Genomic DNA, 115343 nt, shown 5'->3' with positions numbered 1-115343 from the left:
TGACGAAACGCGTGCCGAACAGCGAGGGCGGGCTATACGCCTACGCCCGCCACGAGTTCGGCGACTTCGCCGGCTACCTCACCGCCTGGTGCTACTGGATCACCGCCTGGGCCGGCAACGCGGCGATCGTGTCGTCGTGGGTGCTGTACGTCGAGTCGCTGTTCGGCATCGACAACCCCACGGCCTGGACGAACTTCGGCATCGCCCTCGTCGGGCTGTGGATCCCGGCCGCCGTCAACCTCGTCGGCGTCAAGCAGATGGCGTGGTTCCAGAACGTCTCGGTCGTGCTCAAGTTCGTCCCGTTGCTGTTCGTCGGCGTGGTCGGCTGGTTCTGGGCGTCGACCGCGAACTTCGGCCCGTTCAACGCCTCCGGCGGCAGCCTGTACGACGGCGTCGGCATCGCCGCCGGGGTGGCCCTGTTCTCCTTCATCGGCGTCGAGTGCGCGTCCATCGCCGCAGGACGGGTGCGCGACCCGCGACGCAACGTCGGCCGTGCCTCCGTGCTCGGCACCGCCGCGAGCGCACTGCTGTACGTGCTGGTGAGCGCCGCGGTCATGGGCCTCGTCGCGCACGACCAGCTCGTCGGCAACGGCGCCCCGTTCGTCGACGCGTTCGAGACGATGTTCGGCACCGCCACCTGGGTCGGCAAGCTGATCGCCGCCGTCGCCGTCGTCTCCGGTATCGGCGCGCTCAACGGATGGACGCTGGTCACGGCGGAGATGCCGTACGCCGCCGCCAAGGACGACCTCTTCCCGCCGCAGTTCGCCGCCACCAACGAGGCGGGCGTGCCCGCGTTCGGCATCGTGGTCTCGACCGCGCTCGCCTCCGCGCTGATGGCCTGGTCGTACGGCACGTCGACCGGTCTGACCGTGTTCACCTACCTCGTCGGCCTGTCGGTGGTCACCGTCGCGATCCCCTACTTCTTCTCCGCCTGCGCCCAGCTGGCGTACCTCGTGTCCCGCCGCCGGCGGGTCGCCGGGTGGGCGCTGGCCCGCGACCTGGCGATCGCCGCGACCGGCGGCCTCTTCGCGCTGTGGGTCACGTTCGCCAGCGGCTACCAGGCGGTGTACCAGGCGGTGCTGCTGCTGCTCGCCGGCATTCCGCTGTACTCCGTGCTGAAGGCGCGGCGGGAACGTCTCGGACAGGTCGCGGAACCGCGCGACCACCCGTCCGCGGTCACACCGTGAGCGGCGCGCCCGCGGTCGCTTCCGAGGTCGGAAGGCTCCGCGAGGTCGTGGTGCACCGGCCGGGCCTCGAGCTGTCGCGGCTGACGCCGTCGAACTGCCGCGACCTGCTCTTCGACGACGTGCTCAGGGCCGAACGCGCCCGCGAGGAGCACGACGTGTTCACCACGCTGCTGCGTGACCGGGACGTCGAGGTGCTGCAGTTCGGGACCCTGCTCGCCGAGACGATGCGCGACGCCGAGGCGCGGGCGTTCGTGCTCGACCGGGTCTGCACCGGACGCGCACTCGGGCCCGCGCTCGCCCACGAGGTGAGAGCACTGCTCGCCGACGCCGACCCGGAGGCGCTGGCCGACCTGCTCGTCGGCGGCGTCACCCGCGCCGACCTCTCGCCGCTGCGCATCGCCAGCCTGCGCTGGCGCACCCTCGACGTCGAGGACTTCGTGCTGCCGCCGCTGCCGAACACCCTGTTCCAGCGCGACAACGCGGCGTGGATCCAGACCGGCGTGAGCATCAACCCGATGGCCAAACCGGCCCGGCGGCGCGAGTCGGTGCACACCCGCGCGGTGCTGAACTTCCACCCGCGGTTCCGCGACGCCACGTTCGAGCGCTGGTACGGCGACGACGACGCCGACCACCAGCCGGCGACGCTGGAGGGCGGCGACGTCCACGTGCTCGGGCGCGGGACGGTGCTGATCGGCATGGGCGAACGCACCACGCCCATGGCCGTCGAGCTGCTCGCGCGGGCGCTGTTCCGCGGCGGGCAGGTCGAGCGCGTCATCGCGGTCGAACTGCCCCGCTCGCATGCCTTCATGCACCTGGACACGGTGCTGACGATGGTCGACCTCGACACGTTCGTCCGCTTCCCCGGCCTCGACCCCGCCGCGCTGCGCAGCTGGCTCGTCACCCCGGCCGATCCGCTCGAGGTGGTCGAGCGCGCCGACGCGGGCCTGCACGTCGAGCACCGCGACGACCTGTTCGCCATGATCGCCGAGTCGCTCGGGCGCGACAAGATCCGGGTGCTGTGTGCCCTCGAGGACGCCCGCGCGGCCGAGCGCGAGCAGTGGGACGACGCCAACAACTTCCTCGCGCTCGCTCCGGGTGTCGTCGTCGGCTACGAGCGCAACACGGTCACCAACACGATGCTGCGCGACCACGGCATCGAGGTGCTGCCCATTCCCGGCAGCGAGCTCGGTCGCGGCCGCGGCGGTGCCCGGTGCATGACCTGCCCCGTCCGCCGCGACGGCATCTGACCCACCCACCACGCGAGAGGACGACCCGTGAACCACCGCAGCCCGGGATGCCTGCTGAAGGAAGTCGACCTGACCCGCCCCGAGTTCCTCGGCCTCGTCGCCCTCGCCGCCCGCCTGAAGGCCGAGAAGCGCGAGGGCCGCGAGGTACCCACGCTGCGCGGCCGTTCGATCGCCCTCGTGTTCGAGAAGAACTCGACCCGCACCCGCTGCGCCTTCGAGGTGGCCGCGTACGACCAGGGCGCGCACGTCACCTACATCGGCCCGGACGGCAGCCATCTCGGTATCAAGGAGTCGGCGCGCGACACCGCACGCGTCCTCGGCCGGATGTACGACGGCATCGAATACCGCGGATTCGCGCAAACGACGGTCGAGGAACTCGCCGACCATGCCGGAGTGCCGGTGTGGAACGGGTTGACCGACGAGTGGCACCCGACCCAGTCGCTCGCCGACGTGCTCACCCTCACCGAGCACGTGGCCAAACCGATCGAGCGGATGTCGCTGACCTACCTGGGAGACGGGAGGAACAACGTCGCGCGGTCGCTGCTCGTGACAGGTGCGTTGCTCGGTATGGACGTCCGCATCGGCGCGCCGGCGACCCTCCAGCCGCCGGGCGACGTGGTCGCCGCCGCACGGCAGCGGGCGGCCGACAGCGGAGCCCGGCTGCTGGTCACCGACGACGTCGCAGCCGCCGTGCGCGACGCCGATGCCGTGTACACCGACGTGTGGGTCAGCATGGGCGAGGCTCCCGAGACGTGGGACGTCCGGGTCGAGCAGTTGCGCGACTACCGCGTCACCGAGGACGTCATGGCGCAGGCAGCGCCCGGCGCGATCTTCCTGCATTGCCTGCCCGCGTTGCACGACACGGCGACGGTCGCGGGGGAACTCGCCGAGAAGCGTTACGGGCTGCACGGCGTCGAGGTGACCGACGGCGTCTTCGAGTCCCCCCGCTCCGTGGTGTTCGACCAGGCCGAGAACCGGCTGCACACCATCAAGGCCGTGATGGTCCAGGCGCTCGCCGGCCGGAGGTGACGGCGTGCGCATCGTGGTCGCGCTCGGCGGCAACGCGCTGCTCGAGCGCGGCGAGCGTCCTGACGCGGACGTGCAGCGCCGCCACGTCGCGCGGGCCGCCGCGGCCCTCGCACCGCTCGCTCGGCGGCACCAGCTGCTCGTCTGCCACGGCAACGGCCCGCAGATCGGGCTGCTCGCGCTCGAGAGCGCCGCCGACCGCTCGCTGTCGGCGCCCTACCCCTTGGACGTCCTCAACGGCCAGACGCAGGGAATGATCGGCTACTGGCTGGTGCAGGAGCTGCGCAACGCCGGCGTCACCGCGCCCGTGGCGGCGGTCGTCACGCAGACCGTCGTCGACGGAGACGACCCGGCCTTCGGGTCGCCCACCAAGTTCATCGGCCCGGTCTACGACGCGGACACCGCCCGCCGGCTCGCCGCGCGGCACGGCTGGACGGTCCGCCCCGACGGCGACCGCTGGCGGCGCGTGGTGCCGTCCCCCGCGCCGTTGCGCGTCGTCGAGCAGGCTGCGGCGGCGCAGCTGCTCGACGCCGGTGCCGTCGTCGTTCTGGGCGGTGGCGGCGGTGTTCCCGTCGTCGAGGACGGCGGCAGGCTGCGCGGCGTCGACGCGGTCGTCGACAAGGACGCCACCGCATCGCTGCTCGCCCGGCAGCTGCGGGCCGACCGCCTGCTCGTGCTCACCGACGTCCCGGCGCTCATGGCCGGTTTCGGCACCGCCGACGCGCGGCCGGTGCCCGTGCTGGGAGTGGACGACATCGGCGACGACGACTACCCCGCCGGGTCGATGGGCCCGAAGGTGACCGCGTGCCGCGACTTCACGGCGGCCACCGGGAACCCCAGCGCGATCGGCGGTCTCGACGACGCGCCGCACCTGCTGGACGGCACGCGCGGCACCGCGATCGTCCCCGGTGCGCAGCCGGCGGCCGCCGTCGCGGCGCCGCCCCCGTAAAGCCCGGCCGCTCGGGGACGCGTCCCGGCGGCGCGAGGCCGCTCGACCTGGACCGGCCCGTTCGCGACGGCGCAGAGTGGACGGAACGACGGACTCCGGCACCCCGTCGGGTGCCGGTGCGCGGGCGCAGGCGGCTATCCCCCGTACGCCGTCTGCGCCCCCGCGGCTCGGTTGGTCCTTCCTACCGACGACGACCTCAGAGAGCGCCGGCAGCGCGCAGGAGCAGCAGGGCGGGCAGAACCCGTTCGCCGCACGACACCAACAGGGCTTCGTCGTCGTCGGTGAAGGGCCGTTCGGGGACGAAACGGATGAGCGCCATGCCGCCCACGACGGCGTCGCCGTGGACGACCGGCACTCCCAGCACGGCACGGATGCGCAGGCGCGCGAGGAAGTCGACCTGCGTCGCCGAGGCCTCCACGGGTGGTGTCTGCTCGCTGACCTGCCACCGGCGGGGTCGGCGGTTCGCGACGACGTCGCGCCACAGCCCGACATCGGCCGGTTGCGTGGTGCGCTTGGTGACCTCGGCGATCTCGAGCGCGCGTTCCGGGTCGGCGTCGTGCGAGGCGACGGGCGTCATGCGGGTGCCGTCCGCCGAGCACATCCGGATGCTGACCGCGTCACCCGTCGCGACGGCCAGGGTCTCGGCGATGTCGTCGAGCAGGCCGGCGGCCGCGTCGACACACGCATCGTCGACCCGACCCAACAGCCATGCCCGGGTCACCCCCGCGTCCACCGCGTCAGGAAACCATGCCTGCTTCGGGCGTGGCAGCCGCGACCCGCGATCTGTCACGGATTGCCGTGGCGCGTGACGCCGCTCTGACTCGGCGGCGCCACGCGCCCGGTTCCGGCGGCTCCCCCGATCCGCCGGATTCCCCCGTGGGTCCAGCATGAGGCGGGAGGCGACGGGATCGCAGGGTCGGCGGACCCGCAACCGCCGTGCCTCTGGGCCCACACCGGGCGACGAAACGGACACACGCGGGGTGCCCGGTCGCTCACGGACGCGGGGCGGGCAGCGGGCGGCGCGGGCGCAGCCGTTCGCCGCGACCGGCGGCGCCCGCCGACTCGAGCAGCAGGCGGCGTTCGGCGGCGTCCACCGCGCGACGCGTGCGGTGCACGGCGTCCGGGTTCACCGACACCGACGTGATCCCGAGGCCCACCAGCAGGTCGGCGTACTCCGCCCGGTCCGACGGCGCCTGTCCGCACAGCGAGGTGGTCAGCCCGGCCTGCTGCGCCTGGTGCACGATGCGCGTGACCGTGTCGACGACCGCCGGGTCGGCCTCGTCGAACAGCTCCCGGCAGCGGGCGGAGTCGCGGTCGACACCGAGCACGAGCTGGGTGAGGTCGTTGCTGCCGATCGAGACGCCCTCGACGCCCAGCCCAGCCCACGTCGGGATCCAGTACGCCGCCGACGGGACCTCGGCCATCGCCCACACCGGCATGTCGCGCAGGCCCGGGTGCCGCCGGACCACGTCCATCACCGCCGCGAGCTCCCAGCCGGTGCGCACGAACGGCACCATCAGCCGCAGGTTCGGCGTCGCGGCCGCGACCGCGGCGAGGACGTCGAGCTCGAGTCCGAACACCTCCGGCTGCTCGAGGTAGCGGTAGCAGCCGCGGAACCCGATCATCGGGTTGGCCTCGACCGGCTCGAAACGGTCGCCACCCTCGAGGCCACGGAACTCGTTGGTGCGGAAGTCGATCGCGCGGTAGACGACGGGCCGCGGCGCGAACGCGCGGGTCACGCGGCCGAGGGCCTCGACCATCGCGTCGACGAACCGCTGCGACTGCCCGCGTTCGAGCAGCAATCGTGGGTGCACGCCCGCGAGGGCGTCGGTGACCATGAACTCGGCGCGCAGCAGCCCGACGCCGTCGACGTCCATCGCGGCGACCTGTTCGGCCCGGTCCGCGACGGCCAGGTTCGCGTACACGCGCGTCGCGGTCGTGGCCGGGTTCATGGCCTGGTTCATGGCCGGGGTCGTGGCGTGGCCGGTCGGCGCCGCTGCCGGCGCGGAGGGGCGGAGCAGCTCCCCCGCGTAGGGCGGGTGATCGCCCTCCCGTCCGGCCCCGTCGGCCGTGGCCGGCGCCGGTTCCGGTTCGGCGGCGCGGACCTCGCCGGAGACCCCGTCGACCTCGACGAGATCACCGTCGTGCAGGACGACCGTCGCCGAACCCGCTGCCACGACGCAGGGCAGCCCGAGCTCGCGGCCGATGATGGCCGCGTGGCAGGTCAGGCCGCCCTGGTCGGTGATCAGGGCGGCGGCGCGGCGCATCGCCGGCAGCCAGTCGGGACTCGTCATCGGCGCGACGAGCACCTCGCCGGGACGCAGGGTCCGCCCCTGCTCCGGTGTCGACAGCACGCGCGCACGTCCGCGCCCGCGGTGCGGGCTGGCACCGACGCCCCGTGCCAGCACCCGTCCCGGCCGTGCGGCGGGCGCGGACGGCGTCGTCGCTGTCGTCGGCGCCGGCGGCGCCGGCGGCGCCGCAGGTGCCGCAGGTGCCGTCGCCAGGGTCGTGATCGGGCGCGCCTGCACGAGCCAGAGCCGCTCGGTGTCCTTGGCCCACTCGATGTCCTGCGGCGTGCCGTAGTGCCGCTCGACGCGCTCGGCGAGCGTCGCGATCTCGGAGACCTCGTCGGCGTGCAGCACCGGGCGCGCGCGTTGCTCGGTCGCCACCGGCACCGCGCGGGCCTCGCCATGGTCGCCGTGCCGCAGCGCGAAGGTCTGGTGACCGGTGCGGGCCTCGAGGACCTCGAACGTCCGCTTGTGCACGTGCCAGGTGTCGGGGTCGACCCGTCCGCCGACGATCGCCTCGCCGTACCCGCGCACCGCCTCGACGACCATCACGTCGTCGCGGCCGCTGACCGGGTCGACCGTGAAGACGACACCGGCCCGCTCCGCGGCCACCATGCGTTGCACGACCACCGCGATCGATGGCATCACCTGCGCTTCCGTCTGCGCGGCCTGGGCCCGGTAGTCGACGGCCCGCTCGCCGAAGACCGACGCCCAGCAGTCGCGGATGCGTTCGTGCAGCTGCGCGACGCCGACGACGTCGATGTACGACTCGTTCATCCCGGCGAACGACGCGGCGGCGGAATCCTCGGCCGCGGCGGACGAGCGGACGGCGACGGCCGCGGTGCCGGACGGGTCGAGGGCGCGGTAGGCGGCGTCGAGCTCGGCCGCCAGGTCGGCCGGGATCGCCACGTGTCGCACGAGGTCGCGGGCGCGCTCTGCCGCCGCGGCGCGCGACGGCCCGTCCGCGCCGCGCAGCGCCTCGCCGAGCTGCTCGAGATCGTGCTCGGCGCCCGAGCGCGCCAGCGCGTCGAGACAGGCCGCGACCGTGACCACGAACCCGTCCGGGACCGGGAAACCGGCCCGGGTCAGCTCACCGAGATTCGCCCCCTTGCCCCCGGCCACCGCATCGTCCGCGCGACCGAACTCGACCAACTGCCCGACGTGCGTCCCCATGCCGACACCTCCGTCCGTCACGGGCCCGTCCGGACCCGCCGTCCCCACCCTCGACCCGCGCTGCCCTCGCCGGCAGGGCCCTCACGCGGCCCCTCGCCGGGTGACGTCCCGCCACCGCGAGGCCGTTCGCCCCGGGCCGGTACCGCACGGACGACGCACGCTCGATCCGAGGCCGGCGCCGCCGGCCGTGGCAGGAGGACCCGGTGAGCGACACGGCGGTCGAGCCCCGACGACGCGAGCGCACGCGGCGCGCCGCCGTGCAGCGCGCCGTGCAGCGGGCGGTGCAGCAGGCGGTGCTCGCGCCGTCGGTGCACAACACGCAGCCGTGGCGCTTCGAGCTGTACGACGACCACGTCGACCTCGTCGCGGACACCTCGCGGTCGCTGCGCGTGCTCGACCCTCGCCGCCGCCAGCTGACGATCAGCTGCGGCTGCGCGTTGCTGAACCTGCGGGCGTCCCTCGCGGCCGACCAGGTCGCCGCCGAGGTCATCCGGTTCCCCGACCGCACGAGACCCACCCTGCTGGCGCGCGTCAGCCCTCTTCGCGACGGCGGCCCGGAAGCGGACGAGCAGTGCCTCGCCGCCGACGGCGACGCCGCGCTGGCCACGCTCGCCCCGGCCGTCGCCGAGCGTCGCACCGTTCGACGGGCGCTGTCCGTGGACCCGATGCCGCCCTCGCTGTTGGCGGACCTGGTGCGGGACGCGCGCGCGAAGGGTGCCGGTCTGGCGCTCGTCGCCCGCGAGGACCAGCGCGCGGGCGTGGCGGCCGTCGGACGGCTGGCCGACGACATCGAGACCGAGGACGAGGCCTACCGGACCGAGCTCGAGAGGTGGGTGACCGACGATCCCCGGCGACGCGACGGCGTACCGCTCGCGGACGTGCCGAGCTTCCGCCCGTCCGGCGTGGGGCGACACGAGTCGGAGTTCCCGCTGCGTGCCTACGACGCGCGGGGCGTCGGCCGGCTGCCGTCGATCGTCCGCCCTGACGCGAACCAGCATCTGCTGGTGCTCTGGACCGACGAGGACGACCCGCACTCGTGGTTGCGCGCGGGCGAGGCGCTGGAGCGGGTCTGGCTGCGACTCACGCTCCACGGGTACGGCGTCGTCCCCGTGACCCAGCCCGTCGAGGTGCGCGGCTGCTACGCGTTGCTGCGTCGCGTGCTGTCGACGCCCGGCCACCCCCACCTTCTGCTGCGGGTGGGCCGGGCGGCGCCCGTGCCCGCCACGCCCCGCCGGGCGCTCGACGACGTCGTCGAGCGCCTGCCACCGATCCCGACCGCCCGGCGCCGCGGCGCCCCGGCCCACTGGAGTGCACTGACATGACCACCGGATCTCTCGACCGCCCCGCCACCCGCCCGCAGGCCGGCGTCCGCCAGATGCGTGCCGCCGTCGTGCGCGAGCTCGGCGGCCCGATGCGGGTCGAGCACGTGCCCGTCCCCCGTCCCGCCGAGGGCGAGGTGCTCGTCCGCATGGAGGCGAGCGGGTTGTGCCACACCGACCTGCACGCGGCCGCCGGCGACTGGGCCGCCCGCCCGACCGTGCCCTTCGTCCCCGGCCACGAGGGCGTCGGGCGCATCGAGCAGGTCGGGCCCGGGGTGGCCGACCGGCACGTCGGTCAGCGCGTGGCCATCGCGTGGCTGGGTGGCGCCTGCGGCCAGTGCCGGGCGTGCATCGGTGGGTGGGAGACCCTGTGCGAGCACCAGGTCAACTCGGGGTTCTCCCGCGACGGCGCGCTCGCCGAGTACGCCGTCGTCCGGGAGCACTTCGCGACGCCCGTGCCCGACGCGGTGACGTCCGTGGACGCGGCGCCGCTCACCTGCGCCGGCGTCACCACCTACAAGGCGGTGAAGGTCGCCGGGGTACGGCCGGGCGAGACCGTCGCCGTCTTCGGCATCGGCGGCCTGGGCCACCTCGCCGTGCAGTACGCGCGCCTCGCGGGGGCGTTCGTCATCGCCGTGGACGTGCGGCCCGACAAGCTGGCGCTGGCGATCGAGCTGGGCGCCGACCACGTCGTCGACGCGGCGCAGCACGACCCGGCCGAGATCATCGCCGGGCTCGGCGGCGCCGACGTCGCCCTCGCCCTGACCGCCACGGCGGCGTCGTTCCGGCAGGCCTACCGCTCGCTGCGCCGGGGCGGCCGGCTGGTGGCGGTCGGACTGCCCGGCGGTGATGCCGAGCTCCCGGTCCCGATCGTCGACCTCGTGCTGGGCGGCCGGACGGTGCTCGGCTCGATCGTCGGCACCCGCAACGATCTCGCCGACGTGTTCGCGCTGCACGCCGCCGGGCGCACCCGCGTCATCACCCAGCGCCGCGACCTCGACGAGGTGGGGGCGGCGGCCGCGGACCTGCTCGCGGGGCGCGTCGAGGCCCGCGTCGTGTTCGGGTTCGGGTCATGACCCGTACGCAGCCGCACGCGGTGGCGCGGTCGAGCCTGGTGGCGCGGACGATGGCCGTCGCCCTGGGATCGGGCGACGACGTCAGCACGGTCTCGTGGGTCGCCGCCGACGCGGTGGCCGGTGTCGACGACGTGCACCTCGTGCGTCCCTACCTGCCGTTGCAGCTGGACGGGTGCACCTGGCAGCTGGTCGAGGACGCGCAGGGCCGGCGCCGCCGCACGGCCGCCCGCGAGCTGGCCGCCGCGACGAGCCTGCTGCACCGGCTCGCGCCGGGCCTGGGCGTCACCGGGTCGGTGGTCGCCGGCCTGCCGTCGGACGTGCTGCGCGAGCTGTCGCACGTCGTCGACCTGCTGGTCGTCGGCGCCGACGCGGACGACCCGGGCGTGGACGGGCCCGCGCCGTCCTGTCCGGTGGTTCGGGTGCCGGTGGGTGCCCCGCTGCGCCCGGGGGCGCCGATCGTCCTCGCGCTCGGCGACGCCGGTGTCTCGCGCCCGGCGTTCGAGCTGGCCGCGGAGTGGGCACTGCGTCGCGGCGTGACGCTCGTCGTGTCGGCACGGTGGTCGTCGGTGAGCCCGCGCCGGGACGTCGGCACGACCTGGCTGGCCGACCGCCAACAGAGTTTGGATCTCCAACTCTCGTCGTGGGGCAACGGCCGCACCCTGCCGCCGATCGCCGTGCGCATCGACACCGAGAACCACCGTCACGACCCCGAGTTCGACGACGCCGCCGTCGTCGTGGTCGACGCCGGCGACGCGTCGCTGGTCCGCGGCGTGCGCACGCCGACCGTGCTCGTCTGACGGACGCCTCCGACGGACACCTTTCGTCCGCGGTCACCCGACCGCGGCGGTCACAGGTCCCGTCCGTCCAGTTGCTCGACGAGGACGTCCGCCAGCCGCCGGCGTCGCGAGCTGGGTGTGGCAGGCGCCCGGCCGATGCGCAGCAGCACCTGCGGCCACTGCTGCATCCGCAGTTCGAGCCGCAGCTGCGACCGGGCCGACGGCACCTCGGTCACCTGGGTGAGCGGGCTGGTCTGCAGCCCGAACCGGTCGACCTCGAGCAGGACGCGTTCGAGCGCCTCTCCCGAGCGCAACCACGCCTCGTGCGAGTCGCCGACGGTGGTGAGCAGCACCAGCGTCTGCAGCATCGACGAGTGCGTCCCGCCGGGCAGGTATCCCTCGCCGCGGGTGTCGAAGTCGCGGATGGGCACCTCGTCGTGCGCGCTGCCGTCGACGTGCGGTACGACCAGCGGACGCACCCCGTCGAGGCTGTCCGGCGCGTCCGAGGTCCACCGGCGCAGCTCCGCGCGGTAGGCGGGGTTGAGGTTCTCGATGTCGTCGGCGTGCTGGCTGAGGGTGGCGACCGTCAGGCGGTCGTCCGCCGTGTCGATCACGGCCAGGTCGGCGCCCTCGGCCACCGCGGCGGCGCGCAGCACCTCGAGCACCGACTCGGGCACCGCCTCGTCGACGAAGCGGCGGCGGTTCGTGGCCCTGGTGCTCACGTAGGGGTCCAGTTCGGCCAGCGCGGGCGCGACCTCGCCCCGCGGGGCGAGCGAGACGACGGCGGCCAGGTCGGGGTGCCGCCGGTCGGGGAAGCGTTCGACCGTCACGGCCATGCCGTCGTGGGCGAGCGACACCCGGGCGTTGAAGAGGGCGGCGCCCAGGCTGATCATGAGCTGCCGGCCCGACGCGTCGAGCACGTGCAGCTGCCGGTCACGGTCGGCCACGACGTGCAGCGCGTCCGGGCGCAGGACGAAGCGCCACGGTTGCGTGTTGTGCACCGAGGGCGCGAGCGTCGCGCGCAGGGCGGCGCGGCGCAGTGCCTGCACCCGGGCGGCGGCGTCGGGTGGGCTCGAGGTCGTGGGGGTCATGGCGGGTGTTCCGATCCTGGTCAGGCCCGTGGGGGCACGAGAGGGCGCCGCCGCTGGTCGTGGGCGGCGGTCCGTTCCATGAGCCGCCGGTAGTCGGCGCCGCTCATCGCGCCGCTGACGACGCGGCGTTCCGGCGTCCGGGTCCGGCGGGAGGTGTCCCGGGACGGCGTCCCGGGCCTCCGGTCGTCCAACGCGCAGAGGGCGGCGACGTAGAGCGCGTAGACGCACGCGGCGAGGACGAGGATCCCGACGATCACGGCTCTGCTCCCTCCGTCCGGGTCACCCCTCCAGTGCACGACACACGGCTCTCCCGGATCAGGGGCCATGGCACCGGCGGTCCCGGGACCCGTCCCGTGACTCACGGTGCGTCGGTCGGGACCCACCACCGCACACGGGTGCCGCCGCGCCGCCCCGTGTCGAATTCGCACGTGCCGCCGCGATGCGCGGCCCGCGCACGCAGGTTCGCGATGCCGCTGCGGCGGGCCGGGGCCGACGCCATGCCGATGCCGTCGTCCTCGACGGTGACGGTCACGCCGGCGCGGTCGACGGCGACGTCGACGGACGCGTCCGAGGCCGCGGCGTGCTTCGCGACGTTGGTGAGCGCCTCACGCACCACGGCGAGCGCGTCGGCGGCGACGTCCGGACGCAGCACGACGTCGACGAGACCGCTGAAGGTGACGTGCGGGGCGAACCCGAGCGCCGGGGTGAGGTCGGAGGCGAGCTCGAGCAGGGCGTGACGCAGCCCGTCCGCGTCGTCCTGCGGCGCCGGCTCCCGCAAGCCGAAGATCGTCGTGCGGATGCGCCGGATCGTGCGGTCGACGTCGGCCACGCACTCCCGCGCGCGGGCGGCGCGATCGGGATCGTCACGCAACCGGGCCGCCAGCCCCTGGATGCGGACGCCGACCGCGAACAGCTCCTGGATGACGTGGTCGTGCAGGTCGCGCGCGATGCGGTCGCGTTCCTCCAGCAGCATGGCCCGTTGGGCGGCGGCCCGGGTATCGGCCAGCTCGAGGGCCACGCTCGCGTGCGACGCGAAGCCGGCGGTCATCGCGAGGTCGATGTCGGTGAACGGCCGGCGACCGCGACGACGGGCCAGGCTGATGACGCCACGCACGGTGTCGTCGCCGCGCAGCGGCACCAGCATGAGCGGCCCCGCGTCGAGCGCGCGCATGAGGTAGGAGTTGCGTTCGGACGGTTGGTCCTCCGCGGACTCGAAGAGCATCGGATCGCCGCTCTGCACCGTGAGGCCCGACAGCGTCTGCTCCACCCGGAACTGGCGTCCGAGCAGCTGGTCGGCGCCGAGCCCGAGGGCCTGCTCGACGGCCAGGGTGCCCCGGTCCCGGTCGAGCAGCGCGACGGTGACGAGGTCGCCGTCGCCGATCTCGATGGCGCGGCGCGCGATCAGGCGCAGCGGGTCCTCACCCGTGTCGCGCAGCAGCTGCTGGCCGATCTCGAGGGACGCCGCGAGCCACTCCTGCTGGCGACGGGACTCCTCGAACAGGCGCGCGTTGCTGATGGCGTTGCCGGCTGTGACGGCGAGGGCGACGACCAGCTGTTCGTCGGCGGCGGTGAACTCCCCCGCCGCGCTGTCGGTCAGGTAGAGGTTGCCGAACACCTCGCCGGCCACGTGCACCGGGACGCCGAGGAACGAGTCCATCGGCGGGTGGTGGTCGGGGAACCCGACCGAGCGCGCGTCGTCCGTGATGTGACGAAGGCGGATCGGCCGCGGGTCCTGGACGAGCGCACCGAGCAGACCGCGGCCGCGCGGCAGCGGACCCATGGCGGCGGCCTGCTCGTCGGTCACGCCGACGTGCACGAACTGTTCGAGCCGGCCGTCCGTGCCGATGACGCCCAGCGCGCCGTAGCGGGCGTGCACGAGCCGGCACGCGGACTCGACGATGCGCCGCAGCGTCGTCTCCAGCGAGACGCTCTGGACGTCCTCGATCGCGGACAGCAGCGCCTGTAGCCGGTCCTGCACCTGCCGGACGTGTTCCGATCCCTCGTCCTCGCCGTCGATGACGGCGCCGAGGTCGAGCGGCGGGTGGTGCGGTTCCGGGCCGGTCACGACGGGGTCCCGACGTGGCAAGGTCCATGGCCACTGGGGGCCACCGGCGGCCCCGACCAGGGTCGCTGCATGGCACCGGAACGCATCCTCGTCGGCCTCGACGGTTCGGCCGCGTCGTGGCAGGCACTGGAGTGGGCCGCGCACCACGCCCGGCGCACCGCCCGGCACCTGCTCGCGGTGCACGTGGCCCGCGACGAGGCCGCGGCAGCGGCGGCGACCGAGGTGCGGCACCGGGCGAGCGCGATGCTTGACCGTCTCGGCGTCGAGGGCCGCGCGGACGTCGTCGTCGGCGATCCGTCCCGGGTGATGTCCGAGGTCGCCGCCACCGCGACCTCGAGCGTGCTGGGCCGCAGCCGGCGGCGCACCGCCCCGGCCCGCATCGGGTCGGTGACGCACACCCTGATGTCGCGGTCGTCCGTGCCGGTGATCGTCGTCCCCGGGCGGGACGACCGCCGGCCCCGGACGACCGACGGGCCGGTGGTGCTGGCCGCCTCCCCCACCCGCGGCGGCCTGGCGGCCATGCGCTTCGCCTGCGCGGAGGCGGGTCGTGCGGGGGTGGAGCTCGTGGCGCTGCGCGCGTGGAGCGACCAGTCGGTCACGTTCGGGTACGTCGGCGGTCTGCCGCTGCTGCCCATGGACAGCGAGACCGGGGAGCTGGCCGCACTCTCGGTCGTCGTGGGCACGGCGGCCGAGGAGTTCCCCGACGTCCGGGTGACCGAACGGTTCGTCGACACGCCCGTCGAGACGGCGTTGCGCCGCGCGGGCCGCCGCGCGTCGCTCGTCGTGCTCGGGTGCCGGCGCGAGTCGACGCACTGGCTCTCGCGCACCGGTCCGCTGACGTCGTGGGCGACGCGGCACCTGCCGTGCCCGGTGGCCGCCGTCCCCGTGCCGGTGCCGGCGGCGCCCGAGCCGGTGTGACCGCGCTCAGTCGATCTCGCGGTCACGGCGGGCCTCCGCCCCGAACACGGCCGCCTGCGTGCGGCGCTCCATCCCCAGCTTGCCGAGCAGCGACGACACGTAGTTCTTGACCGTCTTCTCGGCCAGGAACAGCCGGTCGCCGATCTGCCGGTTCGTCAGGCCGTCCGCCATCAGGTCGAGCACGTCGCGTTCGCGCGCGGTCAACTGGTTGAGCCGGTGCTGCGTCGGCGACCCCTTGCGGACGCGCTCGAGCACCTGCGAGATGACCGACGGCTCGATCAGCGACCGCCCCCGCGCGACCTGCTTGATCGCGTCGACGAGGTCGGCGGTGCCGACCTCCTTCAGCACGTAGCCGGACGCGCCCGCCAGCACCGAGGCCAGCACGGCGTCGTGGTCGTCGAACGAGGTCAGGATCAGGCAGTAGGTGCTCGGTGACGCGGCACGGATGTCGCGGCACACGTCGATGCCGTTGCCGTCGGGCAGCCGGGCGTCGAGCACGGCGACGTGCGGGCGGCAGGCCAGCACGCGCGGCAGCGTCTCGGCCGCGGTGCGCGCCTCGCCGACCACCTCGAACTCCGGAACGGTCTCGAGGAGCTCGCCGATGCCGCGACGCACCACCTCGTGGTCGTCGAGCAGGAAGATGCGGACGACATTGCCGGCGTCGCCGGTGTCGCCGGTGTCGCCGGCGTCACCGGTGTCTCCGGTCTCGGTGGTGTCGGTGGTGCTGTCGAGTGTCTCGTCGGTCATCGTGGCCAGCCTCTCCCCGCCGGACGACGCGGCGGGACAACGGTAACGGGGGACGGGCGCCCGCGGACGCCGCGGCGGGACGGTCCGGGTGACAGGCCCGCCGCGAGCGGGCGGTCCGGCACGTGGGGTGGGGTCCCGGCCGGATCCGGGACCGTCCGGGACGACACCGGTCGGACGTCCGTCGGTTCCTCGCCCGGCACGACCGACGATGGCGGTGGGACCGAACGAGGGAGCACGCCATGGGTGAGGGCATCACCGGCCGGCACGTCACCGGCCAGCACATCACCGTCGACGTGGAGGTCACCGGCAGCGTCCGCCGGGCCGGGTTCCACGTCCCCGCCGGCCACCTGCCGGCCGAGGCCAGGGCGCGAGCGGTCGAGCAGTTGTTCCGCCATCCGGACGTCCGGGCGGGCGAGCACGTGACGGTCGCCGTCCCGCTCGGCGACTCCCAGCTGCTGGAGGAGCTGCGCGGCCGGGCGCGGGCCTACCGGACGCACGCGGCGGGCGCCACGTGCATCGTCGATCTCGACCTTCCCGGCGACGGCGACGACGCCGGGTGACCGGACGGGGCCGCGCGCGGGGTCGTTCACGCTGTCGTACACGGCACCGTCCTCGAGCACGAGCAGCCGGTCGGCGTGCGCGGTGACCGCGGCACGGTGCGTGGCGAGCAGCACCGTCCGTCCCGCGGCGAGCCGTTCGAGCGTCGCCACCACGTGGGCCTCGGTGGCGGCGTCGAGGTGCGCGGTCGGCTCGTCCAGCACGAGGACGGCCGGGTCCGAGAGCACCGCGCGCGCGAGCAGCAACCGCTGCCGCTCCCCGCCGCTGAGCTCGCGGCCGTCGACACCCACACGGGTCTGCCACCGCTCGGGCAACGTCGCGACCAGGGGGGTGAGGCCGGCGGCCACCGCGACGGCGTCGAGATCGGCGTCGGTCGCGTCGGGGCGCACCAGCCGCAGGTTCTCGGCCAGCGTCGCGTCGAAGACGTGGTCGCCCTGCAGCGACCCGGCCACCAGCTCGGCCCGCCGCGCCGGCACGAGCCGGGCGACGTCGACGAACGTCGCCCCGTCGCGGACCGACACCGTCCCCCGGCGCAGCGGCGTCAGTCCCAGCACGCCGGCGAGCAGGGTCGTCTTGCCGCTGCCGCTGGCACCGGCGAGGGCGGTGCAGGTGGCGGTGGCCAGGTCGATCGTCACGTCGCGGGCCACCGGCTCGACACCCGCGGCGGGGGCCACCGTCACGTGCCGCATCCGCAGCGCGACGTCGTCGCGCGTGCCGACCGGTGCGTCCTCGGACGTGCCCGGCGCGGGAAGGTCCGGTTGCCGGCCGGTCACGGCGGCCACGCGCGCCGACGCGGCCCGCGCACGCCGCCACGCGACGGCCGCCCGCGGCCACTGCCCGATCGCGTCCGAGGCGACCAACCCGGCGGCCACGAGCAGTCCCACGGTCTCGATCCCGCTGCCACCGCGGACGGCGGCCGCACCGGCCGCGACGAGCGCGGGCAGCGCCACCGCCGCGACCAGGTCGGTCGCCGCCGCGCCCAAGGCGCCGTCCAGGTCGGCGCGGCGTGACCGGCGCGCGACCCGACGCTCGGCGTCGGACACCCGCCGCAGCGCGTCCGCTGTCGCGCCGTAGGCCTGCAGTTCCTCCAGGCCCTCGACGAGGGACGCGACCTCGCGGTCGCGCGCACCGGCCGCCGCGGCGGCGGACTCGGCGGACCGTCCGCCGGACCCGGCGAGGACGGCCGCGGCGGCCGCCACGGTGACGACCGCGCCGCCCACCACCCATCCCGCCACCGGCGAGACGGCGGCGGCGAGGACGATGCCGCCGGCAGCGCCCAGGGCCGCCCCGGCCGACGGCACGATCGCGCGCACCAGCGCGTCCTGCACGCCGTCGACGTCCGCGACGAAGCGCCGCAGCAGATCACCGCGTCCCAGATCCGGCAGCCCGCCGCGGCGCACCGCGCCGAACACCGCGACCCGGGACGCGGCGAGGGCGCGCAGCGCGGCGTCGTGGCCGCGCAGCCGTTCGAGGTAACGGGCGATCGGACGGGCGATCGCGCACGCCCGCACCGCCACCACGCCCACCGCGAGCGCCTGCACCCCGGGGTGGGTGGAGGCCCGCAGGATCAGCCACATCGACGCGGCCATCAGCCCGAGCCCCGCCAGCGCCGAGGCGGCGGACCATGTGATCGCAGCCCCCGCCGGACGCAGCGCCCCGGCGCCGGTCAGCAGCGACCGCAGCGACGGCGCGCGCGGTGCGGGCGGCGGTGGCCCCGGCAGCACGTCCGCCGGGCGGCGGTGGCCCGTCACGGCGGCGACCGCGACAGGGGCGGTGGCGCGCGGGCGGGGCACGGCGTGCCGCCGCTCGGCCGCGAGGACCCGGCCGTCGGCGAGCGTGACGACGTCGTCGGCCAGGGCGGCGACGGCCGCGCTGTGGGAGGCGACGACGACCGTCGCGCGGCGGTCGAGCGTGCGGACGACGTCCGCGACGACCCGCTCGGTGCCGGGGTCGAGGTCCTCGCTGGGCTCGTCGAGCAGCACGAGCGGACGCCCGCCGGCCCGCGCCACCGCCTCGGTGCGCAGCACCGCCCGCGCCAGCGCGATGCGCCGTCGCTGGCCGGCGGAGACACCGTGGCCGTCCTCGGCGAGCACCGTGTGCGGCGGCGGCGCGGCGCACCGGCGGCACACGTCGGCGACGTCGGCGTCCGTGGCTTGCGGGTCGCCGAGCCGCACCTCGTCCCCGACCGTCGGGCGGGTCGGGCGGGGGCGCTGCGGCAGCCAGGCGACCTGCGCCCGCCAGGCGTCCGCGTCGGCTGCGTCGGCTGCGTCGGCTGCGGTGGCCGCGTCGAGCGGGTGCGTGCCGGCCGTCACGCGCCCCGACGTCGGGGCGAGGACACCGCGCAGCAGCGCCAGCACGGTGCTCTTGCCCGCCCCGCTCGCACCGACCAGCGCGGTCACCGCTCCGGCGCGCAGCCGCAGGTCGACCCGGTCGAGCGCGGGCTCCGGCCGGCCGGGATGCTGCACGGTCACCGCGTCGAGCACGAGATCGCCGTCGGACGGTGGCCCGCCGTCGGACGGTTCCTCCCCGCCGGTGCGGCCGGTCGGGGCGGTGGTCTGCAGCAGCGCCGCCACCGGTGCCACCGCCTCGGCGCCGTCCTGCGCCGCGTGGTGCTCGGTGCCGGCGGCGCGCAGCGGCGCGAACAACTCCGGAGCGAGCAGCAGCACCACCAGCGCGGTCGAGAGCGGCACCGCGCCCGACACCAGGCGCAACCCGACCTCGACCGCGACGACGGCGACCGACAGGGTGGTGATCAGGTCGAGGGCGGCGCCGGACAGGAAGACGACGCGCAGCTCGGCGAGCGTGTGCCGCCGCAGCTGCTCGCCGCTGTGGGCGAGGTCGCGCTGCCGTTCGGCGTCGCGGCCGTAGGCCCGCAGCGTCACCAGGCCGCGCAGCGTGTCGACGAAGCGGCCGCCGAGCCGGGTGAGCTGCTCGTGTCGCCGCGCCACGCGGTCGCGGGTAGTCACCCCGATCAGCACCATGAACAGGGGCACGAGCGGCAGCAGCACGAACAGCACGACGCCGCTGCGCCAGTCGGCCCAGGTGACGGCCGCCAGCACCACGCCCGGCACCACGCCGGCGCTGACGCGAGCGGGCCAGGCGCGGGCGACGAACCCGTCCATCCCGTCCAGCCCGGGGCCGCAGGCCTGCGCGACGGCGGCCGGGTCGGCCACGCCCTCCGGGCGGACCGCCACCGCCGACAGCGCGGCACCGCGCAGCTCCGCGCGGATGCGGACGGACGCCCGGGCGGCCGTGTACGACCCGATCGCCGTCACCACGCCTCGCAGCGCGAGCACACCGGCGAGCAGGGCCAGGGCGGCGACCGGCACGACGTGCGGGCCGGTCACGGCGTCGGTCACCACCGCGGACAGCAGCGCCGCCTGGGCGACGACCAGCGCGGCGGTCAGCATCGCGACGATCGCCATCGCGGGCACCAGCCGGCGGGCCGTCCGCGAGGCACGCAGCAGCACGCGACGCGTCGTCCGGTCCATCAGGACGGGCCGAGGCCGTGCCGCGCGGCGTCGCGGGCGCGATCGCGCAGCGGGTGGTCGCCCGCGGCAGCGGCCGGGACGCCCACCCGCGCGCGGAACACCCAGTAGGTCCACGCCTGGTAAGCGAGCACCACCGGTGTCATGACCAGCGCGACCACCGTCATCACGACCAGGGTGTGGTGGCTCGACGCCGCCTGCTGCGCGGTGAGCGACAGCGCGTCGCCGTTGCGGGCGGGCAGCACGTCCGGCCACATCGCCGCGAACGCGGTCACCGGCAGCAGCCCGACGACGACCGTGCTGAGCGTGAACGCCACTCCGGGTCGCGTGCGGTAGGCCGCGACCGCCACCAGCGCGATCACCATGGCGCCCGCCAGCACCCCGCTGACCGGGCTGATGCGCTCGATCGACGTCCACACCAGGAACCCCGCGGTCACGACCCCGGCTGCCGGCAACAGCAGCGTCGCCGCGCGGCGCGCCGCGTCGTGCAACGACCCCGGGTGGGTGCGCAACCGCAGGAACAGCGCGCCGTGCAGGGCGAAGAGGGCCAGGCTCGTCACCCCGCCCAGCAGCGCGTAGGGCGACAGCAGACTCCAGAACCCACCGGTCATGTCGTGGGCGGCGTTCAGCTCGACACCGCGCACGAAGTTCGCGAAGGCGACGCCGAGCAGCACGGCCGGCAGCAGCGAACCGACGACCACGCCGGCCTCGCACCACCTCCGTCCGGTCGCCGTCGCCGCCTTGCCCCGGTACTCGATGCCGATGCCCCGCACGATCAGGCCTGCGAGCAGCAGCACGAAGGCGAGGTAGAAGCCGCTGAAGACGCTCGCGTACCACTCCGGGAAGGCCGCGAACGTCGCACCGCCGGCCACGAGCAACCACACCTCGTTGCCGTCCCACACCGGGCCGATCGTGCGCAGCGCGTCGTCGCGCTCGGCCTCGGTGCGGGCGACGAAGGGCAACAGCACCCCGACGCCGAAGTCGAAACCCTCGAGGACGAAGAACCCGACCCACAGGACGGCGATGACGCCGAACCAGAACGCAACCATGACTGTCTCCCTGTCCTTCGTGTGAGGGTCAGACCGGGCGGGCCGGGTCGGTGTCGGGCGTGACCGTCGGTGCCGTGGTGGGCGCCGCGGGCTCGGGGTCGGGTCCGGCGAGGGCGAAGCGCCGCACCATCCGGAAGCAGACGACGCCCAGCGCGCCGTAGACGAGCGTGAAGCCGACGAGGCTGGCGAGGGTGAAGCCCACCCCCACTCCCGGGCTCAGACCGTCCTCGGTGCGCAGCAACCCGTACACGAGCCACGGTTGCCGGGCGGTCTCGGTGAAGATCCACCCCATGGCGTTCGCGGCGAGCGGCAGCGCCACCGACCAGGTGGCGAGCCGCAGCAGCCGGCGGCTGCGTTCCAGCCGGCCGCGGCGCCACTGCACGACGAGGGCGGCGGCGATCAGCAGCGCGAGCACCGCGAACCCGATCATGAGCCGGAAGCTCCAGTAGGCGAGCCACACGACCGGCACGTAGCTGCCCTTGCCGTACTTCGCGACCGAGTCGGCCTGCACGTCGTTGATGCCCTGGACGGTGCCGCCCGGACGGTTCGTGGCGAGGATCGACAACCCGTCCGGAATGGCGAGGTCGACCTTGTTGCGGCCCTCCTCGACGTTCGCGTACGCGAACAGGCTGAACGACGCGTGGTCGGTGGTGTCCCAGAGCGCCTCCGCCGCCGCCATCTTCATCGGCTGCTGCTCGGTCATGACCTGGGCCTGGAAGTGCCCGACCACCGACGTCGCCAGGCCGGCGGCGAGCACGACCGCGAGACCCATCCGCAGGGCGCCGCGGTGCACCGGGTCGGTGCGCTCGCCCCGGCGGCGCAGGTGCCAGGCGCTGACGGTGATCAGCAGCGCGCCCGCGGTCATGTACGCCGCCAGCACCGTGTGCGGGAACGTCACCAGCTGTGTCTTGTTGGTCAGCACCTTCCAGATGGAGGTCAGCTCGACGCGGTTCTGCCCGGCGTCGTAGCGCAACCCGACCGGGTGCTGCATGAAGCTGTTGGCGGCGAGGATGAAGTACGCGCTGATCGTCGTGCCGGCCGCGGCCAGCCAGATCGTGGCGAGGTGCACCTTCGGCCGCAGCACGTCGCGTCCGAAGATCCACAGGCCGAGGAACGTGGATTCGAGGAAGAACGCGATAAGTCCTTCCATCGCCAGCGGGGCACCGAAGATGTCGCCGACGAAGCGCGAGTAGCGCGACCAGTTCATGCCGAACTGGAACTCCTGGACGATGCCGGTCACGACCCCCAGCGCGAAGATCACGAGCATGATGCGGCCCCAGAACCGCGTCGAACGCTCCCACTGCGCGCCGCGCTCGTTGTCGCGGTTGCGGTAGGCGAGCGTCTGCATCGCGGCGACCAGGCCGGTCATGCCGATCGACACCGGCACCACCAGGAAGTGGTAGACCGTCGTGATCCCGAACTGCCAACGGCCCAGCATGAGCGCGTCCACGGGCATCCCTCCTCGTTCCGACGCCCGGTCCGGGCGGCCATACGTCCACCCTCGCGGCCGCGCGCGCGGGTGCGCAGGGTCGTGCAACCCGACCGTCCTGGGTCCTTCGACCCAGTGATGTCCCGGCCGGTGGGTCGGGCCCGGACGCATCCCGGCCGGCTGTGGTCGACCGGCCCTCCCCCACCCGTGCCGCGCGGCGTGACGTAGGGACGGGCGTCGACGGCGGCGCCGGGACGGAGAGGGGAACGTCATGAGCGAGTCGTCCGCGCAGGACCGTCACGGACCGATCGTGGTCGGCGTGGGCGCCGGGGTCGGCGTCGCGGGCAGCGCCGACCGCAGCGCCCTGGAGTGGGCCGCGGACGAGGCGGCCTCACGGGGCGTCGACCTGGAGCTGCGGCGCGCCTTCGTGTTCGCCGACCGCTTCGCCCCGCACGAGGTCATGTACGACGCCGCCCTGCGTGCCGAGCTGCGCGCCGACGCCGAGCAGCTGTTGACCGCCGCCGCGGCCGCGGTGGCCGAACGCCACCCGCACCTGGAGGTCACCCGGCGACTCGTGGACGGCGACGAGGTCGGCGTCCTCGCCGGGCGTGCAGCCGACGCCGCAGTCACCGTGGTGGGGTCGCGCCGGCACACCGCGATCGCCGAGCTGGGGCTCGGGTCGACCGCGCACGCCGTGGCCGCCGCGGCCCACGGTCCGGTGGTCGTGGTGAAGGGTCCCGGCGGCCTCGCCGGCGAGCCGCACCACGTGGTCGTCGGCGTCGACGGCTCACCTGCGTCCGAGCGCGCCGTGCAGTGGGCGTTCGCGTACGCGGACCGCCACGGCCTGGACGTGCGGGCGGTGCTCGTGCACGGGCACGCGCCGTCCGGTGGGATCGCATGGCGACCCGAGCGCGACCGCACCGAGGACGAGCGCCGGCTCGCGGACGCGATCGCGCCGGCGCGGCGTGCCCACCCCGGCGTGCGCGTCCATCCGGCCGTCCGTGAGGGCCATCCCGCCGCCGTGCTCGTGGACGAGAGCAGCGGCGAGGACCTGGTCGTCATCGGGTGTCGAGGGCGGCACGCGCGCACGGCGACCCTGCTCGGGTCCGTCGCGCAGGCCGTGCTGCGTCACGCGACCTGCCCGGTCGTCGTGCTGCACGCGCAGGCCACCGACGAGGCGCCCGTCCCCGTCGCGACCGCGGCCGTCGCGACGGAAACACCGTGACCGGCCCGGACGGCCGGCAGGAACGGGCCACGCCCCAGGAGGCCGCCGAGCGGGCCGCGCGGCGGGCCCTGCTCGCGCCGTCCGTGCACAACACGCAGCCCTGGCGCATCGAACTGCACGACGACCGGCTCGACCTGTACGCCGACACCGACCGGTCCCTGCCCGTGCTGGACCCGCGGCACCGGCAGCTCACCATCAGCTGCGGCTGTGCCCTGTTCAACGCGCGCGCCGCCATCGCGGCCGACGGGTACCGCCCGATCGTCGTCCGCTTCCCCGACGCCCGCCGGCCGGACCTGCTGGCCCGGGTGGTCGTCGGCGAGCCGACGGGCTGGCAACCCGTCGCGCCGCTGGACGACGTGGCCGACCGGAGGCACACCAACCGCCGGGTCTTCCTCGATCCCGTCGTCCCCCCGGAGCTGCTGGACGCGGTGACCCGGGCGGCGCGCGACGAGGACACGCACCTGGTCGTGGTCGATCCGGCCCGTCACGACACCGTGGCCCGGCTCGGCGCCCTCGCCGACGAGGTGGAGAACAGCGACGACCGCTACCGCGCCGAACTGGACCGCTGGGTGAGCGACGACCCGCGCCGTCCGGACGGGCTGCAGGCCGCCGGCCTGCCGCACGGCCTCGCATCCACCGGGTCCACCGCGTCCACGGCGTCCACCGCCTCCGCCGCTTCCGCCCCGGCCGACGACTCCTACGGGCACCTGCACGTCCGCGCCTTCGACGGGCACGGCGTGGGCTGGTTGCCCTCGGACCCGGAGATCCCGGGCGAGCAGACCCTGCTGCTGTTCTGCACCGACACCGACGGCCCGCGGGCGTGGCTGCGCGCGGGCGAGGCGCTCGAGCGGGCATGGCTCGAGCTGGCGCGCCACGAGTACAGCGCGAGCCCGCTCTCGCAGCTGGTCGAGGTGCGCGACACGTGCGTCGCGCTGCGCGACCTGCTCGGTCTGGAGTCGCACCCCCAGGTGCTGTTGCGGGCGGGGCGGGCGCCCGCCGTCCCCGCCACGCCGCGGCGCGCGTACGAGGACGTCGTCTCGCGCGCGTGATCGCCGGCTCGGAACCGTCCCTGGACGAACGGGGCGAACAGCCCTGCGGTCGGCGGCCCCGCCGGGAGACGGTGGCAGTCCACCTTCGGAGAGGACGACTTCGTGAGACTGCTGCTGATCGGCGCGCCCGGTTCGGGCAAGGGCACCCAGGGCACCCGCATCGCCGCCCTGTACGGCGCCGCCCACCTGTCGACGGGAGACCTGCTGCGACGCGAGGTCGCCAACGGCACCGCGGTCGGGGGCCAGGTCCGCGACCTGCTCGCCGCCGGCGAGCTCGTCCCGGACGAGATCGTGCTGCGCCTCCTGCTGCCTGCCGCGGTGGCGGCGGCGGACGGTGCCGGCTACGTGCTCGACGGCTTCCCCCGCACGCTCGGCCAGGCCACCGTCCTGGACAGCGCGCTCGAGGACGCCGGATGCGGTCTGCGGCGCGTGATCCAGCTGGACGTGCCCCGCCGGCACCTGGTCGCGCGCATGCTGCGCCGCGGTGCGGACGAGGGCCGCGCCGACGACACCGCCGAGGTGATCCGCCGCCGCCTCGACGTCTACGACACCGCGACCGCACCCGTGCTCGAGCACTACCGGTCCGCCGGCCTGCTGCGCGTCGTCGACGGGTCGGGGGCGCCGGCGGCGGTCACCCGAGACGTCCTCGACGAACTGCCGGACCTCGCGCGGTCCGTGCCCGCCTGACGGAGGCACACCCCATGACGACGACGATCGACCGGCAGGCGCCGGCCCAGCCGGACACGTGCGCCCGCCCCCTGCTGCGGGCCAGGCTCGCCACCTCCGTCCACGCGCCGCGGGTGGCCCGCCGAGCCGTGCACGACGCGTGCGTGAGCGCCGACCTGCCCGTGCCGGTGGCCGACGCGGCCGAGCTGGTGGCGGGGCAACTCGTCGTCGCCGGACTGCGGCAGCACCTGCGCCCGCTGCAGCTCTCGCTCACCCTCGCCGACGACCCGACCCTCGGCACGGTCGCCACCGTCCGCGTCTCCGGCGAGCCGACATCGTCCGCGGGCCGGACCGCCGGGGCCGTCGGCACGCTGCACATGTGGGACCTCGTGCGGCGGCGGGCGTGCGCCCTCGGCTACAGCGACACCGGAACGGGACGGCAGCTGTGGGCGGCCGTGCGGGCGGACGCCGCCGGCCTCCAGGACCGCACGACGAAGGCGTCCGTCGATGCGGGTTGAGCTCGACGACCGGCCCGACGACCACCCCGACGACCACCCCGGCGACCGGCTCGACGACCGGCTCGGCGCCGTCGACGCGTACTGGCGTGCCGCGAACTACCTGAGCGCCGGGCAGCTCTACCTCGCGGCGAATCCGCTGCTGCGCGAACCGCTGCTGCCCGATCACGTCAAACCCCGGTTGCTGGGTCACTGGGGCACTGCCCCGGGCATCAACCTCGTCCACGCCCACCTGAACCGCGTGATCCGCGACCGGGACCTCGACGTGCTGCTGGTGACCGGTCCCGGACACGGTGGCGCGGCACTGCTCGCGAACAGCTGGCTGGACGGCAGCTACACCGAGCGCTTCCCGTCGATCACGCGCGACGCCGCCGGGATGGCGCGGCTGTTCCGCCAGTACTCGTTCCCCGGTGGGGTGCCGAGTCACGCCGCGCCGTCGACACCGGGTTCGATCCACGAGGGCGGCGAGCTCGGGTACTCGCTCGCGCACGCCTTCGGAGCCGTCCTCGACTCCCCCGACGCGCTGGCCGTGTGCATCGTGGGCGACGGCGAGGCCGAGACCGGCCCGCTGGCCGCGTCGTGGTCCTCGACGCGGTTCCTGGACGCCCGCACGGACGGCGCCGTGCTGCCCGTGCTGCACCTCAACGGCTGGAAGATCGCGAACCCGAGCGTGCTGGCCCGCATCCCCGAACGCGACCTGCTCGACCTGCTGCGCGGCCACGGCTGCGCCCCCGTCGTGGTCGCCGGGGACTACCCGGCGGACGTCCACCCCGGTGACGAGGCGCGGCGGGTGCTCGCGTTCGCCTTCGAGCACGCCGCCGCAGCCGGCGTGCCGCTGCACGCGATCACCTGCCACCAGCCCGGCAGCCGGGACGCCGTCCTGTGGCACGAGGTGCTGGCCGAAGGCCGGGAACGCCACCCGCACGTCCCGGTGCGCCGCACCGTGCTGCGGACCGGTGCCGCCGACGGGCTGCTCGCCGCCGCGGCGCACCACGACCTCGTGGTCGTCGGCGGCGCGCGCGCAGCACACCCGCGCCGCCACCCGGTGTCGCTCGCGCACACCCTCGTGCGCCGGGCCGGCTGTTCGGTCGCGGTCGTGCCCACCCGCCGAACGACCCGGGCCGACCCGGGCCTTGGGCACTGCGACACCGCGGCGGACACGACTTGACTCGACCCGACGGCCGGACGAACCGGCCCCGGTCCGGAAGGAGTTGCGCCATGTCGACCACCCCCACCACCGTGCCCGGTGACCGGCTCGAGCCCGAGGCCCTGCACGGGGTGATCGCGGTCGGCATCGGCAGTGCGGACTGCGGGCGACGCGAACTCGAGTGGGCCGCCGCGGAGGCCGCGTTGCGGAACCGTCCGCTGCACGTGCTGCGCACCTTCCACCTGCGCGAGCAGACGCTGCCCTGGCAGTCGTCGGCCGACCGCTTCCTGACCCGCGAGCTCGAGCGCGGCGCGCGGCGCGCGATGCGGGTCGCCGAGTCGCGCGCCCGGACGCTGTACCCGCAGCTCGACGTCCGCACCTCGGTCGTCGACGGGCTCGTGGAGGAGGTGCTCGCGAGCGCCGCCCAGCACGCCCACCTGCTCGTCGTCGGCGCGCGCCCGATGTCGAGCTACGCGGCCACCGTCGTCGGCCGGGTCAGCGCGCTGGTGGCTGCCCGGTCGATCGGCCCGGTCGTCGTCGTGCGCCCCGCGCCCGAAGCCACCCCGCGCGCCGAACCGGGTGTGGTCGTCGGTGTCGACGGCTCGCGCTCCATGCCCGACGTGCTGGCCTTCGCGTTCGATCACGCGTCCGCGCACGGCCTGCCGCTGCGGGCGGTCACCTGCTGGCGACCCGACGGCTACCTGATGGAGGAGGCCATGTCGACGGGCCTCCCGGACGACCTCGCGGAGGCATGGCTGGCCGAGGCGGTCGCGGGCTGGGGCGACAAGTACCCGGACGTCCGCGTCGAGAGGTCGCTGGTGATCGAACGCCCGTCGCTGGGTCTGGTGCAGGCGTCGCGCGGCGAGGCGTTGCTCGTCGTCGGCGGCGGGCCGCGTCACCCCCGGCTGGGCCGGATGCTGGGCTCGGCGACGCAGGCCGCCCTGCACCACGCCGACTGCCCGGTCGCCGTCGTCCACGGGCGGTGAACCCGCACCGACCGGGGGCGACGCGGTCGCCGGCGCCGATCTGCCCTCAGCGACCGCCCGTCACCCGGCCGGACCCGGGACCGACCAGCGCCGCCGCCTGCCGTACCGCCTCGCAGGGTCCACCGGAGGTGTCGACCGCGTGCGCCGACGGCCACGCCGCACGGCCCGCCGCGAGGGCCCGGGCGGCCGCCTCGCCCGCATCGCTGACCGACCCGCCGGCTCTCAGGCGTGCCTCGGCGCGGGCGGCGGCGACGTCCACCGGCGCCACGCACTCGAGCGGCACCAGCCGGGCACTACGCGCCGCCGTTCAGTAGAAGACGCCGGCGTGGAACGGGTCGTCGGGACGGCGGGCGTCCGGCGGCGCGGTGAGGTGATCGACGACGGAGACCACGCCGCGCACCGCGGTGACCACGGCGCGCAGGTCGGCGCGGAAGGAGCCGGAGCCGAGCCGGCCGATCAGCGTGACGACGCCGTCGTGCACGGTGACGTCGACGGTGCCCGGCGTCAGCGAGAACTGTCCGGCGAGCACGTCGGACGTGATCTCGGCGCGGATCTCGTCGTCGTCGCGCAGGTGCACGCCCAGCAGGTCGAGCCGGGTGACCATGCCCACGAGGGTCCCGTCGGGCGACACCACCGGCAGCTGCCGCACGTCGTGGGAGTGCGCGGTGCGCGCCGCGCGCAGCACGGTCGCGTCGGGCGTCGTCAGCACCGCCGGGCTCGACATCAGCACGGCCGCGTCCAGGGTGTCGGCGGTGTCGGTGTGGTGGCGGTGCCAGGGCAGGAGCGGTTCCCGGCGGGAGCTGTGCCTGCCCTCGGGGAGCCGGGCGATCATCAGGTCCGACTCGGAGACGACCCCGACGACGCGGTCCGTGTCGTCGAACACCGGGGCGGCGCGCACGGCGTTCCGGGTCAGCACCTCGACCACGTGTTTGAACGTGTCGTTCGGGTGCAGCGCTTCGACGTGGCGGTGCATGACGTCGCCGACGGTGACGGACATGGCAGCTCCTCTGGCGGTGGCTCACACGACGGTGAGGTTGTTGTCGACGCGGACGACGCCCGGTACGGACGCGGCGCTGTGCTCGGCCGCCCGCGACTCGTACGACGAGTGCACCGTGCCGCTGAGCACGACGGTGTGTCCGTCGACGTCGATGCGCAGCCGGCGCCCCTCGCCCTGGGCGGCGTTCTCCAGGGCGGCCGTGACGCTCGCGCGGACCTGCAGCGGCGACGGCGTCGGCTCGACGGTCGTCTGGACGACCACTTGTGCCACGTGCGGCACCCGCGCGACCAGCGCCAGCACCTCGTCCCGGTCGGCGACGCCGCTGACGTCGCCACGCACGGTCACCGACCGGGCGTGCACGGTCGCGTGGACCGCCGGGCCGCCGTCGACGCGCAGGGCGATCAGCCGACGTTGCAGCTCCCTGGCGATGTCGGCGTCGTGCCACAGCCCCCCGGCACGGACGACGAGCTCGTCGACCACGGCGCACACCCCTTTGACCGCGGTCGCGGCGCTGACGGCGGCGTCCGCCTCGGCGGGTGAATCGACCTGGCCGGCGAGCGTGACGACGCCGTCGGTGACGCCGACGCCGACGTGCTCGGCCTCGACCTCGTCGGACCAGTCGAGACGCCGCACCACCGCCGCCTGCAGTTGGTGGTCGGTGTGGACGTGTTCCTGCGCGGGGGCATTCGTGGGACCGGTCATGCGGTCATCGTCGGGCCGACCCACCGGCACGGGCAGGGTCCCTCGCCCCCGCTCGGCCCGGCCGCGCCCCGTCATGTCCCGGGCACCACGCGCAGGCCCGCGGTGGACGCGCCGTCGCACCGCCACCCGTCGGCCGTGGCCGGTCGATCGGCGAAGGGGACAACGACTCCGTCCGGCCGTGCCGAACGTCGGCCGGCAGACCCCGGCTGTCCGGCGCGGGCGGTAGGCACCTGGCTCGCAGGACTCACCCAGCCCGACGTACCGGTTCGCCCTCGGAGCCCTGCCCGGCGAGCCAGGCGTAGATCGAGTCGAGGTCGGAGTCGCCGAGCACATGGCCGCCCGGCAGCTCGTGACGCTCGGCGCCGCGGATGGCGCCGAGCAGATGTTCGGGGTGGCTCCGGGGGCCGAGGACGTCGTGGCGGCCGTACCAGATGCTGACCGGAACCTCGATCGCTGCGAGGTCGAATCCCCACGGGCGGGTGAAGGCCACACCGTCGTCGACCCAGCCGTCGATGCCGTCGGCATAGGTGGCCCGCATGCGCTGCACGTACCCGGCTTCGGCCCGGCGATCGGCGAGCGCACGACGATCACTGTCCGGTAGCTCGTAGTCCTCGGCGACCTGGGTCCCGCCCAGTTCGATCGCGTCGACGGCCTCGGTGGCCAACTGCTGCACCAGCGGGCGGTACCGGGCCTCGCCGTCGGCGGCGGCTTCGAACTCGCGGACGTTGCCGGGCGACATCCCGTCGAACCAGTCGAACCGGTCCGGATCCATGGGAGCCAGACCCACCACGCTGGCGCAGCAACTGACCAGCTCGGGCAGTCCGGCGGCCAGCGCCAGGGCGTGCGGCCCACCGCCTGAACCGCCCCACACCGCACAACGCCGCCACCCCACGGTGTCGAGCACCGCGGCGGCATCGCCGATCACGTCCACCACCCGCCGACCCGGCAGGCGATCGGAGTCGCCGTAACCGGGCCGGTCGACGACCAGCAGTGCCGTGTTAGCCCGGTCGGCGGCCGCGACCAGCTGCGGCGACAGGTGACGCACCCCGGGTGTGCCGTACTCGAAGATCGTCTTCCGGGGACGGTCGGCGCCGTACAGGCTGAAGGCCACGCGGCGCCCGTCACGCATCACCACGCCGTCCGACACGCCCATCGGGTCAGTGTCGCGCACAGGACCACATCGCTCGGACCAGGTGCACTCCACGTCTCGATTTCGTCATCGAGGCGACCGGTCGGCGTCCGGCGTGACGGTTCGACATCACGGGGTATGACGACTGCGCACCCGGCGGACCCATGAGCAGGAGCACGATGCCTCGACACCGCAGCGGCCACAGCAACCCGATGGTCGGGCTCGCCGACCCGTCGCTGGGCCGCGAGGTCAGAGCACCGCACACGAGGTTGGCGCGGGAGTCGGTACCGCCGCACGTCGCCTACCAGCTCATCCACGACGAGCTGCTGCTCGACGGCAGCGCGCGGCTCAATCTGGCCACGTTCGTGGGCACCTGGATGGAGCCCGAAGCGCAGCGGCTGATGTCCGAGTCGATGGACAAGAACATGATCGACAAGGACGAGTACCCGCAGACGGCGGCCATCGAGCAGCGGTGCGTGTCGATCCTGGCCGACCTGTGGCACGCCGACGACCCGGAGCACCCGACCGGCTGCTCGACGACCGGGTCGAGCGAGGCCTGCATGCTTGCCGGCATGGCGCTCAAGCGCCGGTGGCAGGCGCGCACCGGGCACGACCCGTCGCGCAGGCCCAATCTGGTGATGGGCGCGAACGTCCAGGTGTGCTGGGAGAAGTTCTGCCGGTACTGGGAGGTCGAGCCACGCATGGTCCCGGTCGAGGGAGATCGGCTCCACCTCGGTGCCGCCGAGGCCGCAGCCGCGTGCGACGAGAACACCATCGGCGTGGTCGCGATCCTGGGTTCGACCTTCGACGGCAGCTACGAGCCGGTCGCCGACATCGCCGCCGCACTCGACGACCTGGCGGCGGCCGGCGGACCGGACGTGCCCATCCACGTCGACGGCGCGTCCGGCGGCATGATCGCGCCGTTCCTCGACCCGGAGCTGGTGTGGGACTTCCGGTTGCCGCGGGTGGCGTCCATCAACACCAGCGGTCACAAGTACGGCCTCGTCTACCCCGGCGTCGGATGGGCGCTGTGGCGCGACAAGCAGGCCCTGCCCGACGATCTCGTGTTCACCGTCGACTACCTGGGCGGGAAGATGCCGACCTTCGCCCTCAATTTCTCCCGTCCGGGCAGTGAGGTGATCGCGCAGTACTACACGTTCTTCCGGCTCGGTTTCGACGGCTTCCGCGCCGTCCAGCAGGCCTCCCGCGACGTCGCGACCCACCTGGCCGGCGAGGTCGAGGCCATGGGTCCGTTCCGGCTCATCACCCGGGGCGACCAACTGCCGGTGTTCGCGTTCACGACGGCCGACGACGTCACCGACTGGGACGTCTATGCCGTCTCACGAGGGTTGCGCGAACACGGCTGGCAGGTGCCTGCCTACGCCTTCTGCGAGAACAGACAGGACCTGAACGTGCTGCGCGTCGTGTGCCGCAACGGCTTCTCCCGGGACCTGGCCGACCTCTTCCTGGACGACCTGCGCACCGTCGTGGGGACGCTGCAGAACGACAGCGGCGCGGCCGGCCGCAGCGGACCGGCGTCCTTCCACCACTAGGGCCGCCAGGCGGCTCTCACCGCGGGTCGGTGTCGCGGGCGTGTAGACGGCATCCTCCGCTTCCCCGAGCGTGGGCCGGCGATCGGGGCGACGCTCCGCATACCGGTGCGGTACACCTACGGTGTGCCGGAACCAGCATCCGAAGTCGATCTTGTTGCCGAGTGTCAGGGCAAACCGGAGGTCGCCAACGCAGAGATCGAAAACCTCAAGACGGCGTTGGTCGGTGCCGAACAGGTCTTCATTGAAGTGGCCCGCCGCGCCCTTGAGTAGCACCCCAAGTTCCGTTGGGTGAAGCTGATGGTCGACAAGCACCGGGGGGGTGTCGCATGAAGAAGGTGATCTGCGCGGCGGCGGCTGTGCTGGCCCTTGCCGGCTGCTCGTCTTCTGGCGGCGAGACGAGCGAGACCGACGACTCGGTGCCCTCGTGTGACGCCGCGTGCGTGAGCGAGGCGGTGGGCGACACCTACGGCTACACCGAGCCTGCGCCGGGGCCGACGACGCGGGCGGTCAAGCCCCGGCCTCGACCGTCCGACATCGTCGACAACTACGACACGGCGACGTGCGCTGATTGGAACGTGACCACACAGCAGAACAAGGTCATCGTCGCGGAGTACTTCGCGGTCACGAAGGCCAAAGACTTGGGCGACATCGGCTATGTCCTCGTCGGCGCCATCAATACGGCGTGCACCTACCCAGGCGTCCCGCGCACGGTGACCGTCCGGAAGGTAGCGCTGCTAAGCATCAGAAACCTTCGGAACGGATCCTGACGTTGTCGTTGGTCGAGAAGCGTGAGCGTGCCGGGAAGCTCGCGTGGCGGGCCCACTACCGCACCGCCGAGGTCAAGCAGCGGAACAGACCTTCGCACGAAAGGTCGACGCCGAACGGTTCCTCACCGTCGAAGCGTCGAAGCTCGCCGGCACGTTCGTGACCCCGCACGAGCAAGCGTCACCATCGGCACGCTCGCGCAGCAGTGGCTCGAGTCGAAGGTGAACCTGAAGGCGTCCACCCGCGCCCGTTACACCGTCGCGTTCGACGACCACGTCCTCCCCAGATGGCGTGACGTCACCCTCGCCCAGGTCGAGCACGAGGCCGTCCAGGGATGGATCGCGCAACTCGTCACCGACGGCGCCGCGGCGGCGTCCGTCCGCAAGGTCCACGGCGTGCTCGCCGCCGTCCTCGACCACGCGGTGAAGACACGACGGCTGTCGTCGAACCCTGCGCGCGGCGTCACGCTTCCCCCGCCCCGACTCGGCCAGGAAGCGGTACCTCACCCCCGGCCAGGTCGAGATCACGGCCACGGCCGCCGGCACGCTCCCGGAAGGCCGTCCGCGCCGCTCCACCGACGTCGCCCGCCCGCAGTACCGGCTCGTCGTGCTCGTGCTCGCCTACTGCGGTCTCCGCTGGTCTGAGGTGGCCGCGCTGCGCGTCGCGTCGTTCGACCCCGCCCGCCGGCGGCTCACTGTGTCGTCCGCTGCCGGCGAGGTTGACGGGGCCGGGCTGACGTGGGGGTCGCCGAAGTCGCACAAGGCCAGGTGGGTGCCCGTCGAGGACATGCTCGCCGCCGAGCTCGCCACGTTCGTCGACGGCCGCGGCCCGGGCGAGTTGCTTTTCACCGTGCCCGACGGTGGTGTGCTGCGGAACCGGAACGCTCGACGCGACTGGTCCAACGGGGCGGCCGCGGCGGCCGGTGCCGTCGGTCTGACTCCACACGAGCTGCGGCATACCGCGGCGTCGCTCGCGTCGTCGGCCGGCGCGAACGTGAAGGCGGCAGCGGATGCTCGGACACGGGTCGGCGGCGATCACGCTGGACGTGTGCGCGGACCTGTTCCCGGACGATCTCGAGGCGGTCGGACGGCGGCTCTCGGCGCTCCGTGCTCGCGCTGGCGTTGCCCCAGCGTTGCGCCGACCGGATCGGGGGAGGCGGAGTGGTCCGGCTGAACCGCCTGTACCCCAGTGTTTCCGGGGCCTGTAGATGGTGGGCGATACTGGGATCGAACCAGTGACCCCTGCCGTGTGAAGGCAGTGCTCTCCCGCTGAGCTAATCGCCCGGGACGTCCGCGCGAACGCGGCGTCGGCAAGATTACCGGCCGCCCGCGGCCGTCCGCACCCGGGTACCCACGATCACGAACGGTCGCGCGCGACGCGCAGCTCCACGACGTCCGCGTCCGGCAGTGTCTCGTCCTCCCGCTCGTGCGAGCGGGGCGAGGCGGAGCCGCTGCGCGGCCGCGCCGGGGCGATCTGGGGCCACGACTCGTCGTGGTAGTCGTCGCTCGACCGGTTCATGACGTCTCCGTGCCTCTTCCTCACGTGTCACACCCGGTCACGACCCCACCCTTCCCGCAACGGTCGGCGGGTTCACACCGCACGCAGCCACCGTGCCCGGGAACCGCGAAGAGAACGGTGAGCGGGCACGTCCTGCGTACGAACGAGCCGCGTCGGGGCTCAGGTCGCGGCGGGAACGCGCCAGTGCACGCGGGTGCCGCTGGGCTCGACGTTCGCCCACGTGCAGTCACCGCCGCGCTGGCGTGCCCGCTCGGCCATGTTGCGGGTGCCGCTGTTGTGCGTGGTGACGCCCATGCCCTTGCCGTTGTCGGTGATCGTCAGGCTCACCTGGCCGTCAGCGGCGCGGACGGCAACATCGACGGCCGAGGCGGCGGCGTGCCGGGCGACGTTCGCCAGCGACTCGCGCAGCACGGCGAGCAGGTCGTCGCGGACCGTCTCGGCCTCGAAGTCGGGATCGTCGACGAGGACGTCGGGACTGAAACCGAGGATGCGGCTGGCCTCGTGGCAGATCTCGTCGACGGCCGTGGTGATGTCGATGGGCATCAGCGACCGTCCGCCGCCGAGCTCGAAGATCGACTGCCGCAGGTCCTTGATGGCGACGTCCATGGCCTCGACCGCGGTGCTGACCCGCGCCCGCACGTCCGGGTCGGCACCGGGGTGGTTCGCGCCCTGCAGGTACATGCCGGCCGCGAACAGCCGCTGGATGACGATGTCGTGCAGGTCGGCCGCGATGCGCTGGCGGTCCTCGAGGACGGCGATGTGCCCGCCGTGGCGCTCGAGCTGCCCGGCCCGCTCGACGACCTGGCGTTCGAGGTCGTCCTTGAGCTCGGTGAGCTCGAGCAGCGTCGCCTCACGGCGGCGGTCGACGCGGGCGATGCGGCGCGCGGCGACCCACGACAGGTAGCCGACGGCGAGCGCGCACAGCACGATCACGATCGCGATCGAGGTGCCGACGCCCTCGAGCCAGCCGATGCGCCGGGCCACCAGCGTCCCCAGACCGATCAGCGGCAGGCCGACGACCGCCAGCGGCAGCAGGCGGCGCATGAGCACAGCGCCCGCGTCGCGGCCGCGCAACACCCAGGTGAGGATGCCGCCGTCGACACTCGCGAGTACGGCGAGACCCAGCAGGGCGGTGCCCAGCGCGGTGTGCAGCGGCAGCGTCGTGGCCGACTGCGACCGGTACAGCGTGCGGACGTCGTAGAGGTACCCGAGCAGGGCCACGGCGGCCAGCACGAGCGCGACGACACCGAAGCCCTGACAGATCCGACGCAGCCGCAAGCCTCCCCCACTGCACACCCGCGGCAGGCTCACCACCGCGATGCAGATCAGCGTCGCCACGGACGGGCGGCCCGGATGGTCGACATCGCCGGGGGCGTCGAAGAACAGTTCGTCGATGCCGACGGACAGGCTGCTGGCGTACTCGAACAGGCTGACCAGGGCCAGGCCGAGCGGCACCACGGCGATGGCAGCGCCGAGGCGGCCCCGCACCATCCACGCGACACCCGCCAGGCCGAGGCCGATGGCGGAGTTGGCGCGGATCCCGATCTGGCCGGGCACCAGTTGGCGCAACCCCTCGACGTCGAACACCCAGCCCAGAAGGCCCAGCACCGCGAGCACCGTGGCGATGGCGGCGCACACGAACGCGAGGCGGGGCATCGAGCCGTGACGCTGCGGGAACGGCGGGGGCACCAGCGTGGCGGTCTCGCCCACCGCAACGCGGTCGGCCTCCGGCCCGGCGGTCTCCGTCTCGGTGGGCGTACGACCGTCCGGTTCGGTGGACGTCGGCGTCGGCGTCGGCGCGGGACGCTCGTCGTCGTTCACCATGATGTGCGCGGTCACGTCGTCGTGGACGGCGCCGTTCACTCCTGGGCTGCCGTTGACGGACGCGGCGGACGGACGGGAACGCTCCGACGGCGTCGGTCGGTCACGGGGTGGGGCGGCATCCGTCGACGAGGCAGGCACCGTTACCGGTACCTGATCGCCGGGGTGCGCCGCTGTCACGCAGAAACCACCACTTCGCAATGATGCGGGCGTTTGTCGCTACCGCAATTCCGAGCCACTCGGAGCGTATCGGTAGCGAAACGCATGGTCACTCTCGACACCGTTCCTATCCGGCGCGAATCGGGACCGGAACGGCCATTTCCCCCGCCCGCCGGCCCGCTCCCGCCCCCCGTGACGCGCCGGGAAGGGGCGCGAACGGGGCACGGCGGCCCGCCCTCGATGTGTCGGAATGGCCGCCTATCGGACGCCGCGCGAAAGGTCCGCTATTCGGCGAACAGTCGTTTTCCGGCGCACGACCGGGTCGAATTGCGGTGCTCGCGCAGCGTCGCCGCCGCCGAGGCTCACGCCGGCGACGCTCAGGCGTGGGCGCGGGCGGGCAGTCCCGGACGCACCGGCAGGCTCGCCCACCCGCGCAGCACCCGGGTGCGGCGGCGGGTGCCCGACCCGGCGGCGGCGATGTCGGGGAAGCGCTCGAACAGGCTGCGCAGCCCCACCTCGCCCTCGAGACGGGCCAGCGCGGCGCCGAGGCAGAAGTGCCGTCCGCCGGAGAAGGCCAGGTGCTTGTTCGCGTTGGGCCGGCGGACGTCGAACTCGTCCGGACGTTCGAAGACCTCGGGGTCGCGGTTCGCGGCGGCGAGGATCATCGCGACGAACGAGTCGCGCCCGACGTGCTGCCCGTCGATCTCGACGTCGCGATCGGCGACGCGCCCGGTGAGTTGCACCGGCGACTCGTAGCGCAGCGCCTCGTCGACCGCGTTCGCCCACAGGGACGGGTCGTCGCGCAGGACGGCGAGCTGCTCGGGATGGTCGAGCAGCAGCTTGGTCCCGCTGCCGAGCAGGTTGACGGTGGTCTCGAAGCCCGCCGCGAGGACGAGCCCGGCGGTCGCGCGCAGCTCGGTGGCGGAGAGCGCCTCGCCGTCGATGCGGGCGGTGATCAGTTTGCTCAGCAGGTCGTCACCGGGATCGCGGCGCAGCGTCTCCATGTGCTCGCCCAACCACCGGTCGAAGCCGGCGAGGCCGCGCTCGACGGTGCGGAACGTCCGGTAGGGCAGGGCGAAGTCGAGGCTGGGCGCGACGTGGTCGCCGAATTCGAGCACTTTCGCGCGATCGCGCTCGCGCACCCCGAGGATGTCGCTGATGATCGCGACGGGGAGCTGGGCGCAGTACCGCTCGACGATGTCGACGGTGCCGCCGTCGGCGGCGATGTCGTCGAGCAGGCGGTCGGCGACCGTCTGGACGTCGTCGCGCATCGCGGCGACGGCGCGGGCGGTGAACACCGACGACACCAGCTTGCGGTAGCGGGTGTGGTCCGGCGGTTCGGTCGACAGCAGCGACGGTCGCTCGAGCGGGTGCAGCGCGCCGTTGCGGGTGTGCCGTTCGATCCACTGCAACTGCGGCAGGACGCTGCTGCTGACCGAGGTCGTGCGGAAGTCGTCCGAGCGCAGCACCTGGTTCGCGACCGCGTGCGTGGCGGTGACGTAACCGATGCGCGTCAGGTTGAGCCGGCCCTGCGCCCGGATCTGCTCGTACACGCCGTGGGGCTCGGCCCGTACGGACGGATCGGCGATCATCCGCGCCTGCAGGTCGCCCTGCTCGGCCCACCGGCGGGTCGCCGCCCGGCCGAGCCCGTGCAGGATCACCCATCGCGCCGCCCGGTGCACCTCGGTCTGCATGGTTCTGATGGTGTCAGAAGAACTGTCACGGTGCGTCACAGACGGCCCGGGCACACTGGACGGCGATGTTGCGCGCAACCCTCGCGACCCTCGCCGCGTGCCTCCTGCTGGCCGGCTGCGGGTCGTCGTCCTCCCCGTCCGGCGACCCCGCCCTGCCCCAGCGTGCCGCGGCGGCGGTGCGGGTGCAGACCGTGACCGTGCCCGGCCTCGGGTCGGTACTGGCGGACGGGCGCGGCCACGTGCTCTACATGTTCCCTCCGGACGCGCGGCAGCAGGTGCGCTGCACCGGCGCCTGCGCCGGCACCTGGCCGCCGCTCGCCCTCGCCGACGGCAGGCGGCCCTCGGCGGGCCCGGGGGTCACGGCCTCGCGCCTGGGCACCCTGCCCGACCCGAACACCGGCGCCCGCATCGTCACCTACCGCGGGTACCCGCTCTACACCTACGCCGGGGACGTCACCGCCGGTACCGCCCGGGGCCAGGCGCTGAACCTCAACGGCGGTCCCTGGTACGTGCTCGACCCGGCGGGCGAGCCGATCACGCGGACGGTCGCGTCGTGAGCGTCTCGCGGCGGCAGCTGATCACCGGCGCAGCCGGGCTCGTCGTCGGCGGCGCGGCCGGCGTCGGCGGGGCCAAGGCGGCCGAGGCGTCCCCCGCGGCGGTGCCCGACGTGCCGTCCGCCAACGAGGAGCTGATGGTCGAGCACGGCGTGCTCAAGCGGGTGCTGCTCTGCTACCGCGCCGTGATCGACCGCGTCGACGCCGGCCGCGACGTGCCCGAGGGCGTGGTCACCGACGGCGCGCAGCTGGTGCTCGACTACGTCGAGAACTTCCACGAGGGCCTCGAGGAGGCCTACGTGTTCCCGTCCGTGCGCGACGCGCAGCCGGCTCTCGTGCGCACCCTGCTCGAGCAGCACGACCGGGGCCGTCGCCTGACCGCGTCGCTGCTCGGCGCGCCGGCCCGGCTCACGGCGTCGGCGCGACCGCGGGTGAGACAGGAGCTCGCCGCGTTCGTCCGCATGTACGAACCGCACGAGGCGTGGGAGGACACCGTGATCTACCCCGCCCTGCGCGCGGCGTTGCGCCCCGGCCGGCTCGCCGAGCTCGCCGAACGCTTCCAGGAGCTCGCCGACAAGGAGTTCGGGGACGCCGCCCTGGGCCGCGCGCTGCAGCGGGTCACCGGCATCGAGCAGCGCCTGGGCATCGACGACCTGGCGAGCTTCACGCCGTGACCCGGTAGCCTCACGTCTGAACAGCCGTTCAGACGTGGAGGCCACCGTGACCGACCTCGACAGCTGCGTCACCCGCGTGGTCGACGCCGACCGCGTCCACGCGGTCCGCGAGGCCATGCCGGCCGACGACGACGTCACCGACCTGGCCGATGTCTTCGGGCTGCTGTCCGACCCGGGTCGCCTCAAGCTGCTCACCAGCCTGCTCGAGGCCGGCGAGCTGTGCGTGTGCGACCTCGCCGCCGCCACCGGCATGGCCGAGTCGGCCGTCAGCCATGCGCTGCGCCTGCTGCGCGCCCACCGGGTCGTGCAGGCCCGCCGGGCCGGGCGGATGAGCTACTACCGCCTCGCCGACTCCCACGTGCGGCTGCTGCTCGACCTCGGCCTGCAGCACATCGGCCACAGCGTGTTGCTCCATCCCGAGAAGGAGACCGAGAGGGCCACCGGGACGGACGCGTCGTGACCCGTCCGCAGCACGACCACGCCGCCGACGCCGGCCTCGACGACGCGCACTGCGTCGAGCACGCCACCGCGCGGCGCGGCGAGCGCCCCGCCGGCCACGACGACCCTCACGACCACCCCCACGACCACCCCCACGATCACCCCCGCGATCGCGGGCGCGGCCACTCCCACGCCCCGACGGCCGACGCGAACGTGCGGTACCTCTGGGTGGCGCTGGGGTTGCTGCTGGCGTTCATGGCCGCCGAGGTCGTCGTCGCCTTCGCCTCGGGCTCACTGGCGCTGCTCGCGGACGCCGGGCACATGCTCACCGATGCCGGCGCGATCGCCGGCGCGCTGTGGGCGATCCGGCTGGCGGCCCGCCCGGCGTCCGGCTCGTGGACGTTCGGGCTGAAGCGCGCCGAGATCCTGTCGGCGGCGCTGAACGGCCTGACCCTGGTGATCGTCGGCGCGGTCATCGCCGTCGAGGCCGTGCGCCGGTTGATCACGCCCCCGCAGGTCGAGGGCGCCGCCGTGCTGGTCGTCGCCGGCGTCGGCGTGGTCGTCAACGTGCTGGCCACCGTGGTGCTCGCGCGGGCCGACCGCACGAGCATGAACGTGCAGGGCGCCTTCCTGCACGTCGTCACCGACCTCTACGCGTTCGTCGGCACGGCCGCGGCCGGCCTGATCATCCTGCTCACCGGCTGGACCCGCGCCGACGGCATCGCCTCGCTCGTCGTCGTCGCGCTGATGCTGCGCGCCGGATGGCAGCTGCTGCGCGCGTCGACACGCGTGCTGCTCGAGGGCACGCCCGAGGACGTCGACGTCGACGTCGTCCGCGCGCACATCCTCGACCTGCCCGAGGTCGTCTCGGTGCACGACCTGCACGTCTGGACGCTCACGTCGTCGCTGCCGGCCCTGTCGGCGCACGTGGTGGTGAAGGACGCCTGCTTCACGAACGGCTACGCCCCGCAGGTGCTCGACCGCCTGCAGCTGTGCCTCGGCGGCCACTTCGACGTCGAGCACTCCACCTTCCAGCTCGAACCCGCGTCGCACACCGAGCACGAGTTCGACGCGCACCACTGAGCGCGGCCGCGGGTCAGGACGCGAGCCGCGCCGCGGCCTGACACGACTCGGCGCCCGCGCACGCGTCCAGGGCGGCGACGGCGCGCTGCAGCGGCGCGAGCACCGAGACCGGCGTGCCGGCCACGACGTTGTGCAGCTCGTACGGATCGGACTTCAGGTCGTAGTACTCGCGGTCGCCGTTCACGTACTCGACGTAGAGCGCGTCGCGGGTGCGCAGCGCGCGATAGGTCGGCGGGTTGCCCGACAGCCGTGGTTGCTTGTCGGGATCACTCGGCGCGAAGTCGCCACCGGCGTGCTCGACCAGCGTCGCCTGCGTCCAGTCGGCCGGCGTGCGCCCCAGCCACACCGGCAGCATGCTGACGCCGTCGCGGGCCGGGTCGGGGTCGGCACCGGCGATCTGCTCGAACGTCGGCGCGAGATCGATCGACGTGGTGAGCGCGGTGGCCGTCGAGTTCGGCGCGACACCGGGCCCGGCGACGATCAGCGGCACGTGGATGTCGCTGTCGTAGGCGGTCATCTTGCCCGAGCGCAACCGGTGCTGGCCGAGGTGGAACCCGTTGTCCGAGCTGAAGATCAGATAGGTGTCGCGTTGCACGCCCGAACGCACGAGCTGGGATCGGATGTCGGCGATGAGCCGGTCGACCGCCCGCACCGAACGTGCCCGCTGCCGGTAGATCGAGTCCATCCTCGTGGCAGCGAGCTTCGTGAGCTTCGGGAAGGCGGCCAGCCACGACGGCGCGTCGGTCGTGCGCCGGCCGTAGGACGGATCGCGCGGCGCCTTCAATCCCGGGTACATGTCCGCGTCGCGCGGCGCCGGCACGAACGGGTGGTGCGGCGCGAACGTCGACACCTCGAGCGCGAACGGCGTGCCCTCGTCCGCCGCACTGCTGATGAACGCCCGCGCCTTCGTCGACAGCACGTCCGTGAGGTAGTCCTTCGGCTCGTAGCCGTAGTAGCGCAGCCGACCGTTCTCGTTGAGCGTGTAGTCGAAACCGCGGTACCCGTCGCCGGTGGAGACCCAGTCGTCCCAGCCCGGCGGGATCGGGTCGTCGGGGTGGTAGCCGTTCAGATACTTGCCCATGAACCCGGTGCGGTAGCCCGCCCGCTGCAGGGCGAGCCCGTACGAACGGCTGTCGTCGCCGTTGCGGACGAACGCGTCGTACCCGCCGGCGGGACCCTCGTTCTTGCGCACGCCGGTGTTGTGGGGGTAGCGCCCGGTGAAGATCGACGCGCGCGACGGGCAGCACAGCGAGTCGACGACGAAGTGGTTGCGGAGGGCCATGCCGGTCGTGCGCAACGCGCGCAGCGACGGCATGAACCGCAGCAGGTCGTAGGAGAGATCGTCGGTCAGCACGAACACGATGTTCGGACGGACGCCCGTCGCCGGGGCGTTCGAGAGCGGACCGGCGCCCGTCGAGGACGGCGACGGCCGCGCAGGGGCCGACGGATCGGTCGCCCGCACCGCGAGCTCCGACGCGCTCGCCCGCGTGGGGTGCGCGCCGGAGGCGGTCCCGGACGACGCCGCGGCGACGAGGCCGGTGACGCAGACGGCGGCCGCCATCGCCCCGGCCAGCACCGACAGCAACCGCCACGACCTGCGCGTGCGCAACACGACGCCCCCTCCCCGGACAAATCAGACTATTCCGGCTAGCGTAGTAGACAAGCGTCAGACGGCCGGAGATCCGCCCGCAGGGTAGCGGCGTCGATCATGACCGCGCAGGACGCCGGACGTCCCGGCACAGCCCGCTGCCAGCCGGTGAGGTCCGCGGGCTACCGTGCGGACGCGCTGCGCACCGGCGCGACCGGCCCGTCCCGCCCGTCCGTGACGGCGTCGCGGAACACGACGTGGCGCATGGCCAGGTACATGAACCCGGCCTCGCACAGCCCCGCCAGCAGCCGGGCCGGACGGTAGTCGAGGCCGGCGGCGGCGAGCCCTGCGGTCACGCCGAGGACGCACCCGCCGTAGTTGAGCGCGACGACGGCCGCGTAGACGGCCAGTTGCCGTCCGACCGGCGCGTGCGAGCGGAAGTTGAGCGTGCGGTTCAGCGCGTACGAGACCGCCAGCGCCGTCGCGTAGGCGAGCGTGACCGACGCCGCCAGCGGCAACGCGGCGGGCCCGTGCAGCGTCCAGAGCAGGCCGAGGTCGAGCGCGAAGGTCGCGCCGTTGATCAGCGCGAATCCCAGCAGGGTGGGCGCGACCACCCGTGACAACCCGCGGGGCAGGCGCCGGACGATCGCCGCCACCGCGTCCGCGTAGCGCTCCCCCGCCGTCACCGTCCCAGCGTGCGCGTCGGGGATGAACGGACGGCGACCCGCACATGACCACGACGAAGGCGCCGGCGTGATGGCAGACCCGGAGGGCAACGAGCTCTGGTCCTACGGTCCTACCGAGCGCCCTCGGCGAACCGGTCGTGGGCGGCGAGCAGCGCGGCGAGGATGCCCGGTTCGTCGAACGCGTGGCCGGCGTCGTCGACGAGGTGGAACTCGGCCCCCGGCAACGCGCGGTGCAGGTCCCAGGCGGTCGTCGCCGGGGTGCACATGTCGTAGCGGCCCTGGACGATCACCGTCGGGACGTGCGCGAGCCGGGGCGCGTCACGGATGAGCTGCTCGGGCTCGAACCAGCCGCCGTGCACGAAGTAGTGGTTCTCGATGCGGGCGAACGCGAGCGCGTAGGCCGGCTCGCCGAACGACGAGACGAGTTCCGGACGGGGCCGCAGCGTGATCGCCGAGCCCTCCCAGGTCGACCAGGCGACCGCGGCGGGGCCGTGGACGGCGGGGTCGGGGTCCGCGAGCAGGCGCGCGTACGCGTCGATCAACCGGCCCGGCACCCGGTCGGCCTCGGGCACGGCGGCCAGGAACGATTCCCACAGGTCGGGGTACACGTGGTTCGCACCGGCTCCCTCGTAGAACCACGCCAGCTCGGACGGTCGCAGCGTGAAGATGCCGCGCAGCACGAGCGCGGTCACCCGCTCGGGGTGCGTCTGCGCGTACGCCAGCGCCAGCGCCGACCCCCACGAGCCGCCCGACACCAGCCACCGCTCGATGCCGAGGTGCTCGCGCAGCCGCTCGAGGTCCGCGACCAGGTGCCAGGTGGTGTTCGCCGCGAGGTCCGTCGCCGGGTCGCTCGCGCTCGGCGTGCTCGCGCCGCAGTTGCGCTGGTCGAACAGCACGAGGCGACAGCGGTCCGGGTCGAACAGCCGGCGCTGCTTCGGCGAGCTGCCGCCGCCCGGGCCGCCGTGGAGGTAGACCGCGGGCGTGCCGTCCGGATTGCCCGAGGTCTCCCAGTACAGGTGGTTGCCGTCGCCGACGTCGAGCATGCCGGTCTCGTACGGGTCGCGCTCGGGATACATGATCGCGACGCTATCCGGGTCCAAAGGTCCGCCCCTCACCCGCCGGTCGGATGTCATGATCCGCCCGAGCCGTGAGGGGGGCCCATGATCCACACCACCGTCCGCACCACCGACCGTCCGCGCCGGGCCGGTGCGCTGGCGCTCGTCGCCGCCGCCGTCGCCGGGACGGCGGTAGGTGTCGTCGTCGCGACGCCCGCCGGAGCCGCGGCGGGCTGCGCGACCGGCAGGGCGATCGGGGTCATGGGGCCGCGCAGCGGCGCCTACCGTTCCCTCGGCCTGCCGATCGAGCGCGGCGTCGAGCTGGCGGTGTCACGGTTCAACCGGCTGCATCCGCGCTGCCGGGTGACGGTCGTACGGTCCGACTCGCAGGGTCTGCCCGCGAAGGCGTCCGCCGCCGCGAAACGGCTCACCCGCACGCCGTCGGTGATCGGCGTCGTCGGGCCGGTCTTCTCGGGCGAGACAGCGGCGAGCGGCGCGCTGTTCTCCCGCGCCGGGCTCGCCACCCTGTCGCCGAGCGCCACCGAACCGTCGCTGACGACCCATCGCTGGCGGACGTTCTTCCGGGGCAGCCCGTCCGACACCGCGACGTCGCGCGCCGCGGCCCGGTGGTTGGTGGCGGCGAAGAAGTCGCGGGTGTGCGTCGTGTCCGACGGCACCGGCTACGGCGCGGCCGCCGGTGCGGTGGTGCGCCGGGGTCTGGGCAGCCGTCTCGCGTGCACCGTCACGCTGCGCCCCGCCCACCCCGACTACGCCGCCGCGGTGACGAGGGTGAAGTCGGCGAAGGCCGACGCGGTGTACTTCGCCGGCTACGACTTCGAGGCGGTGCCGCTCGTGCGCAAGCTGCGCGCGGCGAGGTCCGCGGCGACCCTCGTCGTCGGCGACGGCGTCTACGGCCCGTGGTTCACGAGCCACGTCGGCCCGAGCGGCAGCGGCGTGGTCGCGGTGGCCTCGATCGCCCCGGCTGCCAGGAGTGCCGCCCTCGCCAAGCGCTACCGCGCCGTGTACCACTCCGCGATCAAGCCGTACACCGCCGAGGCGTACGACGCCGCGAACGCGTTCCTGAACGGCATCGCCTCGGGGGTGGGCACCCGCGCCGGCATGCGCGGCTACCTGCACCGCTACGACCGCGAAGGCATCGCCCAGCTCTACCGGTTCACCTCGACCGGTGAGTTGGCGAAACCGACCAACTGGGTCTACGTGCTGCGCAAGGGCGCGTTCGTCAGCTCGGGCCGCCTGCGCTGAGCAGCTCGGGCGTGATCGACGCGAGGTCGGGCACGCCCGTCAGCGCCATCGTGAGGTCGAGTTCGGCGAGCACGTTGTCGATCACCTGACGCACGCCGTCGGCCCCGTCCAGCGCGAGGCCGTACACGTGCGGACGGCCGAGCAGGCAGGCGTCCGCGCCGAGGGCGAGCGCGACGAACACGTCCGCGCCCGTCCGCACGCCGCTGTCGAACAACACCGTCGCATCGGCACCGACCCGCTCGCGGATCGCGGGCAGGGCGTCGAGCGCGGCGATCGACGCGTCGACCTGGCGTCCACCGTGGTTGGAGACGACGAGACCGTCGACGTGGTCGAGCGCGCGCTCGGCGTCGTCCGGGTGCAGCACGCCCTTCAGCAGCACCGGCAGCGACGTGCGCTTGCGCAGCGTCGCGACGTGCTCCCACGACAGCCCCGGGTTGGAGTAGGTGTCGAGGAAACGCTCGACGGCGGCGCGCGGCTCGGGCGAACGCAGGTTCTCGACGAACCGGCCGGGGTACTCGCGTGTCATCGACACGAGCGTGCGGACGGCGGAGACGGTCACCTCGACCTTCTCGCGGGGACCGCTCGCCGCGGCGACCTGCTCGCGCAGCAACCGGCGGAACGCCGGGTCGGACGTGTACTGCGCGATGCCGAGGCCGCGGGCGAACGGCAGCGACCCGAGATTGAGGTCCTGCGGGCGCCAGCCGAGCAACGTGGTGTCGACCGTGAGCACGAGCGCCTGCGCACCGGCCTTCTCGGCGCGGGCGATCATCGAGTCGACGACGGCGTCGTCGGTCGACCAGTACAGCTGGTACCAGAACGGCGTGCCCGCCATGGCCGCTGCGGTGTCCTCCATCGGGTTGCAGCCCTGGCACGAGAACACGTACGGCACGCCCGCGGCCGCCGCGCCCTCGGCGATCTTCACGTCGCTGTCGCGGGTGACCAGCGCGGCCGCACCGACGGGAGCGAGCAGCAGCGGGGCCGCGAGCTCGGTGCCGAGCACGGACGTCGACAGGTCGCGGCGGACCGCACCGCGCAGCATCCGCGGCACGATGCGGTGCCGGTCGAACGCCTCGCGGTTGTGGCGCATGGTCGCGCCCTCGCCGGCGCCTCCGGCGACGTAGGCCCAGGCGGCCGGCGACATGGCGCGGCGGGCCCGGCGTTCGAGTTCGGCAGCGTCCGTCGGCACCTCGGGACGCCGACCGAAGACCCCGGCGCGGTAGATGGCGCCCTGGCGTTCGCGGCCGCGGCCGGCGGTGCCGGTGCCGTCGCCCTTCACGATCGTCCGGTCATTCGGTGGGGCCCGTCCGGTCCCAGCCCGGCGCCACGAAGCGCTCGGTGACGTCGTCCGGGTGCTTGGCCACGTCGACGTCCTGGTTGCAGGCGGGACAGTAGGTGCGCGGCTTGTAGGCCTTGCCGCACGAGTGCTTGAGCGTCACGGGCGCCTTGTCGAGCACCCACCGGTCACCCCACGCGCGCAGCGCGGCGAGCACCGGGCGCAGGTCGGCGCCCGCCTTGGTCAGGTGGTACTCGAAGCGGGGCGGGTTGTCCTGGTACTGGCGCCGCTCGATCACGCCGGCCTCCTCGAGACCGCGCAGCCGGGTGGTGAGGATGTCGCGCGACGCGGCGGTGTTGCGGGCGATCGCGTCGAAGCGGTGGTTGCCGTAGTCGATCTCGCGGATCGCGAGCAGCGCCCACCGCTCCCCCACCACGTCGAGCGTCGCCGCCACCGAGTCGGGCCGTCCCGTCGTCCGCGCGGCCCGCGCCGGCCTCGTCACCTTGTTCGCCATGCCCCCACGTTAGTTGGTTTTCCGGACCCGCGCCGGACCGGTCCAGCCGGTCAGCGGACGGGCGCCGACTGACCCGGGCACGCGCGGAGGATGCGGGCGATGGCGTCCCGCTCGGCGACCGTGACCCACAGCCGGTACCGCGCCTTCACCGCGACCTGCCGCGCGACGTACGCGCAGCGGAACGAGCGCGCAGGCGGCAGCCACGTCGCGGCGTCACCGTCGCCCTTGCTCGCGTTGGTCGGCCCGTCGACGGCGAGCAGGTTCAGCGGGTCGTTCGCGAACGTCGTCCGCTGCTGCTCGTCCAGTTGCTGCGCGCCCTTCTGCCACGCGTCACCCAGCGCGACGACGTGGTCGATCTGCACCTCGATCGACGTGCGTTGGCCGCGCACGAAGTCGATCACGCGGCCGGTGTAGGGATCGCGCAGCAGGCCGGTCAGCACCACGCAGTCGCGCGTACCGGGCCGGAACGTCTCGTCGGTGAGGTCGCGGCGCAGCACGTCGTTGCGGGTGTCGCAGCCGTTGTGGCCGAACTGCGCGTCGGTGTCGTCCGTCCACGACGGACCGAACTCGTCGCGGTCGTAGCCCGTTCGCGGCGCACGGCCCTTCACCGGCAACGTGGTCAGCAGGGCCGCCGCGCTGCCCGACGCCGGCGGCAGCGTTGTCGGCGGGCGCGTCGTCGAACTCGTGCGTGACGGGGAGGCGGTCGCGGACGGTGCCACCGAGGTCGGCCCGGGCACCGACGCCGAGGCGCCACCGGTCGTGACCTGCACGGGGTCGGTGGTGGTCTGCACGCACCCGGCGAGCACCAGCGGCGCGAGGAGCAGGGCCACGGCCCGGCGCGCGCGCCGCTCAGGCACGCTCGACGACCGCGGCGAGACCCTGCCCACCGCCGATGCACATCGTCTCGAGGCCGAAGCGGGCGTCCCGCCGGCGCAGCTCACGCGCCAGCGTGGTGAGGATGCGCGCCCCCGTCGCGCCCACCGGGTGCCCGAGCGAGATGCCGGAACCGTGCACGTTCAGCCGCTCGAAGTCGCGCTCGCCGAACGCCCACTCGCGGGTGCAGGCGAGCACCTGGCTGGCGAAGGCCTCGTTCAGCTCGACGAGGTCCATGTCGGCGAGCGTGAGGTCCGTCCGTGCGAGTGCCGCGGCGACCGCCCCGACCGGCCCGATGCCCATGACCTCGGGACCCACACCCGCGACACCCCACGACACGAGTCGCACGAGCGGGTCGAGCCCCAGTTGCTCGGCGGTGTCGCGCCGCGTGACGACGCACAGCGCGGCGCCGTCGTTCTGCCCGCTCGCGTTGCCGGCGGTGACGGTGGCGTCCGGGTCGTCGCGGCCGAGCACGGGGCGCAGCGCGGCCAGCTTCTCGAGCGTCGTCCCCGGGCGGATGTGCTCGTCCGCGTCGACGATCGTGTCGCCCTTCCGTCCCGGGACGGTGACGGGAACGATCTCCTCGGCGAAGACGCCCGTCTCGGCCGCGGCAGCAGCACGGCGGTGACTGCGGACGGCGAACTCGTCCTGCTCCTCGCGCGCGATGCCGTACTGCCGCCGCAGGTTCTCCGCCGTCTCGAGCATGCCGCCGGCGACGGGGTGGTTGCGTCCGCCCGCCGTCACCCGACCGCGCGCGAGCGCGTCGTGCAGCATCACCCCGGCGCCCGCGGGCGCGCCCCAACGCATGTCGGTCGAGTAGAACGGCGCCGAGCTCATCGACTCGGCACCGCCGGCGAGCACGACCTGCGAGACGCCCGCCGCGACCTGGCCCGCGGCGGTGAGCACGGCCTGCAGCCCCGACCCGCACCGGCGGTCGAGCTGCCAGCCGGTGGTCGTGACGGGCAGGCCGGCGTCCAGGGCGGCGACGCGCCCGATCGCGGGCGCCTCCGTCGTCGGGTAGCAGTGGCCGAGGATCACCTCGTCGACCCGCTCGGGGTCGAGCCCGGTGCGCTCGAGCACGGCCGTGATCACGGTGGCGGCGAGGGTGTGGGCGGGCACGGTGCGCAGGCCGCCGCCGAAACCGCCGACGGGCGTGCGCAGCGGTTCGCAGATGACGACGTCGTCGGCGCGAGCGGGCACGGAGAACCTCCTGCAGGGGCGAGCGGCTGCGCACGACCGGTCCGGTTCGTGCCGTTTGCTCTCGACGCGGACGAACCGGGCGTGACAGTGTGGGTGCAGGCCTCACGGCCTCGCGCAGAATAGCTGCGCTTCGTTCCGCCGAGACCGATGCGGACGCACGGGACGGGATCTCCACCGTGACTCTCACCCACTCTGCCGCCCTCGACGCGGCCCAACTGTTCACCGCGCGTCTCGACGTCGCCGAACGCCGGCTGCACGTCGGCGGCGAGCTCGATCTCGCGACGGCACCCGCGCTGCGCGACGCCGCCCGCGTGCTGCACGACCTCGTGTCCGGCCCGATCACGGTCGACCTCGACGACGTGACGTTCTGCGACGCCGCGGGCCTCGACGTGCTCGTCGAGCTCGCGGAGGAGCACCGGGGTCGGGGCGAGCGGCTGCGGATCGTGAACGTGTCCGCCCGGCTGCGCCGGACGTTCGCCGTGGGACGTGGGGCCTGGCTGTTGCCGCCGTCCGCGCCCCGGCCCGCCGCGCGGACGGACTCCCGCGTCGTCGGCTGACCGCCGCCGGCGTCCTCACCGTGCGCACCGGCCCCGGAAATGACTACAGGCCCCGGAATCCGGGGCCTGTAAGGGTGGGCGATACTGGGATTGAACCAGTGACCCCTACCGTGTCAAGGTAGTGCTCTCCCACTGAGCTAATCGCCCTTGTGCACACCGTTGCCGGTGATTGTGTTCGCGAGGTGGCGACGGGATTTGAACCCGTGTACACGGCTTTGCAGGCCGTTGCCTCGCCTCTCGGCCACGCCACCGTGAGACGCCCTGACCTCACCGGTCAGAGCGTCTTCCGAGCGGACGACGGGATTCGAACCCGCGACCCTCACCTTGGCAAGGTGATGCGCTACCAGCTGCGCTACGTCCGCGTGACAACGGCTGAAATCGGTGAAGATTTCCTGCCGCGGTGCCGAGCGATGACTCTACCTGGTGCCTCGAGCGGGCTTCAAACCGCCTCACCCGCTCTGTCGGTGATGCGCGTCCAGACGGCGTCGACCTGCCGCTCGAGCGAGGCGAGGTCGCCGTCGTTGTCGATGATCTCGTCGGCCACGGCCCGCCGCTGCTCGTCGGTGGCCTGCCGCGCCATGCGGGCACGCGCGTCGTCCTCGGCCATGCCGCGACCGGCCAGTCGCGTGAGGCGGATGGCTTCGGACGCGAGCACGACGACGACCAGGTCGAATCCGTCCGCCATGCCGTTCTCGACCAGCAGCGGGACGTCGTAGACGACGACGGCCTCCGCCGGTGCCTGCGCCTCCAGTTCGGCGAAGCGCCGTGCCACACGGGGGTGGGTGATGCTGTTCAGAGCGTCCAGCTGGGCGCGGTCGGCAAAGACGGTCCGCGCGATCCACGCCCGGTCCAGGGTGCCGTCGGCCGCGACCGCGCTGCGGCCGAAGTGCTCGACCACGGCGTCGAACCCCTCCGTGCCGGGCTCGACGACCTCGCGGGCGATGGCGTCAGCGTCGAGGACGACCGCGCCCCGCTGCGCGAGCAGCCTCGCGACCGTGCTCTTGCCTGACCCGACACCGCCGGTGAGTCCCACGCGCACGTCCGCGACGCTAGACGATCGGGTTCTCCCCCGAGGTTGCCGGTCAGAGGTGTCCCATCCGGTCGTCCGGCGCGCAGACCTGATCGATGGTGAGTCCGAGCTGAAAGCACGGAAAAACCCAGCCAACAGCCGGGCTGGGCCGGGTCGCCTTGCATCAGAAAAGTGCCGGGGAGGCGGAATGACAACGGCCCCGGGGCGAACCCCGGGGCCGTCGTGACGTGCTGACTACTGCTTACCGTCCGGCGAGCTTCTCGCGCAGCGCGGCGAGCGCCTCGTCGGAGGCAAGCGAACCGCCGCTCTCGGCGCCGGCGTCGTCGGTGTCGGTCGAGCCCGAGCTGTAGGACGTCGACTCGCCCGTCTCGGACGCAGCCTCCGCGTCGGCCTGCTGGGCGGCCTCGAGCTGCTTCTTGTGGGCCTCGAAACGCTCGCGCGCGGCGGCGTAACGCTTCTCCCACTCCTCCCGCTGCGACTCGTAGCCCTCGAGCCACTCGTTCGTCTCGGGGTCGAAGCCCTCGGGGTAGATGTAGTTGCCCTTGTCGTCGTACTGGGCCTCCATGCCGTACTGCGCCGGGTCGAACGACTCGTCCGACAGCGCGCCCTCGTTCGCCTGCTTCAGCGACAGCGAGATGCGGCGACGCTCGAGGTCGATGTCGATGACCTTGACCAGCAGCTCGTCACCGACGTTGACGATCTGCTCCGGGATCTCGACGTGGCGCTCGGCCAGCTCGGAGATGTGGACCAGACCCTCGATGCCGTCCTGCACGCGGACGAAGGCACCGAACGGCACCAGCTTGGTGACCTTGCCGGGCACGACCTGGCCGATCTGGTGCGTGCGGGCGAAGTGACGCCACGGGTCCTCCTGCGTCGCCTTCAGCGACAGGGAGACACGCTCGCGGTCGAGGTCGATGTCGAGAACCTCGACGGTGACCTCCTGGCCGACCTCGACGACCTCGGACGGGTGGTCGATGTGCTTCCAGGACAGCTCGGAGACGTGCACCAGACCGTCGACGCCGCCGAGGTCCACGAACGCACCGAAGTTGACGATCGAGGAGACGACACCGGAACGGACCTGGCCCTTGGCCAGCTTGTTCAGGAACTCGCTGCGCACCTCGGACTGCGTCTGCTCGAGCCACGCACGGCGGGACAGGACCACGTTGTTGCGGTTCTTGTCCAGCTCGATGATCTTGGCTTCGAGCGTCTTGCCCACGTAGGGCTGCAGGTCGCGCACGCGGCGCATCTCGACCAGCGACGCGGGCAGGAAGCCGCGCAGGCCGATGTCGAGGATCAGGCCACCCTTGACGACCTCGATGACGGTGCCCTCGACGACCTCGTCGTTCTCCTTCTTCTCCTCGATCGTGCCCCAGGCGCGCTCGTACTGCGCGCGCTTCTTGGACAGGATCAGGCGGCCCTCCTTGTCCTCCTTCTGGAGAACCAGGGCCTCGACCTCGTCGCCCACGGAAACGACCTCGTTGGGGTCGACGTCGTGCTTGATCGAGAGTTCGCGGGAAGGGATGACACCTTCGGTCTTGTAACCGATGTCGAGCAGGACCTCGTCCCGGTCGACCTTGACGATGGTGCCCTCGACGATGTCGCCGTCGTTGAAGTACTTGATCGTCTTGTCGATCGCGGCGAGGAAGTCCTCGGCGGTGCCGATGTCGTTGATCGCGACCTGCGGCGTGCCGGATGGTGCAGAGGTGGTGGGAGCTTCTACGGTGGACGTCATTGAGTAGGTGGGTCCTGACAGGGTCGGAGATCGTCGGGCACGCCCGATCCGGGCGGCCGGAGGTGCTGGCCGGGCCCGGGCGGTCTACTCCATGTCGAGACCGCAGACGTGTCCACGAAGAAGACTACTCCGCCCGGTCGGACGGCGACGACGCGCGCTCCCGCCCGGCCGCCAGGACGGTCCGGATCATGTCCGCGTACCCGCCGCCGGCGGCGTCGTGCACGCCGTCGCGACGGGAACGAGTGCCGACCACATCGGCTTCGCGCGCGACTTCCGCCGCAGCGGCCTGAGCTTCTACGACCGTCCGGGCAGCAGTGTCCGGGTGTCGCTCGCCGGCTTCGGGGTGATCGTGGTCGGCGGACTGCTCACGGCGTTCGTCCGGCGAAGGCGTTCCGCAGCTCCGCCGCCGCCTCCGCCATGGCCTGCCGAGCCCCCGCGGTGACGTTGGGCAGCGAGATGTACCCGTGGACGGCGCCGACGTAGTTCGTCAGCCGGACGGGCACGCCCGCCGCGCGCAGCGCATCGGCGTACGCGGGTCCGTGGTCGCGCAACGGATCGTGCTGCGCGGTCTGGACGAGCGCCGGCGGCAGGTCGTGGTGCTCGCCGAACAGCGGCGCCAGGTACGGGTCCTCGAGATCGGTCTCGCCGGCGTAGACGTCGGCGATGTTGTCCAGGTCGCGGCGGGTGAGGATCGGCGCGTTCTCGTTCTCGTAGCGCGACGGGTAGTCGTCGTCGAAGCGGACGGCCGGGTAGAGCAGCACCTGCAGCGCGATCGGCGGACCACCCCGGTCACGTGCCATGAGGCAGACGACGGCGGCGATCGTGCCCCCGGCGCTGTCGCCCATGACCGCGAGGCGCGCCGCGTCGACGCCGAGGTCTCCGGCGTGGGCGACCGTCCAGACGGTGGCGGCGTAGCAGTCCTCGACCTGGGTCGGGTAGGCGCTCTCGGGCGCCAGCCGGTACTGCGCCGAGACGACGACCGCCCCGACCTGAGCGGCGATGCCGGCGCACCACCACTCCGACTGCTGCGGGTTGCCCGACACGAAGCCGCCGCCGTGGAAGTTCATGACCACGGGCAACGGCCCCGGCACGTCCCTCGGCCGGTAGATGCGCAGCGGCAGGGTCGTGCCGTCCGCGGTCTCGAACGCACCCTCCTCGATAGCGACCGACCGGTCCGGACGTCCGGTGACCACGCGGCTGGGACCCAGACCCATCAGCATCGCCCGGCGGTCACTGGCCCGCCGCACCCGCTCGACGGGCTGCTGCATGACCGGGGCCCGCTCGATCAGGTGGTAGACGGTCCAGAACGCCTTCGTGCGCAACGGGATGCCCATGCCCGGGACGCTACCGAGCGGTAGCGACGCCGCGCGCGGTGAATCCGGGCGCGGATGTCGTCCGCCTGTGATTGGCTCCCGGCATGAAGGCCCTGCTGATCCTCGTGATCATCGTCGTCGTCATCGTCGCCGTCGCGCTGTCCGTGAGCCGGGGCGGACGGTCAGGACGCCGCCGCAGCGGTTCCGACGGTGACGGCTTCACCGCGTTCGACACGTCCGGTCCCGGTCACCACGGCGGGTGGGACTCCGGCGCCGACGGAGGTTCGGACGGCGGCTCGGACGGGGGTTCGGACGGGGGCGGCGGCAGCGACGGGGGCGGCGGTGGAGACTGACCCGGCGGCCGACCCGAGGCCGACGGCCGAGCGCATCGCCCGCGAGCGCGTCGACGACCGCGCGTCCGTCCGGGCGAGCCGGTCCTGGTGGGACGCGGAGGCCGACGAGTACCACGCCGAGCACGGCGCCTTCCTCGGCGACGCCGACCTCGTGTGGTGCCCGGAGCGGCTGCGCGAGGCCGATGCGCACCTGCTCGGCGACGTCCGCGGAGCGCTGGTACTCGAACTGGGCTGCGGTGCCGCCATGTGCTCGCGGTGGCTGGCCGTGCAGGGCGCCCGTCCGGTGGCGTTCGACCTGTCGGCCGGCATGCTGCGCCACGCGGTCGACGGCACGGCGCGCACCGGCGTCGACGTTCCGCTCGTGCAGGCCGAGGCCGAGCACCTGCCGTTCGCGTCCGACGCGTTCGACATCGTGTTCACCGCGTTCGGCGCCATCCAGTTCGCCGCCGACTCCGCCCGCATCATGGCCGAGGCGGCCCGGGTCCTGCGCCCGGGCGGACGCTGGGTGTTCGCCACGACGCATCCGATCCGCTGGTCGTTCCCGGACGATCCCGGTCCCGGCGGCCTCACCGCGACCATGCCCTACTGGGACCGCACCCCGTACGCCGAGCTCGCGGGCGACGGCACCGCCGTCTACGTCGAGCACCACCGCACCCTCGGCGACCGCGTCCGCGAGATCGCCGCGGCCGGCCTGCGGCTCGTCGACCTGGTCGAACCCGAGTGGCCGGCCGGCCACACCGGGGAATGGGGCCAGTGGTCCCCGCTGCGCGGCGCGATCCTTCCGGGCACCGCGATCTACGTGACGGAGAAGTCGTGAACCACGTGAGCCCGCGTCCGGCCACCCTTGACGACGTCGCCGGCATCACGGCGCTCTACCGCCGCTGGGAGACACGGTGGCACGGCGCCCCCGAACACGACGCCGACGAGGTCGCCGAGGAGCTGGGCACCGTCGAGCTCGCCACCCACAGCGCGCTCGTCGAGCTGGAGGGCCGCGCCGTCGGCCTGGGATGGTGGCGCGGCTACGACTCGGCGCTGCTGGTCGACCCGGATCTCGTCACGGGCGCCGACGTCCGCGACGCGCTGCTCGACTGGTTCGACACCGCGCGATCACCGGCGCTGACGCACCTCGAGGCCGACACCGCGACCGGCGCCGCGATCCGCGACCGCGGGTGGCGGCACGTCCGCTCGTCGTTCGAACTGCTGCGCCCCGTCAGCGACGAGTGGCCGCCGGCACCGCCGCCGTTCCCGGCCGATGTGGGCCTGCGCGCGCTGCAGCCGGACGACCTGCCCGCGGTGCACCGGCTCGTCTACGAGGACGCGCGCTGGTCCGACGTTCCCGGGCACGTGCACCGTGACTACGACGAGTGGCGATCGCTGATCGTCAACGAGGCGGCCCTGGCGCACCCGCAGCTGCTGCTCACCCGCGGCGATCGGGTGATCGGCGTCGCGCTCGGCCGCGTGTTCTCCGACGGCACCGGATGGATCGCGCAGTTGGCCGTGGCCGCCGACGAACGGGGCCACGGTTTCGGACGCTCGCTGCTCCTCGCCGCCCTGCGCGCCCGGGCCGACGAGGGCGCGACCCAGCTCGGCCTCGCCGTCGAGGCCGAGAACCGCGCGGCGCTGCGGCTCTACCTCGACGCCGGGCTGAAGGTCGACCGGGAATGGCAGACCTTCGAGAAGTAGGCGCGGCAGGCAACACTTCGGCCCCGGGCCGCGTCGTCCAGATGTGAGCGCCGAATTCGAGGACGTCGTGCGGGCCGAGCTGCCCGGCCTCGTCCGCCACGCGACGGCCCCGTGCGGCGACCCCGACCAGGCCCGCGACCTCGTGCAGGAGGTGCTCGCCCGGGCCCTGTCCCGGTGGGGCCGGGTGGGGGCGACCGACCGTCCGGCCGCGTACCTCATGCCGATGGTCACCAACGAGTTCGTGTCGTGGCGCCGCCGCCGGCCTCGACCGGGCCCAGGTGCTGCGCATGGCCGGGACGCTCACGGTCAAGGACGTGAGCAACCCCGGCGTGGGGTGTATGCGGGCCGGCTGCGCTCAGTGCGCGGCGTCGTGCCAGGTGGCGCCGACGCCGACGGAGACGTCCATCTCGACGTCGCCGAGGTCGACTGCGGCCTTCATCTGCTCGCGGACGAGCTGCTCGACGGCCTCGCGCTCGCCCTCGGCGATCTCGAGGACGAGCTCGTCGTGCACCTGCAGCAGCAGCCGCGACCGGTGGCCGCCCTCGGCCAGCGCCCGGTGCACGCCCAGCATGGCCACCTTGATGATGTCGGCGGCACTGCCCTGGATCGGCGCGTTGAGCGCCGCCCGCTCGGCCATCTCGCGCAGGTTGCGGTTCGTGCTGTTGAGGTTCGTGAGGTAACGACGGCGACCCATGATCGTCTCGGTGTAGCCGTCGAGCCGGGCCTTGTCGACGACGGAGCGCAGGTAGTCGCGCACCCCGCCGAAGCGGGTGAAGTACGCCTCCATCTGGCCCTTGGCCTCGTCGGTACTGATCTTCAGCTGACGCGCGAGGCCGAAGGCGCTCAACCCGTAGGCCAGGCCGTAGCTCATCGCCTTGACGCGGCGGCGCAGCTCGGGGTCGATGGCGTCGACGGGCAGGTCGAACGCGCGCGAGGCCACGAACGAGTGCAGGTCCTCGCCCGTCGTGAACGCCTCGATCAGCCCCTCGTCCTGCGACAGGTGGGCCATGATGCGCATCTCGATCTGGCTGTAGTCGGCCGTCATCAGCGACTCGAAGCCCTCGCCGACGACGAACGTCTCGCGGATGCGGCGGCCCTCGGCCGTCCGCACCGGGATGTTCTGCAGGTTCGGGTCGGTCGAACTCAACCGGCCGGTGGCCGCGATCGTCTGGTTGAAGGTGGTGTGGATGCGGCCGTGGTCGTCGACCAGCGGGATCAGCCCGTCGACGACGGACTTCAGCCGGGCGACCTCGCGGTGGCGCAGCAGCACCCCGAGCAGCTCGTCGCCGGTCTTGGCGAACAGGTCGGTGAGCGCGTCGGCGTCGGTGGTGTAGCCGGTCTTGTTGCGCTTGGTCTTGGGCAGGTCGCGCTCGACGAACAGGATCTCCTGCAGCTGCTTCGGTGAGCCCAGGTTGAACGGGCGGCCGACCATCTCGTGCGCCTGCTGCTCGACCTCGGTGACCCGCTCGCCCAGGTCGAGCTGCAGGTCGACGAGCCGGCCGGTGTCGGCGGCGATGCCGACGGCCTCCATGTCGGCCAGCACGTGCGCGAGCGGCAACTCCATGTCGACGAGCAGTTCGGCGGCGCGGCCGGCCTCGGCCAGCTGGTCGTCGAACGCCGCGGCCAGATCGTTGACGGCCGTGGCGCGGACGGTCTCGACCTCGGCGAGAGCGTCGTCCGACTCCTCCTCCCCGCCGTCGAGGGTGAGCTGCCCGGACTCCTCGACGTTGCTGCGCAGCTCGCGATGCAGGTAGCGCAGCGCCAGGTCGGCGAGGTCGAAGGCACGGGTGTCGGGTCGCAGCAGGTACGCCGCGAGCTGGGTGTCGGAGGTGACCCCGGCGAGCGTCCAGCCGTGCTGCCGCAGCGCGAGCAGCGGGCCCTTCACGTCGTGCACCGCCTTGGGAACGGCCGCGTCGGCCAGCCAGGCACCGAGGGCGGCGTCGTCCTGCGGGGTCAGCGTCTGGGGATCGACGTAGGCGGCCGACCCGTCGGCCGCCGCGACGGCGATGCCGGTCAGCGACCCGATACCCCGACCCCAGGTGCCCCTGAACGAGACCCCGGCCCGGCGGCCGGTGCGCGCGTGCTCGGCGAGCCACGGGCCGACCTCGTCGACACCGAGGCGGACGAACGCGACGTCGAAACCCTCGTCGGCCTCGGGCGCCGCCGCGGCCACGCTCTCGAACAACCGCTCGCGCAGCACGCGGAACTGCAGGTCGTCGAACAGCCGGTGCACCTCGTCGCGGTCCCACTGCTGCCGGGCCAGCGGAGCGAGTCCCCCGGACAGGTCGACGTCGATCGGGACGTCACGCACCAGCTCGGTCAGCTGCCGGTTGAGCTGGACACTGCCGACGTGCTCGCGCAACGCGTCGCCGACCTTGCCCTTGACGGTGTCGACGCGGTCGATCAGATCGCGCAGCGACCCGTACTCGCGGATCCACTTCGAGGCCGTCTTCTCCCCCACCCCCGGGATGCCGGGCAGGTTGTCGGACGGGTCGCCCCGCAGCGCCGCGTAGTCGGGGTACTGCTGCGGGTCGAGGCCGTACTTGGCCCGCACCTCGTCGGGATCGAAGCGGGTCATCTCGCTGACGCCGCGCTTGGGGTAGAGCACGGTGACGTGCTCGTCGACCAGCTGCAGCGCGTCGCGGTCGCCCGTGCAGATGAGCACGTCGGCGCCGTCGGCCCGGGCCTCGCGGGTGACGGTGGCGATGACGTCGTCGGCCTCGTAGCCGTCGACCATGATCGTCGGGATGCGCAGGGCGTCGAGCACCTCGCGGATGAGGGTGACCTGGCCGCGGAAGTCGTCGGGGGTCTCGCTGCGGCCGGCCTTGTAGTCGGCGTACATCTCGCTGCGGAAGGTCTTGCGCGAGACGTCGAACGCGACGCCGATGTGGGTCGGCTGCTCGTCGCGCATCAGGTTGATGAGCATCGAGGTGAACCCGAAGACGGCGTTGGTCGGCTGCCCGGTGGTCGTCGACATCTCGACCTCGCGCAGGGCGTAGAACGCGCGGTAGGCCAGCGAGTGACCGTCGAGCAGCAACAGCCGGGCCGTGCCGGTGACGGGCGCGGTGGTGGTGGTCACGGGCTCACTCTAGGTGGCCCCTCCGACAGCGCGGCCGGGGATGCGAGCGGTCAGGCGCCGCGGCCGAGCGCCCGCGGACGGAAGCCGGCGCGCTGACCGCGCACCGCCCGGGCCCGCCGCAGCGCCGCCATGCGGCCGGCCACGTCGGTCATGCCGAGCGACCGGCGCAGCACCGCGGTCGGCGCGATGCGGTGCACGACGAGCGGGGCGAAACCGATGCGGGCCAGGTAGCGGTTCGCCTCACGCGAGCCCGCGGCGGCGGTGGTGAGGACGTTGTCGACGCCCTCCTCGTCGGCCAGGTGGACGGCCGCGGCCAGCAGCGCACGTCCGACGCCGCGGCGGCGCTGCTGCGGGGCGACCATCAGGTGCGTCACGTGCAGCACCGGGGTCAGGTCGATCGCGCCGATCTCGTCGCGCCGGGCGGCGAGCATGCCCACCACCTCGCCGGCCTCGTCGGCCGCGATCAGCAGGGTGCGCTCGGGGCGGCACACGATGTCGCCGAGCCGCTCGCACAGGTGATCGGCGCCGGCATCGGCCAAGGGCCGGCCGCTGAAGGTGCCGCTGCTCGGGTCGACCGACTGGACCAGTGCGGCCAGGGCGTCGATGTCGTCGGCCGTGGCCGGACGGACCCGCACGTTGGCTCGTGACATCGCGATCGACTCCTGGTGTGAACGATCTCCCCGTTGCCCTCCCAAGCCGCCGGGACGGCCGCAGCGATCACACTAGGACCCGCCGCCCGCGCGCAACAGGCGGGGTGGGCAACCCGGTGGGGCGGTTGTCCGGTTCTGGCCACGAGACCGGTTCGACCGGGGCAATCCCTGCCGCGCCCTTGACGTCGGGGCACAGCCGGACGCGCCGACGGCCACCTGTCCGGATGGACAGGTGGCCGTCGGGACGTCGTGGACGCCGGCGTGCTCAGGCGCTCTCGCTGATCTCCTCGCCGAGGTAGGCCGCCCGGACCCGCTCGTCGGCGAGCAGGTCCTTGCCCGAGCCCGAGAGCACGATCTCACCGGTCTCGAGCACGTAGCCGTAGTCGGCCATCGACAGCGCCTGGGAGGCGTTCTGCTCGACCAGCAGGACGGTGACCCCCTGGTCGTTGATCTCCTTCACGATCTCGAAGATCTGCGCCACGATCAGCGGCGCCAGACCCATCGACGGCTCGTCCAGCAGCAGCAGGCGCGGCTTGCCCATGATCGCGCGGCCGATCGCGAGCATCTGCTGCTCGCCGCCGGACAGCGTGCCCCCCAGCTGGTTGATGCGCTCGCCGAGGCGAGGGAACATCTCGAGCACCCGCTTCATGTCGGCCGGGTCGGGACGCTTGAACCGGAACGCGCCCATCTCGAGGTTCTCGCGCACCGTCATGCGCGGGAACACGTGCCGGCCCTCGGGCACGTGGCAGATCCCGAGCTCGATCAGCGTGTGGGCGGGGATGCCGTCGATGCGCACCCCGTCGAACACGACCGAGCCCGCACTCGGGCGCATCATGCCCGACACGGTCTTCTGGGTCGTCGTCTTGCCCGCGCCGTTCGCGCCGAGCAGCGCGACGATCTTGCCCTCCTCGACGGAGAAGCTGATGCCCTTGATCGCCTTGATCGCGCCGTAGCTGACCTCGAGGTCGGTGACGTCGAGAAAACTCATCGGGACTCCCCCTGGGTGTCACTCGTCTCGACCGGTTCGGTGCTGCCCAGGTAGGCCGCGATGACGGCCGGGTCGCGCTGGATGTCGTGCGGCAACCCCTCGGCGATCTTCTGACCGAAGTTGAGCACGACGATGCGGTGCGCGACCGACATGACGAGCTTCATGTCGTGCTCGATGAGCAGGATGCCGACGCCGCGCTCGACGTTGATCTGTCGGATCAGGTCGGCGAGGTCGCGCTTCTCGGCCGGGTTGGTGCCGGCAGCCGGCTCGTCGAGCAGGATCACGCCGGGGTCGGTGCCCAGCGCCCGCGCGATCTCGAGGCGCCGCTGCTCGCCGTAGGCCAGCGAGCCCGCGAGCTCGTTGGCGCGCTTGGCGAGCCCGACCTCGGTGAGCAGCGCGAACGCCTTCTGCGTGCTGTCCTTCTCCTCGCGCCGCTGGCGCGGCAGGCCGAGCATCGCCCCGATGGGGCCGGAGCGCATGCGGGTCTCGACCCCGACCTTGACGTTCTCGATCGCGGTCAGCGCCGGGAACAGGCGGATGTTCTGGAACGTGCGGGCGATGCCCAACTGGTTGACCTTGTACGGCTTGCGGCCCAGCACGTCCAGCGGACGGCTGTCGACGCGCGGCTTGGCGAGCACGCTGCCCTGCTGCGGGGTGTACACCCCGGTCAGCGAGTTGAACAGCGACGTCTTGCCCGCACCGTTCGGCCCGATGATCGCCAGGATCTCGCCGCGGCGCATCTGCAGCGACACGTCGTTGAGGCTGACCACGCCGCCGAAACGCAGCGTCAGGTTGCGGACGTCGAAGACGAGGTCCTGGGACGCCGCGGGCGCGTCGTCCCCCGGCTTCTTGGTCGTGTCGACGTTCGTCACGGCGTGCTCCCCACTGCGCCGGCCGCCGGGACGGCGCCCGCGGTATCGGGTGAACTCTCGTGGGCCTCGAGTTCGGCGGCCCGGCGCTTGGCCGGGATGAGACCCTGCGGACGGAAGATCATCGTGGCGAGCAACACCGCGCCGACCCACATCTGCTTGTCCGATTCGGGGACCTGGTCCTCGAGGAACACCGGCAACCAGGTCAGCGTGGCCGCACCGGCGATGGCGCCCGGCAGCGAGCCCGCACCGCCGAACACCACGTAGGCCACGATCAGCGTCGAGTAGATGAAGGTGAAGCTCTCCGGGCTGATGTAGCCGATCTGACTGCCGTAGAACACGCCGGCGATACCGGACGTCGACGCACCGACCGCGAACGCCAGCAGCTTGATGCGGAAGGTGTTGACGCCACTGGCCTCGGCCGCGACCTCGTCCTCGCGGGTCGCCGCCCACGCACGTCCGATGCGGGAGTGCTCGAGGCGACGGAACGCGAGCACCACGATCACGATCAGCACCAGCAGCAGGTACCAGTACTGCAGGATCGCCGACCCGGACGACACGCCCCACTCGAAGCGGTGGAACCCGAGGTCGAGAACCGGCGGCGGGATCGGGTGCGTACCCAGCTCGGGGTCGGTGTTCGTGCCCTGCGGGCCGCCGGTGATGCCGTCCGCCTGGTTGGCCGCGGTGTAGATGATCTCACCGAAGCCGAGGGTGACGATGGCGAGGTAGTCGCCGCGCAACCGCAGCGTCGGCGCACCCAGCAGCACACCGGCGATCAGACAGATGACGATGGCGAACGGGATCGCGACGAGCGGGCTGAACTGCAGCCAGCTCGGCGGGTCGACCGGCAGGGAGCCGGTGAAGTACGCCGTCGTGTACGAGCCGATCGCGTAGAAGGCGATGAAGCCGAGGTCGAGCAGACCGGCCCAGCCGACGACCACGTTGAGGCCGATCGCCAGCAGCACGTAGACGCCGATCTGCGTCACCAGCACCGACTGCCACTGCGCGGTGGCCGTCGGCGGGTAGAACAGCGCGGCGGCGACCGCGATGAGCAGCATCGTCTTCGTCGCACCCTGGGCGGTCAGGAACCCGCCCTTGTCGGACGACTCGATGACGCGCTCGCGGCCCTTCTCGTCGACGACGACCTCGTCGCCGGTGCGGCGGCGGGTGGCCACGACGAGACCGGCGGCGCCGACGAGGAAGAACCCGCCGCACGCCATCCAGCCGCCGGTGCCGAGGTTCTGCCACGGACCGGTCGCGCCGTCGAAGCCGAGCTTCGAGCCGCCGGTGCGCACCTTCGACGCGACGTCGGAGTAGTCATGCATCACGAACAGCGTGTAGACGGTGCCGATCAGGCCCAGGACCGCGGCGACCCAGCCCAGCACCGACCGGCGCAGGAAGCAGGCCGCGGCGGCCACCACGACCAGCACGACGAACAGCACGTACGCCGCCCAGCCGAAGTAGGCGTCGGTGTACTGCTTCACGCCCTGACCGTCGAAGACGTCCGACAGGTCGCCGAAGCGGGAGTTCAGATTCGACGGCGAGAACCAGACGGCCCGTACCAGCGCGATGAACCCGACGACGAGACCGAGCACGACCAGGGCCGCACCGGGACGCCAGCCGAGCACGGCGTTGACGAAGCGCTTGCTCTGCGCGTGCTGCTCCTTGGTCTGCGCGACGATCACACCGGCCATGACCATGATCAGGTAACCGATGATCGCGACACCGAAGCCGAGCGAGTGGTCGTCGTTGCCCGACACGTCGACGACGTCGGAGTGGCAGACGTAGCTCAGCACCGCACCGATGACGGCCAGGACCACGCCGGCCCAGGCCGCCGGACGGAACCCGGTCACGATGGTCACGCCGATGGCGACGAGCGCCACGACGACCAGCGCCCAGGCGAGCCACCCGAAGTAGGCGGACGTGACCGCGCTGACGGCCGGGGTCTCGGAGACCAGATCGCCCAACGGGCCGAACTTGCCGTCGGCGATGCCGTCCAACCAGTTCAGCAGCGTGTACGACGCGACGACGGCGAGCGTGCCCGAGGCCAGCGGCCACACGCCGGGGCGTCCGATGAACGGCTTGACCTTCGGCCAGTACGTCACCGCGAAGAACAGCAGCACGCCGATGGCGAGGAACACCACGATGCGCGGGTTCAGCACCGCCTTGTGGAACGCGACGCCGAAGTCGTTCTTGCTGCCCTGCTGCTTGCCGACCATCATCGCCAGCACCACGCCCGCGGCGAGGCAGGCGATCAGGCGCTTGACCCAGCCGGGCAGGCCCTTGCGGCGCTCGGCCGCGATGATGCGGCGCGCGTCCTCGGGCGGCGGTCCCGCCGGCGGCTGGGTCGGCTTTTCGATGTCGATGCTCATGCCGCGTCCTCGCTTCGCTCCGGGCGACGGCACGAGACTCCCAGTGCGCTGTGCCTCTGATTCGCTCGCTGACGCTCGCTCATGCCGCTCTCCCGATCCGCTCGCCGAGGATGCCGGTCGGACGGAACATCAGCACCAGGACCAGCACCACGAAGGCAACGGCCTGCGACCAGCCGATGCCGATCCACGGGGTCGAGACCCACGGTGCCGTCGGCACCAGGCTCTCGACGATGCCCAGCAACATGCCGCCGACCATCGCGCCGCGGACGTTGCCGATACCGCCGAGCACGGCGGCGGCGAACGCGGCGATGCCGGTCTGGAAGCCCATGGTGTTCGCGAAGTTGTACTGCAGGCCGAACATGAAACCAGCAGCGCCGCCCAGCAGGCCGCCGATGACGAAGGTGCGCGAGATGGCGCGGTCGATGTCGACGCCCATCAGCGCCGCGGTCGGGGCGTCCTCGGCGATGGCCCGGATGGACTGGCCCAGCTTCGTCTTGTTGACCAGCAGGTCGAGGCCGATCATCAGCACGATCGCCGACACGATGATCACGAGCGGGAACACCTGCACCGACGCCCCGCCGATGCTGAAGACCTCGTTGTCCTTCGCGAAGAAGTCCGGGAACGTGTTGCCGCGTTCGTTGGTGAACATCTTGCCGGCGAACTGCGAGAGGAAGAACGAGGCGCCGATGGCGCTGATGAGGAACACCAGCCGTGGCGCACCACGCTTGCGGAGGGGCCGGTAGGCGACCCGTTCGAGCGTCCACGCGATGCCGCCGCCGCTCAGCGCGCCGCCGAGCAGGCCCGCGGCGATCACGAACGGCACGAGGATCGACGCGACGTGGTTGTCGTCCCCGACGAGGAAGTTGACGACGATGTAGCTGCCGAACGCGCCCGACATGAACACCTCGCTGTGCGCGAAGTTGATCAGTTGCAGGACGCCGTACACGAGCGTGTACCCGAGGGCGATCAATGCATACATCGATCCCCGGGTCACCCCGTCGACCAGGTAGGTCAGGAACGTTTCCAAAGTCGCTCTCCGTGACGATCAGCAGGAAGGGGGTGCCGGGTCCCGGCGCTCCGCGTACCGCAGCGCGACCGGCGGCGGCGAGATGCCGGTCGAACATGGTGGCGGGGGCGCACCCGGTTACCGGGCACGCCCCCGCCGTCGTTCATGGAACTACTTGGCGTCGGCGATGTCCCCGACGAGCTGGATCTTGCCGTTCTTCTGCACGTACAGGTTCACCGTGGCCTGCGCGACCTCACCGTTGGACTGGAACTTGACGGTGGTGGTGATGCCCTGGAAGTCGAGCTTGCCGATGGCCTCGTTGACGGCCTCGCGGGTGAGCGCGGTGGTGCCGGCGATCGACTTCATGGCCTCGATGAGCGCGTTGGTGGCGTCGAACGCCTCCGGCGAGTACGTCGAGGACGGGGCGTTGAACTTCTTCTGGTAGTCGGTGTTGAAGGTCTTCGCCGCCTCGGGCGCGGTCGGCGCCGTGGCGTCGAGGCAACCGCACGCGAAGTAGTAGTTGTTGCCCGCCGCGCCGGCAGCATCGGTGAAGACCGACGACTTGCCGCCGTTGCCCGAGATGCGGAAGCCCTTGTAACCGGCCGTGGTGAGCGCGCGGGTCAGCTGGGCCGCCTGCGCGTCGTAACCGCCGTAGTACATCGCCTGGGCCTTGGAGGCCACGACCTGCTGGGCGATGGTGGGGTAGTTCTGGGTGTTCTGCTGCGGCAGCGAGGCGTTGGTCAGCTTGACCTTGCCCTTGAGGTTGGCGCGCACGACGTCCGCGACACCCTTGCCGTAGGTGGTGGCGTCGTCGATGACGAAGACGCTCTTGTACTTCTTGGCCAGGTACTCGGCGGTCGCCTTGCCCTCGACACCGTCGGTCGGGACGATGCGGTGGAAGGTCGTGAAGCCGGACTTGGTGAGGTCCTCGTTGGTCGCCGACGGGCTGATGAGGCCCATGCTGGCGGCCGCGTAGGCCTTGCCGGTCGCGGCGGTCGGGCCGGAGAAGGCCGGGCCGACGACGCCGAGGACGGACGTGTCCTGGATCAGCTTCTGGGCAGCGGCCGGGGCCTTGGTGTCGACGCCACCGTCGTCGGCCTGCGCGACCTTCAGGGTGAAGCCGAGGTCGCCCTTGGCGTTGGCCTGCGCGACCGCGAGCTCGACGGCGTTGACCTCGTTGATGCCCAGCTGCTTGTTGTCGCCGGTGAGGGCGCCCTGGAAGCCGATGCTGAAGGTCTTGCCCGCGTTCGGGCCGGCGCCGCCGCCGTTGCTGGAGGACTTGCCACCGCCGCCGCCGAGGCCGCCGCCTCCGCTGGACTTGCCGCCGCCGCCCGAGTCGCTGCCGCAGCCGCTCAGGGCCATCGATCCGGCCGCGGCGAGAGCCACCATGCCGGTCACTAGACGAAATCGCACTACAAAGCCTCCTGTGAGGGCTGTCATGAACCTCGGTCGTCCTGGATACGTCCGACCGGCTGCCGGGACGTTAGCCGATCACGACACCCGCCGGAACACTGCCGAACGGCCTTCGTTCGCGTCGTGACCAAATCTCAACCACGGACGCGCCCGGTTTGTCGGGGTTACGCCTCGGTAGCGGCGTCCGGGGTGGCGGTGTGCGAGGACGGCGCCTCCGCGGCGGCGGCGTCCGCCGGCTGGTCGTCACCGGAGAGGATCAGCTCGGCCACGACCTTCATCGGACGGCGGTTGTCCATCGCCGCGCGCTGGATCCACCGGAACGCCTCGGGCTCGGACAGGCCGTGCTCGGTCATGAGCGCGCCCTTGGCGCGCTCGATGAGCTTGCGGGTCTCGAGGCGGTCCTTGAGCCCGGTCACCTCGTCCTCGAGCGCACGCATCTCGGCGAAGCGGGTCGTCGCCATCTCGATGGCGGGAAGCAGGTCGCGCTTCTGGAACGGCTTGACGAGGTAGGCCATCGCCCCCGCGTCGCGGGCGCGCTCGATCAGGTCGCGCTGGCTGAAGGCGGTCAGCATGACGACCGGCGCGATGCGCTTCTCGGTGATCTGCGCGGCCGCGGCGATGCCGTCGAGCTTCGGCATCTTGATGTCGCAGATGACCAGATCGGGGTCGAGCTCGGTCGCGAGCGCGACGGCCTGCTCGCCGTCGGCGGCCTCGCCGACGACGTCGAGACCCTCCTCCTCGAGCATCTCGCGCAGGTCGAGGCGGATGAGCGCCTCGTCCTCGGCGATCAGGACGCGCAGGCCCTGCTGCGGCGAGGGATCGGACGGTGCGGCAGACATGGGGCGGTCTCCGATCAGGCCGACATCGTTGGCGACGAGTGCGAGAGCCAAGATTAGCCGGGTTACGATTTCCAACACATCACGCCCCTGTGATGGAACCGGGAGACATGGCGTCCTCAAAAGGCGCTGCCGAAAGGCGTGTGGGTTCGAGTCCCACCGGGGGCACCGAAACTGTCGTGGGTCCGAGGCACAGTCGGGCCATGTACCCGCTCGAAGTGCGTGAACTCGCCCGTCGGCGGGTGGCCGCGGGCGAAACCACGGTGGCGGTGGCCGCGGACCTCGGGGTCTCGCAGAAGGCCGTGTGGCGCTGGGCCCGTGGCGAGTTCGCGTCCGACGACTCGTCGAGTGCCCGATGCCCTCTCGCCGACGGCGGCCCGCCCGCGGGGCCCTACTCCTACCTCCTCGGCCAGTACCTCGGCGACGGCCATCTCGTCACCGGCTCGCGGGTGCCCACGCTGCGCATCTACACCTGCACCGACTACCCGGGCATCGTCGACGAGACCTGCGCTGCGGTCCTCGCCGTCCGGGGGTCCGAACCGGCCCGACTGCGCGCGGCGCACACCGACCGGATGATCAAGATCCGGTCCTACTGGAAGCACTGGCCCTGCCTCTTCCCGAAGCACGGGCCGGGCATGAAACACACCCGTCCGATCGTGCTGGCCGAGTGGCAGCGGGCGATCGTCGACGAGCACCCGTGGCCGCTGATCCGGGGCCTGATCCACTCGGACGGCTGCCGCGTGATCAACCGCGTCGTGGTCCGGGGGGTCACGTACCGCTACCCGCGTTACTTCTTCAGCAACACGTCCACCGACATCCTCGCGATCTTCGGGGCGGCGTGCGATCGCGTCGCGGTGGCCTGGCGCCGCAACCTGCCGAACTCGATCTCGATCGCGAAACGCGAGGCGGTGGCGCTGATGGACGAGCACGTGGGCCCCAAGTGCTAACCCGGCAGTTGCGTGACCTCGATCTGCTGGTCGGGCGTGAAGCGGAACGCGGTGATGCCGACGAGCGCTCCGGTACCGCGGTCGACCGAGACGACGTAGACGAACGCATCGTGGTTCAGCGGCCCGACGGTGAGGCTCGAGGCGAAGGTGCGGTCGACGGCCTCCTCGCCCGGCGCGCCGCCGGCCGAGCCGCCGGTGAACTGGCTGCCGTCCCCGCCGTCCGGCAGCGGCACCGTGACCGGCCCGTCCTGCCGGTGCGTGTGTCCGGTCAGCGCGAGGGTGGCGTGTCCGCACCCCTGCTGCAGGGCCTGGTCTCCCACCTGCGGGTCGTGGGCCACCACGATCAGCGGCTTCTGGTCGTCGCACGCGCGTTGCGCGATGCCCTTCGCCTGCTTCTGCAGCGCCGCGGTCCGCGCGGCGGCGCTCGCCGGACGGATGCCCTCGCCGTACCGGCTGGTGCGGGGGTCGGGGCTGCCGACGAACCGCAGGCCGTCGGTCTCGACGACCGTCGGCCCGCCGGGGTCGTCCGCGTCGTCGAGCACCTTCATGCCCTGGTCGCGCTCGGCCGCGATGGTGGTCGGCGAGTCGTGGTTGCCCCCGGCCATCACGTCCGTCACGTCGGCCCGCTTCGACTGCTGGGCCAGGCCGCGCGTGCACGCCGACTCGAAGGCGAACGTGCCGCTGAACGCGTCGTCCCCGGCGCTCACCAGGGTGTGCACGCCCAGCTTCTCGAGCAGCGTGACGGTCACCCGGTCCATGCCCGTGTTGCAGTGCCGGTCGGTGACGAACCCGAAGTGCGCGACGTCGAACTCGCCCTCGGCACCGGACGGGGCGCCGGACTGCACGGACGGCGAGCCCGACGCGGCCGCTGCGTTCGGCGTCTCCCCCGGCAGGGTCACCGGGTCGGCCTGCAGTCGGGCGACGAGTCTGTCGCGCAGCTTGTCGTAGTAGGAATCGGTCTGCCCGGCGTAGGTGCGGATGTAGTCGCGGGCCGCGACCAGCACGGGTGCGAGCAACCCGCTGACCTCCACGTCGCGCAGCGGGGTGTCGGCGAGCACCGGGTTGCCCTCGACCTGCTGGCGCGCCGGCAGGTGCGAGCGCGCCGACGGCAACTGCGCGATCGCCAGCACCACGACCGCGGCCGCCGCCGCCCGCACCGTCCAGAGTCGTTCCCGCCGCAGGTAGGCGCGGGTGGTCGCCCGCGCGGCACCGTCCGGGTCGTGCACCGCGTCGTAGCGCGTGCGCCACCGCCGGTAGGCCCACCGCGCGACGACGACGAGCAGCGCCGTCGCCGCGCCCGCGACCATCCAGCGCACGAAGTGCCAGATCATCTCGTGGCGGATGTCGCTGACCAGCTGTTCGGGGTCGCTGTAGGCGGCGACGTACGCCGGCAGCACGTCGGTGTTGACCTTGCCGTCACGCACGAGTTGGGAGGCGTCGAAATCGAGGGTTGCGCGCACCCCGACGGGCTCGCCGAGCACGGCACGGTCGGTGGCGCGCGTCAACGTCACCACTCCGGTGACGCCCACCTGGTCGACGGTGCGCCCCGGTTCGAGCCGGATGCGGGCATCGCTGCCGGCGATCTCGACGTGCGCCGGCGTCAGCACCCCGACGACGACACCGACGAGTGCGCCGACGACGGCCACGAGCATCACGAGCAGCACCCGGCCGGCCCGGCGCCGTCCGTCGCTCCGCCCTGTCTGCGTCATCGCTCACGACAGTAATAGCGTCGCCCGGGTGAGCGAGCCGAAGGACCCCGCCGACAACTCCGCCGACAACTCCGCCGACAACTCCGCCGACAGCCCGACCGATGACCCGACGGATGACCCGACCGATGACTACGCCGGCGCCACCGTGCCGCACATGACCGCGGACGAGTTCCGCCGGCAGGGGCATGCAGTCGTCGACTGGATCGCCGACTACCACGAGCGGCTCGAGTCGTTCCCCGTGCTGGCGCAGGTCGCGCCCGGCGACGTCCGCGCCACGCTGCCGGCGGCTCCGCCCGAGACCGGCGAACCGTTCGACGCCGTGCTCGCCGACCTCGACGCGTGCGTGCTGCCCGGCATCACGCACTGGCAGCACCCGTCGTTCTTCGCGTACTTCCCCGCCAACGTGAGCGGCCCGGCGATCCTCGGCGACCTGATCGCGTCCGGGCTCGGCGTGCAGGGCATGCTCTGGGCCACCTCGCCCGCGGCGACCGAGCTCGAGACCCATGTGCTCGACTGGCTGGCCGACCTGCTCGACCTGCCCGCCCGGTTCCGGTCGTCCGGCACGGGCGGCGGCGTCATCCAGCACACCGCCTCGGACGCCGCGTTGGTGGCACTGGTCGCGGCGCTGCACCGGGCCAGCGGCGGGCGCACCGAGAGCGATGGCACCGGCAGCGGTGGGTTCACCGTGTACACCTCGCACCAGACCCACTCGTCGGTCGCGAAGGCGTGCCGGCTCGCGGGTCTGGGCACGCAGCGGCTGCGCCTCGTCGACGTCGACCCCGCCGGCCACGCCGCCCGGCCCGAGCATCTGCGGGAGCTCATCGCGGCCGACGTCGCCGCCGGGCTCACGCCGGCGCTCGTGGTCGCCGCCGTCGGCACCACCGGCACCGGTGCCGTCGACCCGGTGCCCGAACTGGCGACGATCGCGCGGGACGCCGGCGCATGGGTGCACGTCGACGCGGCGTGGGCCGGTGTCGCCGCCGTCGCGCCCGAGTTCCGGTACCTCAACGCGGGGCTGGACCTCGTCGACTCGTACGCCACCAACCCGCACAAGTGGCTGCTGACCAACTTCGACTGCGACACGTTCTGGGTCGCCGACCGCACCGCGCTCGTCGGCGCGCTGTCGATCCTGCCCGAGTATCTGCGCAACGCGGCCAGCGAATCGGGCGAGGTCATCGACTACCGCGACTGGCACGTGCCGCTCGGCCGGCGCTTCCGAGCCCTCAAGCTGTGGGCGGTCATCCGCTGCTACGGCGCCGAAGGCCTTCGCGCACATGTGCGCAAACATGTCGCGCTCGCCCGGGAGTTCGCGGCCCGGGTCGCGTCCGACGACCGGTTCGAGCTGGCCGCACCGGTGTCGTTGTCGCTGGTGACGTTCCGGCTGCGGGCCGGCGACGACGCCACGCGCACCCTGATGGACACCGTCAATGCCTCGGGGCGCATGTACCTGACCCACACCGTGGTGAACGGCGCCGTCGCGCTGCGCCTGGCGATCGGCTCGCCGTGGACCGAGCGGCGACACGTCGAGGCGGCGTGGGAGCAGCTGCGCTCGACCGCGTGAACCTCAGGCGCGGGAGCGCACCCTGATCATGCCCTCCTGCACCACCGACGCCAGCTGAACGCCGTCGCGGGTGAAGAACCGTCCCGAGGCGAGGCCCCGTCCGCCCGACGCCGACGGCGAGGACGACGCGTAGAGGAACCACTCGTCCGCCCGGAACGGCCGCTCGAACCACACCGCGTGGTCGAGCGAGGCGATCGCGATCTCGTCGATGTCCACCGCCAGCGCGTGCCGGGCGAGCACCGCGTCGAGCAGCGTCATGTCCGAGGCGTAGGTCAGCACGCACGCGTGCAGCAGCGGGTCGTCGGGCAGCACGCCGTCGGCCCTCATCCACACCCGGCTGATGCCGTCGCGCGGACCCTTCTCCCGCTGCGCCCAGGTGGGGTCGTCGGCGAAACGCAGGTCGATCGGCTTCGGCATCTGCCGCCAGTGGTCGATCGCCTGGCTGCTCTCGCCGAACCGGTTCGTGATGCGCGGCAACGACTCGGGGTCGGGCGCGTCGGGCATCGGCGACTGGTGGTCGATGCCGTCCTGCTGCAGCTGGAACGACGCCGACAGCGAGAAGATCGTCTGCCCGTTCTGCATGGCGATGACGCGTCGCACCGAGAACGAGCGTCCATCGCGGACGCGGTCGACCTCGTACACGATCGGTTTGGTCGAGTCGCCGGCCCGGATGAAGTACGAGTGCAGCGAGTGCACGTGCCGGTCGGGATCGACGGTGCGCCCCGCCGCGACCAGGGCCTGCCCGGCGACCTGGCCGCCGAACACGCGCAGCCAGCGGGTGCGCATGCTCTGCCCGCGGAAGATGTCCTGCTCGATCGGCTCGAGGTCGAGCAGGGCTACGAGCGTGTCGACCGCCGGCTGACCCTCGAGCCCGTCGGTGGCCGGGTCACCCATGCCGCAGGACGTCCCCGATGTGGTGCACCCGGATCGTGTTCGTGGCGCCCGGGGTCGACGGCGGCGTGCCCGCCACCACGATGACCAGGTCGTGGGGGTGGCACACGCCGCGGCTGACGAGCGCGGAGTCGACCTGGCGCACCATGTCGTCGGTGGTGTTGACCGTCCACACGAGGTGCGCCTCGGCGCCCCAGAGCAGCGCCATCTGCCGTTGCACGGACTCGAGCGGCGTGAACACGAGCAGGCGCTGCGCCGGCTGCAGCCGCGACAGCCGCCGCGCGGTGTCGCCGGTCTGCGTGAACGCCACCAGCGCCACGGCGCCGAGCGAGTCGCCGATGTCTCGGGCCGCCTTGACCAGCGCGCCGCCGGACGTGCGCGGGTTGTGCTGCAGGCCGCCGGCGCGCGGCCCGGAGTCCTCGACGGACCTGATGATGCGGGCCATCGTGGCGACCGCCTGCACCGGGTAGCGGCCCACACTCGTCTCGCCCGAGAGCATCACGGCGTCGGCGCCGTCGATGACCGCGTTGGCGACGTCGGACGCCTCGGCACGGGTGGGGCGCGAGTGCGTGATCATCGACTCGAGCATCTGGGTGGCCACGATGACCGGCTTGGCGTTGTCGCGGCAGATCTGCACCGCCCGCTTCTGCACGACGGGCACCTGCTCGAGCGGCATCTCGACGCCGAGGTCGCCGCGGGCGACCATCATGCCGTCGAAGGCGAGCGCGATCTCCTCGAGCCGGTCGACCGCCTCGGGCTTCTCGAGCTTCGCGATCACGGGGACGTGGACGCCGACCTCGTCCATGACGTGGTGCACGAGCTTGACGTCCTCGGGATTGCGCACGAACGACAGCGCGACGAAGTCGACACCGAGGCGCAGCGCGAACTCGAGGTCGGCGGAGTCCTTGTCGGACATCGCCGGCACGCTCACCGCCACGCCGGGCAGCGACAGGCCCTTGTTGTTGCTGACCACGCCGCCCTCGGCGACGTCGCAGACGACGTCCGTGCCGTTCTCGACGTCGACCGCGATGAGCGCGACGTTGCCGTCGTCGACGAGCAGCCGGTCGCCGGGGCGGACGTCCTCGGCGAGCTGCTTGTACGTCGTCGAGACGCGGTCGTGGTCGCCCTCGACGTCCTCGACGGTGATGCGCACGCGCTCGCCCGTGGCCCAGGTGACCGGCCCGTCGGCGAAGCGGCCGAGGCGGATCTTGGGGCCCTGCAGGTCGGCGAGCACGGCCACGTTGCGGCCGGCCGCCTTCGCGGCGTCCCGGATCTCACGGTACCGGCGGCCGTGGTCGGCGTGCTCGCCGTGGCTGAAATTGAGGCGGGCGACGTCCATGCCCGCCTCGACGAGGGCACGGGCCCGCTCCGGTGTGTCGGTCGCGGGACCGAGGGTGCAGACAATCTTCGCGCGCCGGATCACGCTGCTCAGCCTAGGCGGTCGCGGTGCGCTCGGACAGCAAACGCTTCCGGAACGTCAGCGGCCGCGCGGTGCCCGGGCGAGCCAGACCAGCGCCAGCACCGGCAGCACGGCAGGCAGGAACCCGTACCCGCTGCCGTAACCCGACCAGACGGTCGTGTCCGGGAAGTCGCGGCGGACGGTCCAGCTGAGCGTGCCCACCACGAGCACGCCCACGAGTTCGATGCCGCACGCGACCCAGGCCAGTGGACGCGCCCCGCCGAGCAGCGCGACGAACGCGACCACGTAGATGACGGCCGCGACCGCCGACAGCACGTACGCCAGCGGCGCGTCGGAGTACTTGGTGACGAGTTCGAACGACGCGCGGCCGGTGGCCGCCACCGCCAGCACCCCGTAGAAGAAGACGAGCACCCGGCCCGGTCCGGTGCGCAGCGCCCGGCGGTCAGCCACCGGGCGTCCAGAGCTGGTCGACCCGGGCGAACAGCACGGCCACGACCACCGCGCCGACGGCGATGATCACCGGACCCCAGCGCGAGCGCTCGAACAACCCCACCAGCACGGCTGCCGGCATGATCAGCACGAGGCCGATCAGGTAGGAGATGGCCAGGGCGAGCGACGACGTGCGGTGCCCGCCGGCCAGGTCGACGACGCGGACGGCGACGTAGGCGAGCACCGCCAGCTCGAGCAGCCCGGCGATCACCACCTCGCGGGTGTCGGCCGCCTCGTCGCGCCGGTAGCACCACGCGGCGTCGACGACGACCGCGAGCGCGAGTACCAGCGCGACCACCGTCGCGACGAGCACCATCGCCATTCCTCCGCTTCCCGGCCCGACCGGCTGTGACACGCCGGCGTGTCCACCACCGTTCCAGCCGGGAAGGCGTGGTGCGGCGGCGGGTCAGCCCTTGGCCGCCGCCATCACCGCGGCGTCGACGTCCTCGCCGTTCGCCTCGGCCCGCTTGGTCGCCTCGACGACCTTCGCGAAGTCGCGCGGGACGACCGCGGTGAAGCGCGCGACGGCCGACGGCCAGTCGGCGAGCAACGCGGCGGCGACCGGCGAGTCGGTGTGGGCGTGGTGCGCGGCGACGATCGAGCGCAGCCGCTCGGACTCCTCGTCCGGGACCGGCGCGAGATCGACCAGCTCGCGGTTCACGAGGTCGGTGTCGAGGTCGAGCACGTACGCCCAGCCACCCGACATGCCCGCGCCGACGTTGCGGCCCGTCTCGCCGAGGATGACCGCGGTACCGCCGGTCATGTATTCGAGCGCGTGGTCGCCCACGCCCTCGGACACCACCGTGGCGCCGGAGTTGCGGACGCAGAACCGCTCCCCCACGACGCCGCGCAGGTAGATCTCGCCCGCCGTGGCCCCGTAGGCGATGACGTTGCCCGCGATGACGTTGCGTTCGGCGACGAACGGGGCGTTCTCGTCCGGGCGGACGGCGATGACGCCCCCGGACAAGCCCTTGCCCGCGAAGTCGTTGGTGTCCCCGTACAGCCGCAGCGTGATGCCGCGCGGCACGAACGCGCCGAACGACTGCCCGCCCGACCCCCGGAACGTCACGTCGATCGTGCCGTCGGGCAGACCCGCGGCTCCGTAGCGCCGGGACACCAGCGAGCCCAGCATCGTGCCGACCGTGCGGTTGACGTTGCGCACCGGCAGCTCGAGCTTGACGGGCGAGCCGTCGAGCAGCGCGCCCTCGCACAGCTGGATCAGCGTGTTGTCGAGCGCGGCGTCGAGGCCGTGGTCCTGCTCGCGGGAGCGGTGCAGCGTCTGGCGGTAGGGGTTGGCCGGCACGGACAGGATCGGCGACAGGTCGAGACCGTCCGCCTTCCAGTGCTCGATGGCCTTGGCCGTGTCGAGCACCTCGACGTGACCGATCGCCTCCTCCAGCGAGCGGAACCCGAGCTGCGCGAGCAGCTCGCGCACCTGCTGGGCGATGAACTCGAAGAAGGTGACGACGAACTCGGGCTTGCCGCTGAAGCGCTCGCGCAGCACCGGGTTCTGGGTGGCGACGCCGACCGGACAGGTGTCGAGGTGACAGACGCGCATCATGATGCAGCCCGACACGATGAGCGGTGAGGTGGCGAAGCCGTACTCCTCGGCGCCGAGCAGCGCGGCGATCACGACGTCCTTGCCGGTCTTCATCGCGCCGTCGACCTGCACCGTGATGCGGTCGCGCAGGCCGTTGAGCAGCAGCGTCTGCTGGGTGTCGGCGAGGCCGAGCTCCCAGGGCAGGCCGGCGTGCTTGAGCGAGGTCAGCGGCGCGGCGCCCGTCCCCCCGTCGTGGCCGGAGATGAGCACGACGTCGGCGTGCGCCTTGGACACGCCCGCGGCGACGGTGCCGACGCCCGCCTCGGACACCAGCTTGACGTGCACCCGCGCCTGCGAGTTCGCGTTCTTGAGGTCGTGGATGAGCTGGGCGATGTCCTCGATCGAGTAGATGTCGTGGTGCGGCGGCGGCGAGATGAGGCCCACGCCCGGCGTCGAGTTCCGGGTGCGCGCGATCCACGGGTAGACCTTGTAGCCCGGCAGCTGGCCGCCCTCGCCCGGCTTCGCACCCTGCGAGATCTTGATCTGCAGGTCGTCGGCGTTGACGAGGTAGTGACTGGTGACGCCGAAGCGTCCGGACGCGATCTGCTTGACGGCCGAGCGGCGCAGGTCGCCGTTCTCGTCCGGAGTGAAGCGGCGCTCGTCCTCGCCGCCCTCGCCGCTGTTCGACCGTCCGCCGAGGCGGTTCATCGCGATCGCCAGCGTCTCGTGCGCCTCGGCCGAGATGGAGCCGTAGCTCATCGCGCCGGTGGCGAAGCGGGTGACGATCGACTCGACCGGCTCGACCTCGTCGATCGGCACGGGCGGACGGTCGCCGGCCTTGAAGTCGAACAGGCCGCGCAGCGTGCCGCCCTCGCGGTTGAGGGCGTCGACCTTGTCGGCGTACTGCCGGAACACGTCGTACTGCCGCGAGCGGGTGGCGTGCTGCAGCAGGAAGACCGTCTCGGGGTTGAACAGGTGCAGCTCGCCCTCGCGACGCCACTGGTACTCGCCGCCGACGTCGAGGCGGCGGTGCGCGCGGGAGGTGTCGACGAGCGGGTAGGCGGCCTCGTGCCGCTTCTCGACCTCGGCGGCGATCTCGGTCAGCCCGATGCCGCCGAGCCGCGACGGCGTGCCGCCGAAGAACTCGTCGACGAGCGGCTGCGCGAGACCGAAGGCCTCGAACACCTGGGCGCCGGTGTAGCTCTGGATGGTCGAGATGCCCATCTTGGACATCACCTTGAGCACGCCCTTGGACAGGCCCTTGACGTAGTTGGCGATCGCCTTGTCGGCGGTGACGCCCTCGATCTGGCCCGAGGCGACCATGTCGTCGATCGTCTCGAAGGCGAGGTAGGGGTTCACCGCGGCGGCGCCGTAGCCGATGAGCAGCGCGATGTGGTGCACCTCGCGCGCCTCGCCGGTCTCGACGACGAGGCCCGCCTGCGTGCGCTGACCGGTGCGGACGAGGTGCTGGTGCACCGCGGACGTCAGCAGCAGCGCCGGGATCGGGGCGTGGTCGGGGTCGCAGTCGCGGTCGGACAGGATCAGGATGCGCACGCCCGCCTCGACCGCGGCCGAGCACTCGCGCCGCACCCGCTCGAGCGCCGCGGCCAGGGCCTCGCCGCCGCCGTGCACGCGGTAGCGGCCGTCGATGAGCTGGCAGCGGAAGCCGGGCATGTCGCCGTCGGCGTTGATGTGCCAGATCCTGGCGAGTTCCTCGTTGTCGATCACTGGGCGCGGGATGACGATCTGCCGGCACGAGGCGGGGCCCGGGTCGAGCAGGTTCAGCTCGGGGCCGATGCCGCCGGCCAGCGAGGTGACCAGCTCCTCGCGGATCGCGTCCAGCGGCGGATTGGTGACCTGCGCGAACAGCTCGGTGAAGTAGTCGAACAGCAGCCGGGAGCGCTTCGACAGCACCGCGACGGGCGTGTCGGTGCCCATGGACCCGATCGGCTCGGCGCCGGCGGTGGCCATCGGCCCGATGAGCAGCCGCAGCTCCTCCTCGGTGTAGCCGAAGATCTGCTGGCGGCGCACGACCGACTCGTGGCTGAACACGGTGCGCTCGCGGTCGGGCAGCTCACCGAGCTGGATCAGCCCGGCGTGCAGCCACTCGGCGTACGGGTGCTCGGCGGCCAGCTCGGTCTTGACCGCGTCGTCGTCGCGGATCTCGCCGCGCTCGGTGTCGACGAGGAACATGCGGCCCGGCTGCAACCGGCCCTTCGCGACCACCGTGGCGGGGTCGAGTTCGAGCACGCCCGACTCGCTGCCCAGCACGACCAGACCGTCGGACGTCTGCCACCACCGTCCCGGACGCAGGCCGTTGCGGTCGAGGACGGCACCGATCACGGTGCCGTCGGTGAAACTGACGCACGCGGGCCCGTCCCACGCCTCCATGACGCACGAGTGGAACTCGTAGAAGGCGCGGCGGTCGGCGGCCATGTCGGGGTTGTTCTCCCAGGCCTCCGGGATCATCATCAGCACCGCGTGCGGCAGCGAACGTCCGCCGAGGTGCAGCAGTTCGAGCACCTCGTCGAACGTCGCCGAGTCCGACGCGTCCGGGCTGCAGATCGGGAACAGCCGCTTGAGGTCGCCCGGGATGAGGTCGCTCTTGAGCAGCGCCTCGCGGGTGCGCATCCAGTTGCGGTTGCCGCGGATGGTGTTGATCTCGCCGTTGTGGGCGATGTAGCGGTACGGGTGCGCCAGCGGCCACGACGGGAACGTGTTCGTCGAGAACCGGGAGTGCACCAGGCCGATCGCGCTCTCGAAGCGCTCGTCGCGCAGGTCGGGGAACACCACGCCGAGCTGATCGGTGGTGAGCATGCCCTTGTAGACGAGGGTGCGGGTCGACAGCGACGGGAAGTACAGCTCCAGCTGCGCCTCGGCGGCGCGCCGCTCGGCGACCTTGCGCAGCGCGAACGCGCGCCGCTCGAGCTCCATGCCCTTGGCGCCGTCGGCGCCGCGCACGAACAGCTGGCGGAAGGCGGGCATCACGCTGCGGGCGGTGGACCCGAGGCCGTCGGTCACCGTCGGCAGGTCGCGCCAGCCGAGGACCGTGAGGCCCTCGGACGCGGCGACCGTCTCGACGAGCTCGACGACCTGCTCGGCCTCGTCGCCGGCGGGCAGGAACGCGTTGCCCACGGCGTACCCGCCGCGCTCGGGCAGCTCGAAGTCGACCACGTCGCGCAGGAAGCGGTCGGGCACCTGCACGTTGATGCCCGCGCCGTCGCCCGAGGACGGCTCGGCGCCGGCGGCGCCGCGGTGGTCGAGGTTGTGCAGTGCCGTCAGCGCCTGCTCGACGATGCGGTGCGACGCGCGCCCGTACTGGTCGGCGACGAAGGCGACGCCGCAGGCGTCGTGCTCGAACTGGGGGTCGTAGAGGCCTTGCGGCTCGGGCAGCGCGGAGAACGGCACGCGGGACTCCCGTCGGGGTCGAGTACGGCGAAGGGACGACGTCGGCCCGGGTCAGCGGCACCACATTACCTGCAGGTTTCGCGTCCGTTCACCACGGTGGCGCAGGCGTCATCTGGGCCAGGCGGCGACGAGGGCGGCCTCGAGACCGGGACGGTCGTCCTTCGCGATCTGGCGGCCCTGCGCGTCGGTGACGTAGAACGCGTCGACCACCGCCCCGGCCATCGACGAGACGCGGGCGGCGCGGATGTCCAGGCCGGCGCTCTCCAGCGCGGCGGTGATGCGCGACAGCAACCCGATCTCGTCGTCGCCGCGGAACTCGACGACGGTGGCGTCCGCGGAATCGTCGAACCAGAGGACGGTCGGCCGCCGCTGCGGGCTGCCGGCCGGGCGGCGGGAGTAGGTCTCCTCCTTCTGCCGCAGCTTCTCGGCCAGGCCGAGCTCTCCCTTGAGCGCGCGGGCCAGATCGCTGCGCAGCAGGGCCGGGTCGGGCAGCTGGCCGAAGCGCGGGTGGACGACGAACCGGTTCACGGCCATGCCGGCATGGGTGACGACGGACGCCTCGCGGACGTCCAGGGAGTGCAGGGCGAGCACTCCCGCCGTGCGGTACATGCCGCCGGGACGGTCGGGCACGGCGACGACCACCTCGGCCGCGGCGGTGTCGCCGGTGATGCGGACGGCGAGCTCCCCCGCCTCGGCCAGCTCGCGGCGCTCGTCGTCGAGCAGCACCGGCTCGGGGCCGCGGCGCCCGCCGATGGCGGCGCGGGTGCGGCGGACGAGGTCGTCGATCAGCCGCGACTTCCAGTCGCTCCAGGCCGCCGGTCCGGTGGCCGTCGCGTCGGCACGGGCGAGCACGCGCAGCAGATCGAGCAGCTCGACGGAGTCGTCCACCGACTCGCGCACGATCGTCAGCGTCATCGGGTCGCCGATGTCGCGGCGCGTCGCGGTGTTGGGCAGCAGCAGGTGGTGGCGCACGAGGCCGACCACCACCGCGAGGTCGTCGCCGGCATAGCCCATGCGGCGGGCCACGACCGCGGCCCGTTCCGCGCCGACGACCGAGTGGTCGCCGCCGGGATACCCCTTGCCGAGGTCGTGCAGCAGCGCGCCGAGCACGAGCAGGTCCGGACGGTCGACCTCGGCGTCGAACCCGGCCGCCGCCGCGGCGCACTCCAGCAGGTGCCGGTCGACGGTGTAGCGGTGCACCGGGTTGTGCTGCGCACGGCAGCGGACGGCGTCCCACTCGGGGATGAGCGCGACGAGCAGTCCGGCCTGGTCGAGCGACTCGAGCACCCCGATCGCCGGACGGCCCGCGCCGAGCACGGCGAGCAGGTCCTCGCGGGCGGCGGCGGGCCACGGCGTGGGCAGCGGCGCCGCCTCGGACGCGAGCCGCTCCAGGGTGAAGGGCGCGATGGGCAGGTCGTTCTCGGCGGCGGCGCGGGCGACGCGCAGCACCAGGCCTGGGTCCGACCACGGGTCGGCGTCGCGCGCGAGCACGACCTCGCCCTCCTGGGCGACGACGTCCTTCGCGAGCCCGACCCGCTCGGGTCCGGGGCGGGCGCCGAAGAGGCGCCGTCTCGGCTTCGCGTCGGCCGCGGCCGCGACCCGCCGCCACGCCATCTCGACGGCGTGCGCGATCGAGCGGGCGGCCTCGTTGACCCGGCGCAACAGCTGGTCGCGGCCCTGCTCGACCGTCTCGCCGTGGGTGTCGACGAAGCCGAGGGCGGCGGCGACGCCGTCCTGCTCCTGCTGGCGCAGCACGTCGTCGCTACGGCCGCTGAGGCGTTGCAGCTCGCCGCGGACGTCCAGCAGCACGGGGTAGGCCTCGCGCACCCAGACCGGGTAGTCGACGAGCTGCGCGGCGGCGAGCGCGTGCAGCGCCTGCGCGTCGCGCAGCCCGCCGCGGGAGTCCTTGAGGTTCGGCTCGAGCAGGAACGCCGCCTCACCGGCAATCGCCCACCGTTCGCGGGAGATCTCCTGCAGCTCGGGCAGCCGCTTCGCCGCGGTCGTCCGCCAGACGTCCAGCACGGACCCGCGGACGCGCCCGGTCAGGCCGGCGTCGCCGGCGATGTGGCGGATGTCGAGCAGGCCGAGCAGCGCCTTGAGGTCGTCGCGCGCGACGGCGACCGCCTGGTCGGGCGTGCGGACGGAGTGGTCGAGGCTGACACCGGAATCCCAGATCGGGTACCAGATCGCGTCCGCGACGTCGCCGAGGTCGGGGATCTTCCCCTCGTACAGCAGCACGAGGTCGAGGTCGGAGTGCGGCGCGGGCTCGCGCCGTCCGAGACCGCCGACGGCGACGAGCGCGACGTCCGGACGCTCGGGCAGCAACTGCTGCAGCCACGCGTCGCAGGCGTCGGACAGTTCCTGACGGAGGCGGGCACCGACGAGTCCGGGCCGGCGCAGGACGCCGGCCCGGACCTCGCCCAGATGCGGGCGCGACTCGTCAGATCGCGTCGCCGTCACGCTCTCCCGTCCGGACCCGGACGAGGGACTCGACCGGGGTGACCCAGACCTTGCCGTCACCGATCTTGCCGGTGCGGGCGGCCTCGACGATGGCGCCGACCAGCTTCTCGACGTCGAAGTCGCTGACGACGACCTCGATCTTCACCTTCGGCACGAAGTCGACGGTGTACTCGGCGCCGCGGTAGACCTCGGTGTGGCCGCGCTGGCGCCCGAAGCCCTGCACCTCGCTGACGGTGAGCCCCTGGACACCCAGGACCTCGAGCGCCGCCTTCACGTCGTCGAGCTTGAACGGCTTGACGACCGCGGTGATCTGCTTCACGCCAGGGCCCCTTCCTTGTTCGAGAGCGACGAACCGAGCGCCGCGGACGGGATACCGCTGGAGCGGCCTTCGAGATCGTAGGCGGTCTCGCCGTGCTCGGCGTAGTCGATGCCCTCGACCTCTTCCTCCTGCGTGATGCGCCAGCCGATCGTGTACTTGATGGCGAGGGCGATGATCAGCGTGGCGACGCCGGACCACAGGATCGCGATGCCCGCACCCGCGGCCTGGTCACCGAGGGAGGCGAGGCCGCCGCCGTGGAACAGGCCGTCGACGCCGCCGGCGCCCGCCTTGACGGAGAACAGGCCGATCAGCACGGTGCCGATGATGCCGCCGACGAGGTGGACACCCACGACGTCGAACGAGTCGTCGAAGCCGAGTTTGAACTTCAAACTGACGGCCCAGGCGCAGGCGCCGCCGGCGATCGCGCCGATGGCGATGGCGCCGACGAGGTCGACCGCGCCGCAGGCTGGGGTGATCGCGACGAGACCCGCGACGATGCCGGACGCCGCGCCCAGCGCGGAGGCCTTCTTGTGCAGGATGCGTTCGATGACGAGCCAGCCCAGCATCGCGGCCATCGTGGCGATCGTCGTGTTGAGGAAGGTGCGCCCGGTCTCGGAGAAGAACTGGTTCTGGAACTCGGCCGCGGTCTGGTCGCCCGGGAAGACGATCGAGCCGACGTTGAAGCCGTACCAGCCCACCCACAGCAGGCCGGCGCCCAGCATGGTCAGCGTCAGGTTGTGCGGGCGCATCGGGTCCTTCTGCCAGTTGACCCGCTTGCCGACCACGAGCGCGAGCACGAGGCCCGCGACACCGGCGTTGATGTGCACCGCGGTGCCGCCTGCGTAGTCCTGCGCGCCGATCGTCTTGCCGATGAAGCCGCCGCCGAACACCATGTGCGCGAGCGGGAAGTACGACAGCGTCGCCCAGATGGGCAGGAACACGCACCAGGACGACAGCTTCACGCGGTCGGCGACCGCGCCGCTGATGAGGGCCGCGGTGATCACCGCGAACGTCAGCTGGAACATCACGAAGATGTAGGTGTCCGGCGTGACGTCCTTCAGGCCGAAGAGCTTGAACGGGTCGGCGAACAGCTTGCCGTCACCGCTGAACCCGTCGCTGAACGACATCGACCAGCCCCACAGGACGTAGACGATGCCGATGATGCCCATCGACACGAAGGACATCATCATCATGTTGAGCACCGACTTCGACCGGCTCATGCCGCCGTAGAAGAAGGCGAGTGCCGGGGTGGTCATCATGAGCACGAGCAGAGTCGCGACGATCATGAAGGCGTAATAGCCGTCCACGGAACCTCCATCGGAATGGTCAGGTGGGCGCCCGCACGTCGTCCGCCGCCACGGCGCGGCCCATCGATCGAGTGCACTCTGTGCGGCCGAGGTTTCGGCAGGCCGCCGGGCGTGTTTCCGGTGCGTTACACGCACCCCCGTCCGTCCGGCGGCGCCCGTGGGTGACCGGTGTGCCCGGTTTTGGGTGGTGTCCGGTGCGGCCCGTACGGTCGTGCGGTGACCAGCCTCACCCATCACGACGCCGTGGCCCGTGCCGCTCGACTGACCGTCCACGGCTACGACGTGCGCCTCGACCTCACCGCGGATACGACCACCTTCACCAGCCGGACGACCGCCCGGTTCGCGTCGCGCGACGGGCTGCCGGTGCATCTGGACGTCCGGCCCGAGCAGCTGCGCTCGGCGACGCTCGACGGCCGCGACGTCTCCGGCTCGTTCGACGCCGCAGCGGGACGGCTCACCCTCGATCCGTTGCCCGGCGGGGAGCACGAGCTGGTCGTCGACGCGGTGATGGAGTACTCGCGCGACGGTGAGGGGCTGCACCGCCACGTCGACCCGGCCGACGGGCGCACCTACCTCTACGCGATGAGCTTCCTCGACGCCGCACCGCGCTGGTTCGCCTGTTTCGACCAGCCCGATCTCAAGGCGCCGGTCGGGCTCGACGTCCGCTGCCCGTCCGACTGGGTCGTCGCCGGCAACGGACCGGCGACGGCCGTGGCGGACGGGCACTGGCGCATCGAGCACGGGCCGCCACTGGCCACGTACTTCACGACGCTCGTCGCGGGACCGTTCCACGCGGTGCACGGCGAGCACGACGGCATCCCGCTCACGCTGCTGGCGCGCCGGTCGCTGGCCGAGCACCTCGACCGCGACGCCGACGAGCTGTTCGCGCACACCGCCCACTGCTTCGACGAGCTGCACCGGCTGTTCGGCGTCCGCTACGGGTGGCCGACGCTGACGCACGCGTTCGTCCCCGAGTTCAACGCCGGCGCGATGGAGAACCCCGGCTGCATCACCTACCGCGACCAGTTCGTGTTCCGCTCGCAGGTGACCGACGCGCAGCGGCAGTCGCGCAAGGTCACCATGGCGCACGAGATGGCCCACCTCTGGTTCGGCGACCTCGTGACCATGCGGTGGTGGGACGACCTGTGGCTGAACGAGTCGTTCGCCGAGTACCTCGGCAACCGCGTCGTGGGTGACCATGCCTGGGCCGCGTTCGGCATCGAACGCAAGTCATGGGGTCACCGGGCCGACCAGCGGCCGTCCACGCACCCCGTCGCCGGCAACGGCGCACCCGACGCACAGTCCGCGCTCGCCGCCTTCGACGGCATCTCCTACGCCAAGGGCGCGTCGGCGCTGCGGCAGCTGGCCGTGCACCTCGGCGACGACGCGTTCCTCGCCGGGCTCCGCGCGCACGTCGCCGACCACGCCTTCGGCAACGCCGACTTCGCCGACCTCGTGTCCGCCTGGAACGCGACCGGCACGGACGTCACGGCCTGGGCGGACGCCTGGCTGCGCACCACCGGCCTCGACACGCTGCGCGTCGAGGACGGGCAGCTGGTGCGCGACGGGTCCCGTCCGCACACGATCGACGTCGCGGCGTTCGACGGGTCCGGCCGCGAGCAGGCACGGCACCGGCTCACCGTCGACGGCGACCGGGTGCCGCTCGACCTGCGCGCCGGCTCCGGCGGTCTCGTCCTGCCCGACGTCGGCGACGCGACCTGGGCGAAGATCGGCCTTCCCACTGCCGCGTGGGAGCGCCTGCTCGGGCTGCTGCACCGGCTGCACGACCCCCTGACCCGGGTTGCGGTCTGGAACGCGCTGCAGCTGGCCGTCGCCGACGCCGAGCTCGACCCGGTCCTGGCCGCGCAGATCGCCGGCCGGGCGCTGCCGTTCGAGTCCGACGCGACGATCTCCGCGGTCGGTCGGTGGGCCCTGGAGACGCTCGCCGGCGCGGTCCTGTCCGGTCGCGACCGCGCTTTCGCCCGCCGGATGGTCTTCGGGGAGGCGCAGGTGCGCTTCGACGCCGACCGGCGCAGCACCGACCCGCTCGACCCGGGCCGCCGCCTCGCGCTGGTGCGCCTGGCGATCGCGGCGTGCGACGACGAGACGGTGCTGCGGGCGTGGCTGGCCGGCGACCTGCCGTCCGGGCTCGAGCTGGACGACGAGCTGCGGTGGGAGCTGCTGCGCGCGCTCGCCGCGCTCGGTTCACTGTCGGCAGCCGAGCTCGACGCGGCGTCCCGGGCCGACCGCACGTCCCAGGGGCTGGCGCACGCGGCCTGGTGCCGCGCCGCCCGTCCCGACGCGGACGCCAAGGCCGAGGCGTGGACGACGCTGATGACCGATCCCGACTGCGGCAACTACGAGCTGTACGCCCTCGCCCAGGGGTTCTGGCGTCCTGGCCAGGAGACGGTCACCGACCCCTACGTCGAGCGGTACTTCGCCGAGCTGCCCGCCGCGGTCGAGCTGCGCTCGGGTTGGGTCGCCGACCGCCTGGCCCTGTTCGCCTATCCGTGGTGCGCGGTGACCCCGCGGACGCTCGAGCTCACCGGCGCGCTGCTGGACTCGCGTGTCCTGCCCCCGGGCGCGCAGCGGTCCGTCGTCGACGCCGGCGACGACCTGCGCCGCGCCCTCGCCGTCCGCCCCCGCTTCCTCCCCTCTCGTTGACTGGCACGTATCGGTCCTGACTGGTGAGTTGAACTCGTCCAGTCAGCACCCGTTCCCGCCAGTCGATTCGGCAAGATGCCAGTCGATCGGGCGGACGCTTGCACCTCACGTTGCGTGAGGGTGCAGGGTGATCGACGTGGACGACGACTACCCGGTGGGACGGGTCGCAGAGCTCGCGAACGTGAGCGTGCGCACCCTGCACCACTACGACGAGATCGGGCTGCTGAGCCCGTCCCACCGGACGTCCGCCGGACACCGCAGGTACACCGCAACCGATCTGCAGCGGCTGCGGGACATCCTCTTCTACCGGGAACTCGAGTTCCCGCTGGACGAGATCGCGTCGATGCTCGCCGATCCGGACGGCAGCGTCGACGACCGCCTGCGCCACCAGCACCGCCTGCTGCGCGAGCGCCGCGACCGCGACGCCCGCCTGCTGGCGGCCCTCGAGAGACAGATGGAGGCACGGAACATGGGCATCTCGCTCACTCCGGAGGAGCAGTTCGAGATCTTCGGGACGGACCGGTTCGGCGGCGAGTACGCGGACGAGGCGCAGCAGCGCTGGGGTGACACCCCGCAGTGGGCGCAGTCGCAGACCCGCACCGCCGCGTACACCAAGCAGGACTGGGTCGAGATCAAGGCCGAGACCGACGCGGTCGAGGCCGGCTTCGCGGCCGCCTTCGCGGAGGGTGAGCCCGCGGCCGGCCCGGCCACTCGCGACCTGGTGGCCCGTCACCGCGCCGGGATCGAGCGGTTCTACGACGTGTCCGACCACATGCACCGCTGCCTGGCGGAGCTCTACGTGACGGACACCCGCTTCACCGCCCACTACGACGACCGCGCCCCGGGCCTCGCCAGGTACGTGCACGACGCGATCCTGGCCCACACCCCGGACGCCTGACCGCCTTCCCCTGCGGTGTGGTCGATCCGGAGCCCCGGATCGCGACCACACCGCAGGGGAGGTGACACGATCGGCGGCGTGACGACGCCCCGCGAGCAGAGCAACCGGGCGCTGCTGCGGGCGCGGGACGCGATGGACCGGTCCTACGCCCAGCCCCTCGACGTGGCCGCCCTGGCCGCGGTCGCGCACGTCTCCCCCGCGCACTTCATCCGCACCTTCAAGCAGACGTTCGGCGAGACCCCGCACCGTTACCTGCAGCGCCGGCGCGTGGAGCGGGCGATGTTCCTGCTGCGGACGACCGACACCCCGATCACCGAGATCTGCGTGGCCGTCGGGTTCACCAGCCTGGGCACGTTCAGCCGCACGTTCCGCGACGTCGTCGGCGCGTCGCCGAGCGCGTACCGCGGTGCCCGTCCGCAGCGGCCGCCGTCGGTGCCGTCGTGCTTCGCGCTGTCCTGGACGCGGCCCAGCGGTGATCGAGCAGTTTCGGAGAAGCGAACTCCCCCGGCGGGCCCATAGCGTTCCGCGTGTCACCACCGACCAGGGAGCAGATCATCATGTGGAACTCGATCAACATGTCGCACGTCTTCGTCCTCGACCAGGAACAGGCCAAGCAGTTCTACGTCGACGTCCTCGGCCTCGAGGTCGGCACGGACGTCGACTTCGGACCGATGCGGTTCCTGACCGTGCGGGTGCCGAACGACCCCGGCCGCGAGATCCTGCTCGAGCTCGTCGGACCGCCGTCCATGGACCCCACCAGCGCCGAGCAGACCCGTGACCTGGTCACCAAGGGCGCCACGGGGTTCACGTTCGGCCTCACGACCGACGATTGCCAGAAGACCTACGAGACGCTCAAGGCCAAGGGTGTCGAGTTCACGCAGGAGCCGACGCAGCAGCCCTACGGCATCGACTGCGGCGCGCGCGACCCGTTCGGCAACCACTTCCGCATCGTTCAGTTGGCGGGCTGACCGACCTCGTCGCGGGCGGCGGTGAACGCGCGCACCGCCGTCCGCACGTCGTCCTCCGAGTGCGCCGCCGACAGCTGCACCCGGATGCGCGCCTTTCCCTTGGGGACCACGGGGTAACTGAAGGCGATCACGTACACCCCGTGCGCCAGCATCGCGTCGGCGATCTTCGCGGCCAGCACCGCGTCGCCGAACATCACCGGGACGATGGGATGCTCGCCGGGCAGCAGGTCGAAGCCGGCCTCGGTCATCAGTGAACGGAACAGCGCCGCGTTCGCGCGCAACCGCTCCCGCTCCCCCGAACCACCGGTCACCAGATCGAGCGCGGCGATCGACCCCGCCACCACCGACGGCGCCAGGGCGTTGGAGAACAGGTACGGACGGGCACGCTGCCGCAGCAGCTCGACGATCTCGGCGCGGCCGCTGACGTACCCACCGGACGCCCCGCCCAGCGCCTTGCCGAGCGTGCCGGTGTTCACGTCGACGCGGTCCTGCACACCGAACAGGTCGGGCGTCCCGCCGCCGTTCGGGCCGACGAAGCCGACGGCGTGCGAGTCGTCGACCATCACCATCGCGTCGTACTTCTCGGCGAGGTCGCAGATCTCGGGCAGCGGCGCGAGGTAACCGTCCATCGAGAACACGCCGTCGGTGACGACGAGCCGCCGGCGCGCCCCGGACGCCGCCTGCAGCTGCGCCTCGAGGTCGGCCATGTCGCGGTTGCGGTAGCGCAGCCGCTGCGCCTTGCACAGCCGGATGCCGTCGATGATCGACGCGTGGTTCAGCTCGTCGCTGATCACGGCGTCGCGGTCGTCGAGCAGCACCTCGAACACGCCGCCGTTGGCGTCGAAGCAGGACGAGAACAGGATCGTCGCCTCGGTGCCGAGCAGCTGCGACAGCCGTCCCTCGAGTTCGGTGTGCTGGGTCTGCGTGCCGCAGATGAAGCGGACGGACGCCATGCCGAAACCCCACTCGTCCAGCGCCGAGCGGGCGGCGGCGACCACCGACGGGTGGTCGGCCAGGCCGAGGTAGTTGTTGGCGCAGAAGTTGAGCACGTCGGCACCGCCGGAGCGCACGTGTGCCGCCTGCGGCGACGCCAGCTCGCGCTCGTGCTTGTAGAGCCCGGCCTCGCGGATCTCGTCCAGGGTTTCGCGCAACTGTGCGCGAACTGCTCCGTACACCACGTCAGGACCGCCCTCTCACAACGATGTCCAGTCGAGCACGACCTTGCCGCACTGCGCGCCGCGTGCCGTCGCGAAACCCTCGGCCCAGTCGCTCGCGGCGAAGCGATGGGTGATGACGCCGCCGACGTCGAGCCCCGAGCGCAGCATCGCGCTCATCGCGTACCAGGTCTCGAACATCTCGCGGCCGTAGATGCCCTTGATGGTCAGCATGTGGGTCACCACGCGGGCCCAGTCGACCTCGATCGGCGTGCTGGGCAGACCCAGCATCGCGACGCGGCCGCCGTGGTTGAGATTGTCGATCACCTCGGGCAGGGCGGACGGGTGCCCGCTCATCTCGAGGGCGACGTCGAAGCCCTCGACCATGCCGAGCCGTGCCTGCGCGTCGGCGATCGTCCCGGACGACACGTCCAGAGCGAGGTCGACGCCCATCGAGCGGGCCAGCTCGAGGCGGTACGGCGACACGTCGGTGACGACGACGAACCGCGCCCCCACGTGCCGGGCGACCGCGGCGGCCATCAGCCCGATCGGACCCGCTCCGGTGATGAGCACGTCCTCGCCGACCAGCGGGAACGACAGCGCGGTGTGCACCGCGTTGCCGAACGGGTCGAAGATCGCGCCGAGGTCCGGGTCGACAGGGGTGCGGTGCACCCACACGTTGACCTCGGGCAGCACGACGTACTCGGCGAAGGCACCGTCGCGGTTCACGCCGATCGACGACGTGCGGATGCACAGGTGGCGTCGGCCGGCCCGGCAGTTGCGGCAGGTGCCGCACACCACGTGGCCCTCGCCGCTGACGAGGTCGCCGACCCGCACGTCGCGGACGGCGGCGCCGACCTCGACGACCTCGCCGCAGAACTCGTGCCCGGGCACCAGCGGCGCGTTCACCGCGCCGGCGGCCCATGCGTCCCACTGCTCGATGTGCAGGTCGGTGCCGCAGATGCCGGTGCGCAGCACCCGCACCTTGACGTCGGACGGTCCCGTGCCCGGTTCCGGCCGTTCGGTGAGTTCGAAGCCCGGCGACGCTGCCGGCTTGAACAGTGCCTTCATCGCGGTGCTCAGGCCTCCCCGAGCAGGGCGTCGACGAACGTCTCGGGTTCGAAGGGTGCGAGGTCGTCGGCCCCCTCGCCCAGACCCACCAGCTTCACCGGCACGCCGAGCTCGCGCTGCACGCTGATGACGATGCCGCCCTTGGCGGTGCCGTCGAGCTTGGTCAGCACGATGCCGGTGACGTCGACGACCTCGGTGAACACCCGCGCCTGCACCAGCCCGTTCTGGCCCGTGGTGGCGTCGAGCACGAGCAGGGTCTCGTCGACCGGCCCCTGCTTCTCGACGACCCGCTTGACCTTGCCGAGCTCGTCCATGAGCCCGACCTTGGTGTGCAGCCGGCCGGCGGTGTCGATGAGCACGGTGTCGACCTTCTCGTCCGTGCCCCGCTTGACCGCGTCGAACGCGACGCTGGCCGGGTCGCCCTGCTCCGGCCCGCGGACGGTCGTGGCGCCGACCCGCGAACCCCAGGTCTCGAGCTGGTCGGCAGCGGCGGCACGGAACGTGTCGGCGGCGCCGAGCAGCACCGTCCGCCCGTCGGCGACGAGCACGCGGGCGAGCTTGCCGCACGTCGTCGTCTTGCCGGTGCCGTTGACGCCCACGACCATGACGACGGCCGGACGGTCGCCGGTCGGCGTCGAGTGCAGCGTGCGGTCGAGGTCGGGCTGCAGCGCGGTGACGAGCTCCTCGGCGAGCAGCGCGCGCAGCTCGCCGGCGGAGCGGGTGTTGAGCACCTTGGTGCGGGTGCGCAGCCGCTCGACGATCTCGGTGGTGGCGCCGACGCCGACGTCGGCGGTCAGCAGTGCCTCCTCGACCTCCTCCCACGCGTCGTCGTCGAGGTTCTCGCGCGACAGCACCGACAGCAGGCCGCGGCCGAGCGCGTTCTGCGACCGGGCGAGCCGGGCGCGCAGCCGCTGCAGCCGCCCGGCCGTCGGCTCGGGCGTCTCGAGCGCCGGCGCCGCGGCGACGTCCTCGACTCCGGTGTCCGTCTCGAGCAGCTCGGGCGGCACCGTGTCGGGTGGCGTCGTCGGCCGGGCCCGGCTGGGCCGGGTGACGGTGGCGGACGGCGCGGGCGGCGGTGCCTCGTCGATCGCGCCGCGGCGGCGGCGCGGCACGACGAGCGCCACGGTGACCAGCAGCGCCACGACGACGACGGCGATGGCTATGAAGACGTAGACCACGGGTCCATCCTGTCATCGGACCCGACAACGACCGGCCGGCACCGGCCCACGGGACGAGGGAGTGACCAGTTGACCGCACCCAGACCGACGCCGCGACCCGACGGACGATCCGGCGCCGAGCAGCCGTCCGGACCGCCGACCCACCTGCCCCCCGCGCCACCGGCCGCGCCGTCCGCCCCTCCCGGCGAGCCGCACGTCCCGGCCCCGACACCCGACGCCGAGTACCGCGGCACGGTGGTGAGCCCGGGTCAGATCGCGCTCGGCGTCGTCAGCGGAGCGGTGCTCGCGGTGATCCTGCTGGCGTTGGGAGTGTGGTGGGCGGCGATCCTCGCGTTCGTTCTCGCGACCGCCGCCGGCGTGTGGCTGGCGCCGGTCTCGGTGCTCGTCGACCGGCACGGAATCGCGATCACCCAGGGACGGGGCTCGAAGGAGTCCCGGGTCGTGCACCCGAGTGAGATCCGCGCCGTCGAGCTGCGGCAGATGTCGGCCAGGGACACCGTCGCGTCGTCGTTGGGGTTCGTCGCGGGCGACGACACCGGCGAGAAGACGACCCGGCTCGTCGTGCGCCCGGGACCCGCGCTCGTGCTCACGCTGAACGACGGCGAGCTGATCCAGCTCTCCGTGGCGGACGGCCCCGCCGCGCTGGCCGCGGTCCGGGCGGCACGCACGCCCCGCTGAGGACGACGAAAGGCCGGGCCCGTGGGCCCGGCCTTCGCGACGTGCGTGTGACCTACTCGGTGGGGACCAGACCGCCGGTCTGGTACTCGCCCCAGCTGACGTTCCAGAGACCGTAGCCCTGGCCCATCTGCATCTCGGGGCCGTCGGCGTTCGGGTAGGTGACCACGTCGCCGACGCGCAGGAAGCCGTACAGCTTGGCTGCGTCGGCCGGCAGCAGGTTGGTGCAGCCGTTGGACGAGTTGACGCCCGCGTTGATGTTGCGGATGTTCCACTCGGCCTGGTGCAGGTACTCGCCGCCGTAGGTGAGGCGCTGCGTGTACTTGACGCCGCACTCGTAGTAGCCCGGGCCACGCATGCAGATGCTGCGACCCTTCTCCATGATCACCTTGATGCCGCGCTGCGTGCGGGTGTTCGGCGCGCCGAGCGAGGTCGGGAAGGTGCCCCACTGCTTGCCGTCGCTGACGACGGTCACCTTGTTGGTGCTGTCGTCGACGGTGACGATGTTGCGCGGTCCGATGCGGAAGTCGAGCGAGGTCAGCTTGCCGTCGGACACGTAGTTGCGGCCCAGCGAGGTGTTCTTCGGCGGGAAGGTCACCTTGATGCGCGAGTGGGCGGGCCAGTAGTCACGCGGACGCAGCTGCGCCTCGATCGGGCCCCGTCCGGCGCTGGAGTACTGGAAGTACCAGGCCGTCTTGAGCGGCTTGCCGTTCGCGGTGACCTTGGTGTCGGCCTGCCACTGCTTGCCATCGGTGATCTTCTTGGAGAAGTAGACGATCACGGGCATGCCGACGCCGTACTCGACGCCGTCGCTGTTCAGCGTGGTGACCTTCACCGCGGTCTTGGGCTTCTCCGTCTTCGTCGGAGTCGGCGACTCGGAGGCGCTGCTCGGCGCCGACGAGCCGGTGCTCTGGCCGTCGGCGGACGTCGGCGCATTGGTGTCGCCGGGACCACTGCTGTCGGACGAGCAGGCGCTCACCACGAGGGCGAGCACGGCCAGCAGCGCGGCGACGATCCAGCTCTTGCGGACAGGAGAGGGCTTCGACACGGCCCCCACGGTAGGTGAGGGCCCCAGAACAGGCCAATTCCCCGTGACTTTGTCACAGCTTCGCAACCCGGGGCGGCTGTGCCGTCAGGACGCCTCGCGCAACCGCTGCGAGATGACCTGGGTCACGCCGTCGCCGCGCATGGTGACGCCGTAGAGCGCGTCGGCGACTTCCATCGTCCGCTTCTGGTGCGTGATCTGGATGATCTGGCTCGACTCGCGCAGCTGCGTGATGAGCTCGAGCAACCGACCGAGGTTGACGTCGTCGAGGGCGGCCTCGATCTCGTCCATGACGTAGAAGGGGCTGGGGCGCGCGCGGAAGATCGAGACGAGCAGCGCGACCGCGACCAGCGAGCGCTCGCCACCGGACAGCAGCGACAACCGCTTGACCTTCTTGCCCGGCGGCCGCGCCTCGACCTCGATGCCGGTCAGCAGCATGTCGTCGGGCTCGGTGAGCACGAGGCGGCCCTCGCCACCGGGGAACAGCGTCGCGAACACGACCTGGAACTCGCGGGCCACGTCGTGGTACGCGCTCGTGAACACCTCGAGGATGCGGTCGTCGACCTCCTTCACGACGGTCAGCAGGTCGCGACGGGTTGCCTTGAGGTCCTCGAGCTGGGTCGACAGGAACTGGTGACGCTCCTCGAGAGCGGCGAACTCCTCGAGTGCGAGCGGGTTCACCTTGCCCAGCAGCGCGAGGTCGCGCTCGGCGCGGTGGGCCCGCTTCTCCTGGGTCGCGCGGTCGTACGGACCCGGCTGCGGGGCGGTGACCTCCTGGCCGCGCTCGCGGGCCTGCTCGTACTCGGCCATCTCGGCGGCGCTCGGCGGGCACGGCTGGTCGGGGCCGTACTCGGCGAGCAGCGCGTCGACCTCGACGCCGTACTCCTCGACGGCGCGGGCCTCGAGCTGCTCGATGCGCAACCGCTGCTCGGCGCGCATCACCTCGTCGCGGTGGACGGCGTCGGTGAGGCGGCCGAGCTCCTCGGCCAGCTCACGCGCCCGCACGCGCACCTGGGACAGCTCCGCCTCGCGCCCGGTGCGGGCCTGCTGCGCGGCGTCGCGCTCGGCGGCGGCCGCGGACACCGACGTCGCGATGCGGTCGAGGGCGGCCTGCGCGGCGTCGCGGACGGCGGCGGCCACGAGGGCACCGCGGGCACGTGCCTCACGGGCCTGCTGCCGCTTGCGACGGCGCGCCCGCTCGACCTCGGCGGCCCGCAGCAGCTGGTCGGCGCGACCCTGCACGGCACGCACCCGCTCCTCACCGGTGCGCACGGCGAGCCGGGCGTCCATCTCGGTCTGCCGGGCGGACGCGACCTGCTCCTTGAGCCCGTCGCGCTCGGTGGTGTCGGGTTCGGACGGCTCGGCGTCGCCCCCGCCGTCCGACTGCGCCAGCTCGAGGCGTTCCTCCAGCTCGGCGAGCCCGGCGACGTCACGCTCGCGGCCCTCGTCGACCTTCGCGCGGGCAGCGTCGAGACGCTGCGCCTCGGCGCTCGCGGAGCGTGCGACCTGGCCCAGCTGGGCGAGCCGCTCGGCGACGGCCGACAGCGCGGCGTCGGACTCGTGCAGCGCCTCGAGCGCGGCCTCGACGTCGGCGCGACGCTGCTGCGCCTGCTCGCGCGCCTCGGCCAGCTCGGTGCGGAAACGTTCGTGCCGCGCGGCGGCGTCGTCGGCCTTCTGCCGCGCCTCGTCGATTGACGCGCTGATCTCGATGGCGGACGGCGCGCTGGACGAGCCGCCGTACACGAAGGCAGCGGTGTACACGTCGCCGTCGCGGGTGACGATCTTGTCGGCGGCGCCGCCGAGCAGCCCGCGGGCGGCGGCGAGGTCGTCGGCCAGGTTGCCGGCCAGGTTGTCGGCGACGACGGTCCGGCAGAGCAGCGCGGCCAGGGCGGCGTCGAGCCCGGGACCGGCCTCGACGAGATCGTCGGCCCACACCGCGCCGTCGGGCAGGTCGACGTCCGCGCGGGTGGCGGTGCCCGACACGTCCGCACGGATGAAGCCGGCCCGGCCGGCGTCCTGCTCGCGCAGGAACTCGAGCGCGGAGCGCGCGGTGTCGACGGAGTCGACGGCCACCGCGTCGGCGGCCGGTCCGAGCGCGGCCGCGATCGCCGCCTCGTACCCCGGGCGGACGGTGATCGCGTCGGCGAGCGAACCCCGCACCCCGGGCAGCCTGTCGCCGGCGGCCAGCACCGAGTCGGTGCCGTCCTTGCGGGTGAGGCCCACGACGAGCGCGTCGGCGCGGGCGGTCCAGGTGGAGCGCTCGCGTTCGGCCTCGCGCTCGGCGTCGGACAGTTCGCGGACGCGCGCCTCGACGGCCTCGAACGCGGCGACGGCGTTCTCGTGGCGGTCGTCGAGGCCGAGCTCGCCGGCGTCGAGCTGGCCGACCTCGCTCTGCACGGTCTCGAGTTCGACCTCGGCAGCGGCGGCCCGGTCGCGCGCGTCGGCGGCCGCGGCGGCGAGCCGGTCGGCCTCGTCGCCGGCGGACGAGACCCGCATGCGCAGCGCGTTGACCTGCCCGGTCAGCCGAGCCAGTCCCTCGCGGCGGTCGGCGACGGCGCGGACGGCGGCCACGATCGCCCGCTCGGCCTCGGCCAGCCGGCGCTCGAGGTCCTGGCGGCCCTCGACGGCGTCGGCGAGCTCGCCGCGGGCGCGTTCGAGCTGGTCGCCGAGCTCGGCCTCCTGCTCGCGCACCTGCGCGGCCTCGGCCTCCATGTCGGCGGGGTCGCGGCCGGCGCGCTCCTCGTCCGGCTGCGTGCCCAGGTGACGCTGCCGCTCGGTCGCCAGCGACGCCGTGCCCCGCAACCGCTCCTCGAGCGTGCTCAGGCGGTGCCAGACGTCCTGGGTGCGGGCGAGCAGCGGGGCGTCGGCGGCCAGCGCCGCGTCGAGCTCGCTCTCGCGGCCGCGGGCCTCGGCCAGCGCCGTCTCCACGCCGGTGCGGCGCTCGCGGATCGCCTCCTCGTCGGCGACCTCGCGCTCGAGCTCGGTGCGCAGGGTCAGCAGGTCGTCGGCGAGCAGCCGCAGCCGGCTGTCGCGCAGCTCGGCCTGCACGCCCTGCGCCCGGCGGGCGATCTCGGCCTGCCGGCCCAGCGGCTTGAGCTGGCGGCGCAGCTCGGTGGTGAGGTCGGTGATGCGGGTCAGGTTGGCCTGCATGGCGTCGAGCTTGCGCAGCGCCTTCTCTTTGCGCTTGCGGTGCTTGAGAACGCCCGCGGCCTCCTCGATGAACCCGCGCCGCTCCTCGGGTCGGGCCTGCAGCACGGCGTCGAGCTGGCCCTGCCCGACGATCACGTGCATCTCGCGGCCGATACCGGAGTCGGACAGCAGCTCCTGGATGTCGAGCAGCCGGGCGCTCTCGCCGTTGATCTCGTACTCGCTGCTGCCCTCGCGGAACATGCGGCGGGTGATCGAGACCTCGGTGAAGTCGATCGGCAGCGCGCCGTCGTTGTTGTCGATGGTGAGGGTGACCTCGGCCCGGCCCAGCGGCGGGCGGCCGGCGGTGCCGGCGAAGATCACGTCCTCCATCTTGCCGCCGCGCAGCGCCTTGGCGCCCTGCTCGCCCAGGACCCAGGCGATGGCGTCGACGACGTTGGACTTGCCCGAGCCGTTGGGCCCGACCACCGCGGTGATGCCGGGTTCGAAGCGCAGCGTCGTCGCGGACGCGAAGCTCTTGAAGCCCCGCAGCGTCAACGACTTGAGGTGCACGGTGGGACCAGCACTCCTGACCTGACGGTTCGGCGGCCGCCCGGCGGGCGGTGGGACGGCGACGAACCTACCCCCTGGCGCGCGGGCCGTTCAGCAGGCCGGACGACGTCCGCGGAGCAGCACGGAACTTCGGTCCGAGCAACAGACCGAAGCTCTACATGAGGTTCAGGCGAGGGCGGGCTCGGACGTCTCGGAGAGGCGGTGCAGCTCGATGTCGAGCGTCTCGGTCTGGTGCTCGCGGGCGGCCTGGAGCTCGGCCTCGAGCTCGGCCACGCGGCGGCGCAGGCGGTTGACCTCGAGGGCGAGGAGCTGGTCGTTCGACGTACCGAGGTGTCCCATGAGGGCGCGTGCCATGACGGCGACCTTTCGCGAATCCCGTAGTGCCGGCCTCGTCGCCGTGCCGGGGTCTCCGACGGCGCGACGGGGCTGACGTGCCAGTTGTGAGGACGCTACGGGGGTGCGGCGACCACGCCGGCCCGGTCCGTCGGAACGGACCACCCATCGGCGCACAGCGCAGGGCGCATACCCGTGTTGTCAACTCATCATCCCCCGCGCGGGGGTGAGGGGTCAACCTGCGCCGGCTGAATGTGGGCGGCGTGAGGCACGACCTGTCTCGGGACGCCGTCGTCGGCGGCGGCCGGTCGCGTGCCAGGGTGGACGGTCGTGGACCGCTCCTCCCCCGTCTCCTCCCCCGTCTCGTCCGAGACCGCGACCGTCGCTCACCGACCGGGCCCGATCGGCGCGGTCCTGCGCGACCGGCTCGTCGTCGTGCTCGCCGTGTGCAGCGGCGCCACCGACGCCATCGGCTTCCTCGCCCTCGGCAGCGCGTTCACCAGCGTCATGACCGGCAACATGGTCCTGTTCGGGATGAGCGCGTCCGACGGGGACCTCGAGGGTGTGCTGCTCACGGCGGTGGCGATCGCGTCCTTCGGTCTGGGCGCCGCACTCGGCGCCCGCGTGGCGGGCAACCCCGATCCCGGCGACCCGGTCTGGCCGCACGCCGTCACCCGCGCCCTGACCGTCGAGTTCGGCCTCTTCGCGGCGTTCGCGATCGTCTGGTGGTCGCTGGCCGCGGATCCGCCGGAGGGCGCCTACCTGCCGCTGCTGGCGGTCAATGCCCTCGCGCTCGGCCTGCAGAGCAGCGCGATCCAGCGCTTCGGGGTGTCGGGGCTGTCGACGACCTACCTGACCGGCACGTTCACGACGGTGATGATCCGGCTGGTGTCGGGCAAGGGCGTCCGGGCCGTCGGGCACTCGGTGACGATCCTGCTCGGGCTGATCGCGGGAGCGGCGGCCGGTGCCGCACTGGTGCGGTGGGCGGCACCGGTCGTGCCGGCGATCCAGCTGGTGCCGGTCGGGTTGGTGCTGGCGGTTGTGACGCTCAGGAGGCGCGCGGCGGACGCTGGCAGCGCGGGCACCAGAAGCTCGACCGGTTCGTGAAGCTGGAGCGCCGGATCGGCGTGCCGCAGCGCGGGCACGGCCGTCCCTCCTGCCCGTAGGCCGACAGCGCGCGATCGAAGTACCCGCTCTGGCCGTTGACGTTGACGTAGAGGGCGTCGAACGACGTGCCGCCGGCACGGATGGCGTCGCGCAGCACCTCGCGCACGTGACCCAGCAGCTCGGTCACGACGCCCGACGGCAGCCGGGAGGCCGGACGCTCGCCGTGCACGCGGGCGCGCCAGAGGGACTCGTCCGCGTAGATGTTGCCGATGCCCGACACGAGGGTCTGGTCGAGCAGCGCCCGCTTGATCGCGCTGGTGCGGGTGCGCAGCCGCCGGCGGAACAGCGCCTCGTCGAAGGCGGGGTCGAGCGGGTCGCGGGCGATGTGGGCCAGCTGGCCCGGCACCGTCTCCCCCGGCACGTCGACGGTGGCGACGAGGCGGTCGACCAGCACGCCGCCGAAGGTGCGCTGGTCGACGAAGCGCAGCTCGGGTCCGCCGTCGGCGAAGCGGATGCGCACGTGCAGATGCTTCTCGTCCGGTGCGTCCGGCGGCTGCACCAGCAGCTGGCCCGACATGCCCAGGTGGCCGATGAGCGCCTCGTCGCGGGGCGTTCCGGAGGGGTCGGACAGCGGCAGCCAGAGGAACTTGCCGCGGCGCGCCACGGACGCGAACTGCGCCCCCCGCACCCGCGCGGCGAGGTCCTCGGCCCCGGGCAGATGCCGGCGGATCGAGCGCGGATGGGTGATCTCGACGCCGGCGACGACGCGGCCGGTGACCCAGCGCGCGAGGCCGTCGCGGACGGTCTCGACCTCGGGGAGTTCGGGCACGGCAGGGGGACGCGCTCAGGCGTCGGCGGGCGCGCTGTCGGTGCGGGCGTTGATGCTGCGCCACGCCGTCTCGGCGGCCAGCTGCTCGGCTTCCTTCTTGCTGCGGCCGCTCGAGGCGTCGAACAGCTCGCCCGCGACCTGCGCCCGGGCGGTGAAGATCTTCTCGTGGTCCGGGCCGTCCGAGCTCATGACGTACTCCGGCACACCCAGGCCGCGCTCGGCCGTGAGTTCCTGCAGGCTGGTCTTCCAGTCGAGCCCGGCCCCGGCGGCAGCGGCCGACTCGAGCAGACCGTCCATCAGGTCGTGGATGACCCTCGAGGCCACGTCGAGACCGAGGTCGACGTAGACGGCTCCGAACACCGCTTCCAGCGTGTCGGCGAGGATGCTGGTCTTGTCCCGTCCGCCGGTCGCTTCCTCGCCGCGGCCCAGCAACACGTAGGCGCCCAGGCCACCCTCGTCGCCGATGCCACGTGCCACCGAGGCGAGGGCGCGCATGTTCACGACCGACGCGCGCAGCTTCGCGAGCTTGCCCTCGGGCAGGTCGGGGTGCCCGCGGTAGAGCGCGTCGGTGACGACGATGCCGAGCACCGCGTCGCCGAGGAACTCGAGCCGTTCGTTGTGGGGCAGCCCGCCGTGCTCGTAGGCGTAGGAGCGGTGCGTGAGCGCGCGCTGCAGAAGCCCGGGGTCGATCTCGACCCCGAGCGCGCGGGCGAGCCCGCCGGCCTCGGCGGGCTGCGTGGCGGTCACGGGCTGCCTGTCACTGACGCGACGGTGCCCGTCAGACGGACAGCACCTGCTTGCCGGCGTACTGACCGCAGTTGGCGCACGCCGTGTGGGGCAGCTTCAGCTCGTTGCAGGCCCGGTTGGGGCAGCGGACGAGGGTCGTCGGCGTGGTCTTCCACTGCGAACGGCGCGAGCGGGTGTTGCTGCGCGACATCTTCCGCTTCGGGACGGCCATGTCTACTCCTGAGTGTCGGTGGTGCTGTCGGTGGTGCTGTCCTGCTCGAGGTGGCCGGCCAGGGCCGCCCACCTCGGGTCGATCTGATCGTGCGCGTGCCCGGCCGGCAGGTCGTCGAGCCGTTGCCCGCAGTCGGGGCACAGCCCGGCGCAGTCCGGCCGGCACAGCGGCGTCCACGGCAGCGCCAACACCACCGCGTCACGCACCACCGGCTCGACGTCGAGCAGATCGTCCGATCCGCCGACACCGACCCGGAAGACCTCGTCCTGCTCGGTGGTGGAGTCCGTCGCGCTGTCCGCGTAGGCGAACAACTCCTGGACGTCCACCTCGAGCTCCTGGGACACCGGGTCGAGGCACCGCGCGCACTGGCCGGTGAGCGGTGCGACGACGTACCCGGTGACGAGCACGCCCTCGGTGACCGACTCGAGCCGGAGCTCCAGGTCGAGCGGGGCGCCTTCCGGCACCCCGATGACGTCCAGGCCGAGCCCCGCAGGCGCGGGAACATCACGCCGGTACTCGCGCAGGGAACCGGGACGTCGGCCGAGTTCACGCAGGTCGAAGACGAACAGGCTGCGTGGACTCGCGGCGCGGGGCGCGGGAGCGTTCGGTGTGGTGTTCTCAGGCATGCGATGGTCGGCCCGATCGGGATGAGGCCGTCGTCCAGACTAGCCGACGACGGCCCGAGGCCCGAATCGCCTCAGGCGGACAGCGCCGCAGGGCCGTCGTCGGCGCCCGTGACGTCGTCGCCGCTGCGGCCGGACACGGCCCGGTCGTCCTCCGCGAAACTGCCCGCGCGGCGCTGGGCGAGGGCCGCTCGACCCTGCTCGGCGGTCTGTGCCGAGCGGTGCAGGACGGCCGAGAGCTCGTCCAGGGTGCGCTCGGCGTAGTCCTCGGCGTCGACGGTCAGCTTGGTGGCGTAGCGCTCGGCCTCGGTGCGGGCGCGGTGGGCATAGCGGTCGGCGTCGGCGCGGACCTTCGCGTCGTACTGGTGGGCGTCGGCCGTGACCTGCTGCTGGTAGCGCTCGGCGTCCTCGCGCAGCGCGGCGGCGGCCTGGGCGGCCGCCTGGTGCACGGTGGTGGACGCGACCAGTCGGCCGTGCTCCTCACGGGCGGCACGCAGCTGGTCCTCGGCCTCGCGCGCGGCCTGCTCGGTCAGCTGCTCGACGCGGATCGCGGCGTCGGCCAGGACGGCGTCGGCCTCGGTCACACCCTGGGCGCGGGTCGCGGCGGCGGCCTCGTAGGCCTCCTGCAGCATGCGGTCGCGGCGGGCGATGACGGTGCGTGCCTCGTCCATCTCGGGCGGCATCACCTCGCGCAGCTCGTCGAGCAGGTCGAGCAGGCGCTCGCGCGGCAGCACGCACGAGGACGACATCGGCAGCGCGCGAGCTGTCTCGACGATCTCGATCAGTTCGCTGAGCAGCAGGTCGGCTCGGCGCAGGGCCTCGTCGGTCATGGGACGCGCCCCCTTCTCACCGCGCCTACGCGGTGCCGCGGGCGCGCTCCTCCAGCCGTTTGAGAACGTTCGCGGGGACGAGCGACGAGACGTCGCCACCCCACTTCGCGATCTCCTTCACCAGGCTAGAGGCAAGGAAGCTGTATTCCGGGTTGGTCGGCATGAACAGCGTGTCGACCCCGGCGAGACCCCGGTTCATCTGCGCCATCTGCAGCTCGTAGTCGAAGTCGCTGACGGCGCGCAGGCCCTTCACGATCACCGGGATGTCGTGGTCGCGGCAGTAGTCGACGACCAGGCCCTCGAAGGTGTCGATCGTGACGTTGGGGAACTCGGTCGTCACCTCGGCGAGCATGTCGCGGCGCTCGTCGACGCCGAACAGGCCGGTCTTGCTCTGGTTGACGAACACCGCCACCACGACCTCGTCGTACAGGCTGGCGGTGCGGCCGATGATGTCGATGTGGCCGTTCGTCACCGGGTCGAACGAGCCGGGACACAGCGCGCGGCGGACCTTCGCGGTGCCGCCTTCCTCGGGGGGCTTCATCGGGCGCGACCGTACCAAAGCACGGCCTCCCCGTAGCGCTTCTGCGACAGCGGTGTGACGCAGTCGGGCCAGCGCGGTTCGGGGCCGCGCGCGGACCGTTCGACGACGATCACACCCCCTTCGGCGAGGAGCCGTCCGGCGGCCTGGAGGACGGCCGCGAGGGTCTCGTCGTCCAGCGCGTACGGGGGGTCGGCGAACACGAGATCGAACGGGCCGGACGCGTCGGCGAGCGCCGCGGCGACGGGGCGGTGCTCGACCCGGGCGCCGGTCAGGCCGACGGTCCCGACGTTGCGGCGCAGCACGGCGACGGCGCGCCGGTCGGACTCGACGAGCACCACCGAGGCGGCGCCGCGTGACAGCGCCTCGAGCCCCACCGCGCCGGTGCCGGCGTACAGGTCGAGGACGCGGGCGCCCTCCAGGTCGATGCGGCCGGCCAGCGTGTTGAACAGCCCTTCCCGCGCCCGGTCGGACGTCGGGCGCGTGCCGTCGTCGGGCACCTGCAGTCGCCGACCCTTCGCGAGGCCGGCGATGATCCGCGTCATGCCTTCTCGAGGTACTCGGCCTGCTCGTCGTCGAGCAGGGACGCGACCTGGGCGGCGAGCAGCGGGTGTCCGTCGAGTTCCGGGTCGGCGGCGACGAGGTCGCCGGCCTCGGTGCGCGCGGTGACGATGAGCTGCTCGTCGCGCAACAGCGAGAGCAGCTGCAGCCGGCGGCGGCGGCCCGACTGCGCGGCGCCGAGCACGTCACCCTCGTGACGCTGCTCGACGTCGAGGCGGGCGAGCTCGAACCCGTCCGTGGTGGCGGCGACGGCGTCCAGCCGCTCCCGCGCGGGGGTGCCGGGCGGCGCGTCGGTGACGAGCAGGCAGAGACCGGCGTGGCCGCCGCGTCCGACGCGGCCGCGCAGCTGGTGCAGCTGCGAGACGCCGAAGCGGTCGGCGTCGAGGACGGCCATGACGGTCGCGTTGGGCACGTCGACGCCGACCTCGATCACGGTGGTGGCGACGAGCACGTCGAGCTCGCCGTCGGCGAAGGCGCGCATGACGCGGTCCTTCTCGTCCGGGTGCAACCGGCCGTGCAGCACGCCGAGCCGCAGGCCGGCCAGCGGACCGTCCGCCAGCATCGGAGCGACGTCGGCGACGGCCAGGGGCGGACGGCGGCCGTCGTCCGCACCGCCGGCGGCGTCCTCGTCCGAGGCGTCCTCACCGATGCGCGGGCACACGATGTAGGCCTGCCGGCCGGCTGCGACCTCCTCGCGGATGCGCTGCCACGCCCGGTCGAGCCACGCCGGACGCTCCGTCGCCGGCACGACGCTCGTGGCGATCGGCGAACGTCCGCGCGGCAGCTCCGAGAGCGTCGACGTCTCGAGGTCGCCGAAGACGGTCATCGCGACGGTGCGCGGGATCGGCGTGGCCGTCATGACGAGCACGTGCGGCGGCGTGGCCGCCTTCTCCCGCAGCGCGTCGCGCTGCTCGACGCCGAAACGGTGCTGCTCGTCGACGACGACCAGCGCGAGGTCGGCGAACTGCACGTGCTGCTGGATGAGCGCGTGCGTGCCGACGACGATGCCGGCCGCGCCGCTCGCGGCGTCGAGCAGTGCCGTTTTGCGGGCCGCCGCCGGCAGCGAACCGGTGAGCAGCACCACCCGGGTCGCGGTGTCGGCGCCGCCGAGCTGACCGCCCCGGGCGAGCGGGCCGAGCATGCTCTCGATGGTGCGGGCGTGCTGCGAGGCCAGCACCTCGGTCGGCGCCAGCAGGGCGGCCTGTCCCCCGCTGTCGACCGCCTGCAGCATCGCCCGCAGCGCGACGATCGTCTTGCCCGAGCCGACCTCGCCCTGCAACAGCCGGTGCATCGGACGGGTGCCCGCCAGCTCGGCCGACAGCTGCAGCCCGACGTCGCGCTGCCCGGCCGTCAGCTCGAACGGCAGCTGCGCCTCGAACGCGTCGAGCAGCCCACCCGGACGGGGCGGACGGGGCGTGGCCGGGCGGGCCGCGGCGCGGTGCCGGCGCTGCGCGAGCGCCAGCTGCACGCCCAGCGCCTCGTCCCAGGCCAGCCGCTTCTTGGCCGCCGTCCAGTGGCCGTAGTCCTCGGGCTGGTGGATCGCGCGCAGGGCGGCGTCGAGCGACAGCAGCCCGCGGCGCTTGCGGACCTCGGCGTCCAGCGGGTCGGGCACGGGGTCGAGCACCCGCAGCGCGGCGTCGACCGCGTTGCCGATCTGCCACGTGCGGACGTTCTTCGTCGCCGGGTAGATCGGGATGAACGCCCCCGCGAAACGCCCCAGGTCGTCGGGATCGTCACTCTCGAGCAGCCGGTACTCCGGGTGCACGAGCTGCCGGGTGCGGTTGAACTGGCCGACGGTGCCCGCGAACAGCCCCCGGCGCCCCGGGGTCAGTGACTTCTTCGCGATGTGCCGGCCCCTGCCGAAGAACACCAGCTGCAGGCTGGCCTTGCCGTCGCTCACGATCACCTCGAGGCGGGCGCTGTTCTTCGTCCGCCCGAACTTCTCCTCGGCGCTGCGCACCTCGGCGACGACGGTGACCTCGTCGTCGACCTGCAGGGACGCGATGTCGGTGAGCTCGCCGCGCTCGGCCAGGCGACGCGGGTAGTGGCCGAGCAGGTCGCGGACCGTCCGCATGCCGAACGCCTTGTCGAGGGGCTTGGCGGTGCGGTCGCCGAGCACGATGTCGAGGCGGTCGTCGAGGCCGGGCATCACTCGGCCCCGATGATCAGCGGATGGTCGGGCTGCCCGCCGGCGTAGACGGTGACGTCGACCAGCGGGGCCCGGCCGCGGATGTGCGCCTCGACCAGCTCGCCCGCGCGGCGGTGGGCGCCCTCGCCCACGACGATCGTCATGAGCTCGGCCCCGACGCCGAGCAGCCGGTCGACCAGCACGAAGGCGACGGCGAGGGTGCCGCGGCCGATCTCGACGACCTCGCCGTCGATGAGCCCGAGCACGTCGCCGGGCAGGCAGCGTCCGACGCTCGTCAGCGCCTCCTGCTCGGCGGTGACGACCTCGGCGAACCGGGTCGCCGCGGCGGCCTCGGCCATCGCGACGACGTCGTCGTCGAACGGACGGTCGGCGTCGTGCACGGCGATGGCGGCCAGCCCCTGCACCGGCGAGCGGGTGGGCACGACCGCGACCCGCAGTCCCTCGCGCCGCGCGCCGGCGGCGGCCGCCTCGGCCACGCCCGTGGCCACGGACGCGTTCGGCAGCAGGACGATCTCGCGGGCGCGGGTGGCCCGGATGGCGGCGACCAGGTCGGCGGCGGACGGTGGTTCGTCGCCGGACCCGTCGAGGGTCTCGACCCCCTCGGTGCCGAACAGGTGCGCGAGACCGGCGCCGGGCACGACGGCGACGACGGCGGTGCCGCGGTGGGCGGCGCAGTCGGCGCCGGTGTCGCCGCCGAGGCCGACGACGGCGATGTCGTGCGGACGCCCCGCGGCGACCCCGGCCTCGATGGCTGCGCCGACGTCGTCGAGGTGCACGTGCACCTTCCACCCGGACGTGACGCCGGACCCGGGCGTGCCCGGGGTGTCGAGCGGGACGACGGCGACCGAGTCGCCGATCGCCGACAGCCGCGCCCGCAGCGGCTCGATGCGCTCGGACGGGGCCTGCAGGCGGTACTGCACCTCGTAGGCGTAACCGGACGGCGGGGCGGGCGCGACCGGCGCGGCGGGTGCCGACACCGGCCGCAGCGCCGACCCGGTGCCCGTGAGCGCCCGGACCAGCGCGTCGAGCAGCACGACGTAACCGCGCCCGCCGGCGTCGACGACACCGTGGGCGGCGAGGTCGGCCAGCTGGCCGGTGGTGTGGCCGAGCGCCGTCTCGGCGGCGGCACGGGCGGCCTCGGCGACGGCGACCACACCGTCGTCGGCGACCTCGGCGCCGGCGACCGCCGCGGCGCGGGCGACGGTGAGCACCGTCCCCTCGACCGGCGTGACGACGGCCGAGTGGGCGGCCGCCGCCCCGGCCCGCAGGCCGTCGGCGAGGGCGGGGCCGGACAGTTCCGCCCGCCCGCCGGCCGTGTCGGCGAGGCCGCGCAGCACCTGGGACACGATGAAACCGGAGTTGCCGACCGCGCCCCACGCCGCGCCGGAGGCCATCGCGGCCAGCGCGTCGGCCGCGGTGGCCCCGTCGCCGGTGGTGCGGGTGAGCTCGTCGTCGGCGGCGCGCAGGGTCTGCAGCAGGTTGCTGCCGGTGTCGGCGTCGGCCACCGGGAAGACGTTGAGCGCGTCGATCTCGCCGCGGTGCGCGGCCAGCCGTTCGAGGCCGATGCGGCTCCACCGCCGGACGGCCGCCGCGTCGAGGACGGGGTCCGGAGCGGACGGCGCGCCACCGTCCTGCAGCCCGTCCGAGACCTCCGACACGGCCGCACCATACTGGCCGCGGGCCCACCGGTTTGGAGGGGCCGTCGTGCAGCCGATAGACTCGCACGGTTGCCCGGAGGCGGCCGCGCCCAGCGCGGCGACGACCGCCGCCCGCACGGGCAGCATTCCGATCTGATCGACCGAGGAGTTCCTGTGGCCAGCACCTGCGACGTCTGCGGCAAGGGGCCGGGTTTCGGCATGTCGGTGTCCCACTCGCACCGCCGCACCCCGCGCCGGTGGAACCCGAACGTGCAGACCGTGCGTGCCCAGGTCGCCCCGGGCACCCGGCGCCGCATCAACGTGTGCACGTCCTGCCTGAAGGCCGGCAAGGTCACCCGCTGACCTGATCCGCCGCACCACCCGCACCACCGCACCGAGCCCGTCCCCGCCGGGGGCGGGCTCGTCGCACGTCAGGACACCTCGAGCGGCGCGAGGTCCTTGGCGAAGAACAGCGCCTCCCCGAAGTCCGCGTAGTGCCCGAACGGGGCGGACGGCGCATACCCCTCGACCTTGTAGAGCTCGATGGCGGCGTCCTGGTGCGGTCCGGTGTTCAGCACCAGCTCGTCGATGCCCGCCGCCCGCGCCGACGCCTCGACGGCGCGCAGCATCCGCCGTCCGATGCCCTGACGCTGCATCCCGGGCGAGGTGTACATGCGCTTGATCTCGGCCGTGCCCGCGTCCAGGCGTCGCCAGCCACCCATCGCGACCGGTTCGCCCTCGACCAGCGCCACGAGCAGCTCGCCGTTCGGCAGCACGAACTCGTCGTCGGTGACCACGGCCTCGTCCGGACCGCCGTACATCTCGACGTACACCGCCTGCACCTCGGCGACGAGGCGGACGACGTCCGCGTCGGTGTAGGGGCGGGGTTCGATCACGAGGTCCACCCCCTCACGGTAGGACGGCCTACCGGAAGTGCTCGTGGCCGCCCACCGGCCAGCGGCGGCCGTCGACCCGGACGCCCTCGCCCTCGGTGACCGTGCCGACGACGCGCCACGGGTCGGGCAGGTCGGTGCCCTTCGGGAAGGTGGCCGCGAGCGCGTAGTCGTCGCCGCCGGTCAGTACCCAGACCGCGGGGTCGACGTTGAGGGCCGCGCCCACCTCGGCGAGCCGGTTCGGGATGCCGACCGCCTCGGCCCGCACCTCGATGCGGACGCCGCTGGCGGACGCGATGTGGCCGAGGTCGGCCACGAGCCCGTCGCTGACGTCCGTCATGGCCGTCGCACCCATCGCCGCGGCCCGCGGGCCCTCGAAGTACGGCGGCTCCGGACGCCGGTGGGCGGCCACGACGGCGACGGGCGAGCGGAAGCCGCGGGCGAGCACCGCGTACCCGGCCGCGGCCCAGCCGAGCCGTCCGCACACCGCCACCAGGTCTCCGGGACGCGCCCCGGCCAGGGTGACCGGCTCGATGCCCCGCAGGTCACCGAGCGCGGTCAGCGCCAGGGTGACCTGGTCGGCGGCGGTGACGTCACCGCCGACGACGGCCGCCTCGACGGCCGCGCACTCGTCCCGCAGGCCGGTGACCACGCCGTCGACCCAGCTCAGCTCGAGCTCGCCCGGCGCGCCGAACGCCACCAGCAGCGCGGTCGGCACGGCACCCATGGCGGCGATGTCGCTGAAGGCGCGCGCCGCGGCCTTGTGGCCGACGTCCTCGGCGGCGGACCAGTCGCGGCGGAAGTGCCGGTTCTCGACGAGCATGTCGGTGGACGCGACCACGCGGCCGTCGGGCGTCGCCACCACCGCGGCGTCGTCACCGGGGCCGATCAGCGTCGAGGGCACGGTCTCGAGCCCCGCCACCACCCGGGCGATGACGCCGAACTCCCCGGCCTCGGAGACCGTCGTTGCGTCGCTGGGGGTGCTCATCGGATACGTTCTACCGGGCCGCGGGCCGCCCGCCGCGGGCGGCTCGCCGAGAACCCCGAGCCGTCCGTCGAGTATGAGGAGCCACAGCGTCGTGAGCGTCAGCGCGTACATCCTGATCCAGACCGAGGTCGGCAAGGCGGCGTCCGTCGCCAGCGCGATCTCCGAGCTCGCCGGGGTGACGACGTCCGAGGACGTCACCGGCCCCTACGACGTGATCGTGCGGGCCGAGGCCGAGACGGTCGACGAGCTGGGCAAACTGGTGGTGTCCAACGTGCAGTCGGTCGACGGCATCACGCGCACGCTGACCTGCCCGGTCGTCCGCCTGTAACTTCCGTCAGGAGCAGTTCCGATCGACCCCGTCGTCCGCCGCGCGGCGCTCATCGCCACCGCGGTCACCGTCCCGCTCGTCGTCATCGTCGCGCTCGTCATCGGCAGCGTGACCGGAGTCAGCGACCCCGATCCGAGCGAGACACCGGACGCCCGCGGGGCGCTGTCGTACTCCGCTCCCCCGCGGGCGGACGTCGACGCCGCGCCGTGCTCCAAGGTGCTCGCACAACTGCCGGTCACCCTCGACGGCAAGACGCCGCGCATCGTGCGCACCAAGCCCGACAGCCCCTTCGTCACCGCCTGGGGATCGCCGCCCGTGGTCTTCCGCTGCGGGGTCGCCCGGCCGGCCGCGCTGAAGGCCGGGTCGGACGAGGTGGCGCAGAACGCGGGCAGCCTGAAGGGCCCGTACTTCTTCGTCACCAGCAGCAAGGACGGCAACGTCTGGACGTCCATCGACCGGGCCGCCTACATCTCGGTGACGATCCCGACGCAATACCAGGGCGGCGACATCATGCCGCCGCTCGCGGCCGCCATCGCCAAGGCGCTGCCCGCGGTGTGCACGACCGACGCGACCACCCCGGACGTCGACAAGCTCTGCACCCGCCGCAAGTGAAGCCCTGTCCGGACGGCCGCGGGCGGTTCTAACATCGAACGATGCCGACCGGGGGCTCCGCGCAGCAGGTGCGGTTCTGCACCGCGCCCGACGGCGTACGCATCGCGTGGGCCCAGCACGGCTCCGGGCCGCCGCTGCTGGTGTCGACCTGCTGGCTGAGCCACCTGCAGCACGACTGGGACAGCCCGGTGTGGCGCCACTTCCTCACCGCCATCGGACGGATCGCCACGGTCGTCCGCTTCGACGAGCGCGGCCACGGGCTCTCGCAACGCGACGTGACCGCGCACGACCTCGAGGCACGTCTCGGCGACCTCGAGGCGGTGGCCGATGCCGCGGGCTTCGACCGGTTCGCGCTGATGGCCATGGCGCAGGGCGGGCCCGTCGCGATCACCTACGCGCACCGGCACCCCGAGCGCGTGACGCGGCTGGCGTTCTACGGCAGCTACGCCGATCCCCGCCGCGACGAGACCGAGCACGATCTCGAACTCGAGACCGCGTTCGAGACGCTGATCCGGGCCGGGTGGGCCCGTCCGGACTCGACGTTCCGGCGGGTGTTCACGTCGCAGTTCATCCCCACTGCCAGCGAGGAGCAGAAGAGCTGGCTCGACGACCTCATGCGCCACGCGACGTCCGCCGAGACCGCCGTCGTCGCGCGGCGGCAGCGCGCGGCGACCTCGGCCAGTGAGCTGCTCAGCGAGTTGGATGTTCCGACCCTCGTGCTGCACAGCCTGCGCGACCGGATGAACCACTTCGGTCACGCCACGCACCTCGCATCGGCCGTCCGCGGCGCGCGGCTCGTGCCGCTCGAAAGCGACAACCACATCGTGCTCGCGCACGAACCGGCGTGGCAGGTCTTCGTCGACGAGGTCGGACGGTTCCTCGACCCCGACCGCGTCGTGGTGCCGGAGCACCGCCGGTCCCTCGCGGACGTGCTCACCTCCCGCGAGCTGGACGTGCTCGGCCAGGCAGCGCAGGGGCACGACAACGACGAGATCGCGCGGGCGTTGAGCCTGAGCGTGCGCACGGTCGAGCGGCACCTGCAGAACGTGTACGCGAAGCTCGGCGTGCGCGGCGGCACGGCCCGCACCGCCGCCGTCGCCCGGTTGCTCACCGGCGCGGACGCCGTCGCCCGCTGACCTGCGTACCCGCCGCCGCCCCGGTGTCCGCGGCGGGCGCGATCTACGCGTGCGCACCGACGCGCGACGGGGTCGATCGTTCCTAGCGTCCTCGTCGACAGCCAGTCGACCCACGGAGGACCAGATGAGCATCACCGAACCCACCGCAGACCTGCCCGACACCGCGCTCGACGAGATCAAGACCAAGCACCGCGCGGTCTGGTCGCTCGGCGACTACGACGCCGTCGCGGCCGAGGTGATCCCCGCCCTGGGCCGGCGGCTCGCCGACGCCGCGGGGGCGGGGGCCGGCCGCACCGTCCTCGACGTCGCCGCCGGCTCCGGCAACGCCGCCCTGCCCGCCGCCCGCGCGGGGGCCGAGGTGACGGCGTCGGACCTCACCCCGCCCCTGCTCGCGATCGGGCGCGAGCGTGCCGAGGCCGAGGGCCTGTCGCTGACCTGGCGCGTCGCCGACGCCGAGCACCTGCCGTTCGCGGACGCGTCGTTCGACGTCGTCATGTCGTGCGTCGGCGTCATGTTCGCGCCCTTCCACCAGCCGGTGGCGGACGAGCTGCTGCGGGTCTGCCGTCCGGGCGGGACGCTCGCACTCGCCAACTGGACGCCGGGGGGCTTCATCGGACGGCTGTTCGCGACGATGAAGCCGTTCGTGCCCGCCCCGCCGCCCGGGGCGACGCCGGGTCCGCTGTGGGGCGACGAGCAGCACGTGCGCGGCCTGCTCGGCGACCGCGTCACCGACCTCGACACCCGCCGCGAGACGCTGCGCATCGACCGGTTCACGTCCGCCGAGCAGTTCGTGACGTTCTTCCGTGAGTGCTACGGGCCGACCATCGCGGCGTTCCGCGGCCTGGCGGACGATCCGGAGCGCCGCGCGGAACTGTCCACCGCGATGCTGGAGCTCGCGCGCGAGCACGGCGCGGACGACGGCCCGATGCAGTGGGAGTACCTGTTGGTCACGGCGCGCCGCGCCTGATCAACCGCAGCCGCCGCCGTCCCGGGTCACGACTCGAGGCGGCGGCGCGCGGCGTTGTCGACCGCGGCGGTGAAGGCGCCCACCAGCCCCTGCAACGCCAGCGGACGCATGCGTTCGAGCATCGCCAGCACGTGCTCGTTGTCGATCTCGCCGCGCTGGTAGGGACCCCAGATGGCCCGGGCGAAGATCTCGGTGAGCCCCTCGGCCACCTCGGTCGCGTGCTTCTCGATGAGCGCGGCGGAGTCGGTGAGCACGTCGTGCGGCACCGGCAGGGCCAGCAGTTCGACAGCGTGCCCGAGCAGCGCCGGCGAGGCCCGGTAGGTGTCGTCGTCGAGGCGGACCAGCGCCTGCACCGAGGCGAGGAAGTCGAGCTGCTGCTGGTCCAGCGGCCGTCCGACCCGGCGCTCGAGGGTGGCCCGGTCGAGCACCTCGGTCTGGTCGGGCAGCCACGGCGCGAGAACCGCCGCCTGCAGCGCGTACTCCGCCGGGGCGGCGTCGTGCGGGATGCGCTGCAGCACCCGCTCGATGGCGGCCAGCGTGTACCCGTGCTCCTGCAAGGTGCGGATGAGGTCGAGACGCATGCGGTGCCGCGCGTCGTAGTAGGCGATACGGCCGCGGCGCTCGGGAGCCGGCAGCAACCCCTCGCTTGCGTAGAAGCGCACCGTGCGTACGGTCAGGCCCGTGCGAGCCGCGAGCTCGTCGACCGTGAGCGCACCGGCAGCACCGACGGCACCGTCCGCCTCGGACGCGACGTCGGCGCTCATGAGCGAGGACTGTAGACGCACGGGTTCTCCACACCACAATCACTGGCACTCGGGGACTGTGACAGTAAGACTGGCATGATTCCCTCGGCGCTCCATCCCCTCACGTATCTGGAAGGACGACAGCGGTCATGACCGAAGCATTCGTCTTCGACGCGTTGCGCACGCCGCGCGGACGCGGCAAGAACACCGGATCCCTGCACGGCACCAAGCCGGTCTCACTGGTCGTGGGCCTGCTCGACGAGGTGCGCAAGCGCAACCCCGGCCTCGACCCCCAGGCGGTGGAGGACATCATCCTGGGCTGCGTCTCCCCCGTGGGTGAGCAGGGCTCCGACATCGCCCGCACCGCTGCGCTCGTCGCGGGCTACGAGAACTCGGGCCCCGGCTTCCAGCTCAACCGCTTCTGCGCGTCCGGCCTCGAGGCCGTGAACGTCGCCGCCCAGAAGGTCCGCTCCGGGTGGGAGGACCTCATCCTCGCCGGCGGCGTCGAGTCGATGTCGCGCGTGCCGATGGCCTCCGACGGCGGCGCCTGGGCGCAGGACCCCGAGACCGCGTACGACACCAGCTTCGTGCCCCAGGGCATCAGCGCCGACCTGATCGCCACCATCGAGGGCTTCAGCCGCACCGACGTCGACACCTACGCCGCCGAGTCGCAGGACCGCGCCGCGAAGGCGATCGCGAACGGCAAGTTCGACAAGTCGATCGTCCCGGTCGTCGACATCAACGGCCAGGTCGTGCTCGACCACGACGAGTTCCCGCGGGCGGGCACCACGGTCGAGTCGCTCGGCAGCCTCAAGCCCTCGTTCGCCGGGCTCGCCGAGATGGGCGGCTTCGACGCCGTGGCGCTGCAGAAGTACCACTGGGTCGAGAAGCTCAACCACGTGCACACGCCGGGCAACAGCTCGGGCATCGTCGACGGCGCCGGCCTGGTCGTCGTCGGCTCCGAGAAGGGCGGCGAGGCCAACGGCCTCACCCCGCGGGCGCGCATCGTGTCGGTCGGCGTCGTCGGCTCCGAGCCCACGATCATGCTGACCGGCCCGACGCCGGCCGCGCAGAAGGCGCTGGCCAAGGCGGGCCTCACGGTCGACGACATCGACCTGTGGGAGCTCAACGAGGCGTTCGCCGCCGTCGTCATGAAGTTCATGAAGGACCTGAACGTGCCGCACGAGAAGATGAACGTGAACGGCGGCGCGATCGCCCTCGGCCACCCGCTCGGCGCGACCGGCGCGATGATCCTCGGCACGCTCGTCGACGAGCTCGAGGAGCGCGACCTGCGCTACGGCCTGGCCACCCTGTGCATCGGCGGCGGTATGGGCGTCGCCACGATCGTGGAGCGTGTCAAGTAATGGCGGACGTCATCAAGTACGAGAAGGACGACGAGGGCATCGTCACCCTCACCCTCGACGACCCGAACGCGCGGGCGAACACGATGAACGACGCGTTCCGCGCGTCGCTGTCCGAGGTCGTCGACCGGCTGGAGAAGGAGGAGGGCCTGACCGGCGTCATCGTGACGTCCGCCAAGGACACCTTCTTCGCCGGCGGTGACCTGAAGACGCTCATCCAGGTCACCGACGAGAACGCGGCCGAGTTCGCCGCGGGCGTCGAGCGCATCAAGGCCGACTTCCGCCGCTTCGAGAAGCTCGGCAAGCCGACCGTCGCCGCGCTGAACGGCGCCGCGCTCGGCGGCGGTCTCGAGATCGCGCTCGCCTGCAACCGGCGCATCGCGCTCGACAACCCGAAGGCGCAGTTCGGCCTGCCCGAGGTCACCCTCGGCCTGCTGCCGGGCGCCGGCGGCGTCACCCGCGTCGTCCGCCTGCTCGGCGTCTTCGACGGCCTGATGAAGGTGCTCGTCCAGGGCACCCGCTACAAGGTCGCGCAGGCCCTCGAGGTCGGCCTCGTCGACGAGATCGCCGCGTCCCCCGAGGAGCTGCTGGCGAAGGCCCGCGAGTGGATCAAGGCCAACCCCGAGACCACGCAGCCGTGGGACGCCAAGGGTTACCGCATGCCCGGCGGCGCGCCCACGAGCCCGAAGCTGGGCGGCATGCTGCCGGCCATCCCGGGCAACCTGAAGAAGCAGCTCAAGGGCGCCCCGATGCCGGCCCCGCACCACATCGCGTGCGCCGCCGTCGAGGGTGCGACCGTCGACTTCGACACCGCGCTGAAGATCGAGGGCCGCTACTTCGTGAACCTCGCCAAGGGCCAGGTCGCGAAGAACATGATCCAGGCGTTCTGGTTCGACCTGAACTCGATCAACGGCGGCGGGTCGCGTCCGGACGGGTTCGAGAAGCGCCTGCCCACCAAGGTGGCCGTGCTCGGCGCGGGCATGATGGGCGCCGGCATCGCCTACGTCACCGCCCGCAACGGCGTCCCGGTCGTGCTCAAGGACATCTCGCTCGAGGCGGCCGAGAAGGGCAAGGGCTACTCGCAGAAGCTGCTCGACAAGGCCGTCTCCCGCGGCAAGATGGCGCAGGAGAAGGCCGACGAGGTGCTGGCGCGCATCACGCCGTCCGCCGACTACGCCGATCTCGCCGGCTGCGACCTCGTCGTCGAGGCCGTGTTCGAGAAGGTCTCGCTCAAGCACGAGGTCTTCGCCGAGGTCGAGAAGGTCGTCGACGCCGACGCCCTGCTCGGGTCGAACACCTCGACGCTGCCCATCACCGGGCTCGCCGAGGGCGTGCAGCGCAAGCAGGACTTCATCGGCCTGCACTTCTTCTCGCCGGTCGACAAGATGCCACTGCTGGAGATCATCCGCGGCGAGCAGACGTCCGACGAGGCGCTGGCCCGCGCGCTCGACTACTCGCAGCTGATCAAGAAGACCCCGATCGTCGTCAACGACAGTCGCGGCTTCTTCACCTCGCGGGTCATCGGCACCTTCGTGAACGAGGCGCTGGCGATGCTCGGCGAGGGGGTGCACCCGCAGTCGATCGAGCAGGCGACCACGCAGGCCGGGTACCCGGTCGGCGCGCTGCAGCTGGCCGACGAGCTCAACCTCGAGCTGTTCCTCAAGATCCGCAACGAGACCCGTGAGGCGATGGGTGACGGCTACGTCCGCCACCCCGCCGAGGACATCGTCGAGAAGATGGTCGAGCTCGGCCGTCCGGGCCGCCTCAAGGGCGCCGGCTTCTTCGACTACGACGAGAACGGCAAGCGGACGGGTCTCTGGCCGGGTCTGGCCGAGCACTTCCCGGTGAAGGGCAACCCGGCCGACGTCGACATCCACGAGCTGGGCGAGCGCATGCTCGTGATCGAGGCGATCGAGACGGCGCGCTGCGTCGACGAGGGCGTGCTCATCACGA

At 72.9% G+C, this 115343-nt stretch carries 103 protein-coding genes, 5 tRNA genes and 2 pseudogenes (2 of these 110 running past the window's edge); 45 read left to right on the top strand and 65 right to left on the bottom strand.

Annotation, left to right across the window (positions count from 1 at the left end):
• The 4 genes in view from ACYVP9_RS13800 to ACYVP9_RS13785 are tightly spaced (at most 27 nt apart) and all read left to right on the top strand, a layout consistent with a single transcriptional unit that may run on beyond the window.
• Positions 1 to 1187: the 3' portion of an APC family permease gene (locus ACYVP9_RS13800; RefSeq protein WP_460605437.1), read on the top strand. Its footprint begins 265 nt before the window's first position; only the last 1187 of its 1452 coding nucleotides appear in the window; its start codon lies off the left edge, out of view; the stop codon is at positions 1185 to 1187.
• Positions 1184 to 2434 (top strand): arginine deiminase, encoded by a 1251-nt coding sequence (locus ACYVP9_RS13795; RefSeq protein WP_460605436.1) that lies wholly within the window; start codon positions 1184 to 1186, stop codon positions 2432 to 2434. The genes ACYVP9_RS13800 and ACYVP9_RS13795 overlap by 4 nt, the downstream gene beginning before the upstream one ends.
• A gap of 27 nt (positions 2435 to 2461) precedes the next feature.
• Complete coding sequence (gene argF, locus ACYVP9_RS13790) at positions 2462 to 3463, top strand: ornithine carbamoyltransferase (RefSeq protein WP_460605435.1); 1002 nt, start codon at positions 2462 to 2464, stop codon at positions 3461 to 3463.
• Positions 3464 to 3467: 4 nt separating this feature from the next.
• Positions 3468 to 4409, top strand: a complete 942-nt coding sequence (locus ACYVP9_RS13785) for an amino acid kinase family protein (protein WP_460605434.1) — start codon at positions 3468 to 3470, stop codon at positions 4407 to 4409.
• A gap of 196 nt (positions 4410 to 4605) precedes the next feature.
• Here the strand turns inward: ACYVP9_RS13785 and ACYVP9_RS13780 are convergent, their stop codons facing one another.
• The gene (locus ACYVP9_RS13780) at positions 4606 to 5142 is read right to left on the bottom strand and encodes a GAF domain-containing protein (protein WP_460605433.1); all 537 of its coding nucleotides are present in this window, start codon (positions 5140 to 5142) and stop codon (positions 4606 to 4608) included.
• A gap of 259 nt (positions 5143 to 5401) precedes the next feature.
• On the bottom strand, positions 5402 to 7870 hold the full coding sequence (gene ppsA, locus ACYVP9_RS13775; protein WP_460605432.1) for a phosphoenolpyruvate synthase: 2469 nt from the start codon (positions 7868 to 7870) through the stop codon (positions 5402 to 5404).
• A 203-nt stretch (positions 7871 to 8073) separates the two neighbouring features.
• Here ppsA and ACYVP9_RS13770 point away from each other — a divergent pair, with 203 nt between their 5' ends.
• The 3 genes from ACYVP9_RS13770 to ACYVP9_RS13760 are packed head-to-tail and all read left to right on the top strand — an operon-like array spanning position 8074 to position 11062.
• Positions 8074 to 9192, top strand: a complete 1119-nt coding sequence (locus ACYVP9_RS13770) for an Acg family FMN-binding oxidoreductase (RefSeq protein WP_460605431.1) — start codon at positions 8074 to 8076, stop codon at positions 9190 to 9192.
• 53 nt (positions 9193 to 9245) lie between these two features.
• Entirely contained in the window at positions 9246 to 10265 is a 1020-nt protein-coding gene (locus ACYVP9_RS13765) for an alcohol dehydrogenase catalytic domain-containing protein (RefSeq protein ID WP_460605543.1), read from the top strand.
• Entirely contained in the window at positions 10262 to 11062 is an 801-nt protein-coding gene (locus ACYVP9_RS13760; protein ID WP_460605430.1) for a hypothetical protein, read from the top strand. The genes ACYVP9_RS13765 and ACYVP9_RS13760 overlap by 4 nt, the downstream gene beginning before the upstream one ends.
• 50 nt (positions 11063 to 11112) lie before the next feature.
• Here the strand turns inward: ACYVP9_RS13760 and ACYVP9_RS13755 are convergent, their stop codons facing one another.
• The 3 genes from ACYVP9_RS13755 to ACYVP9_RS13745 form a co-directional block, all read right to left on the bottom strand.
• Positions 11113 to 12132: a nitroreductase family protein gene (locus ACYVP9_RS13755; protein WP_460605429.1), complete on the bottom strand. Its 1020-nt coding sequence runs from the start codon at positions 12130 to 12132 to the stop codon at positions 11113 to 11115.
• Between the two features lie 20 nt (positions 12133 to 12152).
• The gene (locus ACYVP9_RS13750) at positions 12153 to 12389 is read right to left on the bottom strand and encodes a hypothetical protein (protein WP_460605428.1); all 237 of its coding nucleotides are present in this window, start codon (positions 12387 to 12389) and stop codon (positions 12153 to 12155) included.
• Positions 12390 to 12490: 101 nt separating this feature from the next.
• Positions 12491 to 14197, bottom strand: a complete 1707-nt coding sequence (locus ACYVP9_RS13745; protein ID WP_460605427.1) for a sensor histidine kinase — start codon at positions 14195 to 14197, stop codon at positions 12491 to 12493.
• Positions 14198 to 14266: 69 nt separating this feature from the next.
• On the opposite strand from ACYVP9_RS13745, the gene ACYVP9_RS13740 reads away from it, so the two are divergent.
• Positions 14267 to 15115, top strand: a complete 849-nt coding sequence (locus ACYVP9_RS13740) for a universal stress protein (protein WP_460605426.1) — start codon at positions 14267 to 14269, stop codon at positions 15113 to 15115.
• A 6-nt stretch (positions 15116 to 15121) separates the two neighbouring features.
• Here ACYVP9_RS13740 and ACYVP9_RS13735 read toward each other — a convergent pair whose 3' ends face one another.
• From ACYVP9_RS13735 to ACYVP9_RS13720, 4 genes are read right to left on the bottom strand one after another with little or no spacing between them, the layout of a single operon-like run.
• Positions 15122 to 15862: a transcriptional regulator gene (locus tag ACYVP9_RS13735; RefSeq protein WP_460605425.1), complete on the bottom strand. Its 741-nt coding sequence runs from the start codon at positions 15860 to 15862 to the stop codon at positions 15122 to 15124.
• Entirely contained in the window at positions 15859 to 19890 is a 4032-nt protein-coding gene (cydD, locus tag ACYVP9_RS13730) for a thiol reductant ABC exporter subunit CydD (protein WP_460605424.1), read from the bottom strand. Before cydD ends, ACYVP9_RS13735 begins: the two co-directional genes overlap by 4 nt.
• Positions 19891 to 19910: 20 nt before the next feature.
• Positions 19911 to 20957, bottom strand: coding sequence for a cytochrome d ubiquinol oxidase subunit II (cydB, locus tag ACYVP9_RS13725; RefSeq protein ID WP_460605423.1), 1047 nt, complete (start codon positions 20955 to 20957; stop codon positions 19911 to 19913).
• A gap of 28 nt (positions 20958 to 20985) precedes the next feature.
• The gene (locus tag ACYVP9_RS13720; RefSeq protein WP_460605542.1) at positions 20986 to 22407 is read right to left on the bottom strand and encodes a cytochrome ubiquinol oxidase subunit I; all 1422 of its coding nucleotides are present in this window, start codon (positions 22405 to 22407) and stop codon (positions 20986 to 20988) included.
• A gap of 250 nt (positions 22408 to 22657) precedes the next feature.
• Between ACYVP9_RS13720 and ACYVP9_RS13715 the strand changes: the two genes are divergently transcribed.
• From ACYVP9_RS13715 to ACYVP9_RS13690, 6 genes and pseudogenes are all read left to right on the top strand, one after another.
• Positions 22658 to 23611 carry a universal stress protein gene (locus ACYVP9_RS13715; protein ID WP_460605422.1) on the top strand — a complete coding sequence of 318 codons (954 nt, stop codon included), beginning with the start codon at positions 22658 to 22660 and terminating at the stop codon, positions 23609 to 23611.
• Entirely contained in the window at positions 23608 to 24660 is a 1053-nt protein-coding gene (locus tag ACYVP9_RS13710) for an Acg family FMN-binding oxidoreductase (protein WP_460605421.1), read from the top strand. Before ACYVP9_RS13715 ends, ACYVP9_RS13710 begins: the two co-directional genes overlap by 4 nt.
• 102 nt (positions 24661 to 24762) lie before the next feature.
• Positions 24763 to 25347: an adenylate kinase family protein gene (locus ACYVP9_RS13705; protein ID WP_460605420.1), complete on the top strand. Its 585-nt coding sequence runs from the start codon at positions 24763 to 24765 to the stop codon at positions 25345 to 25347.
• A gap of 14 nt (positions 25348 to 25361) precedes the next feature.
• A complete protein-coding gene (locus ACYVP9_RS13700; RefSeq protein WP_460605419.1) occupies positions 25362 to 25844 on the top strand; it encodes a hypothetical protein in 483 nt (160 codons plus the stop codon).
• A pseudogene (locus ACYVP9_RS13695) lies at positions 25834 to 26814 on the top strand (phosphoketolase family protein); the annotation flags it as partial. The gene ACYVP9_RS13700 and the pseudogene ACYVP9_RS13695, both read left to right, overlap by 11 nt.
• Before the next feature lie 245 nt (positions 26815 to 27059).
• A complete protein-coding gene (locus ACYVP9_RS13690; protein ID WP_460605418.1) occupies positions 27060 to 27974 on the top strand; it encodes a universal stress protein in 915 nt (304 codons plus the stop codon).
• 46 nt (positions 27975 to 28020) lie between these two features.
• Here ACYVP9_RS13690 and ACYVP9_RS13685 read toward each other — a convergent pair whose 3' ends face one another.
• The 4 genes from ACYVP9_RS13685 to ACYVP9_RS13670 all read right to left on the bottom strand — a co-directional run bounded on the left by ACYVP9_RS13685 (position 28021) and on the right by ACYVP9_RS13670 (position 30826).
• A complete protein-coding gene (locus ACYVP9_RS13685; RefSeq protein ID WP_460605417.1) occupies positions 28021 to 28257 on the bottom strand; it encodes a hypothetical protein in 237 nt (78 codons plus the stop codon).
• Between the two features lie 24 nt (positions 28258 to 28281).
• Positions 28282 to 28971, bottom strand: a complete 690-nt coding sequence (locus ACYVP9_RS13680; protein WP_460605416.1) for a CBS domain-containing protein — start codon at positions 28969 to 28971, stop codon at positions 28282 to 28284.
• 21 nt (positions 28972 to 28992) lie between these two features.
• Positions 28993 to 29673, bottom strand: a complete 681-nt coding sequence (locus ACYVP9_RS13675; RefSeq protein WP_460605415.1) for a BON domain-containing protein — start codon at positions 29671 to 29673, stop codon at positions 28993 to 28995.
• A gap of 244 nt (positions 29674 to 29917) precedes the next feature.
• Positions 29918 to 30826, bottom strand: a complete 909-nt coding sequence (locus ACYVP9_RS13670) for an alpha/beta fold hydrolase (RefSeq protein ID WP_460605414.1) — start codon at positions 30824 to 30826, stop codon at positions 29918 to 29920.
• A gap of 155 nt (positions 30827 to 30981) precedes the next feature.
• On the opposite strand from ACYVP9_RS13670, the gene ACYVP9_RS13665 reads away from it, so the two are divergent.
• The 5 genes from ACYVP9_RS13665 (at position 30982) to ACYVP9_RS13645 (ending at position 34293) form a co-directional block, all read left to right on the top strand.
• Entirely contained in the window at positions 30982 to 32355 is a 1374-nt protein-coding gene (locus ACYVP9_RS13665; RefSeq protein WP_460605413.1) for a PLP-dependent aminotransferase family protein, read from the top strand.
• 105 nt (positions 32356 to 32460) lie between these two features.
• Entirely contained in the window at positions 32461 to 32625 is a 165-nt protein-coding gene (locus tag ACYVP9_RS13660; RefSeq protein WP_460605412.1) for a hypothetical protein, read from the top strand.
• 56 nt (positions 32626 to 32681) lie between these two features.
• Positions 32682 to 33122, top strand: a complete 441-nt coding sequence (locus ACYVP9_RS13655; RefSeq protein ID WP_460605411.1) for a hypothetical protein — start codon at positions 32682 to 32684, stop codon at positions 33120 to 33122.
• A 21-nt stretch (positions 33123 to 33143) separates the two neighbouring features.
• The gene (locus tag ACYVP9_RS13650; RefSeq protein WP_460605410.1) at positions 33144 to 33764 is read left to right on the top strand and encodes a phage integrase central domain-containing protein; all 621 of its coding nucleotides are present in this window, start codon (positions 33144 to 33146) and stop codon (positions 33762 to 33764) included.
• Positions 33727 to 34293 (top strand): tyrosine-type recombinase/integrase, encoded by a 567-nt coding sequence (locus ACYVP9_RS13645; RefSeq protein WP_460605409.1) that lies wholly within the window; start codon positions 33727 to 33729, stop codon positions 34291 to 34293. The genes ACYVP9_RS13650 and ACYVP9_RS13645 overlap by 38 nt, the downstream gene beginning before the upstream one ends.
• A 35-nt stretch (positions 34294 to 34328) precedes the next feature.
• Here the strand turns inward: ACYVP9_RS13645 and ACYVP9_RS13640 are convergent.
• From ACYVP9_RS13640 to ACYVP9_RS13625, 4 genes are all read right to left on the bottom strand, one after another.
• Positions 34329 to 34403, bottom strand: a tRNA-Val gene (locus tag ACYVP9_RS13640).
• A gap of 73 nt (positions 34404 to 34476) precedes the next feature.
• Complete coding sequence (locus tag ACYVP9_RS13635; RefSeq protein ID WP_460605408.1) at positions 34477 to 34638, bottom strand: hypothetical protein; 162 nt, start codon at positions 34636 to 34638, stop codon at positions 34477 to 34479.
• Positions 34639 to 34797: 159 nt separating this feature from the next.
• Positions 34798 to 36501 (bottom strand): sensor histidine kinase, encoded by a 1704-nt coding sequence (locus ACYVP9_RS13630; RefSeq protein WP_460605407.1) that lies wholly within the window; start codon positions 36499 to 36501, stop codon positions 34798 to 34800.
• A 494-nt stretch (positions 36502 to 36995) separates the two neighbouring features.
• Complete coding sequence (locus ACYVP9_RS13625) at positions 36996 to 38300, bottom strand: cytochrome P450 (RefSeq protein WP_460605541.1); 1305 nt, start codon at positions 38298 to 38300, stop codon at positions 36996 to 36998.
• Positions 38301 to 38377: 77 nt separating this feature from the next.
• On the opposite strand from ACYVP9_RS13625, the gene ACYVP9_RS13620 reads away from it, so the two are divergent.
• The 4 genes from ACYVP9_RS13620 to ACYVP9_RS13605 all read left to right on the top strand — a co-directional run bounded on the left by ACYVP9_RS13620 (position 38378) and on the right by ACYVP9_RS13605 (position 41061).
• On the top strand, positions 38378 to 38869 hold the full coding sequence (locus tag ACYVP9_RS13620) for a COG4315 family predicted lipoprotein (RefSeq protein WP_460605406.1): 492 nt from the start codon (positions 38378 to 38380) through the stop codon (positions 38867 to 38869).
• Positions 38866 to 39540 carry a hemerythrin domain-containing protein gene (locus ACYVP9_RS13615; RefSeq protein ID WP_460605405.1) on the top strand — a complete coding sequence of 225 codons (675 nt, stop codon included), beginning with the start codon at positions 38866 to 38868 and terminating at the stop codon, positions 39538 to 39540. The genes ACYVP9_RS13620 and ACYVP9_RS13615 overlap by 4 nt, the downstream gene beginning before the upstream one ends.
• A gap of 115 nt (positions 39541 to 39655) precedes the next feature.
• A complete protein-coding gene (locus tag ACYVP9_RS13610; protein ID WP_460605540.1) occupies positions 39656 to 40000 on the top strand; it encodes an ArsR/SmtB family transcription factor in 345 nt (114 codons plus the stop codon).
• The gene (locus ACYVP9_RS13605) at positions 39997 to 41061 is read left to right on the top strand and encodes a cation diffusion facilitator family transporter (RefSeq protein WP_460605404.1); all 1065 of its coding nucleotides are present in this window, start codon (positions 39997 to 39999) and stop codon (positions 41059 to 41061) included. The genes ACYVP9_RS13610 and ACYVP9_RS13605 overlap by 4 nt, the downstream gene beginning before the upstream one ends.
• 13 nt (positions 41062 to 41074) lie before the next feature.
• On the opposite strand, the gene ACYVP9_RS13600 is transcribed toward ACYVP9_RS13605, so the two are convergent.
• From ACYVP9_RS13600 to pip, 3 genes are all read right to left on the bottom strand, one after another.
• Positions 41075 to 42673, bottom strand: coding sequence for a sulfatase family protein (locus tag ACYVP9_RS13600; protein WP_460605403.1), 1599 nt, complete (start codon positions 42671 to 42673; stop codon positions 41075 to 41077).
• 158 nt (positions 42674 to 42831) lie between these two features.
• Positions 42832 to 43335: a GtrA family protein gene (locus ACYVP9_RS13595; protein WP_460605402.1), complete on the bottom strand. Its 504-nt coding sequence runs from the start codon at positions 43333 to 43335 to the stop codon at positions 42832 to 42834.
• Between the two features lie 110 nt (positions 43336 to 43445).
• Complete coding sequence (gene pip / locus ACYVP9_RS13590; RefSeq protein ID WP_460605401.1) at positions 43446 to 44411, bottom strand: alpha/beta hydrolase family protein; 966 nt, start codon at positions 44409 to 44411, stop codon at positions 43446 to 43448.
• Positions 44412 to 44495: 84 nt separating this feature from the next.
• Between pip and ACYVP9_RS13585 the strand changes: the two genes are divergently transcribed.
• Positions 44496 to 45653, top strand: coding sequence for a branched-chain amino acid ABC transporter substrate-binding protein (locus ACYVP9_RS13585; RefSeq protein ID WP_460605400.1), 1158 nt, complete (start codon positions 44496 to 44498; stop codon positions 45651 to 45653).
• On the opposite strand, the gene ACYVP9_RS13580 is transcribed toward ACYVP9_RS13585, so the two are convergent.
• The 4 genes from ACYVP9_RS13580 to ACYVP9_RS13565 are packed head-to-tail and all read right to left on the bottom strand — an operon-like array spanning position 45631 to position 49513.
• On the bottom strand, positions 45631 to 46932 hold the full coding sequence (locus ACYVP9_RS13580) for an alpha-hydroxy-acid oxidizing protein (RefSeq protein ID WP_460605539.1): 1302 nt from the start codon (positions 46930 to 46932) through the stop codon (positions 45631 to 45633). The two genes, ACYVP9_RS13585 and ACYVP9_RS13580, sit on opposite strands and share 23 nt — an antisense overlap.
• Positions 46933 to 46939: 7 nt before the next feature.
• Positions 46940 to 47440 (bottom strand): winged helix-turn-helix transcriptional regulator, encoded by a 501-nt coding sequence (locus ACYVP9_RS13575; protein WP_460605399.1) that lies wholly within the window; start codon positions 47438 to 47440, stop codon positions 46940 to 46942.
• A gap of 50 nt (positions 47441 to 47490) precedes the next feature.
• Positions 47491 to 48297 carry an HNH endonuclease family protein gene (locus ACYVP9_RS13570; RefSeq protein WP_460605398.1) on the bottom strand — a complete coding sequence of 269 codons (807 nt, stop codon included), beginning with the start codon at positions 48295 to 48297 and terminating at the stop codon, positions 47491 to 47493.
• A complete protein-coding gene (locus tag ACYVP9_RS13565) occupies positions 48290 to 49513 on the bottom strand; it encodes an acetyl-CoA C-acetyltransferase (RefSeq protein WP_460605397.1) in 1224 nt (407 codons plus the stop codon). The genes ACYVP9_RS13570 and ACYVP9_RS13565 overlap by 8 nt, the downstream gene beginning before the upstream one ends.
• A 176-nt stretch (positions 49514 to 49689) precedes the next feature.
• On the opposite strand from ACYVP9_RS13565, the gene ACYVP9_RS13560 reads away from it, so the two are divergent.
• Positions 49690 to 50070 carry an anti-sigma factor antagonist gene (locus ACYVP9_RS13560; RefSeq protein ID WP_460605396.1) on the top strand — a complete coding sequence of 127 codons (381 nt, stop codon included), beginning with the start codon at positions 49690 to 49692 and terminating at the stop codon, positions 50068 to 50070.
• Positions 50071 to 50145: 75 nt separating this feature from the next.
• On the opposite strand, the gene ACYVP9_RS13555 is transcribed toward ACYVP9_RS13560, so the two are convergent.
• The 6 genes from ACYVP9_RS13555 to ACYVP9_RS13530 form a co-directional block, all read right to left on the bottom strand.
• Positions 50146 to 50217, bottom strand: a tRNA-Val gene (locus tag ACYVP9_RS13555).
• A 33-nt stretch (positions 50218 to 50250) separates the two neighbouring features.
• Positions 50251 to 50321 (bottom strand) — tRNA-Cys (locus ACYVP9_RS13550).
• Positions 50322 to 50359: 38 nt separating this feature from the next.
• Positions 50360 to 50432, bottom strand: a tRNA-Gly gene (locus ACYVP9_RS13545).
• Between the two features lie 77 nt (positions 50433 to 50509).
• On the bottom strand, positions 50510 to 51109 hold the full coding sequence (gene coaE, locus ACYVP9_RS13540) for a dephospho-CoA kinase (RefSeq protein ID WP_460605394.1): 600 nt from the start codon (positions 51107 to 51109) through the stop codon (positions 50510 to 50512).
• A gap of 232 nt (positions 51110 to 51341) precedes the next feature.
• Positions 51342 to 52832, bottom strand: coding sequence for a 30S ribosomal protein S1 (rpsA, locus tag ACYVP9_RS13535; protein WP_460605393.1), 1491 nt, complete (start codon positions 52830 to 52832; stop codon positions 51342 to 51344).
• Positions 52833 to 53197: 365 nt separating this feature from the next.
• A complete protein-coding gene (locus ACYVP9_RS13530) occupies positions 53198 to 54166 on the bottom strand; it encodes an alpha/beta hydrolase (RefSeq protein WP_460605392.1) in 969 nt (322 codons plus the stop codon).
• 83 nt (positions 54167 to 54249) lie between these two features.
• On the opposite strand from ACYVP9_RS13530, the gene ACYVP9_RS13525 reads away from it, so the two are divergent.
• The 4 genes and pseudogenes from ACYVP9_RS13525 to ACYVP9_RS13510 form a co-directional block, all read left to right on the top strand.
• Positions 54250 to 54498 (top strand): hypothetical protein, encoded by a 249-nt coding sequence (locus tag ACYVP9_RS13525; protein WP_460605391.1) that lies wholly within the window; start codon positions 54250 to 54252, stop codon positions 54496 to 54498.
• Positions 54499 to 54532: 34 nt separating this feature from the next.
• A complete protein-coding gene (locus ACYVP9_RS13520; protein WP_460605538.1) occupies positions 54533 to 55315 on the top strand; it encodes a class I SAM-dependent methyltransferase in 783 nt (260 codons plus the stop codon).
• Entirely contained in the window at positions 55312 to 56181 is an 870-nt protein-coding gene (locus ACYVP9_RS13515; protein ID WP_460605390.1) for a GNAT family N-acetyltransferase, read from the top strand. Before ACYVP9_RS13520 ends, ACYVP9_RS13515 begins: the two co-directional genes overlap by 4 nt.
• A 43-nt stretch (positions 56182 to 56224) precedes the next feature.
• Positions 56225 to 56431, top strand: a pseudogene (locus ACYVP9_RS13510) (sigma factor); the annotation flags it as partial.
• Between the two features lie 105 nt (positions 56432 to 56536).
• Here ACYVP9_RS13510 and polA read toward each other — a convergent pair.
• From polA to ACYVP9_RS13470, 8 genes are all read right to left on the bottom strand, one after another.
• On the bottom strand, positions 56537 to 59260 hold the full coding sequence (polA, locus tag ACYVP9_RS13505; protein WP_460605388.1) for a DNA polymerase I: 2724 nt from the start codon (positions 59258 to 59260) through the stop codon (positions 56537 to 56539).
• A gap of 50 nt (positions 59261 to 59310) precedes the next feature.
• A complete protein-coding gene (locus ACYVP9_RS13500; RefSeq protein ID WP_460605387.1) occupies positions 59311 to 59910 on the bottom strand; it encodes a GNAT family N-acetyltransferase in 600 nt (199 codons plus the stop codon).
• A gap of 265 nt (positions 59911 to 60175) precedes the next feature.
• Positions 60176 to 60898, bottom strand: coding sequence for an ABC transporter ATP-binding protein (locus tag ACYVP9_RS13495; RefSeq protein ID WP_460605386.1), 723 nt, complete (start codon positions 60896 to 60898; stop codon positions 60176 to 60178).
• Positions 60895 to 61770, bottom strand: coding sequence for an ABC transporter ATP-binding protein (locus ACYVP9_RS13490; protein ID WP_460605385.1), 876 nt, complete (start codon positions 61768 to 61770; stop codon positions 60895 to 60897). Before ACYVP9_RS13490 ends, ACYVP9_RS13495 begins: the two co-directional genes overlap by 4 nt.
• Positions 61767 to 64139 carry a branched-chain amino acid ABC transporter permease gene (locus ACYVP9_RS13485; RefSeq protein ID WP_460605384.1) on the bottom strand — a complete coding sequence of 791 codons (2373 nt, stop codon included), beginning with the start codon at positions 64137 to 64139 and terminating at the stop codon, positions 61767 to 61769. Before ACYVP9_RS13485 ends, ACYVP9_RS13490 begins: the two co-directional genes overlap by 4 nt.
• A gap of 79 nt (positions 64140 to 64218) precedes the next feature.
• Positions 64219 to 65166 (bottom strand): branched-chain amino acid ABC transporter permease, encoded by a 948-nt coding sequence (locus ACYVP9_RS13480; protein ID WP_460605383.1) that lies wholly within the window; start codon positions 65164 to 65166, stop codon positions 64219 to 64221.
• A gap of 150 nt (positions 65167 to 65316) precedes the next feature.
• The gene (locus tag ACYVP9_RS13475) at positions 65317 to 66534 is read right to left on the bottom strand and encodes a branched-chain amino acid ABC transporter substrate-binding protein (protein ID WP_460605382.1); all 1218 of its coding nucleotides are present in this window, start codon (positions 66532 to 66534) and stop codon (positions 65317 to 65319) included.
• A 188-nt stretch (positions 66535 to 66722) separates the two neighbouring features.
• A complete protein-coding gene (locus ACYVP9_RS13470; RefSeq protein WP_460605381.1) occupies positions 66723 to 67397 on the bottom strand; it encodes an ANTAR domain-containing response regulator in 675 nt (224 codons plus the stop codon).
• Between the two features lie 83 nt (positions 67398 to 67480).
• Between ACYVP9_RS13470 and ACYVP9_RS13465 the strand changes: the two genes are divergently transcribed.
• Together ACYVP9_RS13465 and ACYVP9_RS13460 are read left to right on the top strand one after the other, a co-directional pair.
• Positions 67481 to 67562 (top strand) — tRNA-Leu (locus tag ACYVP9_RS13465).
• A 35-nt stretch (positions 67563 to 67597) separates the two neighbouring features.
• Positions 67598 to 68341 carry a transcriptional regulator gene (locus ACYVP9_RS13460; RefSeq protein ID WP_460605380.1) on the top strand — a complete coding sequence of 248 codons (744 nt, stop codon included), beginning with the start codon at positions 67598 to 67600 and terminating at the stop codon, positions 68339 to 68341.
• Here ACYVP9_RS13460 and ACYVP9_RS13455 read toward each other — a convergent pair.
• Positions 68338 to 70050 (bottom strand): hypothetical protein, encoded by a 1713-nt coding sequence (locus ACYVP9_RS13455; protein WP_460605379.1) that lies wholly within the window; start codon positions 70048 to 70050, stop codon positions 68338 to 68340. The genes ACYVP9_RS13460 and ACYVP9_RS13455 overlap by 4 nt on opposite strands.
• Positions 70051 to 70204: 154 nt before the next feature.
• Here ACYVP9_RS13455 and ACYVP9_RS13450 point away from each other — a divergent pair, with 154 nt between their 5' ends.
• On the top strand, positions 70205 to 71611 hold the full coding sequence (locus ACYVP9_RS13450; RefSeq protein ID WP_460605537.1) for an aminotransferase class V-fold PLP-dependent enzyme: 1407 nt from the start codon (positions 70205 to 70207) through the stop codon (positions 71609 to 71611).
• A gap of 3 nt (positions 71612 to 71614) precedes the next feature.
• Here ACYVP9_RS13450 and tesB read toward each other — a convergent pair whose 3' ends face one another.
• From tesB to ACYVP9_RS13410, 8 genes are all read right to left on the bottom strand, one after another.
• Positions 71615 to 72505, bottom strand: coding sequence for an acyl-CoA thioesterase (gene tesB / locus ACYVP9_RS13445; RefSeq protein ID WP_460605378.1), 891 nt, complete (start codon positions 72503 to 72505; stop codon positions 71615 to 71617).
• Positions 72498 to 73925 (bottom strand): pyruvate kinase, encoded by a 1428-nt coding sequence (gene pyk / locus ACYVP9_RS13440; RefSeq protein ID WP_460605377.1) that lies wholly within the window; start codon positions 73923 to 73925, stop codon positions 72498 to 72500. Before pyk ends, tesB begins: the two co-directional genes overlap by 8 nt.
• A 54-nt stretch (positions 73926 to 73979) precedes the next feature.
• Positions 73980 to 74372 carry a hypothetical protein gene (locus tag ACYVP9_RS13435; RefSeq protein ID WP_460605376.1) on the bottom strand — a complete coding sequence of 131 codons (393 nt, stop codon included), beginning with the start codon at positions 74370 to 74372 and terminating at the stop codon, positions 73980 to 73982.
• Positions 74365 to 74733 (bottom strand): hypothetical protein, encoded by a 369-nt coding sequence (locus ACYVP9_RS13430; protein WP_460605375.1) that lies wholly within the window; start codon positions 74731 to 74733, stop codon positions 74365 to 74367. Before ACYVP9_RS13430 ends, ACYVP9_RS13435 begins: the two co-directional genes overlap by 8 nt.
• 84 nt (positions 74734 to 74817) lie before the next feature.
• On the bottom strand, positions 74818 to 79359 hold the full coding sequence (gene gltB / locus ACYVP9_RS13425; protein ID WP_460605374.1) for a glutamate synthase family protein: 4542 nt from the start codon (positions 79357 to 79359) through the stop codon (positions 74818 to 74820).
• Positions 79360 to 79467: 108 nt separating this feature from the next.
• Positions 79468 to 81819, bottom strand: a complete 2352-nt coding sequence (locus tag ACYVP9_RS13420; protein WP_460605373.1) for a bifunctional uridylyltransferase/uridylyl-removing protein GlnD — start codon at positions 81817 to 81819, stop codon at positions 79468 to 79470.
• Positions 81800 to 82138, bottom strand: a complete 339-nt coding sequence (locus tag ACYVP9_RS13415) for a P-II family nitrogen regulator (protein ID WP_460605371.1) — start codon at positions 82136 to 82138, stop codon at positions 81800 to 81802. The genes ACYVP9_RS13420 and ACYVP9_RS13415 overlap by 20 nt, the downstream gene beginning before the upstream one ends.
• Positions 82135 to 83424, bottom strand: a complete 1290-nt coding sequence (locus tag ACYVP9_RS13410) for an ammonium transporter (RefSeq protein ID WP_460605536.1) — start codon at positions 83422 to 83424, stop codon at positions 82135 to 82137. Before ACYVP9_RS13410 ends, ACYVP9_RS13415 begins: the two co-directional genes overlap by 4 nt.
• Before the next feature lie 237 nt (positions 83425 to 83661).
• Here ACYVP9_RS13410 and pepN point away from each other — a divergent pair, with 237 nt between their 5' ends.
• The 4 genes from pepN to ACYVP9_RS13390 all read left to right on the top strand — a co-directional run bounded on the left by pepN (position 83662) and on the right by ACYVP9_RS13390 (position 87975).
• Entirely contained in the window at positions 83662 to 86109 is a 2448-nt protein-coding gene (gene pepN / locus ACYVP9_RS13405; RefSeq protein ID WP_460605370.1) for a M1 family aminopeptidase, read from the top strand.
• Positions 86110 to 86245: 136 nt separating this feature from the next.
• Complete coding sequence (locus ACYVP9_RS13400; protein WP_460605369.1) at positions 86246 to 87007, top strand: MerR family transcriptional regulator; 762 nt, start codon at positions 86246 to 86248, stop codon at positions 87005 to 87007.
• A 132-nt stretch (positions 87008 to 87139) separates the two neighbouring features.
• Positions 87140 to 87526 (top strand): helix-turn-helix transcriptional regulator, encoded by a 387-nt coding sequence (locus tag ACYVP9_RS13395; protein WP_460605535.1) that lies wholly within the window; start codon positions 87140 to 87142, stop codon positions 87524 to 87526.
• Between the two features lie 38 nt (positions 87527 to 87564).
• Positions 87565 to 87975, top strand: coding sequence for a VOC family protein (locus ACYVP9_RS13390; RefSeq protein ID WP_460605534.1), 411 nt, complete (start codon positions 87565 to 87567; stop codon positions 87973 to 87975).
• Here the strand turns inward: ACYVP9_RS13390 and ACYVP9_RS13385 are convergent.
• From ACYVP9_RS13385 to ftsY, 3 genes are read right to left on the bottom strand one after another with little or no spacing between them, the layout of a single operon-like run.
• A complete protein-coding gene (locus tag ACYVP9_RS13385) occupies positions 87960 to 89150 on the bottom strand; it encodes a glycine C-acetyltransferase (protein ID WP_460605533.1) in 1191 nt (396 codons plus the stop codon). The two genes, ACYVP9_RS13390 and ACYVP9_RS13385, sit on opposite strands and share 16 nt — an antisense overlap.
• A gap of 18 nt (positions 89151 to 89168) precedes the next feature.
• Complete coding sequence (tdh, locus tag ACYVP9_RS13380) at positions 89169 to 90200, bottom strand: L-threonine 3-dehydrogenase (protein ID WP_460605368.1); 1032 nt, start codon at positions 90198 to 90200, stop codon at positions 89169 to 89171.
• A gap of 8 nt (positions 90201 to 90208) precedes the next feature.
• Positions 90209 to 91378 (bottom strand): signal recognition particle-docking protein FtsY, encoded by a 1170-nt coding sequence (ftsY, locus tag ACYVP9_RS13375; protein WP_460605367.1) that lies wholly within the window; start codon positions 91376 to 91378, stop codon positions 90209 to 90211.
• A 69-nt stretch (positions 91379 to 91447) separates the two neighbouring features.
• On the opposite strand from ftsY, the gene ACYVP9_RS13370 reads away from it, so the two are divergent.
• Positions 91448 to 92056 carry a hypothetical protein gene (locus tag ACYVP9_RS13370; protein ID WP_460605366.1) on the top strand — a complete coding sequence of 203 codons (609 nt, stop codon included), beginning with the start codon at positions 91448 to 91450 and terminating at the stop codon, positions 92054 to 92056.
• 52 nt (positions 92057 to 92108) lie between these two features.
• On the opposite strand, the gene ACYVP9_RS13365 is transcribed toward ACYVP9_RS13370, so the two are convergent.
• The 3 genes from ACYVP9_RS13365 to ACYVP9_RS13355 form a co-directional block, all read right to left on the bottom strand.
• The gene (locus tag ACYVP9_RS13365; RefSeq protein WP_460605365.1) at positions 92109 to 93101 is read right to left on the bottom strand and encodes a L,D-transpeptidase; all 993 of its coding nucleotides are present in this window, start codon (positions 93099 to 93101) and stop codon (positions 92109 to 92111) included.
• 84 nt (positions 93102 to 93185) lie between these two features.
• The gene (gene smc, locus ACYVP9_RS13360) at positions 93186 to 96797 is read right to left on the bottom strand and encodes a coiled-coil domain-containing protein (RefSeq protein WP_460605364.1); all 3612 of its coding nucleotides are present in this window, start codon (positions 96795 to 96797) and stop codon (positions 93186 to 93188) included.
• A gap of 165 nt (positions 96798 to 96962) precedes the next feature.
• On the bottom strand, positions 96963 to 97151 hold the full coding sequence (locus ACYVP9_RS13355) for a hypothetical protein (protein WP_460605363.1): 189 nt from the start codon (positions 97149 to 97151) through the stop codon (positions 96963 to 96965).
• A gap of 309 nt (positions 97152 to 97460) precedes the next feature.
• On the opposite strand from ACYVP9_RS13355, the gene ACYVP9_RS13350 reads away from it, so the two are divergent.
• Positions 97461 to 98237, top strand: coding sequence for a YoaK family protein (locus ACYVP9_RS13350; RefSeq protein ID WP_460605362.1), 777 nt, complete (start codon positions 97461 to 97463; stop codon positions 98235 to 98237).
• Here the strand turns inward: ACYVP9_RS13350 and mutM are convergent.
• From mutM to ACYVP9_RS13305, 9 genes are all read right to left on the bottom strand, one after another.
• A complete protein-coding gene (gene mutM, locus ACYVP9_RS13345) occupies positions 98179 to 99066 on the bottom strand; it encodes an Fpg/Nei family DNA glycosylase (protein ID WP_460605361.1) in 888 nt (295 codons plus the stop codon). The two genes, ACYVP9_RS13350 and mutM, sit on opposite strands and share 59 nt — an antisense overlap.
• Before the next feature lie 15 nt (positions 99067 to 99081).
• Complete coding sequence (rnc, locus tag ACYVP9_RS13340) at positions 99082 to 99813, bottom strand: ribonuclease III family protein (protein WP_460605360.1); 732 nt, start codon at positions 99811 to 99813, stop codon at positions 99082 to 99084.
• Positions 99814 to 99844: 31 nt separating this feature from the next.
• A complete protein-coding gene (rpmF, locus tag ACYVP9_RS13335) occupies positions 99845 to 100024 on the bottom strand; it encodes a large ribosomal subunit protein bL32 (protein ID WP_460605359.1) in 180 nt (59 codons plus the stop codon).
• A gap of 2 nt (positions 100025 to 100026) precedes the next feature.
• Positions 100027 to 100650, bottom strand: a complete 624-nt coding sequence (locus ACYVP9_RS13330) for a YceD family protein (RefSeq protein WP_460605358.1) — start codon at positions 100648 to 100650, stop codon at positions 100027 to 100029.
• Between the two features lie 71 nt (positions 100651 to 100721).
• Positions 100722 to 101477 (bottom strand): hypothetical protein, encoded by a 756-nt coding sequence (locus ACYVP9_RS13325; RefSeq protein WP_460605357.1) that lies wholly within the window; start codon positions 101475 to 101477, stop codon positions 100722 to 100724.
• A 25-nt stretch (positions 101478 to 101502) separates the two neighbouring features.
• Positions 101503 to 102018, bottom strand: coding sequence for a pantetheine-phosphate adenylyltransferase (gene coaD, locus ACYVP9_RS13320; protein ID WP_460605355.1), 516 nt, complete (start codon positions 102016 to 102018; stop codon positions 101503 to 101505).
• Positions 102015 to 102560: an RsmD family RNA methyltransferase gene (gene rsmD, locus ACYVP9_RS13315; protein ID WP_460605354.1), complete on the bottom strand. Its 546-nt coding sequence runs from the start codon at positions 102558 to 102560 to the stop codon at positions 102015 to 102017. The genes coaD and rsmD overlap by 4 nt, the downstream gene beginning before the upstream one ends.
• Positions 102557 to 104725, bottom strand: a complete 2169-nt coding sequence (recG, locus tag ACYVP9_RS13310; RefSeq protein WP_460605353.1) for an ATP-dependent DNA helicase RecG — start codon at positions 104723 to 104725, stop codon at positions 102557 to 102559. Before recG ends, rsmD begins: the two co-directional genes overlap by 4 nt.
• Positions 104725 to 106383 (bottom strand): DAK2 domain-containing protein, encoded by a 1659-nt coding sequence (locus tag ACYVP9_RS13305; RefSeq protein ID WP_460605352.1) that lies wholly within the window; start codon positions 106381 to 106383, stop codon positions 104725 to 104727. The genes recG and ACYVP9_RS13305 overlap by 1 nt, the downstream gene beginning before the upstream one ends.
• Before the next feature lie 153 nt (positions 106384 to 106536).
• Here ACYVP9_RS13305 and rpmB point away from each other — a divergent pair, with 153 nt between their 5' ends.
• Complete coding sequence (gene rpmB / locus ACYVP9_RS13300; protein WP_460605351.1) at positions 106537 to 106725, top strand: large ribosomal subunit protein bL28; 189 nt, start codon at positions 106537 to 106539, stop codon at positions 106723 to 106725.
• 68 nt (positions 106726 to 106793) lie between these two features.
• Here the strand turns inward: rpmB and ACYVP9_RS13295 are convergent, their stop codons facing one another.
• Both ACYVP9_RS13295 and ACYVP9_RS13290 read right to left on the bottom strand, forming a co-directional pair.
• On the bottom strand, positions 106794 to 107267 hold the full coding sequence (locus ACYVP9_RS13295; RefSeq protein WP_460605350.1) for a GNAT family N-acetyltransferase: 474 nt from the start codon (positions 107265 to 107267) through the stop codon (positions 106794 to 106796).
• A gap of 19 nt (positions 107268 to 107286) precedes the next feature.
• Positions 107287 to 108243, bottom strand: coding sequence for a thiamine-phosphate kinase (locus tag ACYVP9_RS13290; RefSeq protein ID WP_460605349.1), 957 nt, complete (start codon positions 108241 to 108243; stop codon positions 107287 to 107289).
• A 73-nt stretch (positions 108244 to 108316) separates the two neighbouring features.
• Between ACYVP9_RS13290 and ACYVP9_RS13285 the strand changes: the two genes are divergently transcribed.
• The 4 genes from ACYVP9_RS13285 to ACYVP9_RS13270 all read left to right on the top strand — a co-directional run bounded on the left by ACYVP9_RS13285 (position 108317) and on the right by ACYVP9_RS13270 (position 111286).
• Positions 108317 to 108571 (top strand): Lrp/AsnC ligand binding domain-containing protein, encoded by a 255-nt coding sequence (locus ACYVP9_RS13285; protein ID WP_460605348.1) that lies wholly within the window; start codon positions 108317 to 108319, stop codon positions 108569 to 108571.
• A gap of 21 nt (positions 108572 to 108592) precedes the next feature.
• Positions 108593 to 109183, top strand: coding sequence for a DUF3515 family protein (locus ACYVP9_RS13280; protein WP_460605532.1), 591 nt, complete (start codon positions 108593 to 108595; stop codon positions 109181 to 109183).
• A gap of 41 nt (positions 109184 to 109224) precedes the next feature.
• Entirely contained in the window at positions 109225 to 110319 is a 1095-nt protein-coding gene (locus tag ACYVP9_RS13275) for an alpha/beta fold hydrolase (protein ID WP_460605347.1), read from the top strand.
• 124 nt (positions 110320 to 110443) lie between these two features.
• Positions 110444 to 111286, top strand: a complete 843-nt coding sequence (locus ACYVP9_RS13270; protein ID WP_460605346.1) for a class I SAM-dependent methyltransferase — start codon at positions 110444 to 110446, stop codon at positions 111284 to 111286.
• A 26-nt stretch (positions 111287 to 111312) separates the two neighbouring features.
• Here the strand turns inward: ACYVP9_RS13270 and ACYVP9_RS13265 are convergent, their stop codons facing one another.
• Positions 111313 to 112050, bottom strand: a complete 738-nt coding sequence (locus ACYVP9_RS13265) for a MerR family transcriptional regulator (RefSeq protein WP_460605345.1) — start codon at positions 112048 to 112050, stop codon at positions 111313 to 111315.
• A gap of 128 nt (positions 112051 to 112178) precedes the next feature.
• On the opposite strand from ACYVP9_RS13265, the gene ACYVP9_RS13260 reads away from it, so the two are divergent.
• Positions 112179 to 113393: an acetyl-CoA acetyltransferase gene (locus ACYVP9_RS13260; RefSeq protein WP_460605344.1), complete on the top strand. Its 1215-nt coding sequence runs from the start codon at positions 112179 to 112181 to the stop codon at positions 113391 to 113393.
• Positions 113393 to 115343: the 5' portion of a fatty acid oxidation complex subunit alpha FadB gene (locus tag ACYVP9_RS13255; protein WP_460605343.1), read on the top strand. The gene runs 212 nt beyond the window's last position; only the first 1951 of its 2163 coding nucleotides appear in the window; its start codon is at positions 113393 to 113395; its stop codon lies beyond the right edge, outside the window. The genes ACYVP9_RS13260 and ACYVP9_RS13255 overlap by 1 nt, the downstream gene beginning before the upstream one ends.

This window comes from Jatrophihabitans fulvus (assembly GCF_054781375.1).
This window is presented reverse-complemented; position numbering and strand designations above follow the sequence as displayed.

Coding starts and splice junctions, on each gene's coding strand:
- ppsA (WP_460605432.1), bottom strand. CDS start 7,870: ATGGGGACGCACGTCGGGCAGTTGGTCGAGTTCGGTCGCGCGGACGAT.
- ACYVP9_RS13765 (WP_460605543.1), top strand. CDS start 9,246: ATGCGTGCCGCCGTCGTGCGCGAGCTCGGCGGCCCGATGCGGGTCGAG.
- ACYVP9_RS13760 (WP_460605430.1), top strand. CDS start 10,262: ATGACCCGTACGCAGCCGCACGCGGTGGCGCGGTCGAGCCTGGTGGCG.
- ACYVP9_RS13755 (WP_460605429.1), bottom strand. CDS start 12,132: ATGACCCCCACGACCTCGAGCCCACCCGACGCCGCCGCCCGGGTGCAG.
- ACYVP9_RS13740 (WP_460605426.1), top strand. CDS start 14,267: ATGGCACCGGAACGCATCCTCGTCGGCCTCGACGGTTCGGCCGCGTCG.
- ACYVP9_RS13735 (WP_460605425.1), bottom strand. CDS start 15,862: ATGACCGACGAGACACTCGACAGCACCACCGACACCACCGAGACCGGA.
- cydB (WP_460605423.1), bottom strand. CDS start 20,957: ATGGTTGCGTTCTGGTTCGGCGTCATCGCCGTCCTGTGGGTCGGGTTC.
- ACYVP9_RS13715 (WP_460605422.1), top strand. CDS start 22,658: ATGAGCGAGTCGTCCGCGCAGGACCGTCACGGACCGATCGTGGTCGGC.
- ACYVP9_RS13700 (WP_460605419.1), top strand. CDS start 25,362: ATGACGACGACGATCGACCGGCAGGCGCCGGCCCAGCCGGACACGTGC.
- ACYVP9_RS13690 (WP_460605418.1), top strand. CDS start 27,060: ATGTCGACCACCCCCACCACCGTGCCCGGTGACCGGCTCGAGCCCGAG.
- ACYVP9_RS13680 (WP_460605416.1), bottom strand. CDS start 28,971: ATGTCCGTCACCGTCGGCGACGTCATGCACCGCCACGTCGAAGCGCTG.
- ACYVP9_RS13675 (WP_460605415.1), bottom strand. CDS start 29,673: ATGACCGGTCCCACGAATGCCCCCGCGCAGGAACACGTCCACACCGAC.
- ACYVP9_RS13670 (WP_460605414.1), bottom strand. CDS start 30,826: ATGGGCGTGTCGGACGGCGTGGTGATGCGTGACGGGCGCCGCGTGGCC.
- ACYVP9_RS13665 (WP_460605413.1), top strand. CDS start 30,982: ATGCCTCGACACCGCAGCGGCCACAGCAACCCGATGGTCGGGCTCGCC.
- ACYVP9_RS13655 (WP_460605411.1), top strand. CDS start 32,682: ATGAAGAAGGTGATCTGCGCGGCGGCGGCTGTGCTGGCCCTTGCCGGC.
- ACYVP9_RS13635 (WP_460605408.1), bottom strand. CDS start 34,638: ATGAACCGGTCGAGCGACGACTACCACGACGAGTCGTGGCCCCAGATC.
- ACYVP9_RS13620 (WP_460605406.1), top strand. CDS start 38,378: ATGTTGCGCGCAACCCTCGCGACCCTCGCCGCGTGCCTCCTGCTGGCC.
- ACYVP9_RS13610 (WP_460605540.1), top strand. CDS start 39,656: ATGCCGGCCGACGACGACGTCACCGACCTGGCCGATGTCTTCGGGCTG.
- pip (WP_460605401.1), bottom strand. CDS start 44,411: ATGTATCCCGAGCGCGACCCGTACGAGACCGGCATGCTCGACGTCGGC.
- ACYVP9_RS13585 (WP_460605400.1), top strand. CDS start 44,496: ATGATCCACACCACCGTCCGCACCACCGACCGTCCGCGCCGGGCCGGT.
- ACYVP9_RS13575 (WP_460605399.1), bottom strand. CDS start 47,440: ATGGCGAACAAGGTGACGAGGCCGGCGCGGGCCGCGCGGACGACGGGA.
- rpsA (WP_460605393.1), bottom strand. CDS start 52,832: ATGACGTCCACCGTAGAAGCTCCCACCACCTCTGCACCATCCGGCACG.
- ACYVP9_RS13530 (WP_460605392.1), bottom strand. CDS start 54,166: ATGGGCATCCCGTTGCGCACGAAGGCGTTCTGGACCGTCTACCACCTG.
- ACYVP9_RS13525 (WP_460605391.1), top strand. CDS start 54,250: ATGAAGGCCCTGCTGATCCTCGTGATCATCGTCGTCGTCATCGTCGCC.
- ACYVP9_RS13500 (WP_460605387.1), bottom strand. CDS start 59,910: ATGTCACGAGCCAACGTGCGGGTCCGTCCGGCCACGGCCGACGACATC.
- ACYVP9_RS13495 (WP_460605386.1), bottom strand. CDS start 60,898: ATGAGTTTTCTCGACGTCACCGACCTCGAGGTCAGCTACGGCGCGATC.
- ACYVP9_RS13485 (WP_460605384.1), bottom strand. CDS start 64,139: ATGAGCATCGACATCGAAAAGCCGACCCAGCCGCCGGCGGGACCGCCG.
- ACYVP9_RS13475 (WP_460605382.1), bottom strand. CDS start 66,534: ATGGTGGCTCTCGCCGCGGCCGGATCGATGGCCCTGAGCGGCTGCGGC.
- ACYVP9_RS13470 (WP_460605381.1), bottom strand. CDS start 67,397: ATGTCTGCCGCACCGTCCGATCCCTCGCCGCAGCAGGGCCTGCGCGTC.
- ACYVP9_RS13460 (WP_460605380.1), top strand. CDS start 67,598: ATGTACCCGCTCGAAGTGCGTGAACTCGCCCGTCGGCGGGTGGCCGCG.
- ACYVP9_RS13455 (WP_460605379.1), bottom strand. CDS start 70,050: ATGACGCAGACAGGGCGGAGCGACGGACGGCGCCGGGCCGGCCGGGTG.
- ACYVP9_RS13450 (WP_460605537.1), top strand. CDS start 70,205: ATGACCGCGGACGAGTTCCGCCGGCAGGGGCATGCAGTCGTCGACTGG.
- tesB (WP_460605378.1), bottom strand. CDS start 72,505: ATGGGTGACCCGGCCACCGACGGGCTCGAGGGTCAGCCGGCGGTCGAC.
- ACYVP9_RS13430 (WP_460605375.1), bottom strand. CDS start 74,733: ATGGCGATGGTGCTCGTCGCGACGGTGGTCGCGCTGGTACTCGCGCTC.
- ACYVP9_RS13410 (WP_460605536.1), bottom strand. CDS start 83,424: ATGATCGTCGCGACTCTGCTCGTGCTCATGATGACCACCCCGGCACTC.
- ACYVP9_RS13395 (WP_460605535.1), top strand. CDS start 87,140: ATGGACCGGTCCTACGCCCAGCCCCTCGACGTGGCCGCCCTGGCCGCG.
- ACYVP9_RS13390 (WP_460605534.1), top strand. CDS start 87,565: ATGTGGAACTCGATCAACATGTCGCACGTCTTCGTCCTCGACCAGGAA.
- tdh (WP_460605368.1), bottom strand. CDS start 90,200: ATGAAGGCACTGTTCAAGCCGGCAGCGTCGCCGGGCTTCGAACTCACC.
- ACYVP9_RS13355 (WP_460605363.1), bottom strand. CDS start 97,151: ATGGCACGCGCCCTCATGGGACACCTCGGTACGTCGAACGACCAGCTC.
- rpmF (WP_460605359.1), bottom strand. CDS start 100,024: ATGGCCGTCCCGAAGCGGAAGATGTCGCGCAGCAACACCCGCTCGCGC.
- ACYVP9_RS13330 (WP_460605358.1), bottom strand. CDS start 100,650: ATGCCTGAGAACACCACACCGAACGCTCCCGCGCCCCGCGCCGCGAGT.
- ACYVP9_RS13325 (WP_460605357.1), bottom strand. CDS start 101,477: ATGACCGACGAGGCCCTGCGCCGAGCCGACCTGCTGCTCAGCGAACTG.
- coaD (WP_460605355.1), bottom strand. CDS start 102,018: ATGAAGCCCCCCGAGGAAGGCGGCACCGCGAAGGTCCGCCGCGCGCTG.
- rsmD (WP_460605354.1), bottom strand. CDS start 102,560: ATGACGCGGATCATCGCCGGCCTCGCGAAGGGTCGGCGACTGCAGGTG.
- recG (WP_460605353.1), bottom strand. CDS start 104,725: ATGCCCGGCCTCGACGACCGCCTCGACATCGTGCTCGGCGACCGCACC.
- ACYVP9_RS13290 (WP_460605349.1), bottom strand. CDS start 108,243: ATGAGCACCCCCAGCGACGCAACGACGGTCTCCGAGGCCGGGGAGTTC.
- ACYVP9_RS13285 (WP_460605348.1), top strand. CDS start 108,317: ATGAGGAGCCACAGCGTCGTGAGCGTCAGCGCGTACATCCTGATCCAG.
- ACYVP9_RS13275 (WP_460605347.1), top strand. CDS start 109,225: ATGCCGACCGGGGGCTCCGCGCAGCAGGTGCGGTTCTGCACCGCGCCC.
- ACYVP9_RS13270 (WP_460605346.1), top strand. CDS start 110,444: ATGAGCATCACCGAACCCACCGCAGACCTGCCCGACACCGCGCTCGAC.
- ACYVP9_RS13265 (WP_460605345.1), bottom strand. CDS start 112,050: ATGAGCGCCGACGTCGCGTCCGAGGCGGACGGTGCCGTCGGTGCTGCC.
- ACYVP9_RS13260 (WP_460605344.1), top strand. CDS start 112,179: ATGACCGAAGCATTCGTCTTCGACGCGTTGCGCACGCCGCGCGGACGC.